Source organism: Fluviicola taffensis DSM 16823, from assembly GCF_943372375.1.
GTDB classification, from domain to species: Bacteria; Bacteroidota; Bacteroidia; order Flavobacteriales_D; family Crocinitomicaceae; genus Fluviicola; species Fluviicola taffensis_A.
The window spans coordinates 57,672-173,014 of the sequence record NZ_CALRYJ010000001.1 but is presented as its reverse complement, the minus strand read 5'-3'; the positions used below and the strand labels follow the sequence as shown (position 1 = coordinate 173,014).

The 115,343-nt window shown below is 40.4% G+C and carries 95 protein-coding genes (2 of these 95 cut by a window edge); 46 read left to right on the top strand and 49 right to left on the bottom strand.

The genetic code is table 11. The features are described from left to right. The 6 genes from AAG807_RS00695 to AAG807_RS00670 form a co-directional block, all read left to right on the top strand. Positions 1-6,306, top strand: partial view of an HYR domain-containing protein gene (locus AAG807_RS00695; RefSeq protein ID WP_341899861.1) — the 3' portion only. 2,382 nt of this gene lie to the left of the window's left edge; 6,306 of the gene's 8,688 nt are visible here — the last part of the coding sequence; its start codon lies off the left edge, out of view; it ends in the stop codon at positions 6,304-6,306. Between the two features lie 10 nt (positions 6,307-6,316). Further along, a complete protein-coding gene (locus tag AAG807_RS00690; protein WP_341899859.1) occupies positions 6,317-7,228 on the top strand; it encodes a type IX secretion system membrane protein PorP/SprF in 912 nt (303 codons plus the stop codon). Between the two features lie 4 nt (positions 7,229-7,232). Next, positions 7,233-9,458 (top strand): OmpA family protein, encoded by a 2,226-nt coding sequence (locus tag AAG807_RS00685; RefSeq protein ID WP_341899857.1) that lies wholly within the window; start codon positions 7,233-7,235, stop codon positions 9,456-9,458. A 187-nt stretch (positions 9,459-9,645) separates the two neighbouring features. Then, the gene (locus AAG807_RS00680; protein WP_341899856.1) at positions 9,646-10,029 is read left to right on the top strand and encodes an energy transducer TonB; all 384 of its coding nucleotides are present in this window, start codon (positions 9,646-9,648) and stop codon (positions 10,027-10,029) included. 22 nt (positions 10,030-10,051) lie between these two features. Next, positions 10,052-10,489 (top strand): energy transducer TonB, encoded by a 438-nt coding sequence (locus tag AAG807_RS00675; RefSeq protein WP_341899855.1) that lies wholly within the window; start codon positions 10,052-10,054, stop codon positions 10,487-10,489. Positions 10,490-10,500: 11 nt separating this feature from the next. Next, on the top strand, positions 10,501-10,932 hold the full coding sequence (locus tag AAG807_RS00670) for an energy transducer TonB (RefSeq protein WP_341899853.1): 432 nt from the start codon (positions 10,501-10,503) through the stop codon (positions 10,930-10,932). Here AAG807_RS00670 and AAG807_RS00665 read toward each other — a convergent pair. Continuing rightward, positions 10,924-12,870 (bottom strand): SpoIIE family protein phosphatase, encoded by a 1,947-nt coding sequence (locus AAG807_RS00665; RefSeq protein ID WP_341899851.1) that lies wholly within the window; start codon positions 12,868-12,870, stop codon positions 10,924-10,926. The two genes, AAG807_RS00670 and AAG807_RS00665, sit on opposite strands and share 9 nt — an antisense overlap. Positions 12,871-13,031: 161 nt before the next feature. Between AAG807_RS00665 and AAG807_RS00660 the strand changes: the two genes are divergently transcribed. From AAG807_RS00660 to AAG807_RS00650, 3 genes are read left to right on the top strand one after another with little or no spacing between them, the layout of a single operon-like run. Then, on the top strand, positions 13,032-13,895 hold the full coding sequence (locus AAG807_RS00660) for a sce7726 family protein (protein WP_341899850.1): 864 nt from the start codon (positions 13,032-13,034) through the stop codon (positions 13,893-13,895). A 5-nt stretch (positions 13,896-13,900) separates the two neighbouring features. Then, the gene (locus AAG807_RS00655; RefSeq protein WP_341899848.1) at positions 13,901-14,839 is read left to right on the top strand and encodes a sce7725 family protein; all 939 of its coding nucleotides are present in this window, start codon (positions 13,901-13,903) and stop codon (positions 14,837-14,839) included. A 1-nt stretch (position 14,840) separates the two neighbouring features. Continuing rightward, complete coding sequence (locus AAG807_RS00650; protein WP_341899847.1) at positions 14,841-15,893, top strand: RES domain-containing protein; 1,053 nt, start codon at positions 14,841-14,843, stop codon at positions 15,891-15,893. Positions 15,894-15,947: 54 nt separating this feature from the next. Here AAG807_RS00650 and accC read toward each other — a convergent pair whose 3' ends face one another. The 13 genes from accC to AAG807_RS00585 all read right to left on the bottom strand — a co-directional run bounded on the left by accC (position 15,948) and on the right by AAG807_RS00585 (position 31,145). Continuing rightward, positions 15,948-17,282, bottom strand: coding sequence for an acetyl-CoA carboxylase biotin carboxylase subunit (gene accC / locus AAG807_RS00645; protein WP_341899845.1), 1,335 nt, complete (start codon positions 17,280-17,282; stop codon positions 15,948-15,950). Between the two features lie 52 nt (positions 17,283-17,334). Beyond that, on the bottom strand, positions 17,335-17,820 hold the full coding sequence (gene accB, locus AAG807_RS00640) for an acetyl-CoA carboxylase biotin carboxyl carrier protein (protein WP_341899843.1): 486 nt from the start codon (positions 17,818-17,820) through the stop codon (positions 17,335-17,337). 32 nt (positions 17,821-17,852) lie between these two features. Continuing rightward, positions 17,853-18,842 carry a beta-ketoacyl-ACP synthase III gene (locus AAG807_RS00635; RefSeq protein ID WP_341899841.1) on the bottom strand — a complete coding sequence of 330 codons (990 nt, stop codon included), beginning with the start codon at positions 18,840-18,842 and terminating at the stop codon, positions 17,853-17,855. A 1-nt stretch (position 18,843) separates the two neighbouring features. After that, positions 18,844-19,785, bottom strand: a complete 942-nt coding sequence (gene plsX / locus AAG807_RS00630) for a phosphate acyltransferase PlsX (protein ID WP_341899839.1) — start codon at positions 19,783-19,785, stop codon at positions 18,844-18,846. A 21-nt stretch (positions 19,786-19,806) separates the two neighbouring features. Beyond that, complete coding sequence (gene rpmF / locus AAG807_RS00625) at positions 19,807-19,998, bottom strand: 50S ribosomal protein L32 (RefSeq protein WP_013686016.1); 192 nt, start codon at positions 19,996-19,998, stop codon at positions 19,807-19,809. 21 nt (positions 19,999-20,019) lie between these two features. After that, the gene (locus AAG807_RS00620; RefSeq protein ID WP_341899836.1) at positions 20,020-20,649 is read right to left on the bottom strand and encodes a DUF177 domain-containing protein; all 630 of its coding nucleotides are present in this window, start codon (positions 20,647-20,649) and stop codon (positions 20,020-20,022) included. Positions 20,650-20,777: 128 nt separating this feature from the next. Next, positions 20,778-21,896, bottom strand: coding sequence for a 4-hydroxythreonine-4-phosphate dehydrogenase PdxA (gene pdxA / locus AAG807_RS00615; RefSeq protein WP_341899835.1), 1,119 nt, complete (start codon positions 21,894-21,896; stop codon positions 20,778-20,780). 1 nt (position 21,897) lies between these two features. Continuing rightward, a complete protein-coding gene (locus tag AAG807_RS00610; RefSeq protein ID WP_341899833.1) occupies positions 21,898-23,295 on the bottom strand; it encodes a leucyl aminopeptidase family protein in 1,398 nt (465 codons plus the stop codon). A gap of 135 nt (positions 23,296-23,430) precedes the next feature. Next, positions 23,431-24,402 (bottom strand): T9SS type A sorting domain-containing protein, encoded by a 972-nt coding sequence (locus tag AAG807_RS00605; protein WP_341899831.1) that lies wholly within the window; start codon positions 24,400-24,402, stop codon positions 23,431-23,433. Between the two features lie 240 nt (positions 24,403-24,642). Continuing rightward, on the bottom strand, positions 24,643-25,623 hold the full coding sequence (locus AAG807_RS00600; RefSeq protein WP_341899829.1) for a DUF4349 domain-containing protein: 981 nt from the start codon (positions 25,621-25,623) through the stop codon (positions 24,643-24,645). Between the two features lie 58 nt (positions 25,624-25,681). Further along, positions 25,682-26,140, bottom strand: a complete 459-nt coding sequence (locus tag AAG807_RS00595) for a MarR family winged helix-turn-helix transcriptional regulator (RefSeq protein WP_341899827.1) — start codon at positions 26,138-26,140, stop codon at positions 25,682-25,684. A 128-nt stretch (positions 26,141-26,268) separates the two neighbouring features. Next, positions 26,269-30,153: a hypothetical protein gene (locus tag AAG807_RS00590; RefSeq protein WP_341899825.1), complete on the bottom strand. Its 3,885-nt coding sequence runs from the start codon at positions 30,151-30,153 to the stop codon at positions 26,269-26,271. A gap of 38 nt (positions 30,154-30,191) precedes the next feature. Further along, a complete protein-coding gene (locus AAG807_RS00585) occupies positions 30,192-31,145 on the bottom strand; it encodes a hypothetical protein (RefSeq protein WP_341899823.1) in 954 nt (317 codons plus the stop codon). A 225-nt stretch (positions 31,146-31,370) separates the two neighbouring features. Here AAG807_RS00585 and AAG807_RS00580 point away from each other — a divergent pair, with 225 nt between their 5' ends. Beyond that, complete coding sequence (locus tag AAG807_RS00580; RefSeq protein ID WP_341899822.1) at positions 31,371-33,311, top strand: YgiQ family radical SAM protein; 1,941 nt, start codon at positions 31,371-31,373, stop codon at positions 33,309-33,311. A 77-nt stretch (positions 33,312-33,388) separates the two neighbouring features. Here AAG807_RS00580 and AAG807_RS00575 read toward each other — a convergent pair whose 3' ends face one another. Then, on the bottom strand, positions 33,389-33,604 hold the full coding sequence (locus AAG807_RS00575; RefSeq protein WP_341899820.1) for a DUF3606 domain-containing protein: 216 nt from the start codon (positions 33,602-33,604) through the stop codon (positions 33,389-33,391). A gap of 220 nt (positions 33,605-33,824) precedes the next feature. Between AAG807_RS00575 and AAG807_RS00570 the strand changes: the two genes are divergently transcribed. Genes AAG807_RS00570 through AAG807_RS00555 form a run of 4 tightly spaced genes read left to right on the top strand, consistent with a single transcriptional unit; the run spans position 33,825 to position 36,243 of the window. Continuing rightward, positions 33,825-34,142: a hypothetical protein gene (locus AAG807_RS00570; RefSeq protein ID WP_341899818.1), complete on the top strand. Its 318-nt coding sequence runs from the start codon at positions 33,825-33,827 to the stop codon at positions 34,140-34,142. Positions 34,143-34,151: 9 nt separating this feature from the next. After that, on the top strand, positions 34,152-34,799 hold the full coding sequence (locus AAG807_RS00565) for a hypothetical protein (protein WP_341899816.1): 648 nt from the start codon (positions 34,152-34,154) through the stop codon (positions 34,797-34,799). 5 nt (positions 34,800-34,804) lie between these two features. Then, entirely contained in the window at positions 34,805-35,566 is a 762-nt protein-coding gene (locus AAG807_RS00560; RefSeq protein ID WP_341899814.1) for an ATP-binding protein, read from the top strand. After that, positions 35,542-36,243, top strand: a complete 702-nt coding sequence (locus tag AAG807_RS00555) for a response regulator transcription factor (RefSeq protein WP_341899813.1) — start codon at positions 35,542-35,544, stop codon at positions 36,241-36,243. Before AAG807_RS00560 ends, AAG807_RS00555 begins: the two co-directional genes overlap by 25 nt. A 46-nt stretch (positions 36,244-36,289) precedes the next feature. On the opposite strand, the gene AAG807_RS00550 is transcribed toward AAG807_RS00555, so the two are convergent. The 3 genes from AAG807_RS00550 to AAG807_RS00540 are packed head-to-tail and all read right to left on the bottom strand — an operon-like array spanning position 36,290 to position 38,174. Further along, positions 36,290-37,141 carry a class I SAM-dependent methyltransferase gene (locus tag AAG807_RS00550; RefSeq protein ID WP_341899812.1) on the bottom strand — a complete coding sequence of 284 codons (852 nt, stop codon included), beginning with the start codon at positions 37,139-37,141 and terminating at the stop codon, positions 36,290-36,292. Positions 37,142-37,149: 8 nt separating this feature from the next. Next, positions 37,150-37,731 carry a hypothetical protein gene (locus tag AAG807_RS00545; protein ID WP_341899810.1) on the bottom strand — a complete coding sequence of 194 codons (582 nt, stop codon included), beginning with the start codon at positions 37,729-37,731 and terminating at the stop codon, positions 37,150-37,152. An 8-nt stretch (positions 37,732-37,739) separates the two neighbouring features. Continuing rightward, the gene (locus AAG807_RS00540) at positions 37,740-38,174 is read right to left on the bottom strand and encodes a Rid family hydrolase (RefSeq protein WP_341899808.1); all 435 of its coding nucleotides are present in this window, start codon (positions 38,172-38,174) and stop codon (positions 37,740-37,742) included. Positions 38,175-38,290: 116 nt separating this feature from the next. Between AAG807_RS00540 and AAG807_RS00535 the strand changes: the two genes are divergently transcribed. Next, a complete protein-coding gene (locus AAG807_RS00535; protein WP_341899806.1) occupies positions 38,291-39,292 on the top strand; it encodes an NAD(P)H-dependent glycerol-3-phosphate dehydrogenase in 1,002 nt (333 codons plus the stop codon). A 114-nt stretch (positions 39,293-39,406) separates the two neighbouring features. Here AAG807_RS00535 and AAG807_RS00530 read toward each other — a convergent pair whose 3' ends face one another. Continuing rightward, entirely contained in the window at positions 39,407-40,279 is an 873-nt protein-coding gene (locus AAG807_RS00530) for a helix-turn-helix transcriptional regulator (protein ID WP_341899804.1), read from the bottom strand. 96 nt (positions 40,280-40,375) lie between these two features. On the opposite strand from AAG807_RS00530, the gene AAG807_RS00525 reads away from it, so the two are divergent. Then, positions 40,376-40,717: a DUF983 domain-containing protein gene (locus AAG807_RS00525; RefSeq protein ID WP_341899802.1), complete on the top strand. Its 342-nt coding sequence runs from the start codon at positions 40,376-40,378 to the stop codon at positions 40,715-40,717. A 112-nt stretch (positions 40,718-40,829) separates the two neighbouring features. Next, positions 40,830-44,327, top strand: a complete 3,498-nt coding sequence (locus tag AAG807_RS00520; RefSeq protein WP_341899800.1) for an N-acetylmuramoyl-L-alanine amidase — start codon at positions 40,830-40,832, stop codon at positions 44,325-44,327. A gap of 276 nt (positions 44,328-44,603) precedes the next feature. On the opposite strand, the gene AAG807_RS00515 is transcribed toward AAG807_RS00520, so the two are convergent. From AAG807_RS00515 to AAG807_RS00495, 5 genes are all read right to left on the bottom strand, one after another. After that, positions 44,604-45,188 (bottom strand): 50S ribosomal protein L25/general stress protein Ctc, encoded by a 585-nt coding sequence (locus tag AAG807_RS00515; RefSeq protein ID WP_341899798.1) that lies wholly within the window; start codon positions 45,186-45,188, stop codon positions 44,604-44,606. Positions 45,189-45,260: 72 nt separating this feature from the next. Then, positions 45,261-46,196, bottom strand: a complete 936-nt coding sequence (locus AAG807_RS00510; RefSeq protein ID WP_341899797.1) for a ribose-phosphate pyrophosphokinase — start codon at positions 46,194-46,196, stop codon at positions 45,261-45,263. A gap of 78 nt (positions 46,197-46,274) precedes the next feature. After that, entirely contained in the window at positions 46,275-47,444 is a 1,170-nt protein-coding gene (locus AAG807_RS00505) for a lysylphosphatidylglycerol synthase transmembrane domain-containing protein (protein ID WP_341899795.1), read from the bottom strand. Then, entirely contained in the window at positions 47,437-48,975 is a 1,539-nt protein-coding gene (locus AAG807_RS00500; protein ID WP_341899793.1) for an Ig-like domain-containing protein, read from the bottom strand. Before AAG807_RS00500 ends, AAG807_RS00505 begins: the two co-directional genes overlap by 8 nt. Beyond that, positions 48,951-49,433 carry a GAF domain-containing protein gene (locus AAG807_RS00495; RefSeq protein ID WP_341899792.1) on the bottom strand — a complete coding sequence of 161 codons (483 nt, stop codon included), beginning with the start codon at positions 49,431-49,433 and terminating at the stop codon, positions 48,951-48,953. The genes AAG807_RS00500 and AAG807_RS00495 overlap by 25 nt, the downstream gene beginning before the upstream one ends. A 125-nt stretch (positions 49,434-49,558) precedes the next feature. On the opposite strand from AAG807_RS00495, the gene AAG807_RS00490 reads away from it, so the two are divergent. Further along, positions 49,559-50,281: a 3'-5' exonuclease gene (locus AAG807_RS00490; protein WP_341900763.1), complete on the top strand. Its 723-nt coding sequence runs from the start codon at positions 49,559-49,561 to the stop codon at positions 50,279-50,281. A gap of 42 nt (positions 50,282-50,323) precedes the next feature. After that, entirely contained in the window at positions 50,324-50,782 is a 459-nt protein-coding gene (locus AAG807_RS00485; RefSeq protein ID WP_341899790.1) for a hypothetical protein, read from the top strand. 74 nt (positions 50,783-50,856) lie between these two features. On the opposite strand, the gene AAG807_RS00480 is transcribed toward AAG807_RS00485, so the two are convergent. From AAG807_RS00480 to AAG807_RS00450, 7 genes are all read right to left on the bottom strand, one after another. Then, on the bottom strand, positions 50,857-53,037 hold the full coding sequence (locus AAG807_RS00480) for a M43 family zinc metalloprotease (RefSeq protein WP_341899788.1): 2,181 nt from the start codon (positions 53,035-53,037) through the stop codon (positions 50,857-50,859). Positions 53,038-53,235: 198 nt separating this feature from the next. Then, a complete protein-coding gene (locus tag AAG807_RS00475; RefSeq protein WP_341899786.1) occupies positions 53,236-55,404 on the bottom strand; it encodes a M43 family zinc metalloprotease in 2,169 nt (722 codons plus the stop codon). Between the two features lie 132 nt (positions 55,405-55,536). Beyond that, positions 55,537-56,244: an SDR family NAD(P)-dependent oxidoreductase gene (locus tag AAG807_RS00470; RefSeq protein WP_341899785.1), complete on the bottom strand. Its 708-nt coding sequence runs from the start codon at positions 56,242-56,244 to the stop codon at positions 55,537-55,539. Positions 56,245-56,338: 94 nt separating this feature from the next. After that, a complete protein-coding gene (locus AAG807_RS00465; RefSeq protein ID WP_341899784.1) occupies positions 56,339-57,493 on the bottom strand; it encodes a cystathionine gamma-synthase in 1,155 nt (384 codons plus the stop codon). Positions 57,494-57,635: 142 nt separating this feature from the next. Next, positions 57,636-58,286 carry a methyltransferase domain-containing protein gene (locus AAG807_RS00460; protein WP_341899782.1) on the bottom strand — a complete coding sequence of 217 codons (651 nt, stop codon included), beginning with the start codon at positions 58,284-58,286 and terminating at the stop codon, positions 57,636-57,638. 34 nt (positions 58,287-58,320) lie between these two features. Continuing rightward, entirely contained in the window at positions 58,321-59,733 is a 1,413-nt protein-coding gene (locus AAG807_RS00455) for an MBL fold metallo-hydrolase (RefSeq protein ID WP_341899781.1), read from the bottom strand. A 119-nt stretch (positions 59,734-59,852) separates the two neighbouring features. Continuing rightward, entirely contained in the window at positions 59,853-60,647 is a 795-nt protein-coding gene (locus AAG807_RS00450) for a sulfite exporter TauE/SafE family protein (RefSeq protein ID WP_341899779.1), read from the bottom strand. Between the two features lie 223 nt (positions 60,648-60,870). Between AAG807_RS00450 and AAG807_RS00445 the strand changes: the two genes are divergently transcribed. Then, a complete protein-coding gene (locus AAG807_RS00445) occupies positions 60,871-64,242 on the top strand; it encodes an ATP-binding protein (RefSeq protein WP_341899778.1) in 3,372 nt (1,123 codons plus the stop codon). Between the two features lie 105 nt (positions 64,243-64,347). Beyond that, positions 64,348-66,894 carry a T9SS-dependent M36 family metallopeptidase gene (locus AAG807_RS00440; RefSeq protein WP_341899777.1) on the top strand — a complete coding sequence of 849 codons (2,547 nt, stop codon included), beginning with the start codon at positions 64,348-64,350 and terminating at the stop codon, positions 66,892-66,894. A 227-nt stretch (positions 66,895-67,121) separates the two neighbouring features. Here the strand turns inward: AAG807_RS00440 and polA are convergent, their stop codons facing one another. After that, positions 67,122-69,926 carry a DNA polymerase I gene (gene polA, locus AAG807_RS00435; protein ID WP_341899776.1) on the bottom strand — a complete coding sequence of 935 codons (2,805 nt, stop codon included), beginning with the start codon at positions 69,924-69,926 and terminating at the stop codon, positions 67,122-67,124. Between the two features lie 463 nt (positions 69,927-70,389). Between polA and AAG807_RS00430 the strand changes: the two genes are divergently transcribed. The 6 genes from AAG807_RS00430 to AAG807_RS00405 all read left to right on the top strand — a co-directional run bounded on the left by AAG807_RS00430 (position 70,390) and on the right by AAG807_RS00405 (position 78,594). Further along, a complete protein-coding gene (locus tag AAG807_RS00430; protein ID WP_341899774.1) occupies positions 70,390-73,239 on the top strand; it encodes a hypothetical protein in 2,850 nt (949 codons plus the stop codon). A 165-nt stretch (positions 73,240-73,404) separates the two neighbouring features. Beyond that, the gene (locus tag AAG807_RS00425) at positions 73,405-75,018 is read left to right on the top strand and encodes a hypothetical protein (protein WP_341899772.1); all 1,614 of its coding nucleotides are present in this window, start codon (positions 73,405-73,407) and stop codon (positions 75,016-75,018) included. Between the two features lie 158 nt (positions 75,019-75,176). Next, on the top strand, positions 75,177-75,950 hold the full coding sequence (gene surE, locus AAG807_RS00420) for a 5'/3'-nucleotidase SurE (RefSeq protein WP_341899770.1): 774 nt from the start codon (positions 75,177-75,179) through the stop codon (positions 75,948-75,950). Continuing rightward, the gene (locus AAG807_RS00415; protein ID WP_341899768.1) at positions 75,947-76,258 is read left to right on the top strand and encodes a hypothetical protein; all 312 of its coding nucleotides are present in this window, start codon (positions 75,947-75,949) and stop codon (positions 76,256-76,258) included. Before surE ends, AAG807_RS00415 begins: the two co-directional genes overlap by 4 nt. Next, on the top strand, positions 76,258-77,370 hold the full coding sequence (gene lpxB, locus AAG807_RS00410; protein WP_341899767.1) for a lipid-A-disaccharide synthase: 1,113 nt from the start codon (positions 76,258-76,260) through the stop codon (positions 77,368-77,370). The genes AAG807_RS00415 and lpxB overlap by 1 nt, the downstream gene beginning before the upstream one ends. A 42-nt stretch (positions 77,371-77,412) precedes the next feature. After that, on the top strand, positions 77,413-78,594 hold the full coding sequence (locus tag AAG807_RS00405; RefSeq protein ID WP_341899765.1) for a SpoIID/LytB domain-containing protein: 1,182 nt from the start codon (positions 77,413-77,415) through the stop codon (positions 78,592-78,594). Positions 78,595-78,670: 76 nt separating this feature from the next. Here AAG807_RS00405 and AAG807_RS00400 read toward each other — a convergent pair whose 3' ends face one another. From AAG807_RS00400 to AAG807_RS00375, 6 genes are all read right to left on the bottom strand, one after another. Continuing rightward, positions 78,671-78,955: a hypothetical protein gene (locus AAG807_RS00400; RefSeq protein WP_341899763.1), complete on the bottom strand. Its 285-nt coding sequence runs from the start codon at positions 78,953-78,955 to the stop codon at positions 78,671-78,673. 68 nt (positions 78,956-79,023) lie between these two features. Then, complete coding sequence (locus AAG807_RS00395; RefSeq protein ID WP_341899761.1) at positions 79,024-79,563, bottom strand: hypothetical protein; 540 nt, start codon at positions 79,561-79,563, stop codon at positions 79,024-79,026. Positions 79,564-79,716: 153 nt separating this feature from the next. Continuing rightward, complete coding sequence (locus AAG807_RS00390; protein WP_341899760.1) at positions 79,717-80,439, bottom strand: hypothetical protein; 723 nt, start codon at positions 80,437-80,439, stop codon at positions 79,717-79,719. Positions 80,440-80,586: 147 nt separating this feature from the next. Next, positions 80,587-82,719: a methylmalonyl-CoA mutase gene (gene scpA, locus AAG807_RS00385; RefSeq protein WP_341899759.1), complete on the bottom strand. Its 2,133-nt coding sequence runs from the start codon at positions 82,717-82,719 to the stop codon at positions 80,587-80,589. Next, complete coding sequence (locus tag AAG807_RS00380; RefSeq protein WP_341899758.1) at positions 82,716-84,044, bottom strand: methylmalonyl-CoA mutase family protein; 1,329 nt, start codon at positions 84,042-84,044, stop codon at positions 82,716-82,718. The genes scpA and AAG807_RS00380 overlap by 4 nt, the downstream gene beginning before the upstream one ends. Before the next feature lie 11 nt (positions 84,045-84,055). Next, the gene (locus tag AAG807_RS00375) at positions 84,056-84,823 is read right to left on the bottom strand and encodes a hypothetical protein (RefSeq protein ID WP_341899756.1); all 768 of its coding nucleotides are present in this window, start codon (positions 84,821-84,823) and stop codon (positions 84,056-84,058) included. A gap of 136 nt (positions 84,824-84,959) precedes the next feature. Here AAG807_RS00375 and AAG807_RS00370 point away from each other — a divergent pair, with 136 nt between their 5' ends. Next, a complete protein-coding gene (locus AAG807_RS00370; protein ID WP_341899754.1) occupies positions 84,960-85,133 on the top strand; it encodes a hypothetical protein in 174 nt (57 codons plus the stop codon). A gap of 39 nt (positions 85,134-85,172) precedes the next feature. On the opposite strand, the gene AAG807_RS00365 is transcribed toward AAG807_RS00370, so the two are convergent. The 3 genes from AAG807_RS00365 to AAG807_RS00355 are packed head-to-tail and all read right to left on the bottom strand — an operon-like array spanning position 85,173 to position 88,433. Next, positions 85,173-85,622: a DUF1569 domain-containing protein gene (locus AAG807_RS00365; protein WP_341899752.1), complete on the bottom strand. Its 450-nt coding sequence runs from the start codon at positions 85,620-85,622 to the stop codon at positions 85,173-85,175. A 1-nt stretch (position 85,623) separates the two neighbouring features. Then, positions 85,624-86,538 (bottom strand): diacylglycerol kinase family protein, encoded by a 915-nt coding sequence (locus AAG807_RS00360; RefSeq protein ID WP_341899751.1) that lies wholly within the window; start codon positions 86,536-86,538, stop codon positions 85,624-85,626. Further along, positions 86,535-88,433, bottom strand: a complete 1,899-nt coding sequence (locus AAG807_RS00355; protein ID WP_341899750.1) for a sulfatase-like hydrolase/transferase — start codon at positions 88,431-88,433, stop codon at positions 86,535-86,537. The genes AAG807_RS00360 and AAG807_RS00355 overlap by 4 nt, the downstream gene beginning before the upstream one ends. 234 nt (positions 88,434-88,667) lie before the next feature. Between AAG807_RS00355 and AAG807_RS00350 the strand changes: the two genes are divergently transcribed. Next, on the top strand, positions 88,668-89,525 hold the full coding sequence (locus AAG807_RS00350) for a ChaN family lipoprotein (RefSeq protein WP_341899747.1): 858 nt from the start codon (positions 88,668-88,670) through the stop codon (positions 89,523-89,525). A gap of 133 nt (positions 89,526-89,658) precedes the next feature. Here AAG807_RS00350 and AAG807_RS00345 read toward each other — a convergent pair whose 3' ends face one another. Beyond that, positions 89,659-89,988 carry a hypothetical protein gene (locus AAG807_RS00345; RefSeq protein WP_341899746.1) on the bottom strand — a complete coding sequence of 110 codons (330 nt, stop codon included), beginning with the start codon at positions 89,986-89,988 and terminating at the stop codon, positions 89,659-89,661. Between the two features lie 169 nt (positions 89,989-90,157). Next, positions 90,158-90,493, bottom strand: a complete 336-nt coding sequence (locus AAG807_RS00340) for a hypothetical protein (RefSeq protein WP_341899744.1) — start codon at positions 90,491-90,493, stop codon at positions 90,158-90,160. A 465-nt stretch (positions 90,494-90,958) separates the two neighbouring features. Between AAG807_RS00340 and AAG807_RS00335 the strand changes: the two genes are divergently transcribed. The 12 genes from AAG807_RS00335 to AAG807_RS00280 all read left to right on the top strand — a co-directional run bounded on the left by AAG807_RS00335 (position 90,959) and on the right by AAG807_RS00280 (position 101,895). Beyond that, on the top strand, positions 90,959-91,153 hold the full coding sequence (locus AAG807_RS00335) for a hypothetical protein (RefSeq protein ID WP_341899742.1): 195 nt from the start codon (positions 90,959-90,961) through the stop codon (positions 91,151-91,153). Positions 91,154-91,225: 72 nt separating this feature from the next. Beyond that, a complete protein-coding gene (locus tag AAG807_RS00330; protein WP_341899740.1) occupies positions 91,226-92,122 on the top strand; it encodes a hypothetical protein in 897 nt (298 codons plus the stop codon). Continuing rightward, the gene (locus AAG807_RS00325; protein ID WP_341899738.1) at positions 92,122-93,096 is read left to right on the top strand and encodes a hypothetical protein; all 975 of its coding nucleotides are present in this window, start codon (positions 92,122-92,124) and stop codon (positions 93,094-93,096) included. Before AAG807_RS00330 ends, AAG807_RS00325 begins: the two co-directional genes overlap by 1 nt. Before the next feature lie 5 nt (positions 93,097-93,101). After that, positions 93,102-93,293 (top strand): hypothetical protein, encoded by a 192-nt coding sequence (locus AAG807_RS00320; RefSeq protein WP_341899736.1) that lies wholly within the window; start codon positions 93,102-93,104, stop codon positions 93,291-93,293. Continuing rightward, positions 93,290-94,369, top strand: a complete 1,080-nt coding sequence (gwsS, locus tag AAG807_RS00315; protein WP_341899734.1) for a grasp-with-spasm system SPASM domain peptide maturase — start codon at positions 93,290-93,292, stop codon at positions 94,367-94,369. Before AAG807_RS00320 ends, gwsS begins: the two co-directional genes overlap by 4 nt. Beyond that, positions 94,360-95,109, top strand: coding sequence for an OmpA family protein (locus AAG807_RS00310; RefSeq protein ID WP_341899732.1), 750 nt, complete (start codon positions 94,360-94,362; stop codon positions 95,107-95,109). Before gwsS ends, AAG807_RS00310 begins: the two co-directional genes overlap by 10 nt. 113 nt (positions 95,110-95,222) lie before the next feature. Continuing rightward, positions 95,223-97,442: a peptidase domain-containing ABC transporter gene (locus tag AAG807_RS00305; RefSeq protein ID WP_341899731.1), complete on the top strand. Its 2,220-nt coding sequence runs from the start codon at positions 95,223-95,225 to the stop codon at positions 97,440-97,442. 2 nt (positions 97,443-97,444) lie between these two features. After that, positions 97,445-98,734, top strand: a complete 1,290-nt coding sequence (locus AAG807_RS00300; RefSeq protein WP_341899729.1) for a biotin/lipoyl-binding protein — start codon at positions 97,445-97,447, stop codon at positions 98,732-98,734. Then, a complete protein-coding gene (locus tag AAG807_RS00295) occupies positions 98,731-100,008 on the top strand; it encodes a TolC family protein (RefSeq protein ID WP_341899727.1) in 1,278 nt (425 codons plus the stop codon). The genes AAG807_RS00300 and AAG807_RS00295 overlap by 4 nt, the downstream gene beginning before the upstream one ends. Beyond that, the gene (locus AAG807_RS00290) at positions 99,998-100,357 is read left to right on the top strand and encodes a hypothetical protein (RefSeq protein ID WP_341899725.1); all 360 of its coding nucleotides are present in this window, start codon (positions 99,998-100,000) and stop codon (positions 100,355-100,357) included. The genes AAG807_RS00295 and AAG807_RS00290 overlap by 11 nt, the downstream gene beginning before the upstream one ends. An 18-nt stretch (positions 100,358-100,375) precedes the next feature. Continuing rightward, a complete protein-coding gene (gene rhuM / locus AAG807_RS00285) occupies positions 100,376-100,690 on the top strand; it encodes a RhuM family protein (protein ID WP_341900762.1) in 315 nt (104 codons plus the stop codon). Between the two features lie 221 nt (positions 100,691-100,911). Then, the gene (locus AAG807_RS00280) at positions 100,912-101,895 is read left to right on the top strand and encodes a ChbG/HpnK family deacetylase (RefSeq protein ID WP_341899723.1); all 984 of its coding nucleotides are present in this window, start codon (positions 100,912-100,914) and stop codon (positions 101,893-101,895) included. A 68-nt stretch (positions 101,896-101,963) separates the two neighbouring features. Here AAG807_RS00280 and AAG807_RS00275 read toward each other — a convergent pair whose 3' ends face one another. Further along, on the bottom strand, positions 101,964-104,870 hold the full coding sequence (locus tag AAG807_RS00275) for an AsmA-like C-terminal region-containing protein (protein ID WP_341899722.1): 2,907 nt from the start codon (positions 104,868-104,870) through the stop codon (positions 101,964-101,966). Positions 104,871-104,946: 76 nt separating this feature from the next. On the opposite strand from AAG807_RS00275, the gene AAG807_RS00270 reads away from it, so the two are divergent. Continuing rightward, positions 104,947-105,801: a hypothetical protein gene (locus AAG807_RS00270; protein ID WP_341899720.1), complete on the top strand. Its 855-nt coding sequence runs from the start codon at positions 104,947-104,949 to the stop codon at positions 105,799-105,801. 109 nt (positions 105,802-105,910) lie between these two features. Here AAG807_RS00270 and AAG807_RS00265 read toward each other — a convergent pair whose 3' ends face one another. The 4 genes from AAG807_RS00265 to AAG807_RS00250 all read right to left on the bottom strand — a co-directional run bounded on the left by AAG807_RS00265 (position 105,911) and on the right by AAG807_RS00250 (position 109,079). Next, complete coding sequence (locus tag AAG807_RS00265; RefSeq protein WP_341899718.1) at positions 105,911-106,291, bottom strand: hypothetical protein; 381 nt, start codon at positions 106,289-106,291, stop codon at positions 105,911-105,913. A gap of 72 nt (positions 106,292-106,363) precedes the next feature. Beyond that, positions 106,364-107,473, bottom strand: coding sequence for an outer membrane beta-barrel protein (locus AAG807_RS00260; RefSeq protein WP_341899716.1), 1,110 nt, complete (start codon positions 107,471-107,473; stop codon positions 106,364-106,366). Positions 107,474-107,641: 168 nt separating this feature from the next. Next, the gene (locus tag AAG807_RS00255; protein ID WP_341899715.1) at positions 107,642-108,307 is read right to left on the bottom strand and encodes a DUF4956 domain-containing protein; all 666 of its coding nucleotides are present in this window, start codon (positions 108,305-108,307) and stop codon (positions 107,642-107,644) included. Next, positions 108,279-109,079 carry a polyphosphate polymerase domain-containing protein gene (locus tag AAG807_RS00250; RefSeq protein ID WP_341899713.1) on the bottom strand — a complete coding sequence of 267 codons (801 nt, stop codon included), beginning with the start codon at positions 109,077-109,079 and terminating at the stop codon, positions 108,279-108,281. Before AAG807_RS00250 ends, AAG807_RS00255 begins: the two co-directional genes overlap by 29 nt. Before the next feature lie 211 nt (positions 109,080-109,290). Here AAG807_RS00250 and purT point away from each other — a divergent pair, with 211 nt between their 5' ends. Beyond that, on the top strand, positions 109,291-110,457 hold the full coding sequence (gene purT / locus AAG807_RS00245; protein ID WP_341899711.1) for a formate-dependent phosphoribosylglycinamide formyltransferase: 1,167 nt from the start codon (positions 109,291-109,293) through the stop codon (positions 110,455-110,457). Positions 110,458-110,627: 170 nt separating this feature from the next. Then, positions 110,628-111,827, top strand: coding sequence for a TIGR03862 family flavoprotein (locus tag AAG807_RS00240; protein WP_341899709.1), 1,200 nt, complete (start codon positions 110,628-110,630; stop codon positions 111,825-111,827). A gap of 110 nt (positions 111,828-111,937) precedes the next feature. Here the strand turns inward: AAG807_RS00240 and AAG807_RS00235 are convergent, their stop codons facing one another. Beyond that, a complete protein-coding gene (locus AAG807_RS00235; RefSeq protein ID WP_341899707.1) occupies positions 111,938-112,318 on the bottom strand; it encodes a hypothetical protein in 381 nt (126 codons plus the stop codon). A gap of 323 nt (positions 112,319-112,641) precedes the next feature. Here AAG807_RS00235 and AAG807_RS00230 point away from each other — a divergent pair, with 323 nt between their 5' ends. Together AAG807_RS00230 and AAG807_RS00225 are read left to right on the top strand one after the other, a co-directional pair. Then, a complete protein-coding gene (locus tag AAG807_RS00230; RefSeq protein WP_341899705.1) occupies positions 112,642-113,994 on the top strand; it encodes a cytochrome c3 family protein in 1,353 nt (450 codons plus the stop codon). Positions 113,995-114,027: 33 nt separating this feature from the next. Beyond that, a protein-coding gene (locus AAG807_RS00225; protein WP_341899704.1) for a TAT-variant-translocated molybdopterin oxidoreductase crosses the window boundary here: on the top strand, positions 114,028-115,343 show its start. The gene runs 1,993 nt beyond the window's last position; only the first 1,316 of its 3,309 coding nucleotides appear in the window; the start codon lies at positions 114,028-114,030; its stop codon lies beyond the right edge, outside the window.

The following is a 115,343-nucleotide window of genomic DNA, read 5'->3' as shown; positions in this document are numbered from 1 at the left end:
TCATCGGCAGCTACTGTGATTCGTAAAATGGAATTAAATACAACTTATCGTTCCATCTTTAGAAATAGTTTTCCTCCTATAATTGATTCATTGGTATCCATTGTTCCTGTTGAAATGGCACTTGAAAATACGGATGTAAAGGTACGGTCTTACTTAGGATTTGCTCCCGGTTCTCATGTCTATTCTTATTTTCCTGCAACACCGAATAAGCTGATTTTGATGGCTCCTACGGCGAGTTATTCCAACACCGCTTTCAGTGCTTGTTTTTCGGGAACTTCTTCCTATCCGGGGGGCTGTAATGCCAATTTGAACGGATCATGTACGCAACAAATTATGCTGGAAAACTTGATTGTAGATAACTTAAGTTCAGCTGTTGTTAATGCTTCGTATTTAAACATTGTCAATTCACCAATTACTGGGTTGGGAGGAAACTATTTGAATTCCAATACTTCCGGGAATACTTCCGGATGGGTAGGAACGACATCTTTACCTCGAAAATTGAGATGGAAACACTCTTTGGTAGCAAATAACAGTTCTTGCAACTGGAATGATCCGAATAACTGGGAACAGGTATTGCCGGTAGCTTTACCTGCACCACAATGTCCGCCAACCCGTTCGGATACGGTATTGTTTGATAATACTTCTTTTTCAGGAACAACTCAAAAAGTGGTTTTGTCCGCAAATCAGGAAGTGGGGTCTATTTATTGGAGAAATATTAATCCGGGGCAACTTCCGGAACTATCCGGTGCCGGTGCATTAACCCTAAGTGTTTTCGCCAGTTTGGAGTTTCATCAAAATATGGTCAATAATTTTAATGGTGTTGTGAAATTCAGAGGGCAACCTACTGGTTCATTTCCTCAAAATCACATTACTTCTAATTCGATTCAATTTAAGAATGGCGTTTATTTGGATGGGGATGCAGCTACGACAGAGTGGATGTTAACAGATAATATGAGCCTATCAACCGGTCAATTGTTATTCACTCAAGGAAGATTCTTAACAAATGGGAAATCGATTAATGCACCCTATATGGAGCTTTGGACCACTGCATCCAGGTATTTTAATTTTGCCAATTCCACCATGTATTTTAATGGAGCAGGATATAAGGTGTTAAATCCGTCAACGGTAACTATTGTGTCTACCAACTCAAAGATTTATGCTTCCGGAGGCTTTACCGGAGGAGGTAAAGTATATAATGATGTGACCTCTTCCAATTCATTGAACTTTGAAATTACCAATGGAGACGAATTTAGAACGATTCATTTGACAACCGGAAACACCAATATTTCGACACTTACTTCTGCAACGGGACTTAAGGTGAAGAAAATCTTGAAAGAATGTGCAGTCCTTTCATTCAATGTGAATTACTCACTGATTGATTCCATGTTACTGTTTGGACCAGTTGGGTCGCAATCAACAATCCTCTCTTCCAATAAGTTTTTTAAGGACTTTGAAGTAAAAGAAGGAACTACGCTGACATTGGGTTCCGGATCCGTTCAGTGGTTCCAAAATCAATGTGACGTGGATTTGATCGGAACGTCGGCAAATACGATTCAGTTCTATTCCACAACACCGGGTATCGGAAACCAGGCTTATTTGAGAAAAGACAGTGCGGTCGTTTGTGCGGATTTCATAAATATGCGTGACATCTGGGGAGTTGGAAACGGAAATGATCCGGCTTCTTCTTGTTCCAGTTATTCGCATCCTTCAAATCCGAATGTGAATACTATTTGTGCAAGTGCACATCCTTATTTGGTAAGTACTTGTGATACGATCACAGATGCCTTTTCAGCTTGTGGTCCTTGGGAAATTCTCTTGCCTTTGCGTGGAAGAGCGGCATTTACAGCCGGTGACTCGGCAGATGCTCAGGGAAATATCGCAGGATGGGATTTCAAACCATATCCGCCGGTACCTTCGACAGTGTTAACTTCAGGTACTCCGTCTATTTGTGCAGGGCAAAGTGTCACACTTCAAATTTCGGGGGTAGGGAAATTACCATTTGAGCTGGATTATTCGGATAGTGAAGGGAACGTTTATCCTCAAACGATTACGAATGCTTCTCAATTGTCATCTTATAATCCGACAACTTTTGCATTTACTTATACCACAACGGTCACGCCGACTTCGAGTATTACGTATTACGCTGGATCCATTGCTATCGACAGGTGTTTTAATAATGTCAGTCCGCCTGGAGTGGGTTCCATGGCGATTACCGTAAACCCTTATCCTCAAATCAACAATGCGGTTCTAACAGCGGATGTTTGTTCGGGAAATGCAGTTACGATAACTCCTACGACAACGGTTCCAGCAACCGTGAACTGGACTTCGACGAGTTATTCGGGGGTTAGCGGACATGGTACTTCCGGTTTAGGAACGATCACGGAAACCATGACAACTTTCAATGCGGCACCAACAGCGGTGGTTTATACATTGACACCAACAGCTAACGGCTGTACGGGAACACCGGTGAATTTCACGGTGAACCTGAATCCACGTCCGAATGTGGTTCCTGGAGCTGCTCAAAACCTGGATTGTAATACTCCTACTGCAGTTGTTTCTGCTAGTAGTTCTACGGCAGGAGCGCAGTTTGGTTGGACAGGCCCAGGTGTTGTTTCGGGTGCTTCTACCGATGCTGCTACGGTGAATGCTGCGGGAACTTATTCGGTATTGGTTACGAATCCAACTACCGGATGTACCTCTACTTCATCCGTTGCAGTGAATTATATTGCAGATAATATTGCCCCGGTCATTACTTGTCCGTCAAATATCTCGGTGAATACAACTGCTTCCACTTGTAATGCAAGTGTAGCTGTTCCGAATCCGGTAATTAACGACAACTGTGGCGTTACATTGTTAACCTGGTCTATGGGAGGTGTTACACCAGGTAGTTCACCGGGAACCGGAATCAACTATGTTGGTACACAAACATTTAATTTAGGAACAACTCCGGTGACTTACACGATTCGGGATGCATCCAATAACCAAACAGCGTGTTCATTCACTGTTACAGTTATCGACAATGTGAATCCAACGATTTCTTGTCCTGCAAACATGAATGCCTTTACAGGCACGTCTTCCTGTTCGGCAAGTGTTGTCACTCCAAACCCGACCGTTTCGGATAACTGTACGGTTTCTTCATTGTCCTGGACAATCACGCAGGGAGCAACCACTGTTGCTTCAGGCAGTGGTAACCTGGGAACACGTGTGTTCTCATTGGGAACATCTACGGTAACTTACACGGTAACGGATGGTTCCGGAAATTCATCTAACTGTACATATACGGTAACGGTCACAGACAATGTGAATCCAACCATTTCTTGTCCTTCGAATATGAATGCGTTTACGAGTTCATCAGCTTGTACTGCCAGCATTGCTACACCAAATCCAACGGTTTCTGACAACTGTACGGTGTCTTCATTGACATGGATGGTTACTCAGGGAGCTGTCGTATTGGCTTCAGGAACAGGCAACCTAGGAACACATGCTTTTAATCTTGGAACATCAACTGTTAATTACACGGTTACAGATGCTTCGGGAAATACTTCGAATTGTTCGTATACAGTTACAGTTACGGATAATGTGAATCCAACGATTTCGTGTTCGTCAAACCTGACAGCATTTACAAGCTCATCGGCTTGTACGGCTAGTGTTGCAACACCGAATCCAACAGTTTCCGATAACTGTACGGTGGCTTCTTTAAACTGGTCTATTACTCAGGGAGCTTTGGTTGTAGCAAGTGGAACAGGTAATGCGGGAACGCAGGTATTTAACCTGGGGACATCAACAGTTACATATACTGTTACAGATGCTTCGGGAAATACTTCGAATTGTTCGTATACAGTTACGGTTACAGATAATGTAGCTCCAACAATAAGCTGTCCGGCGAATGTGACGGCAAATACATCTTCTACGAGCTGTGATGCTTCTATCGCAATTCCGAATTTAACATTCAGTGATAACTGTACGGTTTCCTCGGTAACCTGGGTTATGACCGGAGCAACAGTTGCGGTGTCTCCATCATCAGGAATCAATCAGGTTGGAACCCAAACGTTCAACTCGGGAACAACGACGATCTTTTACACGGTTCGTGATGCAGCGAATAATCCGTCAACTTGTAGCTTTACGGTTACGGTAACGGATGCAACTCCGCCTGTTGTGCAGCCGCTTGATACTGTTTTCGGACAGTGTTCAGCTTCTGTTCCGGTTGCGGTAGCAAATGATAATTGTTCCAGTTTAATTAATGGAACAACATCAGATCCTTTGTCTTACAATTCACAGGGAACTTTTACGGTTACCTGGACATTTACAGATGCTGCCGGAAATACTACAACTTCGAATCAGATAGTGGTGGTAGATAATAATTTACCACTCATTGCACCGGTATTACCGGTCGTTTACGGAGAATGTTCTGCTGCAGTTCCATATCCGAATATGACATCCGGTTGTTTAGGAACAATAACGGGAACTACATCGGATACTTTGTATTATGATCAACAGGGGACATATACTGTAACCTGGAACTTCGATGATGGAATGGGTAATTCAGTCAATGCTAATCAAACGGTCATTGTAGATGATACGACATCCGCAGTTCTTCCAATTATAACGGATACTATTGTTGTTGAGTGTTCAATCACATTGACTGCTCCAATAGCAATTGACAACTGCGTAGATTCAATTGTTGGAACAACTTTGAGTCCTACAACATATTCAACACAGGGAACCTATACTTTGACGTGGAGCTTTGATGACGGAAATGGGAATCCCGTAGGCGTTAATCAAACTGTTATCGTTGCGGATACAACTAGTCCAACATTTAGCAGTTGCCCTGCGAATATCGCTGTGTCGAATGATAACGGAGATTGTGGTGCAGTAGTTTCCTGGACACCGCCGACAGCAGCAGATAACTGTTCCGGATTTACGGTGACAAGTTCGCATAACCCGGGTGATTTCTTTAATCTTGGGACAACCACTGTAACCTATACGCTTACGGATGCAGGAGGAAATACGGCAACTTGTACCTTTGATGTGGAAGTAACGGATACCGAAGCACCTGTAATTAACGGTTGTCCGTCGAACATGTCGGTTTCAAATGATCCGTCTGTTTGTGGTGCAATGGTGACTTGGACTTTACCGGTAGCAACGGATAATTGTCCGGGTGTTACGATGACGTCAACGCATAATTCGGGAGATAATTTCCCGCTTGGAACCACAACGGTTACCTATTCTGCAACGGATGCAGCCGGAAATACAGCAACATGTTCGTTTGATATTACGGTAAACGATACGGAAGCTCCTGTCTTTACGAATTGCCCTTCAGATATAACGGTGAATAATGATCCGGGAGTATGTGGCGCAGTTGTAAACTGGATTGCTCCTACAGCAACGGATAATTGTTCGGCAGTTTCTCTTACGAGTAATTATACCCCGGGAGACAACTTCCCGACAGGAACAACGACTGTGATTTATACCGCTACTGATGCAGCCGGAAACACCTTTAGCTGTTCATTTGATGTAACAGTAAACGATGTGGAACCACCTGTAATCAGTGGACTTTCAGACTTGACTGTTTGTGACGGAAATGTACCGACTTGGACAGAAGTGGTTACGGACAACTGTCCGGGAGTGACATACACGTCTACTCATACTAGTGGTGCAACGTTCCCGCTGGGAAATACCACGGTGACTTATACCGCGACAGATGCTTCCGGTAATCAAACGACAGTTTCTTTTGTGGTGAATGTGTTTCCTTCCAGTACCGTTAACGTTTCGGTTTCTCCTTCTACTACCTTCTGTGTTGGAGAAGAGGTGAGCTTGGAAGTAACGAATGCATCTGCAGGATCGACTTATATCTGGACCTTCAATAATAACCAGGTAGGAACCGGTTCTACTTACCATTTTGTGAGTAGTGATGTAAACCAAAGTGGATCATATAGCGTGGAAGTTACTCTTCCGGGTGGATGTTTGGCTTACGGTAATGCTTCGGTATCGATTGACTTTTGTGAGTTGATCATTCCGGAAGCAGTGACCCCGAATGCAGACGGAATGAATGACACCTGGTACATTGAGAACCTGGAGAGCTATCCAAACTCAACGGTTCAGATCGTGAATCGCTGGGGAGCTGTGGTTTTTGAATCCGATGATTACAAAAATGACTGGGACGGAACTTCCCAAAACGGAATGAATATCGGTGGAAATGAATTGCCGGAAGGTACATTCTACTATGTATTGCAAATCGGAGGAGATGCTGCAAGCAAGTTCTACCACAAAGTATATACAGGTTATATCTACCTGAAACGAAAATAAACTGGGCTTTATGAAATTACTACATGCATGCGGAGTATTATTCCTGGCAGGAATGATTTTCCCGACTTACGCACAGCAGGAACCACAGTTTTTGCAAAACTTAGATAATATGCTCTACTACAATCCCGCTTATGCGGGAAGTAGGGGCATGTTGAACCTTTCTGCTCTTCACCGCCAGCAATGGATGGGATTCAAAGGGGCTCCGATGACAACTACTTTTCAGATGCATACACCCTTGAAGTATGAGTCGGCTGGAGTTGGATTTAGCTTTATCAATGATAAGGTGGGGCCAATCAATACCAACTGGATCAATGCGGATTTTTCCTACGCGCTGCGGTTTAAGAACAAGGGAAAACTGGCTTTCGGACTGAAGGGAGGAGTGCAGCTGCTTAATGGCGATCTGACCAGCTTGTATACCAATCAGGCTGATGATCCGACCTTGCAATACCGCTACAACAATGTGGCGAAATTCAATTTCGGAGGAGGAATTTATTATTACTCCAAACAGTTCTTTGCTGGAATTGCGGTTCCGAAACTACTGGAGAATTTTAAATCGGCTTCCTTGTTGATGAAAGAACAACGCCACTACTATCTAATGGTTGGTGGTTATGTAAAATTGAACCGTCAGTTGAAATTACGGCCTGCAGCAATGGTGAAGATCACCGAGCAGGCACCTATTGCAATAGATGGTTCACTGGCAGTGATTTTCTACGACCGTTTTTGGTTGGGAGGAAATTACCGGATCAAAGAGAGTGCTGGAGCATATGCCCAGTTCCAGCTCAATAATCAGTTCAAGATCGGTTATGGATTTGAGGTAACGACTTCGAAACTGGTAAAGTACAATTATGGAACTCATGAGCTGATGATTAGCTATGACTTTATTTACAAACACAGAGATTTGGCTTCGCCACGCTATTTTTAAGATTATGAGAGCATTATTACTATTGGGACTCGGTTTTGTAATGAGTTCCCAGCTTTTCGCTCAGCAAAACCGCTTAAAGTATGCGGAAAAATTGTACTCGGGTGGAGTATATGCGGATGCAGCTGAAGCTTATGAAGATGTATTGGAACGAGGAGTAGATTCTGTAAAGATTTCGGATCACATCACCGAGTCATACGATCAATCCGGAAATCAGAATAAAGCTCTGGAATGGTACGGATACAAGAAACGCAATAACACCCTTACGCGGGAGGATTTCATGCGTTATTCCCTGCTACTTGGAACGAAAGGGAAATACCTGGAAGCTCGTGAGGTATTGGAACAATCACTGACTAAGTACGGAAAGGATTCCCTCACAGTATACAGACTTGGTGAATTGGATAAATTCATGAAATCTGCCAAGGAGAAACCGAATTTTGAGATTCGTACCCAGAAAGGTAACAGTGAATATGCAGAAATGAGTGTTATTCCGGTATCGGACAAGCAGGTTATTTTTGCCAGCACCAGGGATCAGCGTGTAGCTGTTCGCAGGTATCATGCATTGAATAATAAACCGTTGTATGATTTATTCATTGCGAATTACACCGAAGAAGGATTCAGTAAAGTAAAACGCTTTGATGAAAATACGCGTTATCACGATGCTTCCGGAACAATGGATACGGTTCACGGCAGATTCTATTTTACCCGAAACAACTTCGACGATGGCCGCGGGAAAAACGATTCGACGGGCAATATGCGCTTGAAAGTGTATGTCGGGGAGTGGTACAAAGGTAAGATTGTGAATACACACGAATGCAGTTTTAACAGTGATGAATATTCCTGTGCACATCCGTCTGTTTCTGCTGATGGAGCAACATTGTACTTTTCATCGGACATGCCGGGTTCTTATGGTGGAATGGATATTTACCAAGTAAGTATTGACAGTTTGGGGAACTATGGGAAACCGAAAAATATGGGACCTCTTGTAAATACCTTAATGGACGAGTTGTTTCCCTTCTATCACAGTAAGAACAAACTCTTGTTTTTTGCTTCCAATGGCCATTACGGTTTTGGAGGATTGGACGTATTTGTTTCCCGACTGAATAAATCCGGAGAAGTAAAGGACTTGACCAATGCGGGAGAACCACTGAATTCCACTGCCGATGATTTTGGCTTCCTGAACGACGTAGAGCAAAAGAAAGGGTATTTTTCGACCAATAGGGAAGGAGGAACGGGAGATGACGATATCTGTGCATTCAACCAATTCAAACCTTATGGTGCAAAAACGGTTTCGGGATATGTGATTGATCAATTGCGCAGAGATACCATTCCGGATGCAGTGTTGGTGCTGAGAGATGAAAACCAGCAGCCGATTGATACGGTGAAAGCAGACCAGCATGGATTTTATTCATTTGATGTGTCTTCTTCGGATGAGCAAATGGATCTGCATGCCGAAAAGCAACGTTTCGAGGATGCAGAACAAATCCTGAGCTGGAAGAACAACGAAGCAGATTTAAAGCAGGATGTGGAAATGACCCCGATACTCAAGTATTATGTAGTTGGAACGATTAGGGACAAAGACACTAGAAATGTTTTAAGTAATGTGACTGTGAAAGTTACGAACCTTCGGACTGCAAAAGATATGATGACTTTAAAAACGGACGATCAGGGTTATTTTGAAACGGATACCATTGAAGAGTTCCATTACGGAGATCCGTTCGGTATTTCCTTGTTATTGGAAAAATCAGGTTATCTGACAACGACGTTTGTATTGTATGATACACTGGATTTGGTGGAACGCATCGATGTGAACGCATTTATTGACCCGGTTATGGGCAAAGTAACCGTTGGTACGGATTTAGCGAAGTTGATCGACCTGAATTCCATTTATTACGATTACATGAAATGGAGCATTCGACCGGATGCGGCGAAAGAATTGGATAAGATCGTAAAAGTGATGCAGGATAATCCGAAAATCAAGATCGAATTGGGATCACACACCGATACGCGGGGTAGCGCTGAGAAGAACCTGATACTTTCGGAAAAGCGTGCGAAATCTGCGGTTGATTACATCATTTCCAAAGGAATTGCTTCCAACCGTATCAAAGCAAAAGGTTATGGAGAAAGTAAACCATTGATGCAGGATGCAGCGATTTCTAAATTGAAAGGAGCAGATTTTGAAAAGGCTCACCAGCTGAACCGAAGAACAGAATTCAGGGTAACTGAAATGTAGTTAGTTACTAACCACTTGTAATTGTTGCTATTTGGCGGGAAAGGGATTCATTCTCTTTTCCGCTTTTTAGTTCTTAATCGCTTGAATGTTTGGAAATCTCCTTTTACTAAACAAAAGGGACACTTGGTATTTTTTCTTTGAGTAGGATTCCGGAAAAATGTACTATTGTCGGTAAATGAAAGGATTTATGAAATTTCTGTTCATCTTAAGTCTATTTCTCAGCGTGAATGGGTTTGCGCAAGCAGAATTATTTGTTGATCCGGAAGAACCGGCAGAATTTCCGGGCGGTTCCGTTGCCTTGAAGAAGTTCATTGCAGAGAACCTGGTTCATCCGCAGGAAGCGATCGATAGTGGATATCAGGGAGTTTGTCGGGTTCAATTTTTGATTGATGAAGATGGATCGTGTAAGAATTTCGTCGTTAGAAATGGAGTTGCAGATTGTCCGAGTTGTGATCGGGAAGTTTTACGGGTATTGAAATTGATGCCGAAATGGAAACCAGGACTTCTGGATGGAAAACCCATTCCAACGAAATATATGCTTCCGGTAGTCTTTAATCTTAAAGCAAACTAGCTATCTTTATAAAAACAATACAATGAATTCTAGCTTAACTAAATCAGGCTTCATCTTCTTGCTAAGCTTTGGTTGTTTTCAATCTTTTGGACAGGTGAATGAACCCAAATCTGAAACACCGACTATTGAACCGCAACAAGAACCTATTTATGCCTTTGTAGAGGAACCTGCTGAATTTCCAACAGGTGCGACAGGATTCTTTTCCTATGTAAAGGAAAATTTGAGGTATCCGGAAAATGCGCGAAAGAGTAAAATTGAAGGAAAGTGTTTTCTGCAGTTTGTAGTTCAAAAGGATGGAAGTATTTCAGATGTCAAAGTGAAAAAGGGAGTGCCTGATTGTCCGGAATGTGATGCAGAAGCAATTCGTTTATTGAAAAGTATGCCCAACTGGAAACCTGGGGTAAATAACGGTGAAAAAGTGAATAGTTTGTTTTCAATTCCAGTTACTTTTAAATTGTAATATTGATTAAAATGAAAAAAAAATTATTGATTTCCGCACTTCTGTTAGTTTCCGGAGCTGCTTTTTCTCAAGACCCGGAACCTGTCTCAGTGCCAAAGAAGACCGTTGAAACACAGGAGCCGGTTATTTATGATATGGTGGATGAGCCGGCTGATTTTCCCGGAGGGGTGGTAGCTTTGAGAAAATACATGTCAGAAAATCTGAGATACCCGCAAATGGCTCTGGAAAGAGGACTTCAGGGAAAATGTTTTCTCCAGTTTTATGTAATGAAAGACGGAAGTATTTCGAATGTACAGATTAAAAAGGGAGTAGTTAATTGTCCGGAGTGTGACCAGGAAGCCGTTCGTATGGTCAAATCTATGCCGAAATGGAGACCTGGAAAAATAAGCGAAAAAGCTGTAAACAGTACTTTTAGTCTTCCGGTAACCTTTAAACTAAACTAATTTTATCCCCATCACACAAACATCATCTGTCTGCTCGTGTTGTCCTTTCCATGCTTCGAATTCTTCTTTCAGACAAGCTTTTAATTCCAAACCGCTTTTGTCTTTATGTGCCTGTATGAAATCTTTGAAGGTGGCGTATTTGTATTTTTTGTTTTTCGGTCCGCCGAATTGATCTGCATAGCCGTCTGAAAAGAGGATGATCCAATCATTCTCCTGCAATTGAATCTCATGCGTTGTGAACGGTTTCGCACCATCAAACTGACCAACGGGTTGCTTGTCCGGACTGGTTGCAAGAATCTCTTCCCCGCGGAAGATCCACAAGGGATTATTTGCTCCTGTCCATTGAAGTACATTCGTTTCATGATCAAAACGCGCAAGTGAAATGTCCATTCCGTCTTTTACCGAACGTGCTTCTTTTGTCAATGTCTGAACAACCAACTCACGGACATGGTTCAGCAGTTCTCCCGTATTCCGGTTTTCATCTGAAGCCAGTGATTGATGCAGGGCATTGATGCAAAGTACGCTCACCATCGCTCCTGGAACTCCATGACCCGTGCAATCTGCTACGGCAAACCAACTGATGGTATTCCGTTTCTCAAACCAGAAGAAATCCCCGGCAATGATGTCCTTCGGAGCGTAATAGACAAAGGCGTTTTCGTCAAAGCTTTCCTGGATTTCCGACTCTAAGGGCAATAAAGCTTGCTGGATGAAGCGCGCGTATTGGATGCTTTCTACGATTTCGTGATTCTTCGATTCGACAATCAGTTTTTGTTCCTGGAGTTCCTGGGTTCGTTCCACCACTTTTTCTTCCAGGTTTTCATAGGAATGACGCAGTTTTTGCATCATCGAATTGAAGTTTTTGGAAAGCAGGTCGAGTTCCAGACTTCCGGTGATCTCAATGGTCTGATCCAGGTTCTCTGTTGAAATCGTTTCGGTCTTACGAGCCAATTCCTGGATCGGTTTGGTGAGTTTGCGGGAACGGAAGTAAACGATGGTTGTCAGGATGATGACCGTCAGCAAAAAGACAATTCCGAATCGAAGCAATAAATCATCAATCAAATTTTGATAGGGAAGGTCATTCGTACCCAATTCCAGTACATATCCGGAATACAATTTCGATTCCAGTACGGGTAGAAAGACAAATTCCGTGAACTCTTCACCTCTTGAAGCCGGATTGTCCGTATCGATAATGATATTTTTCTCCTGATCCAGACATTGGAGGTAGGCCTTTTGAAGCTTTGGATCCTTGATGGAGATGTCTACGATTTCTTTCACTCCCAAATACAATTCCACCCGGTCGATCGCCTCGAAGCGTTTGTTCAGACTGCGAATCTTGGAAAGCAGCAATTGCTTGAATTCATCCGCCGATTTGGAGTAGAATCCCAACTCAATGATGTGCCTTCCGTCAAAAGAAGTTTGGTAGCTGTATTTTTTGATTTTCCCCGTTTTGATTTCCAGTCCGAAACGGTCTTCTTTGAAAGTTTTGGTTTCGAAAATTTTATTGAAAAAGGGAATGAAGGTTTGATTGAGCTTTTTAAAGTCCAGCCCCAGATCCGGTTTGAAAGTCGTGTTAATGATCCGCAGGTTCCGGTCAATGAGGTAGATGTCCTCCCGAGAAGAGTCCATTCCCAACGCATGTTGCAAGTTGACCAGATCCACCGATTTGGCGTTTTGATTTTTTAAGACGAATTGAATTTCCTTAGAGGCATCGTGCATCCGTTGAATAAGCGATTGCTCGTGTGTACGCATGGAGAAATCGTAGTATTCGATCAAATTCCGCGTTTCTTCTACAATGTTCTTCTTTTGCTGGGCAATATCGCTTTCAACCTTGTCCAGATTGTATTGGTAGGTGAGATAGAAAACAATGGAAAATATGAGCAATACGGGAACAAGGATGTTCACCAGTAGCTGTTGTAGGATACTTCGTTTCGTTTTCACGAAGTGAATTTATGCAAATAGTTTTTGCAAACGCGAATTGTTTGGTTTTAAAGGTGATAAATACGGCAAATGCGGTATAAATGATCTAACCGTATTTTGATTAATAAGTAACCAAATTGACGACAATTCGTTTAAGGAACTGAAAGTTGTATATTTGCGCTATGTTGTCTTTAACACATGATAAGGAAAGTCTTAGAAGTTTATCGCAACTTCTAAGTAATTCTGTATTTAAGAATTTAGTTAATTGCAATACCACTATTTTTTCTGAAAGAATCAATAAGCATTTATCAGACTATAATTTTTTGAATTACTCTGAATTTATTTCAACATTATACAAGAACTTGGTTGTAGATTATAGAAATGAATATGTTTATAAGAATACGTTGATCAATGAACTTTTATTAAACAAATATTCATTAGAAACTACAACTGTAATTAATGAATTTAATATAGGTTCTTCGATTGCTGATTTTGTTTTGCTAAATGGAGAAGCCCGAGTTTATGAAATAAAAACTGAGTATGATAGCCTTGATAAACTCACCAAGCAAGTTTCTGATTATTTAAAATTTGCTGACAAGGTATATGTTGTAGCAAGTACAAAATTCATTGAGAAGTTATTGCAGGAATATTTTACAACATGCGTAGGAATTATTGAGTTTACAGATGAAAACAAGTTGATTACCGTTAAGGATGCTCAAAAGAACGAATTGTTTTTAGATCATTTGACTATTTTCAAAGTATTGAGGAAAAGTGAATACTTGGAGATTGTAAAAAAATATTTTGGATTTTTACCGAATGTCCCAAACACAAGAATATTTAAAGAATGTTTTTCTCTAATTGAAACAATTGATATTTTTGAATTTCAATCACTTGCTATTGAACGTTTAAAGAAAAGACAATTAAGGTGTCCTGATTTGTTGTTATCAGATGAAACTCCTTACGAATTAAAGCATATTTGCTACTCATTGAATCTCAATAAAAAAGAATATCAAACGTTATTTAATTTTTTGACGTATAAATTTTAACCGCTATGTACTTTCCTTTTTTAAGGGGAAAACAATTTGAACTTATAGCATTACGTGAAATGTGTGATTTCATGAGTTCTAATAAGACAAAGGTTTCTCCAATTATTGAACCCGTAAAGGATTCTTCAACGCTAAAATCTACACTAAGGGCTCTCGCTATTAGGGATGTGAATTTTAATGTGGTAATCAATCCGAGAGTTGGTGATTTACAGGATGAAACAGAACTTATCATTAAATTACTCGAGGAGACTTTATCTGGATATAATAACTTTCAACCTGCAATAATAATTACTCAAAATAACAGACCAACTGTAATTTTAGATCTTCTTAAGAAATCTAAATTAAAGTTTCAAGGAATAACGTTTATGCACTATTCAACTCGAGATGGGATTGCTGAATCTTTAAAGGATGTATCTGATGATTTTACTATAGTTAATAATGTAATTCATCTTGACAAAACAGGTAAAAGATACTATCGAGAATTTGATTTAACTACTAGAGTGAGTTTAGGTGATTATTTTGACATGAAAGATAAAAATGCAGATTATTTGGAAGTTGACAGTTTTTTTTCCGATGAGCATTTATATTTTAAAGATGAAGGTTATAAAGGATTCTCAGATTTTTTAACCATCGGAGAGGATTATTCGGAAGCTGGTTTTTTACCAAGAGCAGTAGCGATTCACTTATCTTATATTGCTTCTGATAATAAAATAAGGGTAAAACATTTTGTTTCTGATTCTAATGAAGACACATCGGATATTGGTGGAAAGTTTGAAGAAGCTTTAGGAAAGTTAATTCTTTGGGTGAATAGTAAAAACATTGATTCACTTGCCATTAGATCATTTAAAGAGTTGGGTGAAAGTGGACATTTCCCAGGTTTGGGAACGCTGAAAAAGCTATCAGCAATGAACCATATTGAAATGTCAGTAAATTCATTCAAGTAAAATGAACTGCTGTAATAATTGTTTTAAAAGTAATTATTTATCAAAGATTATTCTTTCTGATTCAAGAATGGGTAATTGTGATTTTTGTTCTTCCAAGAACGTTGCAATTTATTCACCGAAGGAATTAATACCCTTTTTTCGAAATATTTTTAGTCGATATGAAGTGAATAATGAAACAGGCATTGATTTTTATGATGCAATAAATGAGGATTTTAAAGATTTAATTCTCAATGCCGATGTTTTAGATCCTAGAAAATTATTACTAGCTATTATTGAGAATGATACAGAAGAGTTTCAGGAGTTGTTTGATAATAAAGTGATTTCAAAGTTAAACAAGGAGCAACATTTACAACAATCGCAAGCTATTCATAGTGTTTGGGAAAATTTCAAGAATGAAATAAAGAATATAAATCGTTTTCATATTAGTAATACCATTGATTTGTCTAAATTGGGAAGATTCTTTGAGAATGAGGCATTTATTAATTACTCACATAAAGGAAAAATTTTCTTTAGAAGTCGTATTTCATCCAAAATTGGTTTTGAAAAGGAAGAAATGGGAAATCCTCCTCCTGAAAAGGCAAGTGCTGGACGAGCTAATCCAAGAGGAATTTCTTATTTATATCTTGCTGATAGTGTTAAAACCTCAATGTATGAGACGAGATCAAGTTTATTTGATTATGTAACTGTTGGTGAGTTTAGACTGAAAGAAGATATTAGGATTTTAAATTTATGTAGTCCGATTTACGACCCAATTAGTTGGTCTGAAAATGAGGCAGTAGACGACTACTTAATTTTTGTGCCTTTCATACAAACTTTACAAACAGAGTTAGCCTTACCTATTAGGAGACTAGATAAGGATATCGATTACTTGCCCACACAATATTTGTCAGAGTTTATTAAATCTATAGGGTTTGATGGTGTTAAGTTTCAAAGTTCATTAAATGCAAGTGGTTATAATCTTACAATATTCTCCGTTGAGAAATTTGAATGTGTTAAAGTTGATGTTTATGAGATAGAAAGCATTCAATTTGATTACAAAGAGGTTTTAAGCTAACCAAAAAAGCCCCAACATTTCTGTCGAGGCTTTCATCTATATTATTTCGTTCTCTTAAAACTCAAACGTTTCCATGAACTTCGTTGTGAAGTTTCCTTCGTTGAACTGAGGATCTTCCATCAATTTTTGGTGGAATGGAATCGTTGTTTTAATTCCTTCGATGATGTATTCATCCAAGGCGCGTTTCATTTTAAGGATTGCTTCTTCGCGTGTTTGAGCAACTACAATCAGTTTTCCGATCATCGAGTCATAGTTCGGAGGGATCGTGTAACCTGCGTATGCATGTGTATCGATTCTCACACCATGTCCACCCGGTGAATGGTAACTGGTAATTTTTCCCGGAGACGGACGGAAATCAGCATACGGATCCTCTGCATTGATACGACATTGGATCGCATGCATTTGAGGATAGTAGTTCTTCCCGGAAATTTTGTGTCCGGCAGCAATTTTGATTTGCTCTTTGATCAGATCGTAATTGATTACTTCCTCCGTAATGGTATGTTCTACTTGAATACGTGTGTTCATTTCCATGAAGTAGAAATCACGGTTCTTATCAACCAGGAATTCCACTGTTCCAACACCTTCGTAGTTCACAGCCTTCGCAGCTTTGATAGCCGCCTGACCCATTTTCTCACGCAATTCGTCCGTCATGAATGGAGAAGGAGTTTCCTCTACCAATTTTTGGTGACGACGTTGGATGGAACAATCACGTTCCGATAAGTGACATGCGTTTCCGTATTGGTCACCTGCGATTTGAATTTCAATGTGACGTGGCTCTTCAATGTATTTCTCCATGTAGATCCCGTCGTTACCGAATGCCGCACCAGCTTCCTGACGAGCAGAATTCCAAGCTGTTTCCAACTCGTCTTCTTTCCAAACGATACGCATTCCTTTTCCACCACCACCGGCAGTTGCTTTCAAAATGATCGGATAAACAACCACTTTCGCAGTTTCACGTGCATCATCCAAATCTTTCAACAAACCTTTGGATCCTGGAATACAAGGAACACCTGCAGCGATCATCGTTGCTTTAGCAGTTGCTTTGTCACCCATTCCGGCAATTTGCTCAGGCAAAGCACCAATGAATTTAATGTTGTGTTCTTGACAAACACGGGAGAATTTTTCGTTCTCAGAAAGAAATCCGTATCCCGGGTGAATGGCATCTGCATTGGTGATTTCCGCAGCAGCTATAATGTTTGCGATAGACAAATACGATTTATTGCTCGGGGGAGGCCCGATACAAACCGCTTCATCTGCAAAACGAACTGGCAAACTTTCTTTGTCAGCAGTAGAATATACTGCAACCGTTTTGATTCCCATTTCCTTACATGTACGAATGATACGCAAGGCAATTTCACCACGGTTGGCAATTAGTATTTTTTTGAACATAAAATCGTGTTTAATGAGTTACTAGCTGTATTCTTTGGAAGACAACTATCAATTAAGCAGGATCTACCAAGAATAATGGTTGATCGTATTCTACCGGTGTAGCATCGTCAACTAATACTTTCACGATTTTACCGGAAAACTCAGCTTCAATCTCATTGAATAATTTCATCGCTTCAATGATACAAACTGTTTCACCTTTGTTAACTGATTGTCCAACACTCACGAATGGTTCTTTGTCCGGACCTGAAGAGCGGTAGAATGTACCGATCATTGGAGATTTCACAGTGATATACTTTGAATCCTCGCTTGGAGCTGCAGGAGCTGCCGATTCAGCTGCAGGAGCTGCAACTTGTGGCGCTGCAACTTGCGGAGCTACCATTTGAGGAACAACTGGAGCTGCTGCTTGCACGATAATTTGAGAATCAGATTTTTTCTCTGATTTAATCGTGATTTTAAAGTCTTTTTGCTCGATTTCTACTTCCGTAACACCTGATTTTGCTACAAACTTAATTAAGTCTTGGATTTCGTTCAGATTCATATCAGTATAATTTAATAGTTGTTTTCGATTATTTAAGAATTATAAGCCCATTTCAAATACACGGCACCCCATGTAAATCCACCACCAAAAGCGGATAGGATGAGATTGTCGCCTTTTTTCAATTGTTTTTCCCAATCCCACAAACAAAGTGGAAGAGTACCTGCAGTAGTGTTTCCGTAACGTTGAATGTTCACCATTACCTTTTCTTTCGGAACACCCATTCGGTCTGCTGTTGCATCAATGATGCGCAGGTTTGCCTGGTGTGGTACCAACCAATCTACATCAGCAGCAGTAAGGTTATTGCGTTCCATGATCTCAGCTGAAACTTCAGCCATGTTGGTTACAGCAAATTTAAATACTTGCTTACCTTCCTGTTTTACGTAGTGCATTCGTTGATCTACCGTTTCATGTGTCGGAGGATTTGCCGATCCGCCACCCGGTTGATACAAATAATGTCTACCTGCGCCATCGGAACGTAAAATTGCATCCTGGATCCCCATACCTTCCGTATTCGGTTCCAATAAGACAGCACCACCTCCATCACCAAAGATCACACAAGTTGTGCGGTCTTCGTAATCCAGAATAGCACTCATCTTGTCCACTCCGATTACAATGATCTTTTTATGTTTTCCGGATTCGATAAAACTTGCTCCTGTTTGTAAACCATAAATGAAACCCGAACAGGCTGCGATCAAGTCGAAACCCCAAGCGTTCTTCAGTCCCAGTTTATCACATACTACATTGGCAGTTGATGGAAAAGGGTAATCAGGAGTGACGGTTGCCAGAATCACCAACTCGATGTCCAATGGATCGGTATTGGTTTTCTCTAACAATCCTTTTACTGCAGCAGCTGCAATATCGGAGCAGGCGCCATCACGAAGAATACGTCTTTCCTTAATTCCAGTTCTTGAGGTAATCCATTCGTCAGAGGTATCAACAATTTTAGCTAAGTCGTCATTTGTTACCACTTCCTCAGGAAGATAGCCACAAACGCCTGTTATTGCTGCTGTGATTTTACTCATTTTATTGATTAAAAGCGTCGTTAATGTTTTTTGTAAGATCTGATTTTGCTACCTCGTAGGAGTGTAGTAGCATACTTCTTACAGCTTTGTCATTGGAGATACCATGACCGATAATGACATTACCCTTCACTCCAAGAATCGGAGTTCCGCCGTAATTTTCATAATTGAAACGGTCAAAGTACTCATCGCGAATACCTCTTTTACGCATGAGGGTATAGATTCCTTCGGCTTGCTTTAAAGCAATATTCCCTGTGAATCCATCACAAACGATGACGTCTGCCATGCCGGTAAATAAATCGCGACCTTCAATATTGCCAATGAAATTGATCTCATCCGATTCAGCCATCAGTTTGTGAGCCGCAATCGTCAATAGATTTCCTTTGGTATCTTCTTCACCAATATTCAACAGACCGATCCTCGGTTTTTCCACGCCATAAACACTTTTGGCGTAAAGACTACCCAGAATGGCAAATTGATAAAGAACATCGGGTTTGCAATCAGCATTTGCACCAACATCCAACAAGATGGAATTCTTCCCATCAACTGTTGGTAGTACAGAAGTTATACACGGACGGATGATACCGGCAATGGTATTAATCTTATAGATTGCACCAACCAGCATTGCACCGGTGTTTCCGGTACCTGCGAAAATGTCTATTTCCTTTTTCGCGAGCAAGTCAAAACCGACGGCAATACTGCTGTTCGGTTTGTTTGGAATTGCCCGTGTAGGATGGTCGTGCATGGTAATGACATCCGGTGCATGAACAATGTCATACGCATCCGGATTTTCATTCAACGCGTTAAGGCCACTCAAGATTTGATCTTGGTCGCCAATCAACACGAGACGCACGTCCTGAGGAAGTTCTTTTCTAGCAAGTACAGCACCGGCTATATTGGCCTCAGGTGCAAAATCACCGCCCAAAATATCTATTCCTATCTTCATCAGGAGGAATGTTACAGCGAATTAAATCGCTACTTCTTTCTCTGCTACTACTCTTCCTTTGTAGTACAATTTGCCTTCATGCCAGTGAGCATGGTGGAACAAGTGTGGTTGTCCTGTTGTAGGACAAGTTGCAATGTTCTTCGCAATTGCTTTGACGTGAGTTCTTCTCTTGTCGCGTCTTGTTGTCGAGATTCTGCGCTTTGGATGTGCCATTTTACTTATTTATTTCAATCGTTAATTCAAATTTTTTAATACGGACCATCTGGGGTCTATCGGTTTGTCGTTGTCTGGATCATCATCCGAATCATCTTCGTCCTCTCCTTCTTCGTCGTCCCAATCTTCGTCAGTGTCATCTTCCTCATCCCAATCTTCGTCGTCTTCGTCCCAATCGTTGTCTTCCGGCTCATTTGCATTCACAATGTACTTGTTATACAAACCCATCACTTCCTCGTTGCATTCTCCCTCCGGGTGAATTTTCCGAGCTGGCAATGAGATAACCAACAACTCATAGATCGGTGCTGAAATATCCAGTTCAAACGTTTCCGGATGAAGAACAATTAAGTTCTCGTCTTCAGAAATTTCTGTTCCAAACTTGTAAACAATGCGGTAATCACCGTGAATTGACATTTCCATCGGATCGTTGCAACGATCACATGGAGTGGCAACAGTTCCGGAAATCGAAAATTCCGCAATCATCATTGTTTCCTTCTTTTCAAATGCAAGTTCCACCAGAACATTTGCATCTTCAATCAGCGTGTCTTCAACACCTTCAAAGAACGATTTGTCTATGTTGAACTCATAGCGATGCGTTCCTATTTTCAATCCGACAAAGGGGATTATGAACTCATTCGTAGATTTCTTCACTACACAAAAATTGGAGGGCAAAGTTAGAAAAAATAAATCATTATCGATTTAAATTCATTTAATTTTATTTTTTACCCTTATTTATATCTACTCTAATGTTTGGCATTATCGATCAGCCGACGGATCTCCTATTCAATTTCATGTTGTCTGTCACCTCTTTTTCGGTGATGAGCAGACTCCTGAACTTGCAATGGATTTGCTGCAATTTCCTTTAGGAATTTACGGGTGTTGAAAATGTCTATTGCCAAATAGATCGCACTTCTCATGGACTGTGGATTTGCTTCGTTTTTACCGGCGATGTCAAATGCAGTTCCATGGTCCGGAGACGTTCTAACTATTGGAAGACCAGCAGTGTAATTCACACCGTCTTCAAAAGCCAAAGCTTTGAAAGCAGCCAATCCCTGATCGTGATACATGGCTAAAACGGCGTCGTATTGACCGCGATTCGGACTGCCAAAAAAGCCATCTGCAGGGAATGGACCCAATGCAAAAATGTCTTCATTTCGTGCCATATTAATTGCCGGAGTGATAATTTCTGCTTCTTCAGTTCCCATTTTTCCGTTCTCACTTGCGTGCGGATTTAAACCGAAAACAGCAATTTTTGGACGCTGAATTCCGAAATCTTTTTTCAAGCTGCTGTCCAATTCCTTGATTTTCATTAAAATTTTCTCGCGGGTTAGAGCACTTGAGACCTCTTTTAATGGAAGATGTGTCGTCACCAAAGCAACCCGAAGTGATCCGCTTACCATCATCATCAATGCTTCATCCATTCCGGCAAGGTGTGCGAGGTATTCGGTATGTCCCGGGAACTGAAATCCCGCTTTCCCGATTGCTTCTTTCGAGATTGGAGCGGTAACCAGGACGTCAATTTTACCTGAAGCCAGATCTTCTGTCGCTCTTTCCAGGGAAAGGAAAGCATATTTACCACTTGCTTCCGTACCTTTTCCTAATTCGAATTGAACTTCTTCATTCCAAACGTTGATAATATTAATCTTGCGATTGATCGCCTCGTTTGCAGTTTTAATGCTTTGATAATTGAACTCAGGTTCATTCAATGCTTTCTTGTGAAAGGAGATGGTTTTTGAAGACGCATAAATAATAGGGGTGCAATCCAATAACAACCGGTTATCTGCCAATGCCTTAATCACCACTTCTGGTCCGATCCCATTGATATCACCAATTGAGATTCCTACACGGATAGGAACTGCGCGACCTTCTTCCTTGATTTTTTCTTTCTCTTTTTCCATCTTATGAAAGTCGTTTTAAGAAATTGATCATTAGTCTGATTCCGGTACCTGTTCCGCCAAAACCTCTGTAGTCTTGTGGTTTGTCCAAGAAAGCCGGACCTGCTATATCCATGTGGATGTAAGGTGCTTTTACGAAATGCTCCAGGAACTTTCCTGCTGTAATCATCCCGGCAAAACCACTTCCGATATTGTTCAGATCCGCGATTTTGGATTTCATTTCATCGTAATAGTCATCCCAGAATGGAAATTCAACCACGCGTTCGTAGGTTTCCATTCCGGCTTCGTTCAATAAATTGAAGTATTTTTTATCCGCATTTCCCATGATGATAGATGCACGTGATCCTATTGCGCGAACCGCGGCTCCTGTCAAGGTTGCAGCATCAATGACCAATTCCGGTTTGTACTTCGCAGAATAAGCCAGAGCATCTGCCAGAATCATGCGTCCTTCTGCATCCGTATTCAACACTTCAACCGTTGTGCCGTCATACATGGTGATAATGTCACCAGGGGCATACGCATTCAATCCCGGGCGATTGTCCGTTGCCGGAATCAACCCGATCAGATGGATGGGAAGTTCCATCATTGCAGCGGCGTAAATTGTTCCAGCCATCATTGCGGCACCAGCCATATCCGATTTCATCGAATCCATGGAACCAGCAGTTGGTTTCAAACTCAAACCTCCCGTATCGTAAACAACACCTTTTCCAACCAAAACGATTGGTTTTTTGTTGCTTGGTTTTTTGGGTTTGTATTCGATGATTGTAAATGTTGGGGGATCGATGGAACCTTTATTCACCGAAAGAAGTCCACCCATTTTCAATGCTTCAATCTTAGATTTTTCTAAAATGGTAACTGAAAAATTGGCTTCTTTTCCTTTTTCTTCGATTGCTTCGGCAAGTTGAGTGGCATTCAAACCTGAAACTGGCTCATTGACCAGGTCACGTGCCCAGAAAACTGCCTTCAATGTTGCTGAAAGTTCATCAATTGCTGCAGCAGTCATTTTTGCGGAGAAATCAATGGATTCAAGAGCAAATTTTTCTTTGTCAGCCTCTTTTCGGTATCTCAGGTATTGATAACACGAAAGCGCGAATCCTTCTGCAAGGAATAAACTCGTGGATTTTCCTCCATCAATAAGGATGCTTTTTACTTCTTTAGGTAAAACTCCCCGAAGTTTGTGTCCCATGATCCGTTGCTTTTCATCTGTTTCCTGGTCCTTGATAAACACGAAGTGCTTTCCTTTCAGGGGCAAATGTAAAAATTGTGAATCTGCATTTTTGTGGAACAATTCCAATTCTTCAGCAACCGTTTTCGGAAGCTTGATTTGTGTTTCAATTTTTTTCCCAACAAGGACAACGAGGCCTTCTTGCTGGTCGAACACAGCGGATGTATTAAAATTCATATAAATCGAGTTATGTGAATTGTAAAGATACGATTAATTGAAAATGGGAGAGAAATAATTGGGAATGGTCGGATTATAAATCGGAGGAAAGAGTGTGTTTCTGTTCCCTCCGATTTCGATTTTTGGTGGTGGGGTTTATTCGCGGATGAATCGAATGGTTTGCGTTCCTGTTTCGCTGGTTGCTTCGATTAGATAAGTTCCTTTTTCGAGATCAGCAATTGAAATATTCGAAAGTGCATCCGGTTTTCTGTTTTCTCCGGTTTTCTGACCACTGATTGTGAAGATACGGATGGTTTCTAAGGGTGTTAGTGAATGGATGTGCAGGTAATCTGTTTTTACCGGATTCGGATAAACGCTGAAAAAGGATTGTTCGGGTGAATCGATTCCGGCATCCTGCAGGTAAAAGCGATAAACCATGCTGGAGTCAGGGTGACCTATCATGTTTTGAGTAAACGGAGAGTCCGGATTGAATGATGGATCCATGCTTGGGTTTGAGGCATTTCCGTATAAGGTAAAACATGCCGGATCAAATATCGGAGAGTTCGGATCAGTATATGCAATTCCGGCTACAAATCCTCCGGGTTCACCCGTAAAGTAAATATTTTCTTGTTCGATGTGCATACCTCCGAAACGCACTTCAATAGCTTTATCCGAATCATATAATTTTAATTGCATATTCAGGAATTGATTTCCAATTGTATCTTCATAGAAACCCAAGTTTTTCCACTGGACAATAAATACGGGATGTCCGTTTTCCTGAACAGTTGCATAGCTTACTTCCGAATTTGGTGTTTCTCTGCATGCGTATCCTGCTCCAAAAGGAAAGAACTGCACTCCATGAACGACTCCGTTAACAGGTTTTTCATGATACAAGAAATTGATGTCTACTTCCAGCGAATCCACTTGGTTGTTTAGGAATGGGAAATTGAAGCCTAAAGGAACGATGGGCAATTCCAGATCACATGCTTCCAAAACAGTTCCATTTGTCAACTCCTGATAAGGAGCGCTGAAATGGGTGAATTGATAGGCTTGTGCACGGGAAACCTGTAAGGTCAATACGGTAAAGGTGAACAGAAGAGTTGTTCCGGTGATCATTTGTTTTATCATACTCTTATTTTTTTAGCTAAAGTATTTATGAAAAACTGGAGTATGAACGGGTTTTGCATCTCTTAACAAGTTTTTTTTACAGGTGAATTTATTTCTTTTACGAGTGACAGGTTTTGTATAATCAGATGCTGCTCAAAGGTCGGAAATCTTGTTGGTCGAACACAGCAGATGCTTTAAAATTCGGATCAATCAACAGGTGCGAATTGTAATTCAGGAGTATTCGAATACAAAATTTAAAATCTAGCTAATGGTTTTTTCCATTTTTCGTTTCTTCCATCTTCTTCTTGCGATCCATGCCGCTATGCTAAGCAGCAAAATAATTGGCCATTTCGAAACAATCCACAATAGAAAGTTGATGATGGAATCCCAACCTGAACCCAGTGATTTCCCAGCCCTTGAAGAGAATGGATTGTCTACCGGTTTATCTACCTTAACGGGATGTTCTTTGAATAAAGTGATTCGAAGGGTGCTGAGGTCAACCTGATCATTCAGGTATTTCAGACGACCTTCCTTACTTTCTATTTCTTCCATCAACTGACGAATATTTTCTTCGATGGATAGGATTTCATTTACATTTTTTGCCTTTGCTAAAAGTTCCTTATACCGCTGCAAGTACTTGCGTTTATTTTCAAGACGTGTCTCGATATCCAGAAATTCCTCTGTCACATCATTCACATTGATTTTCTTGAATAGGATTTCATCTTTTCCATCTTCAATTCCGTGCACCAATTGTTCAAAATTCCGAGACGGTAATCGGATAATCAGATGATATTGAATGCGATAATCATTTTTGTCAAGTTCTTCGTTTTCGTAATAACCTTTCAATGCTTTTACGGTTTGATCTATGCGCTTTTTACTTTCATAGAAGGTGTTGGATTCAATCCGCATAGTACCGTTCTTGATAATTTTCTTATCCTTTTTTATTTGTTTTTTAGGAGAGGCGGAAGTATTTGCATTCGAGCTCACCATGTAAGTTGGAGATGCAGATTCCATTGAAAAGCCTTCCGAGTAGTCAAGGTTATTTGTTTGGGTGCGTGATTCATCTTCAAAATTTGAATCAAAACTGGCTTCCATGACTTCAGGTTCCTTAAAGTTCACTGTCATATCACTTGAAGTAATATTTAACTGTTCTTCCTTGATGGGGGAATCTTGTCCGCAACTTTGGATCAATAAAAGAATAGGCAAACAAAAATGGATCATTAGGTGATTTCGAGTCTTCATAGAATTGGTTTTGATTTTGTGGTACAGATGGCTTGCTGAAAGGTTCAGATTGAAAGAATCAACTCGACTTCGAAACTTCCTGTCCGATTTTTTTGAGTATGGTGATTGTCTTGTTCAGGTTTTTAATATCTACGTCTTTTAAAAATTCGCAGTAAAATTCCTCAAAGAGTTTTACATACATGGTGCAGAGTGTCTGACCTTTATCTGTTAAAGAGATGAGGTTGTTTCTCCTGTCTATGGAATCTTCTTGTCGTTGCACCAGGTTTTTTACTGAAAGTTTGGTGATGATCGGGGTTAAGTTGGCTTTATTCTTTCGAATGCGATCGGCGATTTGCTGCTGATTGATTTGCTGATTTTTCGATAGTACCATCAAAACTTCCAGCATTTCGACAGTAATTCCGAGCTCATTATCTTTCAGTTGCTTCTTGAAGTAGTTCTGAATCACAAAACGCATTTCACGAATAGAATCGATTAATTCTATCAGTTTTGCCATATTGGTATTTTCCACTTCCATCATAAAAACAAAGTTAAAAACAAAACAGTTATTTTTTGTAACTAATAGAGTGAATGGGGGCAGCTGTTTATTAATCTGAAAAAAAGAGTGATTTTCTCACTCTTTTCTCTAATCAATTGATTTTATATGGATTAATATCCACCTTCATAGTTCATTTCGTCTTCATAATAGCCTTCCGGAGCTTCTTCGCTATTCATGTTGATCCCGTAGTATTTCCGTTTCAGTTCTTTTCCTATTTGGTAAGTAATAACGCTCACATCCAGTAATTTTTCCTGGTAGTTTAGAATAGCGTCCAGATTTTCCAGGTTTGGATTCAGACAGATTTCACTCATGTTCTTGACACTTCCTAAATCGCCCTTCAACCATCTGCCGTTGCGTTTTCCCAAAACGTATTCTCCGACTTGATTCAAATTGCCATTGACATCGTAAAGCTTCCAGATACCGGTCGGTAAACCATCCTTTACCCAGCCTTCGTTTTGAATGGAGCCATTGTCATAATAATTTTTGACATAACCGTTTTTGCGGTGCTGTGCAGTGTCTTTTTCCCAAAAACAATACAACATGCGTTCTTCGTTGTGATCGGTATGGGCACAATCGTACTTTTCAAACTTTTCGATGATCCAACTTTTACTCAACGGGTTGTCATTCTGATCCAGGTAGTAAAGAATCCCTTTTGATTTGAATTTGATACTGTCATTGACAGAAATAATTGAATCGAAGTATTCGACTTCCATCAGTTTCTTCCCGAAATAATTGAAGTATTTCCAACAACCGACCTTGACCCCTTTTGAAATCATACCGAACCGCGCAATAGTGTCATTGGGATAGTATTTCGTAATGTGGTAATCAATTCCGGCTTTGTTTACCAAACTTGGTCTTCCGTAATAAGGTTCGTATAAACCGAAATCCGAATAACCGGCCTGATAAATCAGCTGATCGATACTGGAGCTTTCCGTGATGTCTGCAAAATTGAATGGAATGGAATCCCTCCAATCGAAATCATAGCGGACACTCAGTTCATTTTCTTCCCAAATCTTTTCTTCGATGGGTTGATTGTATTGGAACTTCACATATTGGTATTTGAATCCAAGTGTGTCGTATGCTTCATAATCATCAATAGGCTGACCGCTTAGGAAAAAGCCTTTCTTTGCTAGTTTCCCATTGGAATGGTAAGCCACGGATTCACCTTGTAATGCGCCATTTTTGAAACCGAGGTCAAAGATGAGTACGGAGTCTTTTCCCGGATCTGTAAAATAGGTTTTCACATTGCCGTCAATAAAACCATTTCTGTAGAAAGATTGATTGTAGAACAACTTATTTCTCTTGAATTCCGGACCTTCTTTTGCGCCTTCCAGATAGTTTACATACGTTAGGGTGTCACCTTTCCAGGAAGTGGTGGTGTACGGACCGTTTAAAGCTCCATTTTTGAACGTACACTTCGATTCCAGGTAGTAGGTTTTCTTCAACGGATATTCCTCGAAGGAACTCAGTGGATTTTCGTAGGCATACAATTCGTCTTCTTTCAGTTTTGGTTTCGGATTTGCCACTGCGTAATCCATATTGTCGCCATGGTTTTCTCCGCCTTTGTAACCGATGATTGATCTGACTTTTCCGTACTGATCTTTATAAGTCCAAACGCCTTCCGCTTTACCATCCAGATACTTTCCTTCAACGGAGCTGTATACCGATGCTTTGGTTGATGAAGGAGCAACCTCACTGTAATACTCTTCTTCAACGACCACTTTTCCGTCCAACTGATATTCCTGACGTTCATACAACGCAAGGAAGACACCGTATAGCGTTGGGAAAAGACCCGTAACAGCATGTGAAAGCTGACTTGAACCACCGAAGTCTGAACAATAACCGGATAAAATATCGGCTCTTTTCCCGGATTTCAGGTAGGATTTGACAGCTGATTGATATAGTTTCAGGTCTGTTTTTCCGTTCGGAAGTGATAATTGAATGAGTTCATTGCTTGCCTTCACGCTGAAACTTCCTTTTTGATCACTTAGTTTGAAATTTCCAGTGAACGGTTTTCCATTGACCAGTAATTCATTGTCCTTTTCGACGGCATATTTGTATTCCCAGTAGTATGCCATTTTTTCCAAAGGAACCGTATCCGAAATACTCGATTTCCAGTATTCGTCCAGGATTCCATTTTGAATGGTCCGCAATTCCATGTTTTTGAATCGGGTGGTCTTTACCGAGTTTACATTCAAATAATCTTCCGAGAAAACGGCTTCTTCAGTAGAAATCGTATCCCCCATCAGATTCCGTTGAATCGCGTTCAATGTTCTGGTTTTAGGATGGAAATACACTTGTTTGGCAAGGGAAGAATCTGCTTTGAAAAGTTCTTCGACAAGTAAGATCCGATCTGCCATTTCACCCAACTTCAACTCCTCGTCATCTGAATAAATGACCGTGGGATTGCCGAAATTCCGATCGTAATCCTTGTTGTTGATCGTAATGAAATCACGGTTGTTTTGTGTTGGATCACTTAAGATATTTCCTTTCGCATCGTGCCATGTTTCATAATAGAACACTCCGTTGTAATCGTAATAGCGTTGGACGAATTTATTGGAATCACTTACAAAAATGATTTCATTGGCAATCGTTCCATTGTCCCAATAAACGGGTTCTTCTTTTAAAAGTGTGCCATCCTTGACCTCAAAACGATATTGAAGCTGCCCGTTTTGATAATAGTGTTCTACAATTCCGTCATAAGCAAATAAGTATCCGGCGGAATCTATCAACTCATTGAAAGTATATCTTTTCCCGTTTACAAATTCATAGTATTCGTTTGGGTTATAGTTCTGGTCAGGAGGGAAGGACATTTCTGGTTCGTAATAATCTCCCTCGTACATTTCTTCCTCTCCCTCATAGCTGGTCAGGTTTTCTTCCGGCAATTCGATATTGTCTGCTTCCGGTTCAAGAATACTCAGGAAATTGCTGAAATCCGGAAAATCAGTTTCATATCCCCGTTCGTAATCTCCTGCACTGGATGTCGAACTGTTTTTGAGAACCAATGAATCAGTTCTTTCATAACCCATAAATTCATAAGGAATTACCGAGTGACGGATAATGGGAGATTTTCCTCTTTTTTGATCGCTTCTCAGGCTGTAACGGTCAATCAATACTTTTTCTGTTCCCTTCGTCACCGTAAGTTGCCCTTTTTTGTCTACTGAAACAGTTGTTTTGAATTGATATACTTCCCAAGCCCCGGATTCTTTGTCTGCCAAAAAATTTCCGGAAATGAGCAGCACCTGATTTTCATGTACAGTGTAAGGACCATTGCGCAATCCATCTAAAAATGTGATGGTTGTTTTGGTTGTATCGTAAACGGCTTTTGCGATTCTGCTTTCAATACTTTCCTTGGCATTGTAAGCGTTATTTTCATCAAATTTCTGAACATACTCCAAAACCTGCCAACTGCCTGTTTTCTCGCTGTTCAGGTAGTCTCCTTTTTTAACAATTTTTCCTTCGGGATTGAACCAGGTACTTTTTCCTTCAATGGCATTGTTCTTAATTGAAAAGTAAGCTGCAACCACGTCATTTTTATACCGCAAAACCCTTTTGGAAATGTAAGGGATATCCCGGTAGAACAGCACATAGTCTCCATCAGGCAAGCTCACCAATGCCGGTGTCGGGTCAACCGAAATGCTATTATCCGTATTCACCATGAAGTAGGGATAGAATTCAAGAATTTCCTCAAATCCCTTGAGATACTTTTTGTATGATTTTGGAAATTTGATCGCTGATTTTTTCTCAGCCTCTGTTACAGGTTCTACGCTGACGGAAATGATCTTTTCGTTTCTTTCGTCCCGTTTAATGACTTCCTTGGTATCTGCGAAATTCAGGTAGTATTCCTGCATTCCGGTAACAGCTTGTTGGTGTGGATATACAAAATAGCTTTTGCCCCCAATGACCACTTTGTCTGTTTGAGTATGCCCGAACAAAGCAATGGTCGAAAGGATAAGAGCAAGGATGAATTTACTTCCTAAAAGATGATTGATCATAGGATTATCTGGTTTAATTTAAGCGAAATCAATGAATGTTATTCATAATAAGTGTATGTAAATAATTCATGTGTCTGATAATTATTTACACCTTCTGCATGTTCTTTTTTGTGAATGATTTTTTTTGGTAATCTATTTTTATCATAATAAATGAGGGACTTCACAGAAGTTACAAATGTTTCATCTATGAATGTGGAATCGATGTACCCGTTAAAGTGCCCGTTCTCGTAATTGAAATACCGTTTTTTGAAGAATGGATACTCTTCGTTTGTAATAAGTTTGGGGAAGTTTCCACTGTAATATTCATAGTTTGAAATCGAGGTTTCCTTGACTTTGTTTTTGACTTTATATCGCTTCACCGGTTTATTCGGGAATCCTAAAATGACCCAGTCATTAGGTAATGGACTTGCAATGGAATCCACTGATAACGGACCGAAGAATTTTTTGTTGAGGATAAAGTGCAGAAGATCCAGATCATTGGATGACTCAAATGAAGCATAATCAGTGGAAAATTTGGTTGGCGTGTAAGTGAACGTACTATTTTCCACTCCATAAAAATTGTCTTTTTGAACGGCTTCGCAAAAATCCAGTTGATTCGACTTACCGAATCGGAAAGATTGGTTGGAGATGACGATTCCTTCAGAAAAATCGGTGATCTGAAGTTGAATGATCCTTCCTGCCTGGTTGAAGGTATAGATCAAGGTTCTTTTTGGAAAAGTTTCGTCTTCGGAATCCGGATCGTAGACACTGGTATCCGAGATAACCCCTTTGAACGAGGTAATGGTCAATTGTTGAATCTTTTTTTGCGAAACGATGCTGTCATTGAACCAGAATGGAAAATTGATCAATGAGGAAATTTCTTCCTGAAAATAAAGCGGGTGAATCAGATCACTCACAATTTTAGGCTCTTGGACTTGAACTTTCTTTTTTGGTGTACAATTGGAAAGTAGAAATCCAGATAAGATCAGCAGGTAAACAAGGGTTCGTTTCATCCAATTAAAGGTAATATATTTTGTTCTGTTCTAAAACGCCAAATGTTTGAAGTTTTTAGTCCCAAAATGTTCATAGTACAATGTTTAAAATGTTTCTGTGGTGGCAGATTCAATTTTTGATCCCGATAAATATTGGAACTCTTTGAACCTGTACATGTGCTGTTAATGTAATACAAAACCTTCATTTATAAGGCTTGAGAGCCTCTTTTTCCGTAACTTTGCCAAATGGATATGGAAAGACCAATAACAGACTGGCTGCCACTTACTAAAAAAGAGGTTGAAAAACGTGGTTGGGATGAACTCGATGTCATCTTGATTTCAGGTGATGCATATGTGGATCATCCGGCTTTTGGTACAGCCGTTATTGGAAGAATCATTGAAAGTGAGGGATTTAAGATCGGTATTATAGCGCAGCCCAATTGGAGGGACGACTTGCGCGATTTCAAAAAATTGGGGAAACCGAAGTACTTTTTTGGAGTTACCGCAGGTTGTATGGATTCTATGGTGAATCACTATACTGCCGGAAAACGTTTACGTTCCACGGATGCATATACTCCGGGAGGGGTTTCGGGTTTCAGACCGGATTACGCCACAACAGTTTATACGAATATTCTAAAGGAAATCTATCCGGATGTACCGGTTCTGATCGGTGGAATTGAAGCATCACTCAGACGGGTTACCCACTATGATTATTGGAAGGATGAATTGCTGCCTTCTATCTTGATCGATTCCCAGGCCGACCTGTTGGTTTATGGAATGGGGGAGCAGCCTCTGCGCGATGTACTTCGTTTGCTGAAGAAAGGGGTTCCGTTCAGTTCGTTGACAACGGTGAATCAGGTGGCATTTATCCAGGATTCGGCTAAAGAATTACCCAAAAACAAACAATGGGAAACGGTTGAGTTGTCCAGTCATGAGGTTTGTCAGAAGGATAAATTGGCTTATGCTGCAAATTTCAAGATCGTAGAGGTCGAGTCGAATAAATTGAAAGCGAATCGGATCACTCAGCAGGTTGGTTCCAAAACATTGATTATAAATCCGCCATATCGAACCATGACTGAAAAGGAAATGGATCAGTCGTTCGATTTGCCTTATACGAGAATGCCGCATCCCAAGTACAAGAAAAGGGGTGCTATTCCGGCATATGAAATGATTAAGTTTTCCATCAATATGCACCGTGGTTGTTTTGGGGGATGCAGTTTCTGTACCATTTCAGCCCATCAGGGAAAATTCATTTCCTCCCGATCAGAAAAAAGTATTTTGAATGAGATCGATGAGGTGGTAAAACTTCCTGATTTCAAAGGATATTTATCCGATATCGGTGGACCTTCTGCGAACATGTATCGCATGAAAGGGAAGGATGAAGCGATTTGTGAGCGCTGTTCAAGCCCAAGTTGCATTCATCCGGTGATTTGCAATAACCTGGATACTTCGCATACGGCAATGACCAATTTGTACCGCAAGATCGATGCACATCCAAAAATCAAAAAGGCATTTGTAGGTTCCGGAATCCGCTATGATTTATTGGTTGATGATTTCAACAAGAACAATACAGATGGGAATCACGATGAGTATATCGAGCAGTTGATCACACGGCATGTGAGCGGACGTTTGAAAGTGGCCCCTGAGCATACTTCAGATGCTACTTTGCGTGTGATGCGGAAACCATCGTTCAAGTACTTCCATAAGTTCAAGGAGAAATACGACCGCATTTCAGAGAAAAACAATCTGAATCAGCCATTGATTCCCTATTTCATCTCCTCACATCCCGGATGTGAAGAAGCGGACATGGCCAATTTGGCTGCTGAGACAAAAGATATGGGCTTTCAGTTGGAGCAGGTTCAGGATTTTACACCCACTCCGATGACTGTTTCCGAAGTGATTTACTATACAGGAGTTCACCCTTATACACTGAAACCGATCTATACGGCAAAAGGTGCGGATGAGAAGAAAAATCAAAATCGCTTTTTCTTCTGGTACAAGCGAGAGAACAGGGATTGGATCAAGGATCGTTTGACAAAGGCAAAAAGACCGGAATTAATCTCCCAGTTACTAGGAGATCAACACGGTCAGTCTATGAATAGTGGTAAAAGCAATAGCGGTAATAAGACTCCGAACGCTGCGGGTAACGTACCCAATTGGCTCAGTGAGCGGAGGAAAAAAAAGTAAGCAACAGGCCGCAAAAACTCAGTGAAAGTGGAAGTGGTAATTTCATAACGACCTGTTGCTATAATATGTTCATTTCATTAGCCTGCCATGTTGCGTGTAGACCAAACCTGTAGCAAGGATTTGTTCATATGCAAGTAACTCTCGATAGCTGTGATCGACGAACCGACCTTCGATATACAGTAAAGCAACTCTTCTTCGGAACAATTTAACTCACTACTCCAATAGGTGATATTCACCTTGCTGTGAATGTCTACTCTTGGTTTGTTTATTAGATCATGTAACATTTCAAACATTGAATTAATTTCTTTTTGTTGAAACAAATGTATGTTACAGATTTGATGCTCACAACAGTATTTTTACTGAAAATGCATTGCGGAAAACCACATTTTTTTCATTTTGTGAAAATTCTAAAACCATTAAAATCAAGGGCATGGTTGATTTCGTCATTTTAGGGGTTTGGAAGTTCGAATAATTCCATATAATATTGGCTCGTATAACTTAAACTATATTAGTATGTCATTTACAGGAAACGAAGGAAAGCAGATTACTCTTGAAGAAGGTGCTCTTTTAACAAGAAAATACCGTGAGAGCAAAATGAATAAAACTGGCGGTATGTTTATCGGAAAGACACATATTGAAGAAATATTAGCTCAGGCGGATTGTAAAGGAATCCGTATTTATTTGGGACAAAATTCGGAAGGGGATTTTGAATTGGTTCTGGTTGGAGCAGATTCGAATGAAAACGATATGTTGAATGTGATTATTGACAATGGGATGAAATGTCCTCCTTATCCTTATGCAAGTAATCCATTAAATGGTAATAATCAATAATACTGTTATATGGGAAGCTGGGAGTATTTTGTTCTTTTATCCTACAGTTTTCCAATTGGAATTGGGTTGGCGCTTTTGATACAGAAGCGCCTTCCTTTTATTAGTAAGGTGATACTGACCTATCTGATATTTACAGTATTAGTTGAGATTATTGGAGCTATTCTTTTTAATTATCGAATCAACAATTTGTGGCTCTATCGAATTTACCTGTATGTTGAATTAATTTTTCCCAGTTTTTTCTTTTTCCAGCAGTTTTCAAAGAAAAGAAGTAAAATTTTACTGCTAACAGTTGTTATAACCGGTGTAATACTGATTACCTTAACAAATGTGTTTGATGATTGGCAAGCTCATGCATCATTGCAGACAGGGATTACATTTGGTTGTGTTGCATTTATAATAATCAGTTATTTCATCGAAATGTTTCGCATGGAGAACGTCTTTAGTCCATTTAAGGATGTCTATTTTCTTGTTGGTGCAACCCTGCTCCTAGGACATTCTTGTACTTTGATATATAATTTGCTCTATGACTACTTGGTCGTAGGATATTTTGGGGATGAGATGCTTAAAATTCTGAACAAGGGGAATTTGGGGTTGATTTTACTATATAATCTATTATATTCATACGCACTATGGATCAGCAAGCTCCCTCGAATTTAGGACTGATGATAATCATTGCTACTCTGGCAATGTTTATCATGGCGTTGAGTATCATTGTTTTTGCAGTGCTGTACCAACAGAAAATGCGTCGTAAGAAGCAGGAAATGGTTCAGTTGGAATTGAATTATAAGAACGAAATGGTTCAGGCCACTTTGGATGCCAAGGAAATTGAGCAACGCAGAATTGCCATTGAATTGCACGATGATATCGGATCTTCGCTTACGGCATTGAAACTATCCTTTGTCTCTTTGCCTATTGATGAGGAAGAACGACAGCTCCTGAATGAAGGTGTCCAGATTACCATAGGAAAGGTGAGGAGTTTGTCCAATCGTTTATTGCCAAGTGTTTTGGAAGAGTTAGGTCTTGTTCCTGCAGTGAAAAGTTTGGTAAATACACTCGCGCAACAAATTCCAAATGTTCATTTTTCAGTGATTGCGGTAAATGATCCGAAACACGAATCTCAAACAAGAGAGGTGAGTTTGGCGGTTTATCGTATCTTGCAGGAATTGATCAATAATATTTTGAAGTATGCAAAAGCAACTGTGATCCAATTGACACTGGAACAGAACGAAGACGGTATTCAAATAACCCTTATTGACAATGGAATGGGCTTTGTCCCAACGAAAGAAGATAAACTGAAATCCCAAAGTTTGGGATTAAAAAATATTGAAAGTAGGAGTCAGCAAGTTGGTGCTCAAATAGATTACGAATTGCAGAATCCGGGAACTAAAGTTATGCTTGTATGGAAACCGAAAACAGAACTATAAAAATTGCAATTGCAGAAGATCAATCCATTTTCAGAAATGGGCTCACGAAATTACTCAATGATATTGATGGTTTTGAAGTGGTTTTAGCAGTGGAAAATGGTCAATTGTTGATTGAAGCTTTGCCCGCAATCTCCGTTGATCTGGCACTCATCGATTTCAGAATGCCGGTCAAAAACGGAATTGAAGCCACCAAAGAAGTTCGCGAGAAATTTCCGGAAATAAAGGTATTGTTGTTATCCATGTATGATGATGTGGAATTTGTTGAATCGGCAATTGAGAACGGTGCCAATGGTTATTTGTCCAAGGATGATGACGCGGAAGAGATCCAGTTGGCAATCAAATCAGCAGTTGAGACGGGTTATTACCTGAATGACCGTACTTCCAAAATGTTCATCGCTAAAATGGTGCATTCAGGGAAGATTCAGCCTGTATTTGAAGTAGGTTCCGGAAACATCTTCAATGAAAACGAATTGGTGATCCTGGAGTTGATCTGCAATGAAATGACTACACAGGAAATTGCGGAGAAATTATTCAAGAGCAGACGAACCATTGAAAGTGCCCGAACATTGATGATGAGTAAAGTTGGAGCAAGGAATGTTGTTGGCTTGGTGATGTACGCAATTCAGTCAATAACAAAAAGAAATAGCTTCGAATTCGCTCAGCTACCATCCAATTAATGTTCATAGATTTAAAGGTGACTGAATGCTTGGCTTGCGCCACAGCTTACTTATAAATCCTTGTCACAATTCCGTAATACAGCTCTTTGCCGCTTGTTGTTTTGAACCACAATTCGGAATTTTCCATGCGTTTGAAAGGAATAGCTAATTCCTTACTTATTTTATTGATTGCAGCCACATCAATTTTCGGAGAATAAGTATTTAGAATTAAAACTCCTGATTTATTCAATAGTTGAATCGCTTCGGATAATAAGGTTCCCAGCAAATCTTCCAATTTCCATTTTTCACCTTTTGATCCGAGTCCCCAGGCTGGAGGATCCAGTTGGACAATGTCGTATTTGTTTCCACGTTTGACTTCCCGCTGGATAAATTTCAAGGCATCTTCCTGAACCCATTTGATTCCTTCCAGGTCGGATTCCGCTTGATTTAGCTTCCCCCAATCCAACATGTTTTTTACACTGTCGCAATGGATCACTTCGGCTCCTGTTTTTCTTCCGAATACGGATGCTGCTCCGGTATAAGCGAAGGCATTGAGGAAACGTTTAGAAGCATTCAGATGATTGGAGAGAAACTCCCAATTGATTTGTTGTTCCGGGAATAATCCGAGGTGCTTATTGTTTGTAATCCGTAATTTGAATCGGAGTCCGGCAGTTGAAAAAATCCATTCTTCGGGAGCTTGTGGATTCAATTTTTTCCAGACACCTTGCAATGATCCTTCCGACTTGGGAATGAATTCCCAATCAGCAACGTTCATCCATTCCTTCTTTGAAAGGACGGCACCAAAATAGGCTTGATGTTCCGGACGAATAGTCGTCACTGTTCCCCAACGCTCCAATTTTCTTCCTCCACCTGCATCAATTAGCTCGTAGTTTTCAGGAAAATTGGCAAATGACTTCATTCGAAGGATTAACGCATTTTAGGCATCTTCTTGCGGCCACCCATCATCTGAGCCATACGCATCTGATTTTTAGAAGGAGCATTCTGCATCTGACCCTGCATCATTTTGATCTGGTCTTTCAACATTCCGGTAGTGTCCATCTTTTTTGCTTCTGCTAAAAGACTTACGGCTTCTTGTCTGCGTCCTGTCTGAACACAAATTCCTGCCAAATGCATACGCGCCATTGCTTTGTCGTGACCTCTTTTAAGACCCAATTGCATTGCCTGACGCAGCATTCCTTCCACTTTCACATGTGGTAAAGCCTGTGCATTCAAAAGAGCTTGCATATAAATAACGTATGCTCTCTGGCGTTTTGGTAAGAATTGCGGAGAAGTGATGCGATTGATCGCTCTCTGTGCTTTGTCCTGATTTCCGGCACGCATGTGATTTAGCGTGAATGCCAGATTTTCATTGTAGATGAAAGAAAGAATTACCAATGCCAGTGGAATGATTAGGGAAATTCCCCAGCCCCAATAACCTGTGTAAAAAGAATAACCTGTTAAAAATAATAGTCCTGCAGCTATTAAACTGCGAATAGCGAATCCGATCATAATTTTATTTAATCAATTGTTGCGATACACTTTAATTCGATAGCGATGGGAGTTGGAAGCGAATTGATTTCCACCGTAGTCCTGCAAGGTAGATTATCCTTGAAATACTCTGCATAAACGCGGTTATAAACATGGAAATCACGTTTCATGTTCACTAAAAACACGGTCACATCCACCAACTGGTCCCAGCTTGATCCTGATTCTTCCAAGATGATGCGTACGTTGTCAAATACACTTCTGCATTGTGCTTCAAAATCAAACTCCATGAAATTCCCGTTTTTATCCAACTTCAGACCTGGAACTGCGGAATCGATATCATCGGAGCCTGCTACCCTTGGACCAACTCCCGAAAGGAAAAGCAGGTTGCCAACTTTGCGTGCATGAGGATACAATCCGACCGGTTTCGGCGCCTTGTTTGTAGAAATACGAGAAACTTCTGCCATAAATTTTTTTAGCAAAGATAGTGCTTTCTATTAGATTGCATAACGAATTATTTTCCCGATTCGAAAGAGCTTGTTTGAATACAACGAAGAGAATTATATGTACATTTGCCAAGACTATGAGTAAGCGAATGAAAACCGTTGGTGTCATTGGAGGAGGTAGCTGGGCAACTGCTTTGGTGAAGATATTGTGTAATAATTTTGCACAGGTAAATTGGTTTGTTCGAAGGGAAGATCAGGTTGCTCATATCATGCGATACAAGCACAATCCGACTTATTTGCAATCTGTTGAATTTGATTTGAATCAGATCCATGTTTCAAATGATCTAAAAGCGATCATTAGACGATCCGATGTACTGATAGTTGCAACACCCTCTGCCTTTCTGGTGGATCTATTCAAGGAAACAACCCCGGATTTATTCAAAGGGAAAATTGTTTTTTCTGCGGTAAAGGGAATTGTACCTGAATATAATGCCATTCCGGCGCGTTTTTTTCATAAGACATTTGGAACTCCATACAAGGACATAGGAATCATTTGCGGACCTTGTCACGCTGAAGAAGTGGCCTTGGAGCGATTGTCTTATCTAACCGTTGCTTGCCAACATGAAGGAATTGCTAAAGAAATGGCAGATTTACTTGCTTGTCGCTATATTAAAACAACCACTTCGGATGATTTATTCGGAACCGAACTTTCTGCAGTTCTGAAGAATGTATATGCATTGGCTTCAGGAATTTGTGCAGGTTTAGGCTACGGAGATAATTTCCAATCTGTTTTGATTGCAAATGCAATTCAGGAAATCGAGAATTTTATTGATGAAGTGAGTCCAATTCACCGCGATGTGAAATCATCTGCCTACCTGGGCGATTTACTCGTAACGGCATACTCTAAATTTTCCCGAAACCGTACATTCGGTTATATGATCGGAAAAGGATATTCCGTAAAAACAGCTCAATTGGAAATGGATATGATTGCTGAAGGATATTACGCAACGAAATGTGTAAAGGAAATCAACAAGAAATTCCAGGTGGAAATGCCTATTTTGGAGGCGGTTTACAATATCTTGTACGAGAAAATCTCTCCGGTGATTGAAATGAAGATCCTGACGGATAAGCTAACTTGATAATTACGAATTGCGAATTGCGAATTGGGACTTCGACTGCGCTCAGTCACCAATTGGATAAATCAAGAGTTAAAGTAAAAAGGTCATTGAGCGTAGTCGAAATGCATTTTTGCTTTAAGTATTCTTCTCCCTGAATTCCTTTGGTGTTTCTCCGGCATGTTTCTTAAAGAATAAATGAAAATAAGGGTAATTGTCAAAGCCCAATTCGTCTGCAATTTCCTGGATGCTTTTCGACTCACTCACTAATTTCCGTTTTACTTCCAGAACCAATCGTTCAGCAATGAGCTGAGAGGTACTTTTCCCTGTACAGCTTAAACAGATCCGGTGTAGATGTTTGGTAGTCATGGCCAGTTCGGAAGCGTAAAAAGAAGCATTCTTTTGGTATGTGTATTTTTCGTCAAGCAGTTTTACAAACCGGTGAAAATGATTCTGATACAAGGTGTTTTTTTGAATAGAACCGGAAGTTTGGTCGGAATAAATGCGGGCTAAATCCGCATAGACCAGCTGACTTAAACTGGCGATTTTCAGGAATGAATGTTTCGTGTTCTCCTTGTATTCGGCAAAAATCTCCGTAAACCGTTGTTGTAAGATCAGCGCTGTATTCTCGTTAACTATCAAAGCCGGATTCGAATCCCTTGATTGGAAAAAAGGCCATTGGAACAATTCGAAATGGGTGACATACAATTTGTAAAAATCCTCTGAATGAAAGAAGATCCAACCCTCGGCTTCCTCTTCAAATTCCCAATGATGAATCTGTTCAGGTTGAAGAAAAAAGATGCTATTGGGTTGAATCGGATAGGAAGTGAAGTCAATATCGTGTCTTCCTTTTCCCTTCTCAAAAAACACGGTCAGGTAGAAATCGTGTTTGTGCGGATGGTTAATGTCTGAATGGTGTTTTTTCAGATGTTCCGAAAAGCGATTCACATAAAAAGCTTGTAGTAAGCCGTTTTCGTCAAATTTTTCTATGGGAAGCCGCGGTAAATTCATGTTTAAAGATATGAAAATGTCTGAATAGTATAATTATTGGTGACAAAGAATAGTGAATGAGGGAATTGGATGGGTTAACTTTGTAGAAAAAAAGAGATGTCAAATTTTAAAGCGATACTCAGCGGATCTTGTCCGATATGCGGAAAGGGTAAAATCTTTGAAACAAATGGATCCTTGCTTCATTTGAAAGCGCCTAAGATGTATGAACGATGCTCGGAATGTAATTACCGTTTCGATAAGGAACCGGGGTATTTTTTCGGAGCGATGTACATCAGTTATGGCTTAGCGATTGCGGAACTCTTACCTGTGTTTTTAATCTTTACCTGGTTTCTGCCTTTGGGATGGCTTTTTGCATTGATGCTCGTGGTCCTGATCTTATCCATGTTTTTCAACTTTAGGGCTTCCCGCGTACTGTGGATTCATATTTTTCATGAGTAATCCTTGTTCAAATTGTTAAATTTGGATTACTAAATCCATTTTCCTGTGTATTGATTTTCAGGTGTATAAAGAATTGAATATCTTTAATTCTTTACTACTGAAAAGGAACACTATGAAAAGACTTCTACTATTCGCAAGCTGTTTACTTGGCTTCCATTCGTTTTCTCAGTCAAACGCTGATTTTGAGAATTATTGTCAACAAGCTTATCAATCCTATCCGGCTATTCCGAAGGGTGTTTTGGAAGCTGTTTCGTTCACTCAGACGAGAATGTCCTATCTGACGACTGCTGAAATGGAATCCTGTTCCGGATTGCCAAAATCTCATGGTTTCATGGGGATGGTGGCGAAAGGGAAGGGATATTTCAAGGAGAACATGAAATTGGTTTCTCAGCTTTCGGGAATTCCATTGTCACAAATCAGACAAAATCCTTCCATGGAAATCACGGCCTTCGCAAAGGCGGTGGATGGATATATGACCGAATTGAAAGGAATGTCGCTTCAGAGTTCCCTGAAGGAAATTTTCGGCAGACTTTCTTATTTATCAGATTCGGGTCGTGTAAATAAGTATGCCCGGGATGCTGAATTGTATGAACTCTTTCAGTTCCTGAATTCCAATGAGAACGCTGCGAGATATCATTTTCCTAACTATCAATTTGATTTGACTGCTATTTTTGGAGCTGAAAATCTAAGTGTTCTGAGTGCCCAAAAAGTCATTTTTTCGGAGCAAGGTATCCGGTCAAATTCCGGAATTATCTATCATATAAAAGAGAAGGAAAGCACTCAAAAGTCTACAGAATATGCACCGGCGATTTGGAACCCGGCTCCAACCTGTAATTTTAGTTCCCGAAGCGGAACAGCCATTTCTGCAATAACGATTCATACGATTCAGGGAACTTATGCCGGCGCGATCTCCTGGTCTCAAAACTGTTCTTCGAGTGTTTCATACCACTATGTTGTTCGTTCATCAGACGGTCAGGTAACACAAATGGTTCTGGAGGCGAATAAGGCATGGCATGTTGGGTCGGAAAATCCATATACGATAGGCTATGAGCATGAAGGTTATGTGAGCCAATCACAATGGTATACAACGGCATTGTATAATGCTTCTGCCGGAATTACGCGGGATATTTGTCAAAGTGGTTACGGGATCAGTCCGTTGCGAACCTTTTCAGGTGCGGCTACCAGTGGTGCAAATGTGTTGGGAGGATGTATCAAGATAAAAGGACATCAGCACTTTCCGAATCAAACCCATACCGATCCGGGAATTTATTGGAATTGGGGACTTTATTATCAATTGGTAAATAATAATCCGACACAAAATACCTTGAATGCTGCCAGTGGCACATTTACAGATACAGGTGGTTCCGGAGCAAATTATGCAAATGATCAACGTTATTTTACCTTGATTCAACCTGCAAATGCGAGTTCAGTTACATTGAGTTTTTCGAGTTTTTCCCTGGAAGCAAATTGGGATTACCTCTACATCTATGATGGAGCAACTAACAGTGCGCCCTTAATCGGAACGTATACGGGAACCAGTTCTCCCGGAACAATTACTTCATCCAGTGGAGCTTTATTAATTGAATTCCGGAGTGATTGCGCTACAACTGCTGCAGGATGGGTTGCCAATTGGACAAGTGTTATTACGAATCCTGCTTTGGGGGATGCAATTGCACCAATGACAACTGTTAGTGTTCCTGGAAGTTGGATAACACAGGATTTTACAGCTACTTATGTCGATACGGATAATTCCGGAGGTAGTGGAATTGATAAATCCTTTTATCAGGTGACAGATAATAATGCAGGTGATTGGAGGTCAAATTCCGCGAAGGGATTTTTCAATGACAACTTTGATCAATCTGCAATTCATACTAGCTGGACATCCCAATCGGGAGTTTGGGCTTTGAGTTCGGGAAATTTGATGCACAGTGATGAGAGCAATGGGAATTCGAATATTTGGGCTGGCGTTACAAGTAATTTGAGTAATCGTTATTTGTATCATTGGTCCGGAGCAATGTCCGGGACAGGGACTAACCGCAGAGCTGGTTTACATTATTTCTGCAGCGATCCGACTTTGCCAAACAGAGGCAATTCTTATTTTGTATTCTTCCGTCTGGATAGCGACAAAATTCAGATTTATGAAGTGACGAATGATACCTATAGTTTAGTCGATGAAGTTGCGTATGATTTTAATGCGGATCAATGGTATGATTACAAAGTTGCTTACGATCGGATTACCGGAAAGCATCAGGTTTATATAAACAATGTGTTATCGCGAACATGGACGGATCCAACTCCTCTAACAACCGGAAATTACATTTCTTTCCGAACGGGGAACTGTGTTTACAAAGTAAATGATTTGAGAGTTTATCGCTCAAGAAGCTCCAGTACTTCCATTGCTGTTGGTTCGGGTGGTGATATGCGTTATGAGAGCCCTAATTCTTCAACTGCTGCCGGACGGGTCAAATCAATCGTTCAGGATGTTGCCGGAAATTTATCTGCGATTTCTTCTCAGGATGTTAAAATCGACTGGACCACTCCGTCAGCGATTCAGGTTGTCAATGACGGTCAGGCTGCTGATGCTTCCACTACGACAAATAACTCCATGTTGGAGGCGAATTGGACAATATCTTCTGATACGAATTCAGATATTGCGAATTACTGGGTGGCAATCGGAACAACTCCCGGAGCCACTGATATCGTTTCATGGACCAATAACTATTGGAATACCAGCGCGAGCATCGGCGGTTTGAGTCTATTGACAGGAACTACTTATTATGTTTCGGTTAAATCCGAGAATGGAGCAGGTACTTTTTCCAGTGTTATGACTTCAAACGGACAAACTGTTGTACAACCTACAAATCCTCCGAACGCCTCATTCTTACTTCAGAATACCTATGTCTGCTCAACAGATTCACTTCTTTTTCAGAATACCTCCATTGATGGTACCAGTTATTTGTGGACCTTCCAGGGTGGGTTTCCAAGTACGAGTAATCAAGTGAATCCTAAGGTACAATTCCCAAGTTCGGGTTCCTATCAGGTTCAATTGATTGCTTACGGACCAAACACCTCTGATACTGTTCAGCAGTTGATAGACATTTTGGTGAGTTTACCTGCAAGTGCGCAGTTTACCGTCAATGAGGATACCTTGTATTTGCCGGGTGGAATTCTGAACTGCACCAACTCTTCACTGAACGCGAACGGCTATGCCTGGAACTTTGGAGACGGGACACAGAGTCAGGATGAAAACCCATGGCATGGTTATACAAACAGTGGAGTTTTTGAACTACAACTAATCGCTGTAAATGATGCTTGTCCGGAGGATACCTTGAGTCAAGCCATCCATGTGATCGATTTGGCGGGTATTTCTGATTTGAATAATCTTCAATTGAATTTGTATCCGAATCCGGTTAAAGACTGGTTGACCATTGAAACAGATGAAATAGGAGGGATGATGGTTCTGACAGACTGTTTGGGAAAAATCATTTTAGAGAAAAAGCTGTATTCTGAACAAACAGATGTGGATTTGACTTCTTTGGCGAGTGGCGTTTATCAACTATCCTATACGGTTGGGGAAAACAGAAGCCAAATGTCCCTATTGAAGCGTTAAATCGGAAATTTCCTAAATCGATTTTACTCAAAATTGACGTTTAAAAAACTGAAAACTGCTTTATAGAAAAACGAGAGCGTGAAAATCAAATATACTTGCCAACTTTGGTCTTACCTAAGTAGGGAAAGATATTAGAACCTACTCCTAAATCTAATGTTAGTTATGCCATCTTCGTGTAAAAACAGAGGTGGCTTTTTTTATGGGATCAGATTTTAAGCATAAAAAAACCCGTTGATCCATGGATCAACGGGTTTCGTTTTAAAGTTCAATAGAATCTTATTCTTCGTCTTCATCATCCGCTTCAGCAGCTTTCGATGCTCCACGAGCCATTTTAACAGATACTACAACTGCGTTTTTAGCTTCAGAGATAGTTAAACCATCATTTTCCAAATCTTTCACACGGATAGATTGACCGATACGCAATTTAGTAATGTCAATTACGATAGCCTCAGGCAAATCTGCCGGAAGACCAACTACACGTAAACGACGGAAAACCTGCATCAAACGACCTCCCGCTAATACACCACGAGAAGCTCCTGTCAAACGAACTGGTAATGCCACTTTAACCGGTTTCTTAGCATCTAATTCCAAGAAGTCAATGTGAACCACTTTATCCGTAATAGGATTTTGTTGAATCTCCTGGATAATCGCATCAGCTTTTTTGCCATCGATGTCCAATTCGATTTTAAATACATCCGGATTGAAAATTAATTTTTCAACTTTGATGTCAGGAAGAGAGAAATGTGTCTGTGTTCCTTGTCCGTAAAGAACGCATGGAACCAAGCCTGAGTCTCTCAAAGCTTTAGCATCCTTCTTCCCTACGTTCGCGCGAGGCGAACCGCTCAATTGTGCTACTTTCATTTTTGTTATTTATTTACTATTTGTTTTATCCACTTGCGTGAATCTTGTTTATCAGTCAGCCGTGGCTGACTCTTATGAAATTATAAAATGCGCACTAATGGATTCGTTTTTAACCAAGCGGTCGATCACATCTGCGAACAGATCAGCTACGGTAATGACACGAATCTTGTCACTTTTCTCTTTTAACGGAATCGTATCTGTAACGATCAACTCTGTTAATTTCGAATTATTGATGCGTTCCAATGCAGGTCCTGACAACACGGCGTGTGTACAGAATGCACGAACACTTTTTGCCCCCTTATCAATGAATAACTCAGCCGCTTTTGTTAAAGTTCCTGCTGTGTCACACATATCATCCACCAAGATTACATCTTTTCCGGCAACATCTCCAATTACAGTCATTTCTGCAACTTCATTTGCTTTCTTGCGGTGTTTGTGGCAAATTGCTAATCCGGTATCCAATTTCTTAGCATAAGCATTGGCACGTTTTGCACCACCTGCATCCGGAGCAGCCATAATCAGGTTTCCGTTATCCAAAGCCTTCATTTCATTGAAAAACAAAGTTGATGCAAATAAATGGTCCACCGGAACTTCAAAGAAACCTTGAATTTGATCTGCGTGTAAGTCCATTGTCATGACACGGTCTACACCTGCTGCCATTAACATATTCGCAACCAATTTTGCTCCGATAGCGACTCTTGGTTTATCCTTACGGTCCTGACGTGCAAAGCCGAAATAAGGAATCACTGCAATGATTTTACGGGCTGAAGCACGTTTTGCAGCATCGACCATCAACAACAATTCAAATAAATGCTCTGTTGGAGGCATAGTCGATTGAACGATAAATACATCCTGACCGCGCACTGTTTCTTCAAATGACGGTTGAAATTCACCATCACTGAATTCAGTAACTTTTACATCACCCAAGGCAGCACCAAACTTGGTAGCTATTTGTTCTGCAAGCACTTTCGATGCTCTTCCTGCAAAAATTTTGACGCCGTAAGACATGATTTTGACCGTTTTAAGAGCGCAAAGATAACGATATTATCCGAAAAACAAAGGCTTTTATAGACCTTGTTAAACGATTTAGTCTTTCTTCTTCCCTTGCCTCGCCAACCAACGCGGAAGAATGATGGATCCGATCATCAAATAGGGGAAGTAGGAGATCAGACGCCACAATACAGCCATTGTTCCAAGAAGGACGATACTGGTACTGAATTCGGACAATAATTCTCCAAACGCCCATTCAGCAACTCCGCTACCTCCCGGTGTTGGAGAGATCCGAAGAAACATCCACAATACAAATTGCTTGGTGAAGATTTGCGTTTGTTGCAGAAAACCCAAGCTTAAAAATGCCTGCATGATGAAGTTGATCACTAAAAAACGGGAGGACCAGGAGAAAACGGTTGCTCCAAATGCTTTTAACCAAAAGGAGAAAGGTTCCTTTTTCATTTCAATCGCCGTTGTCTTCACATCGTTTCCTGTCTTTGCCGCACCTGCTTGAAAACGTTTCAAAAGTGGAATCCGGGTGATGAAGGTGAGGAGTTTGAAGACCAATTTCGGATAAAGGACAATGCTTGAAAAAAGTACGATGCACAGGAGAGCAAATACGGAGAAACCTGTCCAGAAAACAGCCATCATGGATTCATTTCCTGCACTTGGAAATAATTTCCCGGATGGAATGAATAGAAACAGGATCGGAATGATGATAACATAGAATAAATTGTCCAGGAATGCGGTTAAAATGACAATTGCCGTTGCCTTTCCCAAAGCAATTTTTTCCCTGTTGAGTATGAACATGGCAACAGTGGCACCACTCATGACTCCAGGTGCCAGTGCGGAAGCAAATTCCCAAATCATGATAACGTGGAAGGATTGGGTCCAGGTAAGCTGGTTTTTGGTCAGGATCCGAATCCGGATCATATAGCCCAAATCCCGACCAACCATTCCTAAGAGTGCCAAAAAGATCCAAAAAAAAGTAGTGCTATTCCAGGAAATATCCGAAAGTACCTGATAGGCATTTTTTTGCTCGAAATTCCCATTCGGGACAGCTATGAATTCCTCCGGATCTGAATAATCGATGCGCTTATTGTGGTTGGTGTCTTTCCAGATATAATCGCCTGTCCCTTTTTCCACTTCGTGAAACTCGGATCGGGTAAAGCTGTAAATGAGTATTCCTCCCGAAATTGAAAGACCTAAAAATAAAGCGAGATAAATCTTCCACTTACTAAAGGCTTTTTCAAAGGAATCACTCATTGGGTTTCAGTTCTAGCGTTTCTTCGATATCCCAGTTCGGTCTCAGTTTGGATTTCAGGTCAAAACGGACTACTTCTTCCGGTTGTGCTTTTGTTTCCCAAATCCCCATATCCCATTTTCCATTTCCGTTCACATCGCGGATGCAACGGATTTGGTAAACAGCTGGAATCAGGTTGTTCCAATTGACAACAGAATCACTTTCTGATTTAAAAAATGTGCGAATTGCATTTGAACCGTCCATCAGTTGGATGACCCATTGACCTTTGAGACTTTCTACATTCAATTTCAGATTGGAAAGATCAGATGTTCGATAGGTTTTCAGTTCTACTTTGATGGAGTCATTCACGTTGGTAAGTCCTCGCAAGGCTCCCATTTTGAAATCCACGATCATATCGAATGCAATGGCGGATTTTGGAATGATCCGAACCTGATTACCGGAAAAAAGCGCATCGTATTTGACTTTCAATTTTGTTTTGTCTTCCACGATAATCAGTGAAGTATCGATTTTCTCAATGAATTCATTGGTCTCGAAAAGTAAGGTATCACCTAGTGTCCAGGCATTTTTGTAAATCTTACTTGAAACGAAGAAATTCTTATTGCGGTCTTTTAGGGAAATAATCTTTGTAATGGTATCTGTCCCGTCAATGAAGGTATAGACTTCATTTGGACTGCTCGGAAGCACAGCCAGAATAGAATCCGCTGCAAATCGTTTGATGATCTGCACGGGTTGCGAATTGATTGTCAGGCTTGATTCGCTGATTTCTTTCCCGGACGCAAAAAATGTTCCCGGATTGAGTACTTTGAGTTGCAATTGCTTTACCGGATTTTTCGGTTTCGAAGCAAGAATATGGGAAAAAGCAGTGCTATCGCCGCTTGCAATTAGTTTGGAAGAATAAGCAATGTCTTCCCCGATGGTTGGAAGTCGGTCCTTGTTAGTATCAAAGAAAGCAAATAATTGATACTCGCCCGCTTTCAGATAGGAAAATTCAAATTGACCTTTATCGTTGCTTTTACAGATATAGACCGGAGCATTTTTGTAAGGGTCTTTCAATGAATCATATAATCCGATCGTATAAGCATTGGACGGTTTGTTCGTGAATCCGTCAGTGATAATACCATTGATTTTCAAGGAATCGATCTGATCACCGGTCGAGAATACAAATTGATGGATCGTATCATTCTTTTCATTCAAATCCCGGATGGTTCCGTTCAATTGGATGATATAGGTCGTATTTGGCTGAAGTGGACCATCCCATTTGATGGATAGGTCGCGCTTATTTGAAGTGACTTCCAACTTCCCTGCGTTTGGATTCATTACCGCAGTATTGGTTGGATCATTTAAGGTGAAGAATTCATTGAACTTGACATTCAGCTCATTTTGACTCACGTGCAAAGCACCCTGTTCGGGATTCTGAGTTCCATCCACAGGAAGAGCTGCGCGATTATCGGATGGACCACCCGTCAAAGGAACAATCTCGGCGCAACCGGCCAAGAAAAGCAAAAGTCCTAAAAACAGTGAGTACCGAGCCATTCGCAAAGTTCATTTAAATAAGTTGCATCAATCTCGTCAAAATCATTCAATTGATCACTATCGACGTCGAGAATAGCAATAATCTGACCGTTTTTCCGGATAGGAACCACGATTTCACTTTTGCTTTCACTGGAACATGCGATATGACCGGGAAAAGCTTCCACATCGGGAACGACAAGTGTTTCATCTTGTTTCCAGGAAGAACCACAAACACCTTTTCCATAAGCAATCCGCGTGCAGGCAATTGGTCCTTGAAAAGGTCCGAGCACCAACTCCTCTTTTTCAACGACATAAAACCCGACCCAAAAGAAATCAAAGGTCATTTTGAGCGCAGAGGTGACATTCGCCAGATTGGCAACCAAATTCGGTTCACCGGTGCATAATGCCTTGACCTGAGGAAGCAAAGTGGTGTACTTTTCCTTCTTTGTGGATTGAGCGATAAATAATTCTTCTGCCATGGAGTACAAAGGTAAGGAATGAAATTCCTTAAGCACAAAAAATGCATTTATTTCGAAAAAAATTAGGAAAAAGACATTCGAGGAAATGATATTTTTACATAACTTAAATGGAAAACGAAAACTTTATGCTTGATTTAACCCAATTGGACAAGATTCTTTTTTTAGACATTGAAACTGTTCCGGAAGTTTACCACTATTCAGATTTAGATGCAGAAACCACTAAGTTATTTGATTCGAAGAATGCCCGTTTTCTGACAGAAGACAAAACAAAAGCAGATGTTTACAATGAGAAAGCCGGGATTTACGCCGAGTTTGGCAAGATCGTCTGTATTTCTGTCGGATTTGTGCATCAATCCTCTTTAGGAAAATCGATTCGAATGACCTCATTTGCACACGAGGATGAAGAAACCTTGTTGAGACAATTTGTTCGCTTGCTGGAGAATAATTACAATACGCCGAAACACGTGTTGTGTGGGCATAATTCAAAGGAATTTGATATTCCATTCATTTGCCGCAGGTTGTTGATTCATGGAATCGGATTGCCGAATGTATTGAATATTGCAGGTAAAAAACCTTGGGAAATCCAGCACCTGGACACGATGGAATTGTGGAAGTTCGGAGATTACAAAGCTTACACCAGCTTAGCCTTGTTGTGTCATATCTTTAAGATCCCAACTCCGAAAGATGATATTTCGGGAGCAGATGTTGCACGGGTTTATTACGAAGAAAATGATTTGAATCGCATCCGCATTTATTGTGAGAAAGATGTGATTGCATTGATCCAACTCTTTTTGAGAATGAACGGGGAATCGTTGGTAAATGAAGGAGAAATTCATGTGAAAGAGTGATTTTTTTTGCTTACTTAGTAGTCTACAATTTAAATGAAAACTATGAAAATTCTCCTTTTAAGCCTGTGTTTATTGAGTTTTAACCTATTGAAAGCTCAGGAAGTAATCAAATTTTACGGTAAATCGATCACCATTCAAGGACCGAAGTGTTTTTCAATGCAGATTAATGGAACTACGCTGGAATACCATCAAAAAATAGTGGATTATTACCTGTATTCTACTGTTTTGACAAAGAGAGGTGACGGAACAGTGCGTGAACTGACAGTTCGTAAAGTGTCCGCAAAAGTTGTTACGGATAATGTATTTAAAATTGAGCATTTGGATACATACGGTGAAATGTATTCGTGCAATATTTTAACTGATTTGGATAAAGTGGAAGCCACTGTTTATGAAAAATCGGGAGCCCAAACATTTAAGGAAACGAATATTACCGTATACTTTGCTGATAAAAAACAATTGACTGATTGCATAGCAGAAGTAAAGAAGAAGAGAGGATTCTGATCGGAACAGAGATAAAAAAGAAAATCCCCTGATGATTGCTCGTCAGGGGATTTTTTTATTTGGTTTCAGTTGTATTACTTTTTCACGAAAGTCAAGGTTCTTTGACTAGTTCCATCAACCATTTGGATCAGATAGGTTCCAGCTGAAAGATTTTCAGTTGCAATGTAAACCAGGTTGTTTCCCTCAGTTGCATTGATCTGATACTGTTGGATACGTTTTCCTGATAAATCAGTCACATAGAAATTGATCTCATTCGCAATTTGTGAGCTGAAAGAAATCTGAACTTCATTGTCTGCCGGATTCGGGAACAAATTGATGTTTGCAACAGTACCCAAATCTGCTAAACCTGCAGTGACAGGATTCTCAGATGGTCCACCGGAATAAATATTGATATCATCAATGTATACGTTATTTCCTCCGCCATTTGTTACTTGGAATTTACAACGGAAATTGTCGTTCCAGTATACACTTGTTACGTTTGTCATGTGAACAGTCACCCAATCAGCTGCAGTTGGAGTCCATGCGGAAGTAGCTGTGCTAGTTCCGGACATTGTAGCTGCAGTCAATGTTTTACGTACATCCCAAACTTCACCACAATCCTTTGTAAGGAATACCTTCAATAAGTCGGTGTTCGAAGAGATTTTCTTTCTGTATGCATATCTGAAAGACAAAGTGACTCCAGTTCCGGAAGTGATGCTTGATAAATCGATAGGTCCTGAAATTAACTCGTCAATCTGACCGTTTGTTTGACTGAAATTATCCAGTTTCGCTGAATTGGTTCCTGTTTTAGCTGCAGTATTCGTAACTGCCCACGCAGTAGCTCCTCCTGAGTTATAAACGAACCAATTCGGACTTGTCAAGTTCATGGAAGCTTCAAAACTTTCATAGAAAGGAATATTTCCTCCTGCTGGCAATACCGTAATGTATGAAGGAATATTTGCCGTATTATTATTTGTTCCGTCAGTAGCTTGTAGCTGAACGGCGTATGTTCCTGGGGTATTGTATGTAATTGTTGGATTTTGGGTTGTGGAAGAAGCTGGTGATCCACCAGTGAAAGTCCATGTCCATCCAGTTGCAACATTATAGGATTCGTCTGTGAATGTAATTGATTCACCGGCACAAATAACAGTTCTTGGAGTACTGAATTTAGCGGTACAAAGAGTTAATGGAGTACTTGCCCCAACCGCTGTAAGGTTTGCAGCAGAAATTACATTTGCACGACCTGTATTACTAACCGTTAATGCAGTTCGCATACGATTTACTTGTCCGATAGTAAACATTTTCGAACAATAAGAGTAATCCATGTAATTCTCAACATTGTCAATTTGATCAAATCCCCAATATGCATTGTCTGTTGAACAAGTATTTGCTGTAAGGTTACAAACTGTGGAACCTTGGGTTGCAGGTGTGTCCTGAACGTTATCCGAACCTCCACAACCGGCAGATCCAGGATTGTTGTTACCTCCCCAAACGTGATCCAGGTTTAACCAGTGACCAACTTCGTGCGTTAACGCTCTGCTGGATCCCACATTAGATGTTCCGATTGCCCCGGTATAAGTATCTAAGATGAAAATACCATTTTGCATGCTGGTTGCTGTAAAGCTTGATGGAAGCATCGTGTATCCGGCTGCTCCACCGATTTCTTTACAAACATAGATATTCAAGTATTTATTTCCTGGCCACTGACCATTGAAAACATCATTTCCTGCAACAATTGCATTGATTTGAGCAGAACCGCTTGATCCATCATTTGTTAATGCGTTTTGAGTTCGCGTAATTCCTGAGAAACAAGCGCCGTTTGGTGCTTTGGTAGCAAGAACAAATTGAATGTCCACTTTACTTTTAAGTGATTGAAAAGGCGCTTGAATTGAAATCGTATCGGCATTCAGCATCGCGTAATCGCGGTTCAGAATATCCAAAGCAGAGAGGATTTGATCTTTCGAAATGTTTTCATTACCACCATTGTGTAAGATGTGGAAAACCACTGGAATAGTGTACACGATAGCTTTGGTTGAACCATTCTCTCCTTTTTTCGCCAGCATCAGATTTTCAAATGCTTGTTGCTCTTTTGCATATTCTTTCGCGAATTGTGGATTGGATCTCAATTCATTCATCTTCTTATGCGTGGTACAATATTCAACATGCTCACCTTCACGCATATTACTTTTGTCAAGAACACGCTCTTGCTGCTGTCCAAAACTCCAAGTGGCAGAAAGAAGGGAGATGCCTAGGAGTGAGTAAAATTGTTTTTTCATTTTTTTAATTCTAGCTAGTTTTATAACAATGATTTAAATGATAGGGGAAAGTTGGAAATAGAATACAGTTCAAAGCATGAAATGTAATGACTTTTTAAATCTGATGTAGTAGAAATTGATTTAAGTGTCTAAATCGTTTATTAAAAGGAATGTGTAAACGGGTCGGAAATGCAAACTCCCGACCCGTTTTGAATGGAATTATTTCTTTACAAAGGTGAATGTTCTTTCTTGCACAGAACCAATCATTTTGATCAGATAAGTTCCTGCTGATAAATCCGTAGTCTCAATAAACACCAGGTTTGCTCCTTCGTGAGCATGAACCGGTAATGTTTTGATTAGTTTTCCGGCCAGATCCGTTATTGTAAAACTCAACTGGTCTCCAGTCTGGGAAGTGAAGCTTATCTGAAGCTCATTTTCAGCTGGATTTGGGAATAGATTGATGTTTTGGAATGATTCTAAATCTGTTAGTCCCAACGAAACGATATCATCTGACGGCGCTCCTGCATAAATATTGATATCATCAATATACACATTGTTTCCACCTCCGGCAGTAAATTGGAATTTGAATCGGAAGTTTGATACCCAATAAGCAGTTGTTACGTTTGTCATATGAACAGTAACCCAATCAGCTGAAGTTGGTGTCCATTGGCTTGTTGCCAAATTAGTCCCGGACATAGTTGCTGCTGTCAATGTTTTGCGGATATCCCAAACTTCACCACAATCTTTTGATAAGAATACTTTCAAAAGATCTGTATTGGTGGAAGTTCGTTTTCTATATGCATATCGGAATGAAAGTGTTGCATTCGTTGCTGAAGTGATTCCGGATAAATCGATAGATCGGGATTCCAGTTCATCCATTTGACTAGCTGATTGTCCATAGTTTTCCAATTTAGCAGAGTGTGTACCTGTTCGTCCCACAGTAGTTGTAACATTCCAAGGGTTTCCACCGCCATTTTCCACAAACCAATCAGAATTTGTAAAATTGCTAATTGCTTCAAAGCTTTCGTAATAAGGAATACCTGTTGGAGCTGGTAATACGGTAATATAGTTTACAATATTCGCTGTATTTGAATTTGATCCGTCAGTAGCATCCAGTTGAACCGCATAAGTTCCCGGAGTATTATAAGTAATTGATGGATTCTGTGTGGTTGAGGTAGCAGGTAAACCTCCTGCAAATGACCAGTTCCATCCGGAAACGGCGTTGAAGGACTCATCTGTAAATTGAATCGTTTCACCTTGACAGATCACTCTTCTTGTCGTACTGAATTTTGCTGAACAAAGAATCGGAGCAGTGCTTGCACCAACGGCTGTCAGATTTGCAGCAGATACCACATTGGCTCTTCCTGTTGAAGATACGGTTAGTGCCGTTCTCATTCGATCTACCTGACCTGCAGTGAACATTTTAGAGCAATAGGAATAATCCATGTAGTTTTCTACATTGTCGATTTGATCAAATCCCCAATAAGCATTGTCACTACTACAGGTATTTTGGTTTAAAAAACAAGCGGTTGAACCAATACAAGCCGGAGTGTCGCTTACACCATCGCTTCCGCAACTTACACCCGGATCATTGGTTCCTCCCCAAACATGCGAAAGATTCAACCAGTGTCCAACTTCATGAGTCAATGTTCGACTAGTGTATGTACTTGATGTACCGATATCACCGACATACGTGCTTAATACCCAGATTCCATTACCCATGGAATTTGCTGACCATCCTCCCGGATTAAAGGTGTAACCGGCTGCACCTCCGATGTCCTGACAAATAAAAATGTTCATATATTTGTTTCCCGGCCATTGACCATTATACACATCGTTTCCGGCAACGATGGCATTTACCTGTGCCTGACCATCATCTCCGTTGCTTGTTGCAATATTTTGAGTTCTTGTAATACCTGAAAAACAAGCTCCATTCGGTGCTTTTGTTGCCAATACGAATTTCACATCAACCTTGCTGCGAATACCCTGAAAAGCTGCTTGAACCCCAATTGTGTCGGCATTCAACATCGCATAATCCCTGTTCAGAATAGTCAATGCAGACATGATTTGATCTTTGGAGATATTTTCCGGTCCGCCATTATGCAAAACATGGAACACAACCGGAATTGTATATTCAAGAGCCTTTGTGGAGCCTTCTCCTTTTTTTGAAAGGAGGGCATGGTCGAATTCTTGTTGCTCCTTTGCGTACTGTTTTGCAAATTCGGGATTAGCCAAGAGTTGATTCATCTTTTTATGCGTGACGCAATATTCAACATGTTCTCCTTGACGCATGTTCTGTTTGTCTAATTGACGCTCGTGATTTTGAGCAAAAACAGATGAAGAGACGCAAAGAGTTAGACCTAAGAGAGTAGAAAATCGTTTTTTCATTATGTACAGTTCTAGCTAGTTTTACTATAATTTTCCTAATTTGAGTGCAACAAGTTACAACATTTGATTAAGAAATGAACTGTTCGCCAAAAACTTAACAACGCGATGAATAACAATTAGTTAAAATTCGCTTTACAATTCGATATCCCGAAGTGAATATAAAACTTGGTTCAATGGTGTTTCATGAATCAGTTTCAACAATTTTTTAGCCACCAATTCTGTCGAATAAAGTTGGTTTGAATTTTTGTATTCTTTGAAACGTTCCACTTCCGAGAATGAATTTTGGTTGCTTTCGCGAATCATTGCCTGCATATTCGTGTCTACAACTCCCGGAGCTACTGAAAGACAATGGAAATCATTTCTTCCAAGCTCTTGTTCTTCCAGTTGAATGGTTTGACAAAATAAATCCACTGCTGCCTTGGAAGCGCAATAAGATGCCCAGGATGCGATCGGATTTTTTCCTGCCCCCGAACTGATGAAAATGCATTTGAATGATTGGTCTTTTGGTAGTTTCTTGAGTAACTTTTGCAAAATGGTGGCTCCTGCAAACAGATTTACCTGCATCACTTGAGCTATTTCTTTCGACTCCAATCGTTCGAAGTAATCCACTTTTCCCAGAATACCCGCGTTGTGGATAAAGATGATTGGTTCTTCCCCTAGTTGAGGAAAAGAAATTTGATCTACTGCATCCGGGTCACTTAAATCACAATTGATGGACGAATAATTGGGATGTGAAATGGGATGATTTCTCCCGATGCCGATTACCTTCTCATTCCGGGACAGATAATTTTCTGCAACTGCTTTCCCGATACCTCTGGATGTTCCTGTGATTAGTATCATGTTCAAATGTTTAAAAAGTTCACCAGTTTAAAAAACAAAAGGGTCCAATAGTTTTGAACTTTTTGAACCCTTTAAATCTTTTGAACTGTTTTATTTATGCCAACGCTTGTTCCAAATCCGCAATTAAATCGTCTACATGTTCCACACCGACACTTAAGCGCAATAAGTTGTCCACGACTCCTGCTTTTTCTCTTTCTTCTTTTGGAATAGAAGCGTGAGTCATTGTTGCCGGATGATTAATCAAAGATTCCACACCTCCCAATGATTCAGCCAAGGAGAAAACATGGAATGAAGAAGCAACCTTATAGGTGTTTTCAATGCTCTTATCTTTCAGTACAATTGAAATCATTCCACCAAAATCACGCATTTGTTTTTTTGCAATTTCATGATTCGGATGCTCCGGGAATCCAGGCCAATAAACCTTTTCGATTGCCGGATGATTTTTCAAATAGTGAGCGATTTGTTTTCCATTTTCACAATGGCGTTGCATTCGCAAGTGCAATGTCTTGATTCCTCTTAATACCAAAAAGGAATCCATCGGACCAGGATTTGCACCCGAACTGTTCAGAATGAAATACAATTGTTCGTGAATTGCATCATCATTGGTAATTAAAGCACCCATTACAACATCCGAGTGACCGCCCAGGTATTTAGTTACCGAATGCATCACGATGGTTGCGCCCAAATCCAATGGGTTTTGCAAATAAGGAGAAGCGAAGGTGTTATCCGCTACCATAATGATATCGTTTGCTTTAGCAATAGCAGAGACTGCGGCAATATCAATGATTTGCATGGTTGGATTTGTTGGTGTTTCCGCCCAGATCAATTTGGTGTTTGCATTGATGTAATTCGTTACATTTTCTGCATTTGTCAAATCGATGAAATGAAACTTGATTCCAAATTTCTCATAGATCTTTGTAAACAAACGATAGGTTCCGCCATATAAATCGTCTCCGGTAATGACTTCATCTCCGGGGTTCAATAATTTTAGAACAGCATCCGTTGCAGCAACACCACTACTGAAGCATACGCAATGTTTTCCGTTTTCCAGTGCGGCAATATTTGCCTGAAGTGCATCACGTGTCGGATTTTTACCTCTTGCATAACCGTATCCCTTATTGACTCCGGGAGATTCCTGAACATAAGTGGATGTTTGAAAAATGGGAGTCATGATTGCTCCGGTTGTTGGATCGGGTTGTACACCAGCATGAATCGCTTTGGTACCGAATTTCATATCTTGTTCTTTCATAGAAAACGGAATCACTTTTTATAGAATTACAAAGTTAATCGTTCGGTAAAGAAATCAGGGGGATTCTCGAAAATATTCTTTTCTGCATATTTCTGTCAAAGAAGTTTTCAACTGAAAGATGAGGTTTAAGAAGGGATGGTTGTCATGAAGCAAATTCCCTGTTTTGTTTTTTTTGCAGGTTGATAAATACTTCCGAACCTATTCTAGCTGGCACACTGTTATAGCATTCGGCCATTGTTGTAATTTCGAAATTCGGCTCGAAAATGGAATGGTATTCCAGTAAATCACCTCCGAATGGCGGACCTTGATGTGTAAATGCGCGATTAAACAAAACTCCAATCAGTTTTCCATGCGGATTTAATAGGGAGACCATTTTATTCGAATAGCTCATGCGCTTCTCGGGATCAATAGCACAAAAGAATGTCTGTTCGATGACCAAATCATAGGTTCCCTGATGTAGAAAAAAGTCTTCGCATAAAATTCGGATTCCTTCCTGATTCTCAAATTTGGCTTGTAAACCTTCGACTGCTTTTGGAGCGATATCAATTAAGGTGATATTCGTAAATCCATTTAAAAGCAGGTATTCTGCTTCGTAAGCATTTCCGCAACCGGGAATCAAAATGGCTGCTTCTTTGTTGGGATATTGGGATAAATAGTTGGTGATTGAAGGAGAAGCAAAACCGGTATCCCAACCGGTTTCGCTCATTTTCCATCGCTCATTCCAATAAGAAACATCAAGCTGTTGCTCCTTGTTTTTTGTCAGGGGTTGTAGTTTTTTTTCTCCGTTCTCCATTGTTGTATAATCTGCTTGAGAAAATAAGATTCAATTAACTGTGCACTTTGCTCTGACACACGAAAGCACTTTTAGGCACATTGGTTGTCGAAATGGCATTGAATCCACCGGCAACTTCCGTAAAGTTTCGGTATCCCCGTGCCTGTAAAATACTTGCAGCAATCATACTTCGATAACCTCCCGCACAATGCAGGTAGAAGTGCTCTTGTGGCTGCACATCCTTGATCCAGTCATTGATGTATGCCAAGGGCTTGCTGTATGCTTCTTCGATGTGTTCAGCCTCGTATTCACTTTCTTTGCGAACGTCAAGGATTTTACTTTTACCGATTTTTACTTCCGAAGCAAATTGTTCGGCTGTGATGCGGTTTACCAGGTCAATTTCCTTCGCAGCATTCACCCAGGAATGAAAACCACCACTCAAATGACCCAATACATTGTCAAAGCCGACACGACTCAATCGGGTAATGGCTTCTTCTTCTTTCCCTTCGTCAGTAACTAATAAAATCGGTTGTTTGACATCAACAATCAATGCGCCGACCCACGGAGCAAAATCTCCATCCAACCCGATGTTAATGGATTGCGGAATGAATCCGAGCGCAAATTCCTGATCGCTTCTCGTATCCAAAATCAAGGCTCCGGTGCTCTCTGCAACCGCTTCAAATTCACCAACAGATAATGAGTTCATTCCATGGCTCAATACGTTTTCGAATTCGTCGTATCCTTTTTTATTCATTGCTACATTCATTCCAAAGTAGGCAGGAGGAGGCAATAATCCTTCCGTTACCGATTCAATAAAAGCTTCCTTGTTCGGTTGATTCAGGGCATAGTTCATTTTCTTTTGATTCCCCAAACTGTCAACCGTTTCCTTCATCATGTTTTTTCCGCAAGCAGAACCTGCTCCGTGTGCCGGATAAACGGTAATGTCATCTGAAAGCGGTAGAATTTTGGTGTAAATACTTTCGTATAATAATCCGGCTAATTCTTCCTTCGTAAGCTGCGCGGCTTTTTGCGCTAAATCAGGTCTTCCTACATCACCCAGGAAAAGGGTGTCTCCGCTGAATAAAGCCGTTTCCTTGCCATGCTCATCAATTAACAAAAAGCAAGAACTTTCCATGGTATGTCCCGGAGTGTGTAATACTTTTAGTTTGATATCACCGATTTCAAATACCTGATTGTCTGTTGCAACAATGGCATCGAATTCTGGTTTAGCTGTAGGACCATAAACAATCGATGCGTGGGTTTTCTTGCTTAAGTCGAGATGACCGCTAACGAAATCCGCATGAAAGTGGGTTTCAAAAATGTATTTGAGTTTCACGCCGTCGTATTCCAATCGGTCGATGTAAGGTTGTGTTTCTCTTAATGGGTCAATAATTGCTGCTTCTCCGTTTGACGTGATGTAGTATGCTCCTTGTGCCAGACATCCCGTATAAATTTGTTCGATTTTCATGTGTTTGAAATTTGATGTTCTTAACTCATTTGATAATACAAAGGTGCATCGATTGTTTTTGGTTTTCAGCTACTTTGGTTACACAAGTAGATTCAGACTTTAACGACGGATTCACTTTTTTAAGTCAGAAAAAGTTCTTTTATAACAATGAACACACCCATCGCGAGCACAAACCAACCGAATATCGGTTTCAGCCGTGCCCCATTGATCTTTTTGGATAATGCCATGCCAATGAAAATTCCAGTGATGGCGAACAAGGTGATGATTCCCAAAAATTTCCATTCGATTTCCGTTCCATGAAGCGAAAACAAGAATCCGGTGAGTGAATTGATAGCAATGATTACCAGAGAAGTTCCTACCGCGGTCTTCATCGGGAGTTTTAAGAAGTTGACCAAAGCCGGGATTATTAGAAAACCGCCGCCGGCACCAACGATACCGGTCACAATTCCCACAAATAATCCCTGAAGAATCAAAAAAAGGTAATTAGGCTTCCCTTTTGTTACCGGAACTGACGAAGTCTCCTGTTTCTTTATCATGCTATAAGCAGCGGCAATCATCAATAGTGCAAACAAAAGCATGAAGAAAACACTCTTCGTGATATCAAAACTGTTGATTTGGAAAAGGTGTTCCGGAATTGCGGGAACAATAAACCTTCTGGTAAAAAATACCATTGCAATGGATGGAATTCCAAAAGCAAGAACGGTGATCCGATCCACTTGTCCTCGTTTGAAATAGAAAACAGAACCGACCAAACTGGTTGTGCCCACCACAAACAGCGAATAGGTGGTTGACAAAATTGTGTCTAAACCGAATAAATAAACCAAAACAGGAACCGTTAGAATACTTCCTCCTCCTCCGATTAGTCCCAGTAAAATTCCAATAAAAACAGAAGCGAAATAACCGATGATATCCATTCAAATCTAAATTGTTTTGCAAAAATGCATTTATCCATAAAGCAAAACAGCTACTTTGGTTACATATCCGTTATTTTATTTCTCATTCTGACCTGTTTCTTTGAATTCGACCGTTTATTCCGATTTTCAATCATTTAAATGAAGGTTTTATGGAATACTCCTGCAGTGCAATTACTAAACGGCTTTAATATCTTCCTTTTCACTATTTTCGTCAAGCAATTCAATGAGTTATTCACCAACAAATATCGCGGACTTTATTCATGTCTTATCGGACATGCCCAAGACTGATATGCTTGTGAATCTGTCAGAATCTGTAGAATCGCTCATTCGTTTTGAAGAACTGCCTACAGAGAAGTTCCAGGTGCAGTTGGAAGGTAAATGGAAATCGGTCTGGCAAGTGGCAAACAGGTTCAGACTGGAATCGGATGTGAATTCATTGTGTTTGGTTTTTGGAACGGTTACTTCGACGATTCAAACGGGAACCATTCAGTCACCCTTGCTGATCGTACCGTTAAATTGGGAATATACCCGAATTAACAATACGCTTCAGCTTGAAATGGATGAAGAAGCGATTGAAATGAACCCGTATATCAAATTCTTGTATTCTGAATTGAATAATGAATCTCTAAGTAGTATTCCTGACAACCTGAATTTGCCCGAAAAATTGGAATGGGTGATTCAACAATTTCAAAATGTAAGTCTTGATACCCAATTTTCCCGTGAAATTTATGGTGGGAATTTTCATTATCACCGATTTCATATACTGAGGGAATTGGAGGGAATTGAAAAATCGGGACATAAAAATCCACTGGTTCAACAATTGCTGGGAAATGATTTCGAACCAACAAAGGAATTGAATCTGTCCCCTGATCTGATTTACCCCGCAGATGTCGATCAAAAGCAGGTTTTCAATACCCTTAACTCAAAAAATGTGTTGCTCCAAGGTCCTCCTGGAACAGGTAAATCGCAAGTTTTAATCAATATTCTTGGAAAATCATTAAAAAGTGAATTGAAAACACTGGTGGTTTCCGAAAAGCGGGTTGCATTGGATGTGCTGGTCAAAAAGCTTTCGGAATTGCAGTTGGATCCCTTTGCATTCGTAGTACATAGTCAAACAAAATCAAAAGATTTATTGGCACAATTGAAAGCGACCTGGAATGTGTTGGAAAGTTCGAATCTGCATTTGAACCAGAACCTAAGACTTTCAGAACAGCTCTATGCGAATTTGCAATTGTTGTTTGACAGATTGAACACATCCGATTATTTTGCCGGAGTTTCTTACGGGAAGCTTCAAGATCTATTACTCGAAACTCCAATAACAAACCAACTTTTCTCAAGCAGTATTCCAACAATCGATGAATGGTTGGAGAGTAAACCGGTCATTCAAAAATTGGATCTGAAGCTGAACGGGTTTTCAAAATTGAAGGGATTGAAACCTGCATTTTTTGAGCAATGGAATGGCGATCAGTTGATTAAAAATGCTCAGGGCAATCTACAAATAATTCAGTCAAAATTGAGTGAGTTAGTTTCTTTTGGCGATTTGGAACAACTCATTTCCGTTTTGGGACGCTGTCAATTGGTTGAAAACGAACAATACAGAGCGTATAGTCTGCTCCTTTCCAAACCCAAGGAATGGAAGAAGTTCAAAAAACAGGTGCTTTTATTTAAGGAGTTAAAGGAAAGGTTCGTCTCCGTTGAAAAGGAGAATCAGATTTGGAAACAGGTACCTTCTAAAAGTCAATTGGAATCCTGGGAGCAGGCAAGCACCTGGATTCAATTGCGAAAACGAAAAAAAGCCATTACCAGATTGTTGAATGATTCTTCCGTACTGCCGGAAATTGCGCTTGCGAATTGGAAGAACTATTTGTCTGAAACGCATAAATTAAAAGAACTCGAATCGTATTTCGCTGAATTAGGCTTGGAAGCAACTGCACATGCCTTGGATATGGGAATGATTTATGCTACCAGTCTGGAGAATGAAAGTGGTTCATTACTCAGCGAAATTTCCGGATGGACAAAGGAAAAACGGGTGTCAATCATTTCATGCGGTTCGGAATTGAATCAGTTAAGATCTGCTTTGACACGTTCTTTTGAACTGAACGATGAGGTCGTTTTAGCTGATTTTCTTATTCAAAAACAAGCCGAATTTATTGAGTTGAGTGCTGCGTATGAAGATCTCAGACAATTGCCGCGTTTCTTTTTCGGGTTACTGGATGGAATCAATTCCTGGGAGGAAATGCAGTCTCTGATCTTGTTTAGTTCCCTGCGAAAAATAGAATCGGTGAATCCGGAAATCGTGAAGTTTTCAGGAGAATCCCTTCAGCAACGTTTGGACCAGATAATCGAAACAGAGAATCGGGAATTTTCTGATTTTGGAACAGCACTCCGGGTTCAGATCCAGAAGCATTTTTCGGAGTTTGAAGAACTGTTGCGGATTCCAAGTCAAAAGCTCTCACCACCGCAGAAAGAACTCAAAGCCCGTTTGAAAAAAGGAAAATCGCTTTTGGTAAAGGAGTTTGGGAAGTCCCGGAATCACATCACCATTCGGAATCTGATTGCCAGTGACGCGAAAGAATGGGTTCAGTTACTCATTCCGATTTGGTTGGCGACACCCAATCAGGTAGCGGATCACTTTCCCCTGGAAATGGAATTGTTTGATTTGGTTCTCTTTGATGAAGCGAGTCAACTTCCACTTCCGAATGCATTGGGTTCCTTGTTCCGTTCGAAAAGAGCGTTGGTTGCGGGAGACGAACAGCAAATGGCTCCTTCCAATTACTTTGGAAAAAATTTCGGATTCCATGATCTCTTGCATCAAGCGGCTTATTATTTTGAGCGTGTTCCTCTAAGGCATCATTATCGTTCCGAATACCGGGAGTTGATCCAGTTTTCAAATACCCATTTTTACAAAGATGAATTGATTGTTTATCCCTCTCCGGATCGGAAGGAAGTATTGTTTCATCATTTGGTGGAAAATGGAATTTTTGATCAACGCAGAAATCAATTGGAAGCTAAATCAGTTGCTGATTTTCTGGAAAGCTTCACGGATTGGGAAACAAAGACACTCGGAATTGTGGCTTTCTCCGAAGAACAATTGAAAACCATTTGGCTTTCCTGTTCACCCCGCGTACAAAACCTGATTGCCTTGAAAGAAGATGAAAACAAGGGCTTTTTCAAAGCGCTGGAAAATGTACAGGGAGATGAAGCGGACGTTTTGATTATCAGTTTGGCTTATGCCCGAAATCCGGAAGGATCATTTCAAATGCGTTTCGGACCTTTGAATCAAACTAATGGACACAAGCGTTTGAATGTATTACTGACAAGAGCAAAACAGGAAATGCATTTCTTCTCATCCGTGAGATCAACTGATTTTGAATTGTCTGATAACGAATCCGTGAACTTGTTGAGACGGTTTTTACAGGAATTGGAGATCGTTCAGACATCTGAAAAAGCAGTTGTTTTTCCTTATGGTTTAGAGGGAACAATTGAAAATAAGGCAATTCGGTTCAAAAATGCTTATGCACAGGTTCCAAACGGACAAGACTTGGTGACTCTTCACCGGGTGATGAAACAGCGCGGCTGGAAGTTGGATTATTAGGAGTTGTTTTATTTTTTGACTGCTCTAATCCGTTCATCCGGATCTTTTTTCAAACTTTTCTGTTTTCTTGTTTTTTTTGTACATTGGAGAACTTAAAAACTGAAAATGAAAAAGTTACTCTCCTCTTTTTTATTCCTTACTTTCCTTAATTTTTGTTACGGGCAAAGGGAATTACAATCCATTCAGCGTTATTTACAAGAGCATGCAAGTGCGTGGAATCTGAAATCTTCGGATTTTTCAAATCTGGAATTGGTTTCCAGTGCTTCTTCGAAAGCTGCAAACACGAAGCATTGGAAAGTTCGTCAGACAAAGAATGGGCTTTCCATTATTGACGGATTTGGAATTGTTACGGTAACGAATAATCAAGTTGTGCATGTCACAACAAACTTCGTTTCGATTACCGAGCCGGCGAACCATTCTGCTCTCAGCGCAACTGAAGCAGTGAATGGGGCATTGAAGCATTTGAGCCTTGCTGGCTCGAATATGAAACAACTGAAGTATTCTGAAAACACCTACCTTTTTTCAAAAGAAGGCATTTCAAAAGAAAACATTCCGGTAAAATTGGTTCTTGGTCAATCCAAGGGGCAATTGGTGTATTTATGGGATTTGAGTATTTATCCTGTAAGTTCGGAACATTGGTGGTCAATGCGATTGAATGCTGAAACGGGAGAAGTTGTTTTTCAAAATGATTGGATTTCTCATTGCTCTGCTGAGCATTGTGCAGATGAGAATCACCACATTTCAGAAACGATGATGGTACCGCCTCCACCTCCGGGATTGGACCAATACATGGTGTACGCTTTGCCGAATATCAGTCCGGCACATGGAAACCGGGTTTTGGTGGTGAATCCTTCCGATGTAACCTATTCTCCTTTCGGATGGCACGATACAGATGGAATTGCTGGAGATGAATACACGATTACGAGAGGAAATAACGTCTATGCATCAGAGGATATCGATAACGATGATTTTCCGGGATATTCACCCGATGGAACTTCAAGCTTGAACTTTAATTTCGCTTACGATTCAGTTGTTGGTGTGCAAGGAAACCTGGATGCTGTAATCACGAACTTGTTCTACATGAACAACATGATGCACGACATTTGGGCATATTATGGTTTTGATGAGGAAAGCGGGAATTTCCAGGAAACAAATTATTCCGGTTCCGCTTTGGGACAGGATCAGGTAATGGCTGATGCGCAGGATGGAAGTGGAACCAATAATGCAAACTTTGGAACTCCTCCGGACGGACAAAACCCGCGCATGCAAATGTATTTATGGACGGAAAGCAATGTTCCGGATTTATTGACAATCAATGCACCGGCGGCAATTGACGGAGCTTATTCTTGCTCTACGGCTGGTTTCGGCCCACCGGTCCCAACAACACCTATTACAGAAGACCTGGTCTTGGTAATCGATGATGGAACCGATACGACAGATGCTTGCGGAACAATTACAAATGGAGCAGCACTGGCAGGTAAGATTGCTTTGGTGCGAAGAGGGAATTGTACATTCGCAGAAAAGGTCGTAGCATGTCAAAATTTTGGAGCGGTTGCAGTGATTGTGATGAATAATACCGGAACAAGCACTCAGGCAATGGGAGGTGGAACAGGTGCAGAGACCATTCCTTCGATTATGGTTTCAAAACCCAATGGAGATTCGTTTGTAAACCAAATGAATCAAGGAAACACGGTAAATGGAACGATTGTGAACCCGGGAGATTTGACAGCAACAGATTCTGATTTCGATAACATGATCATCGCACATGAATACGGTCACGGAATCTCAACGCGTTTGGTAGGTGGTGCCGATAATACGGATTGTTTATTCAATGCAGAACAAATGGGTGAGGGCTGGTCTGATTGGTTCGGATTGATGATTACTCAGGTAGCTTCAGATCTTGGAACGGATGGAAGAGGAGTTGGAACTTATGTGACGAATGAGCCAAACAACGGAGGAGGAATTCGCCCGGCGCAATACTCTACTGCTTTTGCAATCAACGATTATACTTACGGAAATACAAATAGCAATTCATTGAGTCAGCCGCATGGAATCGGTTTTGTTTGGGCTACTATGTTGTGGGATTTGAATTGGGCGTTGATTGATCAATACGGCTTTGATTCGAACATTAAATCCGGAACCGGCGGAAACAACATGGCCATGCATTTGGTGATTGAAGGATTGAAACTGACTGCTTGTGGTCCTGGGTTTGTTGATGGTCGTGATGGGATTCTGGCAGCAGACCAAGTTCTTTATGGCGGCGCAAACAAATGCTTGATCTGGGAAGTGTTTGCACGAAGAGGATTAGGTTTTTCTGCAAGTCAGGGAAGTTCAGATGATCGCAATGACCAAGTGGAAGCATTTGATGTTGATCCAAGCTGTTCCGGTTCAGGTTTAGGGTTGAATGAAAATAAGACAACTCAAATTCAAGTATATCCGAATCCAAGCAATGGAAAATTGACGGTAAAGAATTCCAATTCGGAGATTCAGCAAATTGAATTGGTTGACCTGAGTGGAAAGAGAGTTTATACGACTGCTGGAAATAACAACTACGAAGTTACTCTGGATATCAATAGCTTGAAAAAAGGATTGTACCTGATGAAAGTTCAGACACGAAATGGTTTCCAAACTGTTCGGGTAGAGAAGTTGTAAATGAATTGAAAAAGCACACTTCGACTCCGCTCAGTGTCCTTTTGATTTAAGATTTGTAGTTGGCTGAGCGGAGTCGAAGTCAACACAATAACAAGACATAAAAAAATCCGGCTTAGTATTCTAGACCGGATTTTTAGTTTTATAAATAACTGAATATTTCCTCTGTTCCTCTGTGCTCGTCCGTGGGAAATAAAATCTGTGTAATCAGCGCAATCTGTGGGCTCAATTTAATGTGCATCCAGCCAGTTATGCGCCAATTCCATTTCCACTTCCATCGGAACAACTAATTGGATGGCATTTTCCATGGCTTCTTTCACCAGTTTCTTCATCACTTCCTGTTCGTCGTTATGCACATCAAAAACAAGCTCATCATGCACTTGCAAAATCATTTTGGATTGTACTTTCGCTTTTTTCATGGCTTTATCCACCGCTACCATTGCCAGTTTCACGATATCAGCTGCGGAACCCTGAATAGGAGCATTGACTGCATTTCGCTCTGCAAAACCTCTTACAACTGCATTGGCCGAATTAATGTCCGGTAAATACCTTCTGCGCTGCATGATTGTCTCCACATAACCGTTTTCGCGTGCGTCCTTAACAGCTTTATCCATGTAGGATTTAATGGTGGAATATTGGGCGAAATAGGAATCGATGATCTGTTTTGCTTCCGTTCTGCTGATTCCCAGGTTTTGGGAAAGCCCGAAAGCTGACTGTCCGTAAATGATTCCGAAGTTCACCGCTTTCGCAGCACTACGTTGGTCTTTTGTCACTTCTTCCAATTCAGTATGGAATACTTTTGCAGCAGTTGCACGGTGAATATCCACTTTGTCCTTGAATGCCTGGATCATGTTCGTATCGTTCGCCAAAGCAGCAATGATACGCAATTCAATTTGGGAATAATCGGCAGACATCAATTGGAAATCTTCCCCGCGTGCAATGAATGCTCTTCTGATTTCTTTTCCACGTTCACTTCGGATTGGAATATTTTGCAAGTTCGGGTTATTGGAACTCAAACGACCGGTTGCGGTTACCGTTTGCATGTAACTCGTATGAACCCGTCCGTCAACCGGATCTTTCAAAGTAGGAAGCGGATCAACATACGTCGATTTCAACTTCTTCATCTGACGGTAATCCAGAATGCACGGAATGATTTCGTGATCGTTTTTATGTTGTTGCAAAATATCTTCCGATGTTGCGTACTGACCTGTCTTAGTCTTCTTAGCTTTCGAAGAGATCTTCATGTGTTCAAACAAGACATCGCCTAATTGCTTTGGAGAATCTACATTGAAATCCATTCCTGCCAATTCCTTGATGCGTTTTTCCAATGCTTCCGTTTCTTCTGCCAATTGCTTCGAATAAGCTTCCAGATGTGGTATGTCGATTGCAACTCCTTCTTCCTCCATTCCTGCAAGAACAGAAACCAAGGGCATTTCCATTTCGTAGAACAGACTTTTTAAATGGTCCTTCTCGATTTGAGGCGCAAACAATTGTTTCAATTGGAAAGTGATATCGGCATCTTCACAAGCGTAATCGCTGATTGCTTCCGGTTGCAGATCGCCCATATTTCCCTGACCTTTTCCTTTCTTTCCGATCAATGCTTCGATACTGATCGGGGTATAGTTCAGGTAATATTCAGCCAGGAAATCCATTCCTTGTTTCGATTCGGGTTGGATCAGGTAATGTGCAATCATCGTATCAAATAATGGTCCTGCAAACTGGACTCCATAGCGATGCAGCACCTGAATATCGTATTTCATATTATGCGCAATCTTCTCAATGGATTCGTGCTCGAAAAAGGGTTTGAATTCATCCACGATGGCTTGGGCTTCTTGTCTGTCTTTTGGAACAGCAACGTAGTATGCTTCACGTTCCTTGAATGAAAAAGACATTCCCACCAGATCCGCATGAAGTGCATTGATATCTGTTGTTTCCGTATCAAAACAAACGGACTTTTCTTTCAATAATTTAGTCAGTAAAGCTTTACGTTCTTCTGGTAGACTTACTAAATGATAAGAAGGTTTCTCGGTTGCAATGGTCTTTACACCGCTGGTTGGTTGCGCTTGTTGCACATCCACCAGGCTCTGTGTTCCGAACAGGTCCAGCTGACCATTTTCATTCACTCCCGCGGAAGTAACAACGATTTCTTCTCCGGTAATTCGCTTTGCCAGATTCCTGAATTCAAGCTCCGTAAAAATATCCAGAATCAATTCTTTATTTGGTTCTTCCAAAATCAAAGCCTCCGGATTAAATTCTACCGGTGCATCCAGGATAATAGTTGCCAGTATTTTGGAGATGATTCCCTGATCTTTGAAATTGATCATGTTTTCCTTCATCTTTCCTTTCAGATCCTCCACATTTTCGAAAACACCTTCCATTGATCCGTAATCTGCGATCAACTTTTTGGCTGTCTTTTCTCCGACTCCCGGAATTCCCGGAATGTTATCAGCAGCATCTCCCCACAAACCAAGGATGTCGATTACTTGCAAAGGATGTTCGATTTCAAATTTCTCACAGACTTCTTTTACTCCCATAATCGATGCCGGATCTCCTCCGCGACCAGGTTTGTAAATGAAAATATTTTCGCTTACCAGCTGACCGAAATCTTTATCCGGAGTCATCATATAAGTAAGGAATCCTTCTTTTTCAGCCATTTTCGCCATGGTTCCGATCAGATCATCGGCCTCATATCCATCAACTACATACATCGGAATGCGGAATGCTTCAATGATTCGCTTAATAGGTTCGATCATATTCCGGATATCTTCCGGCATTTCTTCCCGATGTGCTTTATACGCTGCAAAATCCACATTCCTGTTCGTTGCACCTCCGGGAGGATCGAATACGACCGCAATATGTGATGGCTTTTCCTTATTCAGGATATCAATCAGTACATTCGTAAAACCAAATGCCGCAGAAGTATTTTGTCCTTTTGAGTTCACCCGTGGATTTTTCGCAAAGGCAAAATAAGCCCTGTAAATCAAGGCGAAAGCATCTAATAAGAACAGTTTTTTATCTGACTCCGGAGTAAGCATAATCTTCAAAAATTGTGAAGTACAAGTTTAAGGCAAATTCGGCAATTTTCAGGTTGTTCTTCGAATAATTCCCACATGGTTTTGAATTTTTATTCAAATAGAGTTTAAGTTGAGGACACAACGTTTTATGTGATTTAAACGGGAGATTTTGTGTAATAAATTTGCCAAAATCACTAAACATGTTATTTAAAACACAATTAGAATAATGAAATTATAGACAGGTAGTATTCATTTTGTGGCGTGCAATCTATTTATTAGATGAAAAACAGGTTTGGCATGAAGCTTTCTTAAAATGTTAAACTTTAGAATAGTTAAAAAAACACTTATAACATGCTGTATATTAGCTTTCTGACAAATAACTATTCACGCCATGGAAAGAATCCCTTTCGACTCGTCTTGAGCATTTCAATGTTAAGAAAACAACTACTAACAGTTTTATTACACACTATTTACTTTTATTCTTATGAAACAATTTCTAAAATTAGTCTGTTTCGTTCTGCTTTATTGTGCAGGAAACAATTTACTAGCTCAAACCGGAGCTGGGGGACCTTGCCCTGATATCAATGTCAGTACTGGAATTGATGCTACGGGAAATGCTATTGCCATCGGTGCGACCGATCCTTTCTGGACAATTAGTTCAGGGCCAGTTGGGCCAGTAGCAAAACGTGTACAAAGCTACCTTCCTTATTGGGAAGTAACACCTGTACCAGTAACAAATGCTTGCTGGATCAATGGTTCAGGCACGATTTTTAATAATGCGACGGGAAATTACACGTTCTCGCGCACCTTTAACATTGCAGCGGGAGCCACTAGTTTTACCACAAATTTTGGTATCGCCTGGGATGACGTTTTGGTTTCAATCCAGCTGATTCCACCAGGTGGCGGACCTGCTATTCCGCTTACTGTTCCCCCATCAGCGCCTTACATGGTAAGTCCGCCGATTGGTTATACAGTTCTGTCACCGGCCGCAGGAGTATGGACCATCGAATGTGTCGTTAATTTTATCGATAATGTTGGAGCTTTCATTCTTTCAGGTTCAATCGACGTAGATTGTAACGATAATCCTTGTACATGCGAAAACATTCATCCTGAATTTACTTACACAACATCTACTGATTGTATTACTACATTCACTGCGATGATTAACCCTAACTGTGCTAACACTTCGACTCAGATTGAATGGATTATCGATGGAGTTTCAGCTGGATTTGGATCGACATTCAATTATGCATTCTTAACCAACGGTACGCATACTGTCTGCATGGTAGTAACTGTAACCTTAGCTGATGGAACTCAGTGTAGGAAAGAATCCTGTCGTATAGTAACCATTGATTGCAACCCTTGCAGATGTGATCTGGTCATACCTCATTTTACTTATACGGTCGATAAGTGCATCGCCCAATTCGTAGCAGATCCTTCGTTACCTTGTTGTATTAAAGACATCAACTATGAATGGTATGTAGACGGTTTACCTGCAGGAAGTGGACAAAACTTTAGTCACACTTTTACTTCGAATGGGTTCTATAATGTCTGTTTGTTCATTACGGCTATTTTAAATGATGGAACAGTATGTTACAAAGAAATATGTCAGCTAGTCGAAATAAAAGATTGTGACGAATGTAATTGTAATCAACTTCAACCGTCATTCAATTTCAACATCGTGAACTGTGAAGGTTATTTCGATGCCGTAGTTTCGGCGCCACCTTGTATGAAAGAATTTACGTATCAATGGTATGTCAATGGACTTCCTTCAGGAACAGGACCAAATCTGATTTATTCGTTCCCTGCTAACGGACCATATAATATTTGTCTGCAGGTAACTACAATTATGCCAGATGGAAGTTCTTGTACGAAGGAATTCTGTAAAATCGTTCAGGTGAAAGACTGTGACCCTTGTAATTGTGATCAGCTTCAGGTAGGTTTTGATCACTTCTTAGAAAATTGCATTGGACATTTCAATGGCCTTGTAGGACTTCCTGCTTGTATGGAGATTACTGGATGGAATTGGTCGGTAAATGGCGTTTATGTTGGTTCGGGGCCGGTATTTGATTATACTTTCCCGGCGAATGGTGTCTACAATGTTTGCCTGACGGTTATTACACAAATGCCTGATGGAAAGAAATGTGTCAAAGAAGTATGTCAGCTGGTTGAAGTGAAAGATTGTGATGAATGCAACTGTCAACAGTTACAGCCCAATTTCGAATACCTAATAAACCAGTGTGATGTGGAACTACTAGGAGAGGCTTTTGGTCCTAATTGTATGTCCAATTACCAATACGAATGGTATGTAAATGGATCACCTGTAGGAAGCGGACAAAATTTGGTTTGGACTGCTCCAGCTAATGGAACTTACACAATCTGTCTATTTGTTACGGTAACTTTACCTGATGGGACCCTGTGTCACAAAGAACTGTGCAAAGACATTGTAATAACTGATTGTGATCAATGCAATTGCAGTGACATAGTAGCAGGATTTAATTGGCAGATTGTTCAGTGTACCGCTTACTTCAACGCATATTTTAACCAGACTCCATGTATCCAAAGCTACTCGATTGATTGGTATGTGGATGGTCTATACGTTGGTTCCGGAACACCGTTCTCCATGCCAGCATCAGGAAATGGTAGTCATACAGTTTGTATGGTGCTTACTACTGTTCTCACCAATGGACAAGTATGCCAGACTGAATCATGCAAAACGATTGATGTAGTTGGTTGTGGATGCCCTTGCAGTCTCTTGAACGGAATAATTAATTTCCAGGTTGACAAATGTAATATCCACCTCGTGGCACAACCTCAGATTCCGCAATGTATGTTAAATTCATCGGTTCCAACAAGCTATAGTTGGACAGTGAATGGTTCATATGCAGGTTCAGGTCCTGTAATTAACTATACAGCCTTAGGAAATGGTACTTACCATGTTTGTGTACTGATTGTTGTTACGAAGCCAAACGGACAGAAGTGTGAAAAAATGATCTGTAAGGATATTGTTGTAAGCAATTGTAATTCAACACCAACAAATCCACAGACGATTAATCAGCCAGGTCCAACAATGGAAGAGTCGTTAAAGCTTTACCCAAATCCGGCCAGTACGGAGCTCAATATCGATTTCATAACGAAAGACGCAGGAACTGTAAACATTACCTTCAAAACAATAGATGGTAAAGTGTTCCTAAATCAATCGATCGACGCCCAAGCGGGACCGCAACGACTCAAAATGCCGATTGCGCCAATGGTTTCAGATGAAATGATTTTGGTTGAGATCACTATGGACGGTGAAACAACTATACGTAAAGTAAGTGTTGTAAAGCACTGATTTTAAATCATAGCCAATAACCTATTTGAAAAGCCGTTCCTCTCTTCTGAGTGGGATGGCTTTTTTACTTTTCCAATGACCCTCTGTTTGCGAATTAACAGTTTTAACTGTATAACTATTCAAAATCAACTTACTTTCTACTACTCTTTGAACGAAATTTGCAAAGTGATAAAATTGTTTAAGCTAACGGTAGTTTACGGGATTGTTTTTTTGGTCGGTTATTTAGGAACCGGGATTACCTTGCATTATGTCAAACCGGAGGTGAGAATATTGCCGCAATTCGTGGAAAACATATTGGATGGTGGTGCAATTTGGAAGGTTCAATACCCGGAAGAATCGGATGTTTCCATGTTCGATCAGCGAACGTACAACCCGGAATCACATGACCCGACAGAAGAAATCCTGTTTACAGACGATTACAATTCGAAGAATGGAATTTTCTGCTTCAGGGGAAATGCGCAACGAAACGCACCGACGCGAGGTTTGCTAAAGGGAAAACCTACTGCTATTCGATTGGATTGGGAATTCACAACCGGTTATGATGGTCGGACAACGGAATATGGTTCCTGGGGCGGAGGTTCCGGTTGGACAGGTCAACCACTGGTCATCAAATGGCCTCAAAAAGTTGCGAAGCGACTTCATGGAATAGAAGAAAGATATGTGAATCAATCGGATTTCAGGGAGGTAGTTGTGGGAAGTTTGTGTGGAGATATTTACTTCATTGATTGGAAAACCGGGAAAGCGACCAGACCGCATGTGACCATTGAAAATCCGATCAAAGGAACCGTTTCGGTAGATCCGAGAATGAACGGATTGCTTTATGTCGGTCAGGGGATCAAGAATGGCGATCGATTCGGATCTTATATTTTCAACATGTTCACCGGCAAGGAAATTTTCTTCCGGAATGGCTTGGATTCCAAAGCAAGAAGAAGTTGGGGAGCATTCGACAGTAATTCATTGATTGATGCAGAAACCGGTTATTGGTTTCACCCTGCAGAAAACGGACAGATTTACAAAACCAAGGTTGCAAATAATAAGACCATTCCGAGTGCCTTCATTTTCAATTATCAGATTCAAAAACATCCGGATTTGGGGATTGAATCGAGCTTTGGAGCATGGAATAACCTCGGTTGGTTTGGTGATAACGGTGGTAATGTGTTCTGCATGAATTTGATGACCATGAAACCTGTTTGGTACCTGGATAATTACGACGATACGGATGCATCCATGGTCATTGACTTGCAAGAAGATGATCATCCTTTTTTATACACAGGAAACGAGGTGGATAAGCAAGGAGAAACCGGAACGGCTCATATTCGCAAGATTGATGGACTTACGGGAAAAGAAATTTGGGATGTGTCACGAAAATCAACCAATACCAAATTGAACGGCCGGGTAAATTCGGGAGGTGTCTTGTCATCTGTATTACCCGGAAAGAAGAAAGCAAGCAACTTGGTTTACGGGATTTTCTCACGTGTGAATGGAAGTTTGGCAGGAGAATTTGTTGCCATTGATAAGGTCACCGGAAAAGAAAAATTCACCATTCCAATGGATTATTACAGCTGGGCATCACCAATTGATCTATACGATAAGGCCGGGAATTGCTATGTATTCTTTACGGATGTATATGGAACGATTTACCTGATCGATGGGATTACCGGGAAGATTATTGTGAAGCGGAAAACGGACTGTGTCTGGGAATCTTCGCCGGTTGCCTGGGGAAATCGAATTGTGGTCGGAAGCAGGGGACGGAAGATTGTGAGTTTTGTAATAGACTAATTGAAAGGTAACTTCGACTCCGCTCAGTCACCTTTCGGGAACTTTAATCTCAGTAACAAAGGTGGCTGAGCGGAGTCGAAGCCCCGAATTGTTACTTTTCGAAACTTTCACATTTCATCTTCAACCAGTGAGAAACTAAAAATGTATCTTTGTTTCCAATGAAAAATTCGAATCGCCCACTCATTTTCGTAACCAATGATGACAGCCTGCATGCAAAAGGAATAGCTTCCTTAATTGCTGTTGCTCAGGAGTTTGGAGATGTAGTAGTTATAGCTCCTGATAAACCGCAATCCGGAATGGGACATGCAATCACCATTTCACATCCTCTGAGATTGACACGTTCTGAAATTTTTGAAGGGATTGAATCCTATTCTTGTAGCGGAACACCTGTTGATTGCGTGAAATTGGGTGTCTATGAAGTATTGCATCGTAAACCGGACCTGATTTTGTCGGGAATCAATCATGGATTGAATTCGTCTACGAATGTCTTGTATTCCGGAACCATGTCTGCGGCGGTGGAAGGAGCGATGGAGCATATCCCAAGTATCGGATTCTCTTATGGTGATTTCGATGAAGATGCTGATTTTTCTGCCCCGATGGCAGTAGCAAAGCAAATCATTCCCCAAGTTTTGAGCAATGGATTGCCGAAAGGAGTTTGTTTGAACGTCAATGTACCGAAAGGGCCGGCTGAAGCATTAAAAGGAATTGAAGTTTGCCGACAAGCATATGCTTTTTGGGAAGACCGTTTTGATAAGCGGATTGATGCAATGGGAAGACCTTATTACTGGCTTACGGGAACATTTGATTCCAGAGAAGATGCGACTGATACGGACTTACATTTCCTGGATCAGGGATTTGCTACGATTGTCCCGACACAATTTGATTTAACGGCTCACGAAACTATTTCGAGCCTAAAAAAGATATTTAAATGAAACGGAAATTCACTTGGAATTCGCGGGTTACTGCGGGAATGATCATCGGATTGGTGTCTCCAATAGTAATGGTGCCTCTTACCATGATGCTTATTGCATGGGCACAAAATTTTTACTTTTCCTTGCTTTGGAGTAAGTTTTTCACTGATCTGGCAATCATGAGTAAGTTCATTTCCCTTTCGATCATTCCCAATTTGGTTTGGTTCTACCTCTTCCTGAATAAGGAACGATATGACCTTGCTCGTGGAATTATCATTGGATCGGCATTGTTTTTACCTTTCATCTTATACGTCAATTTACTCCGTTAATGGGAAAGAAAATCTATATCATTTCAGGTGAGGCATCAGGAGATTTGCATGGAGCAAATGTAATGAAAGAGCTGTATGCCGACCAACCCGACCTTGATATCCGATTTTGGGGTGGAGACAAGATGCAAGCCGTTGGTGGAACGATGGCTAAACACATTCGTGATTTGGCGTTCATGGGGTTTGTGGAAGTCTTGATGAATTTGCCTACGATCCTGAAGAACATCCGTTTTTGTAAGGAGGATATTCTGAAATTTCAACCGGACGCCTTGTTGCTCATAGATTATCCGGGATTCAATATGCGCATTGCGGAATGGGCAAAGAAAAACAACATCAAGGTGTATTTCTATATTTCTCCAACCGTTTGGGCATGGAAGGAAAACCGGGTGCATAAGATCAAAAGAGATGTATACAAATTATTCTGCATTCTGCCTTTTGAAGCCGATTTTTATAAAAAATACGCCTACGATGTCGAGTATGTCGGACATCCTTTGCTGGATGAGATAGAACAATATCAGGAACTTCCGAAACAGGAACTGAAGATTTCAGCGTCTGACGGCAAACCGATCATCGCGATGCTTCCGGGATCCAGAAAACAGGAATTACGAACAAAGTTGCCGGTCATGCTTCCTTTGGTGGATCTGTTCCCACAATATCACTTTGTGATTGCAGGTGCGCCGAATATGGATATTGCCATTTACAAGGAACTGATAGGAGACAAGAAAGTGGATGTGGTTTACGGACAGACATATCCTTTACTTCAGCAATCGGAAGCTGCAGTGGTCACTTCCGGAACAGCAACGTTGGAAACCGGTTTGTTCGAAATACCTCAGGTGGTGTGTTACATCGGGAATGCGATTTCCTATCAGATTGCAAAAAGATTGGTCAATGTCAAATACATTTCGTTGGTGAACCTGATTCTGGACAAGGAAGCGGTTACCGAATTGATCCAAAATGATTGTACAACGGAACGTTTAGCAAAGGAGTTATCCTTAGTTATTGAAGGCGGAAACAAACGCAAACAGGTTCTGGAAGACTATTCCAAATTAAAAGCCATGCTGGGAAAAGGAGGTGCATCCAAAAAAGTTGCACAATCGGTGTTGAAAACTATTTGAGTTCGAGCCGATTTCAGTTTGGAACGAAACTAATTTTGTAGGATGTTGCGCTTACTCGTGCTCATAGGGTTCATTTTTCCATTTTTCGTGTTTTCTCAACAAATGCGGATTGGTGTTTTGCGCGATTATTCCGTTGAACGGATTGTCTTTGCCTATTCCGACGGAAGTTATAATGTGTTTGGAGATACTACTCTTTTCGCAACGATTCTACCTAGTGAGTTTGTGGATATCTCCATTACAGGCAACAATCAGATTTCTCTTAAGATCGGTGTGAATGAAGTAGCAGTAGTTTCAAAAGTACTCCTGGTGGCCACAAAACTCAATCAATCCCTGGTCTATTCAACAAAGACTCCCGTTATCAAAGAACGCAAGTATAAGGATGATGTGGAAATCACGGTTCAAAATGGAGCCTTGACAATCGTTAATTTGGTTGATATCAATAATTACCTGAGCGGTGTTGTCGAATCTGAAGGTGGTGGTGGAAAAGAGATCGAATATTACAAGGTTCAAGCTTTGATGAGCAGGACCTATGCTCTGAAATACAAGACCAGACACCAGAAGGAAGGGTTTGATCTGTGTGACCGCACGCATTGTCAGGCGTATCACAATCAATTGCGTCTGAACCCGATGATTGATTCTGCGGTTCTGAAAACAGAAGGAATGGTGATGGTAGATCAACATAATCATTTGGTAGACGCTTATTTTCATGCAAACTGCGGTGGTCAGACTTCCGAGCCCGATTATGTCTGGAATAACAAGATTCCCTATTTAAGCACGTTTAAGGACACTTTTTGCATTTACACCAAGCAAGCGACCTGGGAGCGGAGAATTCCCCAAACGGAATGGTTGGAATACCTCGTACGCAATTTTCACTATCCTGTGAATGATTCCGTTTTGGGACCGATGATCTATACCTTCAATCAACCGGATCGATGTGCGTTTTATCAATATCCCTGGTTGGGAATCCCATTAAGGGATATTCGGGAAAATTTTAAATTGAAATCCACATTTTTCAATTGCTATCCGGAAGGGACAGACGTGATTTTGAGGGGAAGAGGTTACGGTCACGGAGTTGGTTTGTGCCAGGAAGGTGCTATGAAAATGGCCCGGTTCGGATTCAATTACATTCAGATTGCCTTGTATTACTTTCCGGGTGTCAAAGTGGTGAATTATCAGGAGCAGCAATTCTTCAATCAAAAACCCAAGATCGCAGAGCTGGATTGATGAGTGTGCCTTCGACTACGCTCAGTCACCTGAGCAATAGAATAGACAAGGATACTGAGCGGAGTCGAAATATCAATTACTTGTATGTAATCACGAAAATATCCTCGTCGTCTTTCTTGAACAACTTATCTTCCCGTGCAAGTTTTTCCAGATAGGATAGGTCTTTGATCTGGGAAAGGATGTATTTGGTGTCTTTCAACTTCAGATTCATTTCCGATTGGGCTGAACGCAATTCTGAAATCTTCTTGTTTTGATTGATAATGGTGAAGATATCCACTTCATCCAGGAACAGATTGTACACCATGAACAGGCAAAGCGCCAGGATGTATTTGTTCTTAAAAGGGATAAGGTACTTTTTCATAAATCAAAAATAGTTGATTAATAGTGTGCTTTTTCGTTAGCCAGCTGAAAGATATCCGCTTGAGATTGTTAGTTTCCCGGAATTCGCTCCACCTCCGTAATTTCATCTAAAGCATGGTATATAAAACTAACCAGGTGAAGCATTTCGTCACGTCCTTTGTTTTGCCCGATTTTGGAGGAGATGAAGATGGTAGAGATTAATATCAAACCAATTGGTAAACTCCAGATAAAAGTAGAACCATCTCTCATACCCAGCTGAACAATTCCAAATATTCCACCAAATATGGTCAGAATTGTCAATGCGGCATAAATTAGTGTGAAAAGTACCCAAACTGATTGCCTTGGACCTAAAACGCAATGCACCCCGATGTAATCTAAATAATCGTGTTTTTCAATTCGAACGGACATTTCCGGTGACCAGTAATGGGCAGATTCGGAAAGTGTTTTCACAAATACATAGTTGTTTGAGCGTACACCGGAAATCGTGCGATCTTCTTTCAGTTTGATTGCCAAATGTTTAAGGGCGGTTTCCGGATCACAGTTTATTTTCAAGGCAAATCGCGGACGGATCTCTCCCAATATGTGATGATTTAACTTGTTAAATGCCATTTCGCTCGTTGTTAGTTATTTAAACATAGAGAAATAGAGGCGAAAGAACAAGTGTGGAATCTTAATTTGGAATGATTCTATTTTTTTTCCAATGTAGGGAGCAAAAAAAAGACTCTGACAATTAAGCCAGAGTCTCCAATAAACTGATAGCTATCAGTTTACAATTTCGTCGTATTTTGCTTTGAAATCTTCATTTCCTTCGTACCACTGGGCAACTTTACCCATTACAGCTTTTGCCTTATCCGTTTGTTTCGCACTTAAGTAACATTCTGCTGTCTGAATCACACCCATCATCAACAAGTCTTTTTCAGCTTTATTCCATTCGGAAATGTCTGTTACGGTTTTTAACATCGTTTCAGCTTCTTTCCAGATGGTATTGGCGCCTCCTTTATCTGCGTTTCGATATTTACAAACCCCATCCAGGTATTTTGCTCCGATACTTGTCAAATTGATCTTGTAGTACTTGATAATCCAGGTTGAAGCTTTTTTATAGTCAGGAGCCTCGATTTCATTCTTGATCATCTCCACCAGGCTGTTTCTGAATTCATCGTAGAACTCGGCATATTCCGATTGAACATCGCCGGCTTTATCGTACTTCAAACTTTTACCTACTTCTCCGATTGCCTCTTTGTAAGCATTCTTGTACTTTTCGTCATCAGAACCACTTAAAGAAACTTTGTATAAACCTCGTCCCATCCACATGTGTGGCAATGCATCACTTTTCGTTTTGTCACTCATGACGTATTTTTCAGATGCGCGAACCAACTTTTCGTAGTCGCCATCAGCGTAAAGGATACGTAAATCATTATATTCTGGTGCTTGTGCAACCAGCAATTTGGCAGTAAGTAGTGCACCAATTAGAACAAGCTTTTTCATAATATTTAATTTCGTTGAAGGATTAAACCAAGAACTATGCCGAATGTACGAAAACTTTGAATAAAAGTTTCGTTGAGTCTTTTTAAATTGACTTAATTACCCGATTGACATCAACATCCTTTAAAAAAGATTTAAAATTAACAGTTCTTATTCCGCACTTCGAATCAGCAATTCCAGGATTTTCTGTGCAGCTTTCGAGATCTTTGTACCAGGTCCGAAAACCCCGAAAACTCCGGCATCGTAAAGGAAATCATAATCCTGAGCAGGAATGACTCCTCCTGCAACAACCATGATGTCCGGTCTGCCCAATGTCTTCAATTCTTCGATCACTTGCGGAACCAGGGTTTTATGTCCGGCTGCCAAAGAAGAAACTCCCAATACATGCACATCATTTTCGATTGCCTGTTTTGCAGCTTCCCGTGGTGTTTGGAAAAGTGGTCCTATGTCCACATCAAAACCGATATCGGCAAAGGATGTTGCAATGACTTTTGCTCCGCGATCGTGACCATCCTGCCCCATTTTGGCAATCATGATCCGAGGTCTTCTTCCTTCCAGTTTCGCGAAGGATTCAACCAATTCTTTTGCCTTTTCAAAATCTTTATCATTCATACTTTCAGCCGAATAAACTCCGCTAATTGAGCGAATAGTTGCCTGATGCCTTCCAAAAGTGGTTTCCATTGCTTGTGAAATCTCACCCAAGGATGCACGTTCGCGGGCGCATTCAACCGCAATTTCCAATAGATTCCCTTTTCCGGTACGTGCAGCTTCTGCCAGTTTTTCCAGTGCAGCTTTTACGCGTTCCGGGTTTCTGTTTTCACGCAATACCTTCAATCGTTCCAGTTGCGAGAGACGCACTTTCGTGTTGTCTACTTCCAGGATATCCATCGCATCCTCTTTTTCCAATTGGTAGCGATTAACGCCTACGATAATATCTTTTCCGGCATCGATACGTGCTTGTTTGCGAGCAGCAGCCTCCTCAATGCGCATTTTTGGAATTCCTGTTTCAATTGCTTTCGCCATTCCCCCCAATTCTTCCACTTCCCGGATCAACTTCCAGGCTTCATCCACTAACTGCTCTGTCAGTTTCTCCACATAATAACTTCCTCCCCATGGATCAATGATGTCGGTCATTCCTGTTTCCTGTTGCAGGTAAATCTGTGTATTACGCGCAATTCTTGCGGAGAAGTCGGTTGGCAATGCGATGGCTTCATCCAATGCGTTGGTATGCAGAGATTGTGTTCCCCCAAATCCTGCCGCCATGGCTTCGATACATGTTCGTGCAATATTGTTGAACGGATCTTGCTCTGTCAAGCTCCAGCCTGAAGTCTGACAATGCGTTCTAAGAGCCAATGATTTCTCGTTTTTCGGATTGAATTGTGCTACGAGTTTGGACCAAAGAAGTCTTCCGGCGCGCATTTTTGCAATCTCCATGAAATGATTCATCCCGATCGCCCAAAAGAAACTCAAACGTGGAGCGAAACTATCGACATCCATTCCTGCGTTGATTCCTGCTCTTAAATATTCCAATCCATCTGCCAGGGTATAAGCCAATTCAATACTCGCAGTTGCACCGGCTTCCTGCATGTGGTAGCCTGAAATGGAAATGGAGTTGAAGCGAGGCATTTTTTCTGCTGTGTAGGCAAAAATATCCGCAATGATCCGCATGGATGGAGCAGGTGGATAGATATAGGTATTCCGAACCATGAATTCTTTCAGGATGTCATTTTGAATGGTTCCGGAAAGTTCTTCCTGTTTTACCCCTTGTTCTTCCGCAGCAACGATATAAAATGCCATAATTGGAATTACGGCGCCATTCATCGTCATAGAAACGGACATTTCATTCAATGGAATCTGATCGAAGAGGATTTTCATATCCAAAATCGAATCGATTGCCACTCCGGCTTTTCCAACATCGCCCACAACGCGTTCGTGATCCGAATCGTATCCGCGGTGAGTAGCCAGGTCAAAAGCCACGGAAAGTCCTTTTTGTCCTGCTGCTAAGTTTCTTCTATAAAAAGCATTCGATTCTTCTGCAGTAGAAAATCCGGCGTATTGGCGAACTGTCCAGGGACGAATTGCATGCATGGAGCCGTAAGGACCGCGTAAGAAAGGCGCTTTTCCGCTTACAAAACCTAAATGACTGATATCATTCAGATCGGTTTTGTTGTAATAACTGGCCAGTTCTATTTTCTCGGAAGTGGAAAAAACACCTTTTTCAGCTGCTCCGGATAAGGATTCGGCATTTAAGGATACCTCTTCAAATGATTTGCGGATACTCATAAGGTCTGTTCTAAAATTAATGGCTTCATGTTGTTCCAGCAGGACGGAAGTTCAATCCAGTTCGCTGCAATTTGTTCCGGATTCGGGAATATATTAATTCCGATGCGTTTTTCCGTTTTGTCTGCTATTTCGGAAATGCGCATTGCTGCCTTTTCTTCAATTTCAGCAGTAAGTGCCTTGCGGACTTCCGGATTGGAAATGGTCCCATTCCTTTCGATCCATTGAAAAGAGCTCCAGGCGCGTTCTGCAATTGTTTCCGTTAAGGAATCCAGGGCATACGAACCACCCGCAGGATCCAATACAATTTGCAAATAGGATTCTTCCTTTAGCAAAAGTGAAATGTTTGTCGCCATTCGTCTGGTGAAGGGTGTATTCGAATTTGCGGAATACCAATCATAGGGTTGAATATTCAAATGTTGAATTCCTCCTAATACGGCAGACATTGCTTCCGTAGTTTGACGCAACAAATTGGTATAGGGGTCTTTCAGACTGATATTCAAAAATCCGCTGCGGGCTGTAATTGTAGCAGCTAATGAACAGGTGTGTTTTGGTGAATATGCTGAAACGATTTGTGACCAGCAGGTTCTGAATGCCCTGATCTTGGCTAATTCAAAAAAGTATTTGCTTCCGATTCCGAAAGTGAAATGAATGGCTGCTGCTGCCGTATCACAGTCAATTCCCCGATCCATTTGTTTTACCAGGATTTCATGCCCCTCTGCCAGTGCGATGCTCAGTTCTTGCCAAGTTGTTCCGCCAGCTTGTTGAACCAGGGAAGCATCGACATGATATAGTTTGAGATTTGGATTTTTATCCAGATAGGCTTTCAGATTGGTCTTTAATAATTCGTCGTTGTCGGCATATTCAATGAGTGCAGGAGCTTCTTTTACAAATACCAGGAACTGATTCACCTGTTCGATACTTTTCGCTCTGAAAGTGGTATGGATAAAAGAAAGACCTACTTCATTCAAAAGAAGATGGAAATCAATGGGATCTGCGTTTGTTGCTTCTAGAATCAAGTGATCGGTTCCGGCCATCAATGCAGCAATGATTTCGGTATTGGTTTCTTTTGGTTCTGAAATCCGGAAAGCAGTTGCAATGGTCCAGTCGTTGTTTTTTGCCTGAATTCCACGTGTATAAGGAGCTGATCCCGGATCTGAGAAATGCACTTTCTGATCTTCCCGGTGGAAATAACTTGGAAATGTGATTTCCTCTACTTTATTGACCTTGTTTAATGTATCAATCGATTCACCCTTGAGTTCCTTTTTCAGGATAGCAATCCATTCCTCTTTGGAACTAGCTTGGAAGGATGAGAATAAGTCATTCATGTTTTATTCTTTTATGTATCTAATAGATCTTGATCTTGAACTGCTTTTACCGGTTCGGGTTCGGCTTTTTTGTTGAGTAGGATATAGGTTGCGGTGGATAACATTGTTATTAAAACCGGAGCAGCGATGATTCCCACTGCCGGAATTTTTATCATCAATGTAAAGATCCCGCCGGTGATGAGCATGTAACTCATTCTGGAAAATCCCATTCCCCAGCTTCTGAAGAAATTCAGTCCGTAGCGTTCCATACTGTAATCGTAGAAAGAGAACCCAACGAAGAAGGAAGCGATCAGAAAGAATAGGGCTTCACCAATAAAATCAGGTAAAATCCAAGAGAAAACCCACCAAATTGCCAGGAAGATGTATTCCATGAATAAGGCGCTGATGACAATGAGGATCATTCTCAGGAAATCATTGAATAGGCGTACCAAATCAAATTTGTACTCTTTTCCTGTGAGGTAACTGTCGAATTTTTCCGAAAGAATGCAGTTTACAGGTGAAAGAATCACCAGAATGACAAACTTATAGAATTCGGAAGTGATCAGATCAAAAATCCCGAAAACGCCATCTGCCAGCCATGAAATTGCCGATCCGACAACGGGAACAGCATCCGCTACATTGGTGATGCCTTCCTGAACACGATGAGCCTGCCATTGAAAGTAGAAATAAATCAATCCGACGATCAATCCCGGAACAAAAAACCACAGGAACTTTCCTTTCAGTAGTGCTTTTGTTACTTGTTCTATTCCTGTCCAATGATGTTTAAAGGCTTGAACCATGTGTCTGTTTTTTCGAATTCAAATATACGAAGAATGTAGCATGCTGAATGAAGAATTAAGAGGGAGATTTTTCTCTTCATTCTGAATTTGGTATATTGGCATATAAATTGCAAATCAGCATTAAATAATAGAGGATATGAAAAATTTAGCATTGATTATTGTCGCAGTAATAGGGACTTCAGTAGCATCTTATGCTCAGGATGGAAAAAAACAGGAGCCGACGAAAAAAATTGAGACTAAAAAACCGACCAAACGAATAGTCAAATCGGTTGATAAAAAGAAAGAGGTTCCAGCAGAAAAGATGAAGTAAAAGAAAATGCCCTGACGATGAAGTCAGGGCATTTTAGTTTTAGATGATCCCAAATTGGGTAAAATGATGCGTCAAGTGCTTTTTATTCAATAGATCCCACTGTTCATAGTCCAATGGTCCGTAATAGGCGTGAACCGTTTTCAATTCCGGATTCTGTGCGAACAGTTCCTGAAATTCCAGGTACACATCCACAAACTCGTCAATAGCCAATTCCAGTTCTTCATTGCGCAATGGGGTGCCTTCTTTTGCAAATGGAACCTGCATATCTTGTGCCATCGGTTTATCCGTATACAAAAAAGCGACCATGCGTTCCACTTTGTCTTCCGGAATGATTAATTCCTGTGGATTTTCTGCCGTCGCGATTCGAATCGTATCTGTCAAATGTTCAACCATCCGTTGAGCAGACATTTTCCCCCAAGCCGGCTTTGTATCAGCTTTCAACTTGTTCAGGTGGGAAAGGACAGTTTCCAAATCGGTTTCAATAAACATATTAATCAGTTTTAAGTTTCAAATTTATGAATTCCAGGTATCCTTTTCCACAGAGTACGGAAAGACTGCTCGGAACGATTTCCAGGTTGATTTCCTTTCTGACCTCAAATGGTTCCCCATCATAGTGGGCCAATGGAATATCCAGGATAATGCGCGCCTTTTGAAAGGGAATGATACGAATATATCTTGAACCTTCAATTTTTTTGAAGAAGAAACGACCGATCACACCCATCGTTCTCCACCAGGAGAATTTGCTTAAAAGAACCAATTCCATCTGCCCGTCAATGACATTCGATTTGGGTGAAATACAAAATCCATTTCCAAATTCCGATGAATTGGCAACCGAGCAAAGCAGGAAATTCCCTTTGATTTGCTGATCGGGCAAAATGATCTTCATTTTCGGCGGTTTATAGGAAAAGTATTCTTCGTAAACCAATTGGGTGTATCCCCAAAAACCACGGATATGGTATTCATCAAACCGTTTGGCAATGAATGCATCAAATCCATAACCTCCAACACCCAGAAAAGGTTTGTCGTTTGCCAATCCTGTGTCCATCCGGATACTGTTCAGTTCATTGATGTTCTGAATTGCCTGGGGCGTTTTCAAGGGAATTTTCAAATGTCTTGCCAGTCCGTTTCCGGAACCGGTTGGAATAATGGCCAGATGGCATCTTGTTCCGATCAATGCGGTTCCCACTTCGTGAACGGAACCATCTCCTCCAACCGCACAAACGATATCGATCCCTTCACGGGCTGATTCTTCTGCAATGGATTTGGCGTGTTGCTTATATTGTGTAATTGCGATGTCATACTCAAAGAGGTCATGATTCAAGTGCTCCTCAATCATCTGTGGAACCTTGGCCTTCTTGACCCCACCTGAAATGGGATTGATTATGAACCGAATTCTCTTTTTCATCGAACAATCGTCTGATTATGAATTAAATCATGATTATATCTCTGAATAATGGCTTTCAAACGGGTTGCCATTTTTTCTGCTTCTGCCTTTTTTTCGGGCAATAGGTTGGTTGGGTTTTTGGTTTTTATAGTGAAGTCAAACAGGTTGACAATCTTGTCATTCGAAAAGACCAACAGCTTATCGTTTTGGAAATAGTAATAGGAACCTTCCAGGTAAGTGACGGCTTCCCGCGGATCTTTGGAGAAATAACTGTTTCCGATGCTGTAATAATCAGTCTTGATATTCAACAAGTCTAAAACGGTCGGCATGATATCGATCTGTTGGAAAATTGCTTTCTCTCTCTTACGAGGTAGTTTTCCACTCGGGTCATAGAATGCGATCGGAATGCGGTACATTTCTGTCCGTTGGTTGTAAACCTCGCTATTGCTGGAAGGAGTATGGTCCGCAACAATGACAAACAGGGTTTTATTAAACCAAGGTTCCTTTTTCGCTTGCTGGAAGAATTTACGCAAACTCATGTCTCCGTAATAGATGCTCTTACAAATTGGATGAGGTCCGTTCTTCATTTTGGAACGCCACACTTCCGGCACGAAATAGGGATGGTGGGAAGAAAGCGTGAAGAGGTTCGCCATGAATGGCCCCTTCATTTTGGTCAATTGTTTTGCTGTCCACGGATTGAAATACTCGTCGAGGATTCCCCAGGTCTTGTCAAAATGCTTGTCGTTGTTGTATTCGAAGCGACCAATGTATTTTTCATAACCCAATTGGGAAGCAAAACTGTTGAAGCGCATGGATCCGTTTGTTGCGCCATGATAGAAACCTGTGCTGTAGCCCTTTTCTTTCAGGATGCTTGGTAAACTTTGCAGCTGATTGTTGCTGTATGCCGATGAAATGTACGGGTTATCCATCAAGGTTGGCATGGATGCGGAGATAGTCGGAACGGCTTCTATGGATTTTTTTCCATTGGAAATCCCGTATTCGAAATACCAGCTCTTGTTGAGCAAGGAATCCAGGAAAGGAGTGTATGACTTGCTCTTGTTGAATTGTCCCACCCATTCATTCCCGAAGCTTTCCAGCATAATGACCATGACATTGGTTCCATCGGGTAGGATGTGTTGCGGATTACTGGTTCTTATCGGGTTGAATAAGTGGTCCAGTTCCTTTTCCGTGTAATATTTCTTTTCCTCCAGATCACTTTTCCCGATGGATTTCAGAATTGTAAATGCGGAATTCAATACCAATGCGGAATTTTCAGGACGGGTGTACAACGAAGCTTCAATGGCTGAAATGGGTCTGAGTCCGATACCGCCGCGACCCAAAAAAATACAAATTGGAATGGAAAGAATCAAGATAATTAACTCTACACGCAATTTGCTGTTCTTCTTGTTTTTCCAGTTCCGGAAATTGGTCTTTCGGTAGAATCTTGCAAGTACGTAAACACCCAAGATGAAAATAAGGATGAGAAGCCAGTAATCTGTAATGAAACTGGTGAGGAGTTGACCGATATCATTTCCCGCTGAGACGATGACAAATAAATCTGCAGTGGAGCGTTTTAGTGTAAAATTGTAATAAGCGGTATCCATTAAGTTCAGCGCCACGATCAATAATGTCGGAACAAAGAAGGTGATTGCCTGCAGGATGCGGATAATCCAATTGGTTTGCCAATTTTTAGGTAATAGACTGAAAATGATGAAGGGCATAAAGAGCAAACCAATGGTTGAAAGATCAAACCAGATTCCCGCCAGCCAATCGGTAAATTGTACGTGTGCAAAGGAATCCATGTTGAATAAATAGAAAATGACTCGTGTAATGGTCATTAACAATAAGATGAGAGCAATCCGTAGCAGCAGACTTTGCAGCGTTATTGGGAGAGCATTACACAGTTTCTTCAACATAGTACAAAAATAAGTAACCTTTTCGAGGTAGGTGTTGTGTTTTTGTTACTTAAAAATAGATAGAATTTCGCAATGCGGTTGAAAAACCGTTCGGATGTGTTCTAATCAACAGTCGGGGTGAAAAATTTTTCGCCCCGACTGTTTTCATTGATCTACTCTGTGAAAGGTAGTTTTAGAATTGCTCTTACTTAAAACAGGTAGGAAGGGCATTTTGAAAGTTCCTATCTTTGGAGGATGAAAACTCTTTTAATCTGTCTGGTTCTCTGTTCCCATGCCTATGCACAGGATCTGGAGGCATTCCGCATTTTTGATTCCAAGGGGAAGCCCGTTTCTTTTCAGAAAATGATGGCGAAACTTTCCACTAAGCAGGTGGTCCTTTTTGGTGAATTTCATGATAACCCGATCTCTCATTGGTTGGAGTTGAATGTGTTGATGGAACTTAATAAAAAAACTTCCGGTCCGAAGCTGGGAGTCGGTTTTGAAATGTTCGAATTGCACCAGGTGAAGGCGTTGAATGCTTACATCGCAACGAAATCCTACAAAGCGCTGAAAGATTCCACCGAATTATGGACCAATTTTAAAACGGATTACAAGCCTGTTTTGGATTCTGCGATTGCTTACGGGAACACGCCGTTTGCGGCAAATGTAACACGGAAATACGCGAGTCTGGTGTTTAAAAAGGGATTGACAGCATTGGATTCCCTTCCGGCAGAGCAAAAGAAACTGATGGCACCTTTGCCTTTTCCCTTTGATTCTACTTTGACGCAATATGTGGAGCTGATCAATATGGGAAGGGAAATGCATGCTTCCGGAATCAATTTTGCCTATGCACAGGCGATCAAGGATGCGACGATGGGGTATTCGATTGTGCAGCAATTGAAGAAAAGTGAGCAGGTATTCTTCCTGAACGGTGCCTTCCATTCGGATTTCCATCAGGGAATCGGGTGGTATGTTCAGCAATATGCTGCGGGAACAAGTGTCGGAACGATCACGACTGTTTCACAAAAGGATGTGCGTAAATTGGAAAAGGAACACCTGAATCGTGCGGACTACATTGTTGTGGTAAATGAAACGATGGGTTCTACACATTAGAATTGGGACTTCGACTACGCTCAGTCACCAATTTCGACTACGCTAGTCCTATGTTTAGCATCAACGCAAGCATTCAGTCAAATTGTAAAGAAATACGACAAAGGTCGCTGAGCGCAGTCGAAGCGCCGAAGTATTATTTCTCGTTCGATTTCTTCAACAACTCATTATAATCCTCCAGCAACTTCAGGTACTTATTCTTCCAGTATTCCTTTGTCTGGTTGTTGTATTGGTTTTCAGGATCTTCAAATGAATGGGGATTGATTGCGCTCAATTCCTTGATCTCATCTGAAAAATCGTGATGAATGATATTGCCGATTGAAAGGATCGTTTCAATATCCACCTGAGTGTTGTCAAACATAAGGTACATCCAACGTCTGCTTTTGCCTATTTTTTTGGCAATTGCGCTGATCGGATATCCGCTTTGACGGATTGCGCGTTCTACGATTTCTCCACGATGTTGCATAGAGACAAAAATCTTCACTCGAACGAGTAATTAGTTTACCACTAAATGCGCGTTTAAGGGAAAAAATATCCAAATGTGTGTATGGTGAAAGAAAAATTGAAATGCGCACTTATGAGTCGTAAGTGTAAAGCTTTGTGAGCAGGGCATAAGTGCTTTTACGGGCTCTTTTTTACTCTTTTTTCGGATTGTTTTTTTTCAATAATTCGTTGTAATTCTCCAATAATCGGAGGTACTTGTTCTTCCAGTATTCTTTTGTCTGTTTGTTGTATTTTGTTTCCGGCTCCAGGAATGAACTGGTGTTTATTGCACTTAACTCCCTTATTTCATTGGAGAAATCATGGTGTATTATTTTCCCTATCGAAATAATTGATTCGATATCTACCTGGGAATTATCAAACATCAGATACATCCATCTTCTGCTCTTCCCCAATTTTCGGGCTATCTGACTGATGGGATACCCACTTTTCCGGATTGCGCGTTCTACAATTTCGCCACGATGCTGCATGTGACAAAGTTGTTTACTTATTTGAGTAATAAAATTACCACAAATTATACACTATTGAGAAATAATTATAAATTTGCTGTAATTACTATATCTGACTGAATGAAAAATGTTTATGAAGCCCAGAGAAAACGACTATCAGATCTGCTTGGTGGATCGATGAACAATAGATTACAAACTATTCGAAATAACTGAATCCAAGATGAAAATCAATGATATGATCAATTCCTCTTGCAGTAATTAGGACATTCCTGACTGCTTGAAATAGTCATTCACTGAATTTTTTAATCACGGAATACTATAAAAAAATGGAGGTGCGGTAACACCTCCTTGCATTTCTGCAGTTTACCGGCTCCTGACAATGCGAAAACTTTGCACTTAGTAGTGTTGCCGAAAATGCTAGTGTAAAGGTAAGTAATTAAGAGTAGGCATTTTTAAATTAGAATTCAGCTTATGGCAACTAAAAAAATGGAGTCATTGACATCAAAGAAATTTGACTCGAAAAATTTAGTAAGAGTATCTGGTGGTGATACTACTTACGGACCTGCACGCTTAACGCGTTATGATGGACGTGGAGGACAAGACGGAGATACTGCTGCTCAAACTTATAATCCAGCGGGCAAACCTCCGGGAACTGAAGGTACTGATTATATCACCAGCTAATTCAGTTTCTTTAAATGAATCCTCTGCTTTGTTTCATAGCAGAGGATTTAGCATAATTTAAAATTCCAAAAAATGAAAAAAACCTTGTTCCTGTTCAGCTTCTTAATGTGCTTTAGCATTTCTGCACAAATCAATCACATTGACTACAAAGTTGATTGCGATCCAGCATACCGTTATGCGATTGATGATTCGAATTATACTAAATGCCTCGGTCATTTATCTAAAGTGAATAAGAGATATAGCAAACTTTATTGCGAGGAATACATCCTGATGGCTCATTGCTATAAGAAAATGGGTAAGGAAACGAAAAGTGCCAAATGTTTGAGAAAGGCTTGGTCAACTTATGGATTTGATATGGTTTGTTTGGATCAGATACCTCAGATAAATCTGGAAACTATGAACGAAGGTTATTCAAAAAAACAACAAAAACTCGTTCAACAAGGCTATGATAATTTTGCAAAATTAAAGAGAGGAAATACGGATTCTTTAAAGCTTGTTTTACAAGCTATGGAAGACAGAGATCAAGTTCCAAGGATGAAGTTTTATACTGATTCAGTTATTGATACCAATGCAGTGAATCGTGAAATTGTTTTGGTGGATTCACTTAATTTGATTGAGTTTCGGAATATCATTTACAAACTAGGTTATCCCGGAGAATGGATCCTGCCGGGTAATGTTTCTAGGGTATTTGTTCTGTTGGTTCATTCGTCCTATAACCAAGCATTTTTTGACGAAATGAAGCCTGTATTTTTAAATGAAGTGATTGCAGGGCGCATGCCACCAAGTCATTATGCTTTGTGGTTAGACCGTCATTATTCAACAGTTTATTTACCACAACCTTATGGAATGTTGGCAATTCCAGGGAAGACTGATTTTTCAGAGGAGCAGAAACAAGAAATAATTGCTAATCGATTGAAGATCGGATTAGTTAAAAATTGCCTCATACCAACTAAACTATTGATGTTCTGATGATACTGGTTTTCACTGAACGAACTGATTTGAATTCCAGAATAGTTCTTTCCTATTTGAACTATTACAATGAGCCATTTGAAGTCTTTTTGGAAGATGATGCAATTGAGCTGGAATACTTGATCGAAAAAAATAAGTTTGATTATCAGGTTTATAAAAACAATCAATTCGTATGTAGTTCAAATGATATAAAATCCGTTTGGTATCGAAGAACTGATATACAAGTTTGTCGGTTTGGGACAGGTCAATTTTCCCAAAAGGGATTAGAGATATACTCAAGTGAACATATTAAAACAAGGTATCAGCAGATTCAAAGATGTTTTCACAATAAAAGATGTTTGGGAAAATTCGGATTTGGGAATTATAATAAAATTGAATTTCTCGAAATCTGCACTTTACTGAATCTCGAAATACCAAGAACGCTAGTTACAAAGTCGAAACAATACCTGATTGAATTTTGGAATAGTTGTAAGGGTGAAATTATTACAAAATCACTTGCTTTTCCATACGAGTACACAAATTATAATGAATCGGGCGAAATCGAAAGCTATCAATTAGGTTATACTGTTCCTGTCGGGGAATTGGAGATAGAATTGCTTCCGGAATTCTTTGATTTGAGCATTTTTCAGGAAAAGCTAGACAAACAATTTGAGATCAGAACCATCTTTTTGGATGGAAAAACCTATTCACAAGCGATTTTTTCGCAGAGCCGTGAGATTGCCTCATTGGATTACCGTCAAGGATACGATTCGGGTATGAGAACATGTAATTACACATTACCGACACGAATTGAAACACAGGTTGAAAAATTAATGAAGAAACTGGATTTGAATTTCGGGTCCTTGGATATAGTTGTTACGAAAGATAATAGATATGTCTTTTTGGAAGTAAACCCAAATGGTCAATATGGTGCTGTTTCTTTATCAACAAACTCAAATGTAGATTACGAGCTTGCAAAATTTTTGATGAATTGAAAAGTATGGAGGGAATTGAAACAGTAGATGCGATTTTATCAAAGGTCTATCCGAAAGCAGATTTCGAAAAGAAAGATAAGGAGAGAGAAGAAAGAGCAAAAATCGACATTAAAAAGCTCAAAATGGATCGGTTGGAGAAATTATTGGTGGCTTCGGCTCCCATTTCATTGATTATTGATTCTAAAAAGAAACTATGAGGACGAATAATCAGATATTAAAACTATTTCCGAACGTGGTCCCCCTTAAGGGCTACAATCGCTCACTGCTTGTTGATTTGTTAAATGGAGAACCTCATTTGGTTCCTAATGACCTGATTGATTATTTGGAGCAAACGCCTACAATTGAAATTGAAGAGTATGAAAAATTCATTTTGGATAACGAGTTAGGCATATTGATTGATTCTGAGCTTGGAGAATGCTTAACACCGCTTCCCTTGAATTACTACCCCACTTCAAAAATAAATAATGCCATTTTAGAACTAGACGGAAGTTCCTCTTGGAATTTACAATCAGTTTTAATGCGATTAGATGAACTTGGAACACAATTTCTCGAAGTGAGGTTTCTTGATTATTCATCGTTTGTGGAGCATCTAAACTCTATTCAAAAACATAGTAACGAAACTACTATTGAATATATTCAAATAATGGTTCCTTTTGATGAGAATTTGAAACACTTCTTAGACTCAAATTTAGAGGAACATTTTTTTCGTTTAAGCAGCATTGTTATTTATAATGCCTCTGCAGGATTCGAACTAAAGACAAATCATTACAACTTAATCTTTACAAGTCAGCAATCAGTATCACATGAGAATTGCGGAAATATCTCACAAGATTATTTCGCGGCTAATAGCCAGACTTATATCCGTAATCGGAATTATAATAGTTGTTTAGCCTATAAAATAAGTGTTGATAAAGATGGATTCATTTGTAATTGCCCATCAATAGAAAAGAAATATGAACATGTTGATTCAGTTACATTCTCTGAGGTCATTGATTTGAGAGAGTTTCGAGAAAAATGGGAGCTTACAAAAGATAAGTTATTGGTTTGTTCCGTATGCGAGTTCAGATGGCTTTGCACGGATTGCAGAGCCTTTACTGTCGATGATATTGAAAATGGAAAACCTTCAAAATGCACCTATAATCCTTTCATTAGTCTATGGGCTGGTGAAGAAAATTATTTATCAGAAAAAGAATGTGGTATTAGTTTTCAGGGCAACAGAATCGAAATTTCCGAAGATACATTGAATCAAATAAATGCTCGGATATGGGGATGAAACTTTTCTTTTTAACATTGATTTGTGGGGCATTCCCATTTGGCAAATCATTTGCTCAAGACTTAGCAGAAATCAAATTGATAGATTCAATTTCGGTTTCTTTTGATTCAGGTAGTTCACTTGTTAGAAATCCCTCAAAACTTATTAGTAGACTCAACGAAATAAAGGATGTTCATGGCATAATTCGGTTGATTTCTTACACTGATACAATAGGAAATCTTTTATATAATAAAAACCTTGCATCGAAAAGATTGCTTGCTGTTTCGAAATTAATCGACTCAACACAAATCAAAAATTTTATAATTGATAGTGTCAATCAAAACGAACAAAGAAAAGGTGCGCATTTCAATGATGCCTCTTATCGAAGAGTTGATATACTCCTATATCGTGTAGTTCCTAAAATTAAATTCGGTGTTCCGATTAACCTCGAAATAAATTTCCATCCGCAAACAACCAATATTGTGAAGAATTCAATGGAACATGTCCAAATGCTTCAGGTCATAATGGAAATGGATACTACCCTTCATATTAAATTGAATGGACATGTTTGTTGCCGACCAGATTTGATTTTATCCCTGCATCGTGCTGAGAAGGTTAAATCATACCTCGTGAAGCATGGAATTAATGCAAATCGGATTTCATGTAATGGTTATTCGAACACCAAAAAGTTAGTTCCGGAAACTACGGAGGAAAATAAGGGAAGGAATAGACGTGTTGAAGTTGTATTTATTAAAAATTAACCACTTAGAAATGGTGTAGAATCTCATATATCTCAAATTGAAAATTAAATGTACCTAATGCGTTATCCGAATATAATTCCGGTTCATCAACTAATTATTAAATCCGTACCCAAATGAGACCCTTCCGGACATATCTACAACCGGATTCAATGGATTGCGGACCCACTTGTTTGCGCATGATTGCCAAATATTATGGGAGTTCATTCTCCTTGGAAAAATTGCGTGGCTTATCTGAAACTACCAGATTGGGAAGCAGTTTACAAGGCATTAGTGACGCAGCAGAAACTATTGGTTTTCGGACCTTGGCAGTGAAAATCGATTTGGAAAGCTTAAAGAAAGAAGCTCCGTTACCTTGTATTTGTTTTTGGAATAAGCAACATTATGTGGTTGTATATAAAATTAAAGGAGAAAAAATATATGTTGCTGATCCGGGAAGAGGAAAACTCGTTTATTCCAAAACCGAATTTTTAAACAGTTGGATTGGAGTTCATGCGCATGAAAACACAGAGGAAGGTCTTGTTTTATTACTTGAACCGACGCCTTTATTGAAAGAGAATGATGAAGATCATAAGGGGAATGATCGAAATGGATTTAGATTTCTCTTTAAGTATTTAAAAGGATACAGAAAATTGTTGGTTCAGTTGAGTTTTGGATTATTTGCTGCAAGTCTTTTGCAATTGATCTTTCCATTTTTAACTCAAAGTGTGGTAGATATTGGTATTCAAAATAAGGATGTTCATTTTCTTTACTTGATCCTGTTTGGACAATTGTTTGTCTTTATTGGTAGAATGAGTGTTGATATTATCAGAAGTTGGGTTCTGTTGCATCTAAGTTCCCGGATTAATATTTCATTGGTATCAGACTTTTTGATCAAATTGATGAGACTTCCCATTTCGTTTTTTGATAGTAAAAAGATGGGAGATTTGATGCTCCGGATTGACGACCATCATCGCATAGAGACGCTTCTCACAAATCAGACATTGAGTGTTCTTTTCTCCTTTTTCAATTTTGTGGTTTTCAGTATTGTTTTGGTTATTTATAGTTTGCCGGTTTTTTTAATCTTCTTAGTAGGAAGTGCAATCTATTTTCTGTGGGTTCGAACCTTTCTTAAAAGAAGGAAAGATTTAGATTATAAACGCTTCTCACAAGGAGGAGAAGATCGATCAAAAATAGTGGAATTGATTCTTGGAATGCAGGAAATCAAATTGCATAATGCGGAAAGACAAAAACGTTGGGATTGGGAACGGATACAAGTCAGATTGTTCAAATTGCGCATTAAAAGCCTCCGATTGGAACAGTTGCAAAGTAACGGCGCAACATTTATCAATGAACTCAAGAATATCCTGGTGAGTTTTTACACTGCAAAATTAGTTATAGATGGACAGTTGACTTTAGGAATGATGTTATCAGTTTCTTACATAATCGGACAGTTGAACGCGCCAATTTCCCAATTCCTCGCATTCATTTATTCTGTGCAAGATGCTAGAATTTCTCTTGAAAGGCTTATTGAAATTCATGATAAGGAAGATGAAGAACCAAAAAATTCGGAGAGATTGAATGAACTTCCAGTGAACAAAGATCTAATTCTTGAAGATGTGACTTTTCGATATGCGGGTCATGAAACCAACGTTTTGGAAGGGATTAATCTGACAATCCCTTCTGGGAAATTGACTGCAATTGTTGGCGCAAGCGGAAGTGGAAAAACCACTTTAATGAAACTTCTTTTAAGATTTTATGAGCCAACAAACGGGAAGATAAGTCTTGATTCTGCTGATCTGAGAAATTTCACACAACGGATTTGGAGGGAGAATTGCGGCTCAGTCATGCAAGATGGCTATATTTTTAATGATACAATCGCACATAATATTGCAATTGGAGAAGAAGTGATTGACAAGATAAAACTGAAAAAATCGGTGCAAATAGCCAATATTCAGGATTTTATAGAAGGTCTTCCATTAAGTTATAATACAAAGATCGGAAGTGAAGGAGTTGGAATCAGTGGCGGACAAAAACAGCGTATTCTGATTGCCCGTGCAGTGTATAAAAATCCCGCGATCTTGTTCTTTGATGAAGCTACCAGTTCCCTTGATTCCAGGAATGAGCGGATCATCATGCACAATTTGGATGAGTTCTTTGATGGCAGAACAGCCGTAGTCATTGCGCACCGATTAAGTACGGTGAAAAATGCGGATCAAATCGTTGTATTGGAGAATGGAATTCTTGTTGAGAAAGGAACACATCCCGAACTGATAGCATTGCGTGGATCTTATTATACGCTTGTTCAAAGTCAGTTGGAGTTGGAGAAAATGGATGGGGCTGAAATCAATTCATAACGATGGAAGAGAGAAAAGAGATACCCATTGAATTGAAAAGCGAACCAATGAATGAGATGCTTTCACATCCACCGGCTTGGATTATCCGTTCGGGAAGTGGAATGTTTTTAATTGCTATTCTCATTGTTGTTGGATTGGCTTGGTTCATCAACTATCCGGATGAAGTAAGCGGAGATGTTGTAGTGACCGGATCCAAAGCGCCAATCGAGCTTTCCAATCAAAGCTATATTCAGCTAAAAACCTTGAACGTAAAAGAAAATGAAGTAGTTAAAGCAGGCGACCTGATCGCCCGGTTTGATATTCAGGCAAAGGCGGAGGATATTCAAAAAGCGACCAATTATTTGAATCAGCTTGAAAAATTGAATGCCGGGTTTCAACAGCTGATTCCGGAATCTGCCGGGAAAATGCAATTGGGTACTTTTCAGGAGCAATGGGCAACCATCCAATCCAAAATTAATGAATGGAACAGGGAGCATTTGGAAAATATTATTCAGAAAGAACTGGCGTCCATTCAGCGTGAAATTGCTTTTCGGGAACAATTGCAAGCTATTTCGAGTAAGAAAATCACCCTTTCCGAAGATGAGTATGAATTGATTGAAGAGCAATTGGCAGGCAGCGAAAGATTGGCAGATCAAAGTGCTATTTCAAAGCAGACACTTTCGCAGGATAAACGCACAAAAACACAAGCTCAGCAATCTGTCCAGAGTCAGAAAGAGTCACACGTTCAAAACCTGATCACACTCAACTCGTTGCGAAAAGAATATTTGCGATTGGAACACGATGACCGAATGAAAAATTTGCAGAAATTGACTGAGATTCAAGTCGGAGTTACTGCACTTAAAAACAGTTTCAGGATATGGGAGAAAAATTCTGCATGGATTGCCCCCTGTTCCGGGAAAGTACTATTTAATAAATCACTTCAAGTAAATCGTTTCTATAAAACCAATGAAGCCTCTATTGTTATTGTCCCGAAAGGAAGTGGTTATTCGGCACGGGCGGCTATCAAGGCTTCAGGCGCTGGAAAAGTTCGCGTGGGCCAAAGCGTATTTATTGAGTTAGTTGATTTTCCAAAATCAGAATTTGGAGTATTGGAAGGCAGGGTATCGAGCATGACTCAAATCGATCGGGCAGGAAAATACGAGGTTGGAATAGATTTACCGAAGCAGTTGAAGACCAGTTACCATAAAATAATCCCGCCGAAAGCCCAATTAAAGGGAGTGGCAAAGATCATTACAAAAAACAAGCGCTTATTGGCGCGTTTCTTCGAACAATTCACAGATCTGATCAAATGAAATGGTTCTTGTACATAGGATTCCCTTTGATCGTTTCAAGTTCACTGAGCCAGCAATCACTGACCTTGCAAACTTGTATTGATCGGGCATTGGTAAATTCCAGTCAAACTGCAACAGAATCCAGTCTGATATGTAGTTCCCGGTTGGATAAGCAATTTCATTGGTGGAGTTTACTCCCCAATCTGGTTGCTAATGCCGGAGTCAATACTTCTTTTGGACGTAGACTTGATCCATTCACCAATACCTTTGCTACAAGTTCAGTGAACTCCCAATTTTTTGGATTGAATTCAAGTGTGCAGTTGTTCAATGGGTTCAATTACTTCCGCAAAGGCAGGGTGTATGCGACTACCATTCAGCTGAACGAACTTGCTTTAAGTGCCAAACTGAATGAATTGAAAATTCAGGTGATTGAGACATACGTCACGCTTTGCAAGTTGTCTAAACAAAAACAATTAACGCAATCCCGAATCGAAAAATACATTCAGATACAAACCATTCAGCGTCTGTTGATCCGGGAGGGTCGGATCAATGTGATTGACACATTGAAAAGCCAGCATTCCTTGCTGAGGGAACAGGAATTGTTTTCAAACCTCTCAAATGAATGGAAATTAAAGACCATGCAACTGAACTTTTTGATGGGTTCACCTTTGAGAACTGATTTCACGGTAGATTTTACTTCCACTTCCATGATCCGGGATAAACTGAAACTTCAGGAAAAGTACCGATTGGAATCACTTGAAATTGAATTGGAATTACTGAGGCATCAATTGAAATCAGATCGCTCCGATATGTTACCAAGCATTTCGTTGAGCGGCTTGGTCGGAACCGGTTTTTCCACCAATAACAAGGACTATTCCCTGCCTGGAAGTCCTACAAAATCATACACGGATCAAATCAATCAAAATCTCTATGAAGGAATTGGTGTTTCTTTGAACGTTCCTCTTTTTAATCGGGGAGAATGGTTGAAGACAAACCAATTGAATGCAGTCAAGCAACTGGAAATCGAGCGCAAAAAGGAAGTGGCGGATAGGTTATTGGAGAAACACCAATTGGAGCTAGAGCAATACCGGTTGAATAACAAAGCGAAGCTGGAACAAATCAGGGAATTAGCGGATAACTTGCAATTGATTTACACGAAAAGTTTACTTCTCTATGAAGAAGGTCGCTTGACATACACCGAAATTGAAACAGCTTTGATGGAGTGGCAGATGAAACTGATCGAAGCTGAACTATTGAAAATGGAACATGAAATCTTAAACCTCTATGAACACTAAACATTCGATTACCATTGCTTTTGAGGATTTGTTCAAATTGCTCATTGGCCTCATTGTGGATGACCTGAAGGTGCACAAGCATTTTCACCACTTAAGTCTTAGCGGCTTGGATACGAGTCCGCTGCATCTCAATCTCTATAAGCAGATCTTTATTCTTTCGGGCATCAAGGAAGCGGATATCTCGGATGAACTGGCAGATTGGTATTTTGAACAGACCAAACGCGTAAATTCGATTGACCTGGTTCATGATGAGAAAGAGTTGGTTGACTTGTCTTCGGAGATTCTGGAAGGCTTGTTGAAAGCGCGGAATGAGTTGTATATGAGGAAGGTTACTAAAGATTTGGGTTAAACATATCATTTACTCAACATATTCAACGATGGAGAGTTAGACAGAGATTCAACTACTCGAAAAAATAGAGTAGTTCGTCAAGAAGGGAATAGACAAGTAAATCGAGAGATAGAGTTCTTTAACCTAGATGCCATTATTTCAGTTGGTTACCGTGTTAATTCTCAAAACGCAACACGTTTTCGTATTTGGGCGACCAATGTTTTAAGAGAGTACCTAACTAAAGGTTTTGTACTGGATGATGACCGTTTAAAACAAGGTAAATCTTTATTCGGTAAAGATTATTTTGATGAATTGATAGAGCGTATCAGAAAGGAGGTTTTACCAAAAGATTAATCTCCAAAAGAATTCAGTCTGCCCGCACTTAAAAAAACAAGGAAGTAATTGATTGTGAAGCTCATTTACCGGATCCGGTTTTATAATTTCTAAAGGTCTTTCCCAAATAGAAAATATTGTTTTATTATTGTATCATATTGCGTTTATTTTCAGGGTTCTAATGATAGAAGTACCGGATTGGCCCAATTGAATTACCTATTTTACAGTATTAAACTATTCACATGAGCAAACTAATTTTAACTGCAGACGATTATGGATTGAATCCGGGAGTGAATGAGGGCACTCTGTTCTCCGTAAGAAGAAAAACGGTCACCTCCGTTCAGGTATTGGCGAATATGGCAACGGAGGATCAAATCCGTGAACTTGCTTCTGCCATTAACGAATCCGGAAATTTATGCGGTATCGGGCTGCATTTTTGTACGACCTTCGGTCCGAGCGTGGTGCAAAAGGAAACTTCATTTACTGAAAAAATCGGAGATGTGTATCATTTCCGCCGCTTGCAAAACTGGGCGTACCATCCTTCGGCCAACGACGATATGGCGGAGGAATTAACGGCACAATTCAATAAATTGAAAAATATTATCGGAGGTGAACGAATTGACAGTTTTTCCTCTCATCAAAATGTGCATTTATTCGATGAGTATTATTGCAGTGTTATTGCACATTTGGGAGAAGAGCACAAGGTTCCGGCAAGAAGTCCCTTGAGATGGGATCAGGTAAAAGGGGTGAAGCATTTTCCCGAAAAGGGTGCGGATCCGATTAAGTTAGCTGCTGTTAAGGCATTGGCGGAGTGTTTGCATAATAAAAGAACTGCTTTGCTTCTAACTAAGGGGTTGTCTGAAAACACGATGGAAAGACGCCAACGAATCCTGAAGGAAAAGGCGGGAGGAACACCGCATTCCATGTGTGGTCATTGGTATGGACAACCGCTCAAAATGGGTGTCTCCTGGCTTGTGGATGAGCTGGAAAGGATTCGTGATAAAGGGAAACTTCACACGACGGAATTATTGATGCATCTTTCGAATTCATCAGAAGGGGATACTAACTATGAGAATTATAAAATGGACGACCGCAGAAAAGAATTTGGGGTGTTGAATACGGTAGAGATGATGAATTACATTCATTCGCTTTATGAACGCCCGAATTTTGTACTTGGTTCATACCGCAAAGTTGTTCGCAACGAGACAGTCACATACGATCTCTGAATAACACTGATAAATAAAAAATCCCGTCTTGGCTTAGCCGAAACGGGATTTTTTTCTTATGATCTCACTTATTTCACAGCATCTGCTTTATCCTGAGCTTTCTTCATGATTGCATCTGCCTTGGTGTTTCCTTCCTGTTCAATTTTGGTTGCACTGCTTTCGGCTTTTTTCTTCACTTCCTTACAAACTACTTCGGCTCCTTTTTTCTTGATAGGATTGCTTCCGGCTGCAGCCATTCCATCGTTGCATTGCTTGTCTGCTTCGGCACGCACCTGGTCTGCCGCTTTTTTCGCTTCGGCTTTCAGTTTGTCGGCTTCTTTCTGTGCATCTGCCATGATCTTGTTTTTCTCCGCGATCAGGTCTTTTTTCACCTCTTCCACCTTATCCTTCACGATGGTTTTCACGGAATCCTTCGCTTTGTCGAGCACTTCTTTTCCTTTTTCCTTCAAGTTGTCTTTCAGGTTTCCGGTAGCTTTCAACAAGGCCTCCTTGAAATCGGTTTTGATGACCGGTTTGGTGACCGTTCCACCCACCAGGGCATTTACAGGAATGATGTCCGGAATGGAACCGATATTCAATTTCGGAGCTAATCCATTTACTTTTGAAATTCCCTGCTCAGCTGCTTTGATAATTCCACCAGGAATCATTGCTTTTGGCACCTGAAGCAACATTTTGTAGTCGATATCCTGTGTGAACGAAGTGGAACCTGTGATTTCCGTATCAATTCCGCTCATCTTGATTTTCAAAGGCTTTTTCAAGCTCATTTTTCCATCCTTAAAGCTGAAGAATGCTTTCACATCCCTGAATGTCTGATTGGAGATCTTATCCATGCTCAAAGCATCGCCTAATTTCTTTAAAGGCTCAAATCCGCTTACATTCACGGTATTGGTGAAGAAATCCCCGTCACCGGTCAATGTATTGTAAACCGGTTCCAATGCTTTTGTCAGATCACCTTTCATATTCAGGTTGGAGCTGAATTTCCCTTTTGCATATTTTGCAACCGGAGCCAGTTTTCCGATTGTCAGGAAGTGGGATGTGATTTCCTGGATGTCGATCTCTTTCAGGTTGTATCCCAAATCGATTGCCGGTTTGTTGTGGTCTTTGGAGCTGTAGCTTCCGCGTAATCCAACGGTTCCACCCATGGTATTCATGGTTAATCCGTTCAGGGAAGCCACTTCCTCTTTCATATTTACATTTCCTTTGATGTTGTTCACATCAATTCCGTTGTAATGCAATTTCTGGATATTGGTATTCAAATTGAAGTCCACATTTTCAGGGATCAAAAGCGGTTCTGCATTCGGGTCTACCGGAGCAGGTTCAGCAGAAGCCGTATTTGCGGCTGCAGGAGCATTGGAAACTCCCATGATCTGATCCAGATCCAGGTTGTTACTGTTGAAGTTGAACGCACCTTTCAATAATTGGTCTTCCTTGCTGTTTCCAAACAAATAACCCAGGTAATTGTCGATTTTCCCGTCCATAGCGAAATCTGATTTCCCCATGCTTGCATGCATTTTTTCCAGGGACAGGTTTTGCGGACTGAAACGCAAAGTCAGGTCTTTGACATTCACATCTTCGTTCAGGTCTTTTGATTTGTACAGGAAGTCGAATAATTCGATCACCCCTTTTGCGTTGAATTTCTCGTATTGCTCTTTCTCAATGGAACTCATGCGTCCGTTCAATGAGACATCCGCGTTCAGTTTTCCTTTATACGATTCCCCTTGTGCCAATGGCATTACTTTGCCGATGGTTGCCAGGTTCACTCGTGCTTTCAGTTTGGAATCGATCAAAGGATCTGTCATCGGATTGCGCAATTTCAAATTGGCATCGATTAGGTTCCCAACAAACTCCGAGTGGAATTTCGTCACGTCCAAGGTCATTTTGTCCAAGTTGGAACCTCCTGCGAATTTCGAACCTGCGTCTACAATGATGTTATTGATTGAACCCAATCCGGCATACTTGATGCTGGCATTTTTCACATTCAACCCGAAATCCCATCCCGGTAGGTTCTTCTCATCCATCCGGCCTTTCACTTCGCCGTTCATTTTCAAATCACCTTTCGCGATCATGCTTTCGTAACCACTTTGGTAGAAGCTTGGCACCAATGACAACAAATCCTTGAAGCTGATTTCTTTCGTGTTCAACTTCAAATCCATCTGATCGTGGTCTTTCAACATCTGATAGAACCCATCCAATGACATCTTGAAATTATTCAAGGCAAAGTTGTTTTCCTTCAGGGTGAATTTGGAATCGTCTTCTTTGAATTCCATTAAGAGGTTCACGTCTGCGTTGGTTTTCACTTTGGACAGGTAGCTTAAGCCTTCCATTTCCAAGGTCAATTCATCTATTTGTGTGCTGGTAGCAAAATCAATCACATCTGCTGTTAAATCACCTTCTCCGGTATGGTTCAGGTTCTTGATGTTTGCATACATATCGGAAGCCTGGTCGTCGTAAACGATCTCAATGTTCTTTAAAGAGTATTCTTGTAAAGACATTTTAAATTTGGATGGCCCCTTGTCTTCAACCGGTTTGTCTTCTTCCGGAATCACGATATCGTAGTTCGCTTTTCCATCCGGATCCACGCGTATATCGAACTTGGCATCGGAAATATGAACTGCGTTGATTTTGATTTCATCCCCACCGATTACATCCCATAAACCTACATGTGCCTCAATAGTTTTGACACTTGCCAACTCTACGCCCTTAAATTCCGTTCTACCTGTTACCTTCGTGTCATATAATTGGATAGTGACATTTGGGAATGTGGATAGAAAGGTCAGATCGAAGTCTTTGATGGTTACATCAGCTTTCAGGGATTTACTCACTTCTTTCAATACCAGTTCCTTAATCTCATCCTTGAAAATTATAGGGATCAGGATGATTGCAATTAGTAGGAATAACAGGGTAAGTCCTGTCCATTTGAAAAGTCTGCGAATAAAACTTTTCTTCTTCTTAGGCAATTTTTCTTTTCTAGCCATTGATAGGTATTTTAAGTGTAACCGATTTTTTAACCAAAGATTGTATCTTTACAATTCTACCAAAAATAAGCTTTTCATGAAACAATTAGCAGTCCTAACGTTATTAATTTTTAGTCCTTTTGTGAATCATTCACAAATTTCTACAGGAAAAGTAGAAGATACTAAAAAGAAACAAGCCGAAGAATCCAAGAAGGAAGAAAAGGCTCCTCGTAAAAAATATGATCCGGATGCAGGATTGATGGATTTTACTGCGTTTATCGGTGCCGGTTACAGTATCGGTTCCCACAAAATTGAGCCTAACGGGGATCTGTTTGGTAGACCAGTTGGTTTGAGAGCAGATGAGAAGATGGTGAATCGCTGGACCTACCAGTTAGGGATCCGGAACCGTATTCATAAATACTTCAGCATCGAAGCAGGTTTGTCTATCGATCGCTATGGAGAATCCTATCAGTTTGAATCGACAGTTGCTGGAAATGACAGTTCCTATAGCTACGACCGTAAGTATAACATGCTTGCTTTGCCGATACAAGTGTATTTCACGTATGGAAAACAAGTTCAATTCCTTGCAGGAGCGGGTATTCAGCCTTATATTCCTTTGAGCTTGAAAACGAAAACGACTGCCATGGATTCGCTTGGTAATAGTTTGGATATTCCGGATACAAGAACCATTGAAGGATTGAATAGTGCGGGAATCAATCTGTTGTTTTCAGCAGGGGTTCAGTACCGTTTTTCAAGGTTTGCTTCGGTTTACCTGATTCCTTCTTATTCGTTGGGCTTATCGAATATCTATGGTAAGCAGGAACCGCATAAAGAATGGTTGAATGCATTGAACATCCGTTTTGGCTTGGCAGTTCACTTTCCGGAAATGACGAAAGAAAAGAAGGTGAAACCAGCAAAGGAACCGAAAGAGAAGAAGAAGTTTAATTGGTAGATTAGCACGGGCATGGTGCTCGTATAAGCTTATGCTATTGAAGGGTGTTCTTTGGAATGCCCTTTTTGTTTTTGGCACGCAGATGACGCAGATTTATTCTTCAGATTCCCTATTTGTTCAATAGTTTTTCTTTTAATCGTTCGTTCCAAAAACAATGAAGCATCTCCGTAATTTCAGGATCAGAAATTGAATAGCGAATAAAAATAGTATCTCCTAATTTTCGGTTTTTGTGACAGTCTCCGACTTTACCTCCCCAATCGCTTGAAAAAACAAATTGATTCTGATTATTCAAATATTTGTACTTAATAAAACATCCCTTGCCACATTGTGGTTTTTGAGTAACTATTGCCCAAGTTTCCCTTGTTTTTTTAAGTGATTTTTGCCGGTAGTTGTCTGAACAGAACTTAAGAATTGTTCCTAGAGCTAACATTGTAAAGATGACTAAAAAGGATATTCTATTTACTGTTCTTTTAGAAGTGCTTATCGTCATAATATATGTTAGTACTGTTTTGTTTTCAAAAGTAGAGATTATCTATGCTCAGACGAGCTTAAGGGATGTTTACTAGAACCAAACTGTCAGGTTAGTGATCAGCAAGTTGCTCCAATTCGTTTCCTGTTTGTTTTGACCGATAAACATTTTCCGATCTGAATAGAATGATCGTCCTTCCAAACGGAAAAGGGCATTGTCGCCCACTTTTACATTCAAACACAATCCCGCACTATAAGCATCAAATCCTTTTACAGAGGTTATCGGAACAACTTGTACGGATTTCAGATCATTATAATACTCTATTCGACCTGCCAATGAGATCGCTTTGGTGAACTGATAACCTGCTATCAAATTGGCTTGCCACCAAATAGCTTGTGATTTAATGCCCAGTGAATCTTTTTTGTCTTGCACACCGATATATGCACAAGAGGTCATCGAAAATTTCTTGGTGGAATTATAGATTAAATAAAGATCTGTGAAATAGCGTGTACGATTATCCGGAGTTAACTTGGAGGATTCATCGCCAACGTAAGTGTCCCAGTTAATCAATACGGTCTTTGATGGTCGGTATTCAATCTGAGTTCCCACTGAAAGCGGATTATTCACATCGCTGATCACCTGCCAACCGTTGAGAATATATCCGGATGCTTTTATTTTCTGTCCAATCGGCGCACTCACCTTTACACCGGTCAAATAGTAGGGTACGTATTCCGGAGCAAATGAACGTGTATACATCAAGTGATCTTTGGAAATAGCTGTTTCATTGGTGAAGGGCGAACCGAGGATTCCAGCATCGACCCAGATATCTCTTTTTTTTGAAATGCGAACTCCTACGTTTGCTTCAATCAGGTTTTTCAGACTGCCTTTTTCGTTTGCGTAGTTTGCGTTGACATACGTTCCGAATCCGGGAACCAATCTCCCACGTACGCGTTTATTGATATACTGCAATTCGATGTAAGCCAGGTTGATATTGATTTCATTGTGGCGAGGAGATGAAACACAGTAAGGTCTGTCGGAAGTTTCCGGGTGATTGAAATCAAAACCATAGTAGGCATCAATTAGACCTCCGATCTTTACTTTTCCAACTTCCAATGAGTCGTAATTAGCTGTCATCCCCGTATTGACTACTTGACTGAATAAATGACCATTAATCATCAAAAAAAGGAGCGCTAAGTATTTCATAAGTCTGTTGTGAGTTGCGTGTTCATTCGTTTTGGCAAGGTCATATTGGTGTTGTAAAACTACAATGATTTCGGAAATAATCCGATCAAACAACCTACAGCATTTTGAAAACAAGCAGGGGCGGAAAATTTTCCGCCCCTGCTTGTTTATATTTTGAATATCGTTGATTTACTCCGAATCACTTGGTCCGGTTCCGGTTCCGAATGATTGAATGTCTCCATCATAGAAGATCATCAATTGGGCAACATCACGCAAGAAATCGATTTTACCGATCTCGATCCGGTTGATCTTCAATCCGGTTCTTTTTTGAACGTCAGCTACCATTTCGTCGTATTTCTCCGGTTGGATCAGATCAATCCGGTCATAAACAATGATTTTGCGTGTTTCGTGTTTCAGCAGCCACAAGTATTCCAAACCGGCTACCAATAGCAATAATGCGCCGTTCATGACGCCCATTTCTGCCAATGAGATCTTATTGGATGCCAATGCATTGATAACCGATAGACCGATTACCAGGAACAGATAGGTCATCTCCTTGATCTCAATACCTTCGGTGCGATAGCGCAAAATCCCGAATATAGCGAAGAGTCCCAGCCCCATTCCTGTGTCAATATCCAGTTTCTTCAATCCGAAACACAGGAAGAACGTAATCATTCCAATCATGAAGTAAGTGAAAAGGTAATCTTTTCTTCTTGCTTTGGTATAGTACATGAAACGAATAAGGATGACTAAAACCACCAGGTTTACGGTCATTCTAAATAAAAGAGGGTAGAGGTCCGAGTTGTAAAGGGAAATACCAAACAATTCAAAGTCTGGCTTGTGGGAGAGAAGCATGTGATGATTTTTTTATTAGTTTTTGTATAAGTAGCATTTTTTGTTTGAATCTGTTTGATTTCAGCCGATTTTCATCGTATAGGTCAATCATTCCAAAGCAAAATTTTGATATGCGAAACGGACGGATTAATTCCCGTTTCATTAATTGATAGAATGGAGAAGTTCTATCGAGTCGTGGCTGTTTCAATTCTGCAATGACAATGGACGAAAGTGTCTGGTTCTTGCAGTTGGGTGTATCCAGAGTTCCATTAACAATATCAAAATCGATGGTCAGACGTTCTTCCACCAATTTGTTTACCAATGTGATCCGGCGATAACTATTCACCATGACAGGTTGTAAATCCATTTGTTTGCGCAATCGTTCTTCTAAGAATGAGCGTTGATCGTCCGAAAAATCGGAAGTGAATCCATCAATATTGATCCGGTTCTTATCTGTTCTGCCTTTGATCTTTTCCTTCACCTCCAGATAGGATTTGTTGCTATCCAGATATGTTCGGATTCGTACCTTGAAACGATTGGGAATCGCTTTGTGGTGATCCTGAAAAAATCCGTAATTTGAATTATCAAAATACTGGCTGGTATAATCAAAGATGACTTTCCCGTCAATGTTTAACACATCGTAATAGGGGCGCATTTCATCCAGAAAGGCTTCGAGGCTGGTGATGGGAAAGGCAAATTTCTCATCGACACGATTCATTAGGGGAGCACGCGACAATTCTTCCAATGAAATCCCATTGTATGTGTGCAACAAATCTGTTAATTTTCCCTTCATGTTAATTTCAAATATAGTTAATAATCTATATGACGTCATTTTCCGCTAAAAGTTTATTGCTGTTTTGCGGTAAATAACTGGAAAAGTGCGGGGTATTCTCCATTCAAAATGTAGAATTCAGCATGACGAGGACAATCTCTCCTTCCTTCTTCATCCGTATTCGATGCTTTATTTTATTCTTCCTTTTCACTTTTAACTTTACTTTTGTGCCATGCAAAAGAAAATTTTACTCCTCGGTTCCGGTGAACTTGGAAAAGAACTTGTGATCGCATTGCAACGATTGGGACAAACAGTCATTGCTGTTGATAGTTATGAAAATGCGCCAGCCATGCAAGTTGCTGATTCATTTGAAGTAATCAACATGTTGGATGCCGTTTCGTTGGATGCTATTGTTGCAAAACATCGTCCGGACTTGATTGTTCCGGAAATTGAAGCGATTCGTACGGAACGTTTTTACGAGTATGAGAAAATGGGAATCCAGGTCATTCCTTCAGCAAAAGCGGCAAATTTTACGATGAACCGCAAAGCAATTCGCGATTTGGCTGCAAAAGATTTGGGAGTTAAGACTGCTAAGTACCTCTATGCAAAAACAGGGGAGGAATTTGAAAAGGCTGTTTTGGAAATTGGTATTCCATGTGTTGTGAAACCATTGATGTCCAGTTCGGGTAAAGGTCAATCCGTTATCCGTTCCAAAGAGGAAATAGCGAAAGCCTGGACCTATGCAATTGAAGGTTCACGTGGTGATTTGAAAGAAGTCATTGTGGAAGAATTCATTCCATTTGATTACGAAATAACACTTTTAACGGTGACTCAAAATAACGGAGAAACGTTGTTCTGTGCCCCGATAGGTCATCGCCAGGAGCGTGGTGATTATCAGGAAAGTTGGCAACCTATGCCGATGCATCCCGACCATTTGAAAGAAGCACAGGATATGGCTGCGAAAGTGACCAAAGCTTTAGGTGGTTCCGGTTTATGGGGTGTGGAGTTCTTCATTACGAAAGAAGGGGCCTATTTCTCTGAGCTTTCTCCACGTCCGCACGACACCGGAATGGTAACACTTGCGGGAACCCAAAATTTTAGCGAATTCGAATTACATGCACGCGCAATTCTCGGTTTACCGATTCCATCGATCATCTCCTTGAAGAATGGTGCAAGTGCTGTTGTATTGGCGAATAAGGAATCAGAAAATGCGCCTACTTTTTCCGGTTTGGAAGAAGTATTGCAAGTAGAAGGTTCGGATGTGCGTATTTTTGGAAAACCAACTACACGACCTTATCGCAGGATGGCGGTTGTATTGTATTCCGGAGATCAGGAAGTAAAACAGATTACCGATAAGGCAAAGGAACTGGCTGCAAAAATCACCATCAACTACCGCTAAGCGGGTGTGAAGGAAGAGTGTGCGAGTGAATCCTTTAATAATTGCACTCAAACTCGGGTCTGGAAAGTGTAACCAGTGAAGAGGTATTTCTCATTTTGTTTCAGTGTGAGAGAAGGAGAGAGGGGAAGAGTTTGGAACGAACTAATTTATTCAAAATACCAGTCAAAAATTTGAAACGAATCATAATTATTGGTGGCGGACCAGCTGGATTGATGGCTGCCACTCAATTGTTGAAGAGCGATTGTGAAATTCTATTATTGGACCAAAAGGCCAGTGTAGGAAGAAAATTCCTGGTTGCCGGAGACGGCGGGTTTAATCTGACCCATTCTGAAACACCCAGTGAATTTCGGGATAAGTATGATTCAGAGTGGATCAAGAAAGCAATCAGACAGTTTTCAAACAAGGATTGGATCAAGTTCCTGAAGCAAATAGGAATCGAGACAAAAGTGGGGTCGTCCGGAAAGATCTTTCCGGCGGATGAGATTAAACCGATCCAGGTGTTGAATGCCTGGAAGGAATTTCTAGCTCCGAAAGTGCAATTTATGTTGAATACACGCTTTGTGAACTTTGATGAAAATCAGGTTGAGGTGGATATTTCGACTTCGCTCAATACCCCTGGCAAAACGGAAAAGCTGGATTTCGATTACCTGGTTTTGGCCCTTGGCGGAAAATCATGGTCTGTAACCGGCTCGGATGGAGCCTGGTTTCCGATTCTTGCGCAAAAGGGGATTGCTCTGAATGAGTTTCTACCGAGTAATTCGGGCTTGGTTCTGTATGAAAACTGGCTGGGTGACCTGGAAGGAAAAATTTTAAAGAATATTCAGACTAGTTGTGGAAATCAAAGCTGTACAGGTGATTTAACCATTACTCAATATGGGGTAGAAGGAAAACCTGCTTATGCGATTAATGGCGCCTTAAGAAAAATGGAAAAACCCGTTTTTAAAGTTGATTTCAAACCTCAAATGACGAGTGATAAAGTCTTTGAAATTTTGAAAAAGGCAAAAAATCCATCTCAAGGATTGAAAGAGTTGAAATTGGGTGAAGTAGCTATTTTTTGGATCAAGACTTTTGTTTCCAAAGAGCGGTTTCTGAATCCGAAGGAATTGACAAAAGCGATCAAGGAATTTCCGATTGGAATCAAAGGATTCAGACCGATCGATGAGGTGATTTCGACTGCTGGAGGAGTTGCTGATTCGGAAATCTCAGAGTTTGGTGAATTGAATCAATTTCCAAACGTATTTGTTGCCGGTGAAATGATCGATTGGGATGCTCCAACTGGTGGGTACCTCATTCAGGGTTCTGTTTCAAGCGGGTATGTTGCGGGGAAAGCAATTTCTCGTGCCTTCGACTCCGCTCAGTCACCGGAATAAAATCGACAGATTGACCCGGTCAGTGCTTTCAAAAGAGAGCCTTTTAATTAGAAATTAAAGGATTAAAATTGCTGGATAGAATCGGATAAGTTGGCTGAGCGGAGTCGAAGTCACTGGTCGATTCGCGGTAAATTGATCTTCTCTTTCACCACGAAACCTGTAGGGAATTGTGCAGCTGTAGCCGTTTTCACCTTTTCGGCTTCCAGTTGCGTCCGGAAATCTCCAACCTTCAGGAAATAATGTGGTGCGATGAATTCTACATACGTGTCCACTTTCGGAAATATCGAAACGAATTTCGACCGTGCATCGTCAATGAATGATTTGTTTGTGTCGAATGCCAATTGGAGACGATATCCATTGATTTCCGGAGTTGCCGATTGCCCTTGATTACGCACCAAATCATCAATTCTACTGTCTTTTACGATAGCTACTTGTGCATTTCCGAAAAGGGAAATAACCGATAGGGTTGTTATCAAAATCATTTTTTTCATATCGAACATCTTTCGGCAAAGTTAATTGAAATTTTGCACGTGCTCAATTCAATCCTCAATTACTGAATTCACTGAAAAAAATCATACCGGAATAGGAGCTTAAAACCACCCGAAACGGATGTAAGTTGTAGCAAATTAGGGTATTGTTAAGAAATGTGAAAGAATAAACTTATTTAGAATCATTTTAAATTAAAAAAACACGTGCAGAAATTGTCATAAAACTGTCACGGAAACCCCTTATTCTTCTAAATTTGCCAACGTTAATTGCTGTGTTAACATAGTATTGACAACGTATTGTAGAAACAAAAATATCTAATAATCAGATGTTTAGAAGTATAAAACAATGGTGTATCGGTGCGCTTTCAACAGTGTTTGTTGTTGGTGCATTTGATGGTTTAGCTCAAGCTCCAGATGGTGGAGCCTTGTTCAAAGCGAAGTGTGCTACATGTCACGCTCCTCACAAAGATGGTACTGGTCCCAAATTGTTTCACGTCCGTGATAAATGGACAGCTGGTGGAGCAAAAGAAGGGTCTATCTATCAATGGGTAGCTAACTGGAGTGCAGCAGCAGCAGCAGATCCGTATGCAAAGCAGGTTTCTAACTCGAAACCAACTGCGATGAATACATTTCCGGATTTGGCTGGAAAGCAAAAGGAAATCGACGCGATTTTTGATTGGGTTGATTCCCAACCTGATCCGAATGATCCGGCTAATGCAGGAGCTGCCGGGGCATCCGCAGGTGGTTCTGTGTCTGCTACCGGTGAGGTAGAAGAAGACAGTCTTTCATGGGTTTGGATCCTGATGGGAGTTGTTTTCGTTGTGATCATTATGGCTGTTGGTGGAGTTCGCCGTCAGTTGAGAAATGCAACGAAAGAAAACGACGGTCAATCGGTAAATGAAGAGCTTTCATTCTCTCAGGAGTTTAAGGCATGGGCTTGGAAGTACAAGCGTTATGTTGGTCTTGGAGGATTGGTGATTACACTTTCATTGATTGTTTCCTTGTTCCTTTCGCTTTACTCGATCGGTGTATTGGAGGATTACCAACCGTCTCAACCAATCGAATTCCCGCATGATATCCATGCAGGTAAAAATCAAATCGATTGTAAGTATTGTCACCATTCAGTTGATAACGGAAAAACTGCTAGTATTCCATCTGTGAATGTTTGTATGAACTGTCACAAACAGATTGCTGGAAATACTCCTGAACAGCAAGAGAAAATTGCTAAGATTTATGCTGCTGCCGGATATGATCCTGCAACCATGTCCTATTCAGGAAAAACAAAAGAGATTATCTGGAACAAGGTACATGTATTGCCTGATCACGTTTACTTCAATCACCAACAACACGTTGTTGCAGGTCAGGTTGATTGTAAGCAATGTCACGGTGATATGGCGAAGATGAATGAAACAGCGAAAGTTCAACCGGTTGCTGAATTGAACAAGGTAGAAGGGAATATTCCTTTGACAAAAGCTACTTTGACAATGGGATGGTGTATCGAATGTCACGCTGAAAAAGAAATCTCTTCAGGATCATTGGATTCAAAAGGAAGCAACTATTACAACGAAATACATAACCGTTTGCTAAAAGACAGAAAATTATACAACAAATTCCTAGCGGACAAAAAAATAACGGTTAAAGAATTAGGTGGTTGGGAATGTGCTAAATGTCACTATTAATCAATCTCGAACAGTAGAACAAAGATTATGGCTATGTCAAAAAAATATTGGAAAGGTCTTGATGAATTGCATGAAACACCTGCATTCGTTGAGTCAAGAGATCGTGAGTTTGCTCCGTCTGTTTCTGTTGACGAATTCTTAGGTGATGATCAACTTGCTGAAACATCTACGGCACGTCGTGACTTCTTGAAATTCTTAGGATTCAGTGTTGCAGCTGCTACAGTTGCAGCTTGTGAGGCTCCGGTTACTAAAGCTATTCCTTACGTTGTTAAACCGGAAAACGTAACACCGGGTGTTGCAACTTGGTATGCTTCCACTTATTATGATGGAAATGCGTATGCAAGTATCGTAGTTAAAACACGTGAAGGTCGACCTATTTTTATTAAAGGAAATAAAGATTTCGGATTTACACAAGGGGCATTGACTCCTCAAATCGTATCATCTGTTCTTTCACTTTATGATAGTGCTCGTTTGAAAACGGCTCAGTCTAAAGGAAAAGATATTTCTTGGGATAAATTGGATGGAGCTGTTAAAGCTTCTTTGGCTGATATTAAAAAATCAAAAGGTAAAGTTGCCTTTGTTGCAAACTCAGTGATCTCTCCTTCTATGCAAGGTGCAATTGTAGATTTGTCTACAAGTATCTACGGAGAAACGAAAGATGCGGCTGGAATGCCAACAGTTCACCCGAACTTTAACTTTATCCAATACGATGCAATTTCTTACGCTGGAATGCGTGAAGCAAATATGGAGTCTTTCGGAATGCGTTCTATTCCGGATTATGACTTTTCACAAGCTAAAACAATTGTGAGTATCGGTGCAGACTTCTTAAGTACTTGGTTGCTTGGTAATGCATTCTCTGCTGATTATGGTAAACGCCGTAATCCGGATGGAGAGTGGATGAACAAACATTTCCAGTTCGAGTCTGTTATGTCAATCACTGGTTCAAACGCGGATTACCGTGGAATGATCAAGCCAAGTGAGCAGGCAAACGTATTGTCTTATATCCTTGGAAAATTTGGAGTGAACACAGGCGTTGCTTCCACTTTACCGAAAGAGGCGAAAGCTGTTGCAGATGCTGCGGCAAAAGCGTTAAAAGCTTCCAAAGGAATGTCATTGGTTGTTTCAGGTTCCAACAATAAAGCGATTCAGATTCTTACGAATAAATTGAATAGCGTATTGGGAGCTTACGGAAAAACAATCCGTTTCGACAAACAATTGCAGATGTTCCAATCCGAAGATGCGAAAATGCAGAAATTGGTTTCTGATGTGATCGCTGGAAAAGGTCCGGATGCAGTATTCTTTATGGGAACAAATCCTGTTTACAACTTGCCGAACGGTAAGGAGTTTGC

Coding starts and splice junctions, on each gene's coding strand:
- AAG807_RS00325 (WP_341899738.1), top strand. CDS start 92,122: ATGATACTGGTTTTCACTGAACGAACTGATTTGAATTCCAGAATAGTT.
- AAG807_RS00575 (WP_341899820.1), bottom strand. CDS start 33,604: ATGTTTGAAATGTTACATGATCTAATAAACAAACCAAGAGTAGACATT.
- AAG807_RS00660 (WP_341899850.1), top strand. CDS start 13,032: ATGTTGTCTTTAACACATGATAAGGAAAGTCTTAGAAGTTTATCGCAA.
- AAG807_RS00335 (WP_341899742.1), top strand. CDS start 90,959: ATGGAGTCATTGACATCAAAGAAATTTGACTCGAAAAATTTAGTAAGA.
- AAG807_RS00290 (WP_341899725.1), top strand. CDS start 99,998: ATGAACACTAAACATTCGATTACCATTGCTTTTGAGGATTTGTTCAAA.
- AAG807_RS00300 (WP_341899729.1), top strand. CDS start 97,445: ATGGAAGAGAGAAAAGAGATACCCATTGAATTGAAAAGCGAACCAATG.
- AAG807_RS00265 (WP_341899718.1), bottom strand. CDS start 106,291: ATGACGATAAGCACTTCTAAAAGAACAGTAAATAGAATATCCTTTTTA.
- AAG807_RS00400 (WP_341899763.1), bottom strand. CDS start 78,955: ATGAAAAAGTACCTTATCCCTTTTAAGAACAAATACATCCTGGCGCTT.
- purT (WP_341899711.1), top strand. CDS start 109,291: ATGCAAAAGAAAATTTTACTCCTCGGTTCCGGTGAACTTGGAAAAGAA.
- AAG807_RS00515 (WP_341899798.1), bottom strand. CDS start 45,188: ATGAAAGTAGCACAATTGAGCGGTTCGCCTCGCGCGAACGTAGGGAAG.
- AAG807_RS00370 (WP_341899754.1), top strand. CDS start 84,960: ATGAAAAATTTAGCATTGATTATTGTCGCAGTAATAGGGACTTCAGTA.
- AAG807_RS00345 (WP_341899746.1), bottom strand. CDS start 89,988: ATGCAACATCGTGGAGAAATCGTAGAACGCGCAATCCGTCAAAGCGGA.
- AAG807_RS00415 (WP_341899768.1), top strand. CDS start 75,947: ATGAAACGGAAATTCACTTGGAATTCGCGGGTTACTGCGGGAATGATC.
- pdxA (WP_341899835.1), bottom strand. CDS start 21,896: ATGGAAAAAGAGAAAGAAAAAATCAAGGAAGAAGGTCGCGCAGTTCCT.
- AAG807_RS00465 (WP_341899784.1), bottom strand. CDS start 57,493: ATGAAAGAACAAGATATGAAATTCGGTACCAAAGCGATTCATGCTGGT.
- lpxB (WP_341899767.1), top strand. CDS start 76,258: ATGGGAAAGAAAATCTATATCATTTCAGGTGAGGCATCAGGAGATTTG.
- AAG807_RS00635 (WP_341899841.1), bottom strand. CDS start 18,842: ATGAGTAAAATCACAGCAGCAATAACAGGCGTTTGTGGCTATCTTCCT.
- AAG807_RS00360 (WP_341899751.1), bottom strand. CDS start 86,538: ATGAAAAAGAGAATTCGGTTCATAATCAATCCCATTTCAGGTGGGGTC.
- AAG807_RS00655 (WP_341899848.1), top strand. CDS start 13,901: ATGTACTTTCCTTTTTTAAGGGGAAAACAATTTGAACTTATAGCATTA.
- AAG807_RS00355 (WP_341899750.1), bottom strand. CDS start 88,433: ATGTTGAAGAAACTGTGTAATGCTCTCCCAATAACGCTGCAAAGTCTG.
- AAG807_RS00675 (WP_341899855.1), top strand. CDS start 10,052: ATGAATTCTAGCTTAACTAAATCAGGCTTCATCTTCTTGCTAAGCTTT.
- AAG807_RS00605 (WP_341899831.1), bottom strand. CDS start 24,402: ATGATAAAACAAATGATCACCGGAACAACTCTTCTGTTCACCTTTACC.
- rpmF (WP_013686016.1), bottom strand. CDS start 19,998: ATGGCACATCCAAAGCGCAGAATCTCGACAACAAGACGCGACAAGAGA.
- AAG807_RS00440 (WP_341899777.1), top strand. CDS start 64,348: ATGAAAAAGTTACTCTCCTCTTTTTTATTCCTTACTTTCCTTAATTTT.
- gwsS (WP_341899734.1), top strand. CDS start 93,290: ATGAGGACGAATAATCAGATATTAAAACTATTTCCGAACGTGGTCCCC.
- AAG807_RS00510 (WP_341899797.1), bottom strand. CDS start 46,196: ATGTCTTACGGCGTCAAAATTTTTGCAGGAAGAGCATCGAAAGTGCTT.
- AAG807_RS00455 (WP_341899781.1), bottom strand. CDS start 59,733: ATGAAAATCGAACAAATTTATACGGGATGTCTGGCACAAGGAGCATAC.
- AAG807_RS00395 (WP_341899761.1), bottom strand. CDS start 79,563: ATGGCATTTAACAAGTTAAATCATCACATATTGGGAGAGATCCGTCCG.
- AAG807_RS00590 (WP_341899825.1), bottom strand. CDS start 30,153: ATGATCAATCATCTTTTAGGAAGTAAATTCATCCTTGCTCTTATCCTT.
- plsX (WP_341899839.1), bottom strand. CDS start 19,785: ATGAAGATAGGAATAGATATTTTGGGCGGTGATTTTGCACCTGAGGCC.
- AAG807_RS00365 (WP_341899752.1), bottom strand. CDS start 85,622: ATGTTTATTGAAACCGATTTGGAAACTGTCCTTTCCCACCTGAACAAG.
- AAG807_RS00305 (WP_341899731.1), top strand. CDS start 95,223: ATGAGACCCTTCCGGACATATCTACAACCGGATTCAATGGATTGCGGA.
- AAG807_RS00565 (WP_341899816.1), top strand. CDS start 34,152: ATGGGAAGCTGGGAGTATTTTGTTCTTTTATCCTACAGTTTTCCAATT.
- AAG807_RS00535 (WP_341899806.1), top strand. CDS start 38,291: ATGAGTAAGCGAATGAAAACCGTTGGTGTCATTGGAGGAGGTAGCTGG.
- AAG807_RS00295 (WP_341899727.1), top strand. CDS start 98,731: ATGAAATGGTTCTTGTACATAGGATTCCCTTTGATCGTTTCAAGTTCA.
- AAG807_RS00690 (WP_341899859.1), top strand. CDS start 6,317: ATGAAATTACTACATGCATGCGGAGTATTATTCCTGGCAGGAATGATT.
- accB (WP_341899843.1), bottom strand. CDS start 17,820: ATGAATCTGAACGAAATCCAAGACTTAATTAAGTTTGTAGCAAAATCA.
- scpA (WP_341899759.1), bottom strand. CDS start 82,719: ATGAGTATCCGCAAATCATTTGAAGAGGTATCCTTAAATGCCGAATCC.
- AAG807_RS00480 (WP_341899788.1), bottom strand. CDS start 53,037: ATGAAAAAACAATTTTACTCACTCCTAGGCATCTCCCTTCTTTCTGCC.
- AAG807_RS00560 (WP_341899814.1), top strand. CDS start 34,805: ATGATAATCATTGCTACTCTGGCAATGTTTATCATGGCGTTGAGTATC.
- AAG807_RS00255 (WP_341899715.1), bottom strand. CDS start 108,307: ATGCTTCTCTCCCACAAGCCAGACTTTGAATTGTTTGGTATTTCCCTT.
- AAG807_RS00380 (WP_341899758.1), bottom strand. CDS start 84,044: ATGAATGACTTATTCTCATCCTTCCAAGCTAGTTCCAAAGAGGAATGG.
- AAG807_RS00600 (WP_341899829.1), bottom strand. CDS start 25,623: ATGAAGACTCGAAATCACCTAATGATCCATTTTTGTTTGCCTATTCTT.
- AAG807_RS00580 (WP_341899822.1), top strand. CDS start 31,371: ATGGATATGGAAAGACCAATAACAGACTGGCTGCCACTTACTAAAAAA.
- AAG807_RS00250 (WP_341899713.1), bottom strand. CDS start 109,079: ATGAAGGGAAAATTAACAGATTTGTTGCACACATACAATGGGATTTCA.
- AAG807_RS00445 (WP_341899778.1), top strand. CDS start 60,871: ATGAGTTATTCACCAACAAATATCGCGGACTTTATTCATGTCTTATCG.
- AAG807_RS00330 (WP_341899740.1), top strand. CDS start 91,226: ATGAAAAAAACCTTGTTCCTGTTCAGCTTCTTAATGTGCTTTAGCATT.
- AAG807_RS00340 (WP_341899744.1), bottom strand. CDS start 90,493: ATGCAGCATCGTGGCGAAATTGTAGAACGCGCAATCCGGAAAAGTGGG.
- AAG807_RS00500 (WP_341899793.1), bottom strand. CDS start 48,975: ATGGCTCGGTACTCACTGTTTTTAGGACTTTTGCTTTTCTTGGCCGGT.
- AAG807_RS00530 (WP_341899804.1), bottom strand. CDS start 40,279: ATGAATTTACCGCGGCTTCCCATAGAAAAATTTGACGAAAACGGCTTA.
- AAG807_RS00320 (WP_341899736.1), top strand. CDS start 93,102: ATGGAGGGAATTGAAACAGTAGATGCGATTTTATCAAAGGTCTATCCG.
- AAG807_RS00540 (WP_341899808.1), bottom strand. CDS start 38,174: ATGGCAGAAGTTTCTCGTATTTCTACAAACAAGGCGCCGAAACCGGTC.
- AAG807_RS00270 (WP_341899720.1), top strand. CDS start 104,947: ATGAAACAATTAGCAGTCCTAACGTTATTAATTTTTAGTCCTTTTGTG.
- AAG807_RS00520 (WP_341899800.1), top strand. CDS start 40,830: ATGAAAAGACTTCTACTATTCGCAAGCTGTTTACTTGGCTTCCATTCG.
- AAG807_RS00650 (WP_341899847.1), top strand. CDS start 14,841: ATGAACTGCTGTAATAATTGTTTTAAAAGTAATTATTTATCAAAGATT.
- AAG807_RS00430 (WP_341899774.1), top strand. CDS start 70,390: ATGAAACAATTTCTAAAATTAGTCTGTTTCGTTCTGCTTTATTGTGCA.
- AAG807_RS00570 (WP_341899818.1), top strand. CDS start 33,825: ATGTCATTTACAGGAAACGAAGGAAAGCAGATTACTCTTGAAGAAGGT.
- AAG807_RS00555 (WP_341899813.1), top strand. CDS start 35,542: ATGGAAACCGAAAACAGAACTATAAAAATTGCAATTGCAGAAGATCAA.
- surE (WP_341899770.1), top strand. CDS start 75,177: ATGAAAAATTCGAATCGCCCACTCATTTTCGTAACCAATGATGACAGC.
- AAG807_RS00495 (WP_341899792.1), bottom strand. CDS start 49,433: ATGGCAGAAGAATTATTTATCGCTCAATCCACAAAGAAGGAAAAGTAC.
- AAG807_RS00585 (WP_341899823.1), bottom strand. CDS start 31,145: ATGAAACGAACCCTTGTTTACCTGCTGATCTTATCTGGATTTCTACTT.
- accC (WP_341899845.1), bottom strand. CDS start 17,282: ATGTTCAAAAAAATACTAATTGCCAACCGTGGTGAAATTGCCTTGCGT.
- AAG807_RS00390 (WP_341899760.1), bottom strand. CDS start 80,439: ATGAAAAAGCTTGTTCTAATTGGTGCACTACTTACTGCCAAATTGCTG.
- AAG807_RS00670 (WP_341899853.1), top strand. CDS start 10,501: ATGAAAAAAAAATTATTGATTTCCGCACTTCTGTTAGTTTCCGGAGCT.
- AAG807_RS00470 (WP_341899785.1), bottom strand. CDS start 56,244: ATGATACTAATCACAGGAACATCCAGAGGTATCGGGAAAGCAGTTGCA.
- AAG807_RS00550 (WP_341899812.1), bottom strand. CDS start 37,141: ATGAAGTCATTTGCCAATTTTCCTGAAAACTACGAGCTAATTGATGCA.
- AAG807_RS00260 (WP_341899716.1), bottom strand. CDS start 107,473: ATGAAATACTTAGCGCTCCTTTTTTTGATGATTAATGGTCATTTATTC.
- AAG807_RS00450 (WP_341899779.1), bottom strand. CDS start 60,647: ATGGATATCATCGGTTATTTCGCTTCTGTTTTTATTGGAATTTTACTG.
- AAG807_RS00680 (WP_341899856.1), top strand. CDS start 9,646: ATGAAATTTCTGTTCATCTTAAGTCTATTTCTCAGCGTGAATGGGTTT.
- AAG807_RS00525 (WP_341899802.1), top strand. CDS start 40,376: ATGTCAAATTTTAAAGCGATACTCAGCGGATCTTGTCCGATATGCGGA.
- AAG807_RS00490 (WP_341900763.1), top strand. CDS start 49,559: ATGCTTGATTTAACCCAATTGGACAAGATTCTTTTTTTAGACATTGAA.
- AAG807_RS00235 (WP_341899707.1), bottom strand. CDS start 112,318: ATGAAAAAAATGATTTTGATAACAACCCTATCGGTTATTTCCCTTTTC.
- AAG807_RS00475 (WP_341899786.1), bottom strand. CDS start 55,404: ATGAAAAAACGATTTTCTACTCTCTTAGGTCTAACTCTTTGCGTCTCT.
- AAG807_RS00230 (WP_341899705.1), top strand. CDS start 112,642: ATGTTTAGAAGTATAAAACAATGGTGTATCGGTGCGCTTTCAACAGTG.
- AAG807_RS00595 (WP_341899827.1), bottom strand. CDS start 26,140: ATGATGGAAGTGGAAAATACCAATATGGCAAAACTGATAGAATTAATC.
- AAG807_RS00505 (WP_341899795.1), bottom strand. CDS start 47,444: ATGAGTGATTCCTTTGAAAAAGCCTTTAGTAAGTGGAAGATTTATCTC.
- AAG807_RS00610 (WP_341899833.1), bottom strand. CDS start 23,295: ATGAATTTTAATACATCCGCTGTGTTCGACCAGCAAGAAGGCCTCGTT.
- AAG807_RS00275 (WP_341899722.1), bottom strand. CDS start 104,870: ATGGCTAGAAAAGAAAAATTGCCTAAGAAGAAGAAAAGTTTTATTCGC.
- AAG807_RS00405 (WP_341899765.1), top strand. CDS start 77,413: ATGTTGCGCTTACTCGTGCTCATAGGGTTCATTTTTCCATTTTTCGTG.
- AAG807_RS00485 (WP_341899790.1), top strand. CDS start 50,324: ATGAAAATTCTCCTTTTAAGCCTGTGTTTATTGAGTTTTAACCTATTG.
- polA (WP_341899776.1), bottom strand. CDS start 69,926: ATGCTTACTCCGGAGTCAGATAAAAAACTGTTCTTATTAGATGCTTTC.
- AAG807_RS00685 (WP_341899857.1), top strand. CDS start 7,233: ATGAGAGCATTATTACTATTGGGACTCGGTTTTGTAATGAGTTCCCAG.
- AAG807_RS00545 (WP_341899810.1), bottom strand. CDS start 37,731: ATGATCGGATTCGCTATTCGCAGTTTAATAGCTGCAGGACTATTATTT.
- AAG807_RS00350 (WP_341899747.1), top strand. CDS start 88,668: ATGAAAACTCTTTTAATCTGTCTGGTTCTCTGTTCCCATGCCTATGCA.
- AAG807_RS00460 (WP_341899782.1), bottom strand. CDS start 58,286: ATGGAGAACGGAGAAAAAAAACTACAACCCCTGACAAAAAACAAGGAG.
- AAG807_RS00310 (WP_341899732.1), top strand. CDS start 94,360: ATGGGGATGAAACTTTTCTTTTTAACATTGATTTGTGGGGCATTCCCA.
- AAG807_RS00280 (WP_341899723.1), top strand. CDS start 100,912: ATGAGCAAACTAATTTTAACTGCAGACGATTATGGATTGAATCCGGGA.
- AAG807_RS00375 (WP_341899756.1), bottom strand. CDS start 84,823: ATGGTTCAAGCCTTTAAACATCATTGGACAGGAATAGAACAAGTAACA.